Annotated in this window: 94 protein-coding genes, 2 tRNA genes, 1 rRNA gene, 4 pseudogenes and 1 other annotated feature (1 of these 102 running past the window's edge); of the genes and pseudogenes, 38 read left to right on the plus strand and 63 right to left on the minus strand. The window is 70.4% G+C overall.

Annotation, left to right across the window (positions count from 1 at the left end; genetic code table 11):
- Positions 1-804: a sequence feature (23S ribosomal RNA rRNA prediction is too short), on the minus strand.
- 304 nt (positions 805-1,108) lie between these two features.
- The 5 genes from KS03_RS01510 to KS03_RS01530 form a co-directional block, all read right to left on the minus strand.
- Positions 1,109-1,184: transfer RNA gene (locus KS03_RS01510), tRNA-Ala, on the minus strand.
- A 40-nt stretch (positions 1,185-1,224) separates the two neighbouring features.
- A tRNA-Ile gene (locus tag KS03_RS01515) sits at positions 1,225-1,301 on the minus strand.
- A gap of 64 nt (positions 1,302-1,365) precedes the next feature.
- Positions 1,366-2,898 (minus strand): 16S ribosomal RNA (locus tag KS03_RS01520).
- A 676-nt stretch (positions 2,899-3,574) separates the two neighbouring features.
- Positions 3,575-5,293, minus strand: coding sequence for a S10 family peptidase (locus KS03_RS01525; RefSeq protein ID WP_012733175.1), 1,719 nt, complete (start codon positions 5,291-5,293; stop codon positions 3,575-3,577).
- Positions 5,294-5,528: 235 nt separating this feature from the next.
- Entirely contained in the window at positions 5,529-6,815 is a 1,287-nt protein-coding gene (locus KS03_RS01530; protein ID WP_012733174.1) for an MFS transporter, read from the minus strand.
- Positions 6,816-6,917: 102 nt separating this feature from the next.
- Here KS03_RS01530 and KS03_RS01535 point away from each other — a divergent pair, with 102 nt between their 5' ends.
- The gene (locus KS03_RS01535) at positions 6,918-7,910 is read left to right on the plus strand and encodes a LysR family transcriptional regulator (protein WP_012733173.1); all 993 of its coding nucleotides are present in this window, start codon (positions 6,918-6,920) and stop codon (positions 7,908-7,910) included.
- A gap of 121 nt (positions 7,911-8,031) precedes the next feature.
- Here the strand turns inward: KS03_RS01535 and KS03_RS01540 are convergent, their stop codons facing one another.
- The gene (locus KS03_RS01540; protein WP_035978144.1) at positions 8,032-8,706 is read right to left on the minus strand and encodes an alpha/beta hydrolase; all 675 of its coding nucleotides are present in this window, start codon (positions 8,704-8,706) and stop codon (positions 8,032-8,034) included.
- Between the two features lie 227 nt (positions 8,707-8,933).
- Here KS03_RS01540 and KS03_RS01545 point away from each other — a divergent pair, with 227 nt between their 5' ends.
- The 3 genes from KS03_RS01545 (at position 8,934) to KS03_RS01555 (ending at position 12,547) form a co-directional block, all read left to right on the plus strand.
- The gene (locus KS03_RS01545) at positions 8,934-10,103 is read left to right on the plus strand and encodes an AAA family ATPase (protein WP_012733171.1); all 1,170 of its coding nucleotides are present in this window, start codon (positions 8,934-8,936) and stop codon (positions 10,101-10,103) included.
- The gene (locus KS03_RS01550; RefSeq protein WP_230674420.1) at positions 10,100-11,956 is read left to right on the plus strand and encodes a cobaltochelatase CobT-related protein; all 1,857 of its coding nucleotides are present in this window, start codon (positions 10,100-10,102) and stop codon (positions 11,954-11,956) included. Before KS03_RS01545 ends, KS03_RS01550 begins: the two co-directional genes overlap by 4 nt.
- A gap of 267 nt (positions 11,957-12,223) precedes the next feature.
- Complete coding sequence (locus tag KS03_RS01555; protein ID WP_012733169.1) at positions 12,224-12,547, plus strand: hypothetical protein; 324 nt, start codon at positions 12,224-12,226, stop codon at positions 12,545-12,547.
- A 133-nt stretch (positions 12,548-12,680) separates the two neighbouring features.
- Here KS03_RS01555 and KS03_RS01560 read toward each other — a convergent pair whose 3' ends face one another.
- The 3 genes and pseudogenes from KS03_RS01560 to KS03_RS32400 all read right to left on the minus strand — a co-directional run bounded on the left by KS03_RS01560 (position 12,681) and on the right by KS03_RS32400 (position 14,661).
- Positions 12,681-13,550 carry an alpha/beta fold hydrolase gene (locus KS03_RS01560; protein ID WP_012733168.1) on the minus strand — a complete coding sequence of 290 codons (870 nt, stop codon included), beginning with the start codon at positions 13,548-13,550 and terminating at the stop codon, positions 12,681-12,683.
- A 501-nt stretch (positions 13,551-14,051) separates the two neighbouring features.
- A pseudogene (locus tag KS03_RS29330) lies at positions 14,052-14,506 on the minus strand (cbb3-type cytochrome c oxidase subunit I); the annotation flags it as partial.
- Positions 14,507-14,520: 14 nt separating this feature from the next.
- Complete coding sequence (locus KS03_RS32400) at positions 14,521-14,661, minus strand: hypothetical protein (protein WP_173941266.1); 141 nt, start codon at positions 14,659-14,661, stop codon at positions 14,521-14,523.
- Positions 14,662-14,745: 84 nt separating this feature from the next.
- Between KS03_RS32400 and KS03_RS32405 the strand changes: the two genes are divergently transcribed.
- Complete coding sequence (locus KS03_RS32405) at positions 14,746-14,895, plus strand: hypothetical protein (RefSeq protein ID WP_017433172.1); 150 nt, start codon at positions 14,746-14,748, stop codon at positions 14,893-14,895.
- Positions 14,896-15,094: 199 nt separating this feature from the next.
- Here the strand turns inward: KS03_RS32405 and KS03_RS01565 are convergent, their stop codons facing one another.
- Positions 15,095-15,658: a hypothetical protein gene (locus KS03_RS01565; protein ID WP_012733167.1), complete on the minus strand. Its 564-nt coding sequence runs from the start codon at positions 15,656-15,658 to the stop codon at positions 15,095-15,097.
- Between the two features lie 398 nt (positions 15,659-16,056).
- On the opposite strand from KS03_RS01565, the gene KS03_RS01570 reads away from it, so the two are divergent.
- Entirely contained in the window at positions 16,057-17,181 is a 1,125-nt protein-coding gene (locus KS03_RS01570; RefSeq protein WP_012733166.1) for an aromatic ring-hydroxylating oxygenase subunit alpha, read from the plus strand.
- 87 nt (positions 17,182-17,268) lie between these two features.
- Here KS03_RS01570 and KS03_RS01575 read toward each other — a convergent pair whose 3' ends face one another.
- From KS03_RS01575 to KS03_RS01590, 4 genes are all read right to left on the minus strand, one after another.
- Positions 17,269-18,333, minus strand: a complete 1,065-nt coding sequence (locus KS03_RS01575; protein WP_230674419.1) for a homoserine dehydrogenase — start codon at positions 18,331-18,333, stop codon at positions 17,269-17,271.
- Entirely contained in the window at positions 18,330-18,764 is a 435-nt protein-coding gene (locus KS03_RS01580; RefSeq protein ID WP_012733164.1) for a VOC family protein, read from the minus strand. Before KS03_RS01580 ends, KS03_RS01575 begins: the two co-directional genes overlap by 4 nt.
- A 135-nt stretch (positions 18,765-18,899) precedes the next feature.
- Positions 18,900-20,432, minus strand: a complete 1,533-nt coding sequence (gene cuyB / locus KS03_RS01585) for a cysteate racemase (RefSeq protein ID WP_035980479.1) — start codon at positions 20,430-20,432, stop codon at positions 18,900-18,902.
- Positions 20,429-21,715: a dicarboxylate/amino acid:cation symporter gene (locus tag KS03_RS01590; protein ID WP_012733162.1), complete on the minus strand. Its 1,287-nt coding sequence runs from the start codon at positions 21,713-21,715 to the stop codon at positions 20,429-20,431. Before KS03_RS01590 ends, cuyB begins: the two co-directional genes overlap by 4 nt.
- 54 nt (positions 21,716-21,769) lie before the next feature.
- Between KS03_RS01590 and KS03_RS31945 the strand changes: the two genes are divergently transcribed.
- Positions 21,770-21,937 (plus strand): hypothetical protein, encoded by a 168-nt coding sequence (locus KS03_RS31945; protein ID WP_153478498.1) that lies wholly within the window; start codon positions 21,770-21,772, stop codon positions 21,935-21,937.
- A 202-nt stretch (positions 21,938-22,139) separates the two neighbouring features.
- Here the strand turns inward: KS03_RS31945 and KS03_RS01595 are convergent, their stop codons facing one another.
- From KS03_RS01595 to KS03_RS01600, 3 genes are all read right to left on the minus strand, one after another.
- Entirely contained in the window at positions 22,140-23,906 is a 1,767-nt protein-coding gene (locus tag KS03_RS01595; protein ID WP_012733161.1) for an SWIM zinc finger family protein, read from the minus strand.
- A gap of 620 nt (positions 23,907-24,526) precedes the next feature.
- Positions 24,527-24,658, minus strand: a complete 132-nt coding sequence (locus KS03_RS33035) for a hypothetical protein (protein WP_254985917.1) — start codon at positions 24,656-24,658, stop codon at positions 24,527-24,529.
- 283 nt (positions 24,659-24,941) lie between these two features.
- On the minus strand, positions 24,942-25,886 hold the full coding sequence (locus KS03_RS01600; RefSeq protein ID WP_012733160.1) for a dTDP-4-dehydrorhamnose reductase family protein: 945 nt from the start codon (positions 25,884-25,886) through the stop codon (positions 24,942-24,944).
- Positions 25,887-26,156: 270 nt separating this feature from the next.
- On the opposite strand from KS03_RS01600, the gene KS03_RS01605 reads away from it, so the two are divergent.
- The 8 genes from KS03_RS01605 to KS03_RS01640 all read left to right on the plus strand — a co-directional run bounded on the left by KS03_RS01605 (position 26,157) and on the right by KS03_RS01640 (position 36,054).
- Positions 26,157-26,735 carry a DUF2760 domain-containing protein gene (locus KS03_RS01605; RefSeq protein WP_012733159.1) on the plus strand — a complete coding sequence of 193 codons (579 nt, stop codon included), beginning with the start codon at positions 26,157-26,159 and terminating at the stop codon, positions 26,733-26,735.
- Entirely contained in the window at positions 26,732-28,579 is a 1,848-nt protein-coding gene (locus tag KS03_RS01610) for an Hsp70 family protein (RefSeq protein WP_012733158.1), read from the plus strand. Before KS03_RS01605 ends, KS03_RS01610 begins: the two co-directional genes overlap by 4 nt.
- Complete coding sequence (locus tag KS03_RS01615; protein WP_045678718.1) at positions 28,579-31,503, plus strand: Hsp70 family protein; 2,925 nt, start codon at positions 28,579-28,581, stop codon at positions 31,501-31,503. Before KS03_RS01610 ends, KS03_RS01615 begins: the two co-directional genes overlap by 1 nt.
- Before the next feature lie 215 nt (positions 31,504-31,718).
- Positions 31,719-32,447 (plus strand): glutathione S-transferase, encoded by a 729-nt coding sequence (locus tag KS03_RS01620; RefSeq protein ID WP_012733156.1) that lies wholly within the window; start codon positions 31,719-31,721, stop codon positions 32,445-32,447.
- A gap of 118 nt (positions 32,448-32,565) precedes the next feature.
- Complete coding sequence (locus tag KS03_RS01625; RefSeq protein WP_012733155.1) at positions 32,566-33,009, plus strand: MarR family winged helix-turn-helix transcriptional regulator; 444 nt, start codon at positions 32,566-32,568, stop codon at positions 33,007-33,009.
- Positions 33,010-33,146: 137 nt separating this feature from the next.
- Positions 33,147-33,710: an isochorismatase family protein gene (locus KS03_RS01630; protein WP_012733154.1), complete on the plus strand. Its 564-nt coding sequence runs from the start codon at positions 33,147-33,149 to the stop codon at positions 33,708-33,710.
- Between the two features lie 227 nt (positions 33,711-33,937).
- Positions 33,938-34,630 (plus strand): alpha/beta fold hydrolase, encoded by a 693-nt coding sequence (locus KS03_RS01635; RefSeq protein WP_012733153.1) that lies wholly within the window; start codon positions 33,938-33,940, stop codon positions 34,628-34,630.
- A 239-nt stretch (positions 34,631-34,869) separates the two neighbouring features.
- Positions 34,870-36,054, plus strand: coding sequence for a hypothetical protein (locus tag KS03_RS01640; RefSeq protein ID WP_217908391.1), 1,185 nt, complete (start codon positions 34,870-34,872; stop codon positions 36,052-36,054).
- A 55-nt stretch (positions 36,055-36,109) separates the two neighbouring features.
- Here KS03_RS01640 and KS03_RS01645 read toward each other — a convergent pair whose 3' ends face one another.
- The 3 genes from KS03_RS01645 to shc all read right to left on the minus strand — a co-directional run bounded on the left by KS03_RS01645 (position 36,110) and on the right by shc (position 40,149).
- Positions 36,110-36,589, minus strand: coding sequence for an ASCH domain-containing protein (locus tag KS03_RS01645; protein ID WP_012733151.1), 480 nt, complete (start codon positions 36,587-36,589; stop codon positions 36,110-36,112).
- Positions 36,590-36,616: 27 nt separating this feature from the next.
- Positions 36,617-37,810 carry a GGDEF domain-containing protein gene (locus KS03_RS01650; protein WP_012733150.1) on the minus strand — a complete coding sequence of 398 codons (1,194 nt, stop codon included), beginning with the start codon at positions 37,808-37,810 and terminating at the stop codon, positions 36,617-36,619.
- A gap of 308 nt (positions 37,811-38,118) precedes the next feature.
- Complete coding sequence (shc, locus tag KS03_RS01655) at positions 38,119-40,149, minus strand: squalene--hopene cyclase (protein WP_012733149.1); 2,031 nt, start codon at positions 40,147-40,149, stop codon at positions 38,119-38,121.
- Between the two features lie 53 nt (positions 40,150-40,202).
- On the opposite strand from shc, the gene KS03_RS01660 reads away from it, so the two are divergent.
- Both KS03_RS01660 and KS03_RS01665 read left to right on the plus strand, forming a co-directional pair.
- Positions 40,203-40,910 carry a TetR/AcrR family transcriptional regulator gene (locus tag KS03_RS01660; RefSeq protein ID WP_012733148.1) on the plus strand — a complete coding sequence of 236 codons (708 nt, stop codon included), beginning with the start codon at positions 40,203-40,205 and terminating at the stop codon, positions 40,908-40,910.
- A gap of 111 nt (positions 40,911-41,021) precedes the next feature.
- Complete coding sequence (locus KS03_RS01665) at positions 41,022-41,699, plus strand: GntR family transcriptional regulator (RefSeq protein WP_012733147.1); 678 nt, start codon at positions 41,022-41,024, stop codon at positions 41,697-41,699.
- 139 nt (positions 41,700-41,838) lie between these two features.
- Here KS03_RS01665 and KS03_RS01670 read toward each other — a convergent pair whose 3' ends face one another.
- Positions 41,839-42,786, minus strand: coding sequence for a dihydrodipicolinate synthase family protein (locus tag KS03_RS01670; protein WP_012733146.1), 948 nt, complete (start codon positions 42,784-42,786; stop codon positions 41,839-41,841).
- Positions 42,787-43,057: 271 nt separating this feature from the next.
- On the opposite strand from KS03_RS01670, the gene KS03_RS01675 reads away from it, so the two are divergent.
- Entirely contained in the window at positions 43,058-43,750 is a 693-nt protein-coding gene (locus KS03_RS01675) for an HAD family hydrolase (RefSeq protein ID WP_012733145.1), read from the plus strand.
- Positions 43,751-43,848: 98 nt separating this feature from the next.
- On the opposite strand, the gene KS03_RS01680 is transcribed toward KS03_RS01675, so the two are convergent.
- The 19 genes from KS03_RS01680 to KS03_RS01770 form a co-directional block, all read right to left on the minus strand.
- Complete coding sequence (locus KS03_RS01680) at positions 43,849-44,781, minus strand: NAD(P)-dependent oxidoreductase (protein WP_254984735.1); 933 nt, start codon at positions 44,779-44,781, stop codon at positions 43,849-43,851.
- Positions 44,782-44,936: 155 nt separating this feature from the next.
- Positions 44,937-46,286, minus strand: coding sequence for an LLM class flavin-dependent oxidoreductase (locus tag KS03_RS01685; RefSeq protein ID WP_012733143.1), 1,350 nt, complete (start codon positions 46,284-46,286; stop codon positions 44,937-44,939).
- A 181-nt stretch (positions 46,287-46,467) separates the two neighbouring features.
- A complete protein-coding gene (locus KS03_RS01690) occupies positions 46,468-47,100 on the minus strand; it encodes a flavin reductase family protein (RefSeq protein WP_012733142.1) in 633 nt (210 codons plus the stop codon).
- 46 nt (positions 47,101-47,146) lie between these two features.
- Positions 47,147-47,725, minus strand: a complete 579-nt coding sequence (locus tag KS03_RS01695) for a LysE family translocator (protein WP_217908390.1) — start codon at positions 47,723-47,725, stop codon at positions 47,147-47,149.
- A 90-nt stretch (positions 47,726-47,815) separates the two neighbouring features.
- Positions 47,816-48,208, minus strand: coding sequence for a cupin domain-containing protein (locus tag KS03_RS01700; RefSeq protein WP_012733140.1), 393 nt, complete (start codon positions 48,206-48,208; stop codon positions 47,816-47,818).
- A gap of 55 nt (positions 48,209-48,263) precedes the next feature.
- Positions 48,264-49,310: a 4-hydroxy-2-oxovalerate aldolase gene (gene dmpG / locus KS03_RS01705; RefSeq protein ID WP_012733139.1), complete on the minus strand. Its 1,047-nt coding sequence runs from the start codon at positions 49,308-49,310 to the stop codon at positions 48,264-48,266.
- A complete protein-coding gene (locus KS03_RS01710; RefSeq protein ID WP_012733138.1) occupies positions 49,307-50,236 on the minus strand; it encodes an acetaldehyde dehydrogenase (acetylating) in 930 nt (309 codons plus the stop codon). The genes dmpG and KS03_RS01710 overlap by 4 nt, the downstream gene beginning before the upstream one ends.
- Positions 50,233-51,060, minus strand: a complete 828-nt coding sequence (locus KS03_RS01715) for a thioesterase II family protein (protein ID WP_012733137.1) — start codon at positions 51,058-51,060, stop codon at positions 50,233-50,235. The genes KS03_RS01710 and KS03_RS01715 overlap by 4 nt, the downstream gene beginning before the upstream one ends.
- Positions 51,057-52,007 carry a branched-chain amino acid transaminase gene (locus KS03_RS01720; protein WP_012733136.1) on the minus strand — a complete coding sequence of 317 codons (951 nt, stop codon included), beginning with the start codon at positions 52,005-52,007 and terminating at the stop codon, positions 51,057-51,059. Before KS03_RS01720 ends, KS03_RS01715 begins: the two co-directional genes overlap by 4 nt.
- Positions 52,008-52,021: 14 nt before the next feature.
- Positions 52,022-52,705 (minus strand): RraA family protein, encoded by a 684-nt coding sequence (locus KS03_RS01725; protein WP_012733135.1) that lies wholly within the window; start codon positions 52,703-52,705, stop codon positions 52,022-52,024.
- 15 nt (positions 52,706-52,720) lie between these two features.
- The gene (locus tag KS03_RS01730; protein WP_012733134.1) at positions 52,721-53,509 is read right to left on the minus strand and encodes a thioesterase II family protein; all 789 of its coding nucleotides are present in this window, start codon (positions 53,507-53,509) and stop codon (positions 52,721-52,723) included.
- Between the two features lie 3 nt (positions 53,510-53,512).
- Positions 53,513-54,421, minus strand: a complete 909-nt coding sequence (locus KS03_RS01735; RefSeq protein WP_012733133.1) for a chlorinating enzyme — start codon at positions 54,419-54,421, stop codon at positions 53,513-53,515.
- A 134-nt stretch (positions 54,422-54,555) separates the two neighbouring features.
- Positions 54,556-54,816 carry an acyl carrier protein gene (locus KS03_RS01740; RefSeq protein WP_012733132.1) on the minus strand — a complete coding sequence of 87 codons (261 nt, stop codon included), beginning with the start codon at positions 54,814-54,816 and terminating at the stop codon, positions 54,556-54,558.
- Positions 54,813-56,402 carry an amino acid adenylation domain-containing protein gene (locus KS03_RS01745; protein ID WP_012733131.1) on the minus strand — a complete coding sequence of 530 codons (1,590 nt, stop codon included), beginning with the start codon at positions 56,400-56,402 and terminating at the stop codon, positions 54,813-54,815. Before KS03_RS01745 ends, KS03_RS01740 begins: the two co-directional genes overlap by 4 nt.
- Positions 56,403-56,704: 302 nt before the next feature.
- On the minus strand, positions 56,705-57,772 hold the full coding sequence (locus tag KS03_RS01750; protein ID WP_012733130.1) for a helix-turn-helix transcriptional regulator: 1,068 nt from the start codon (positions 57,770-57,772) through the stop codon (positions 56,705-56,707).
- 789 nt (positions 57,773-58,561) lie between these two features.
- A complete protein-coding gene (gene lpdA / locus KS03_RS01755) occupies positions 58,562-59,959 on the minus strand; it encodes a dihydrolipoyl dehydrogenase (RefSeq protein WP_012733129.1) in 1,398 nt (465 codons plus the stop codon).
- Between the two features lie 4 nt (positions 59,960-59,963).
- A complete protein-coding gene (locus tag KS03_RS01760; protein WP_012733128.1) occupies positions 59,964-61,328 on the minus strand; it encodes a dihydrolipoamide acetyltransferase family protein in 1,365 nt (454 codons plus the stop codon).
- A gap of 1 nt (position 61,329) precedes the next feature.
- Positions 61,330-62,373 carry an alpha-ketoacid dehydrogenase subunit beta gene (locus KS03_RS01765; RefSeq protein WP_039204206.1) on the minus strand — a complete coding sequence of 348 codons (1,044 nt, stop codon included), beginning with the start codon at positions 62,371-62,373 and terminating at the stop codon, positions 61,330-61,332.
- A 3-nt stretch (positions 62,374-62,376) separates the two neighbouring features.
- Complete coding sequence (locus KS03_RS01770) at positions 62,377-63,609, minus strand: 3-methyl-2-oxobutanoate dehydrogenase (2-methylpropanoyl-transferring) subunit alpha (protein WP_012733126.1); 1,233 nt, start codon at positions 63,607-63,609, stop codon at positions 62,377-62,379.
- Here KS03_RS01770 and KS03_RS32150 point away from each other — a divergent pair.
- Complete coding sequence (locus tag KS03_RS32150) at positions 63,580-63,993, plus strand: hypothetical protein (protein WP_162486895.1); 414 nt, start codon at positions 63,580-63,582, stop codon at positions 63,991-63,993. The genes KS03_RS01770 and KS03_RS32150 overlap by 30 nt on opposite strands.
- Before the next feature lie 201 nt (positions 63,994-64,194).
- Here KS03_RS32150 and KS03_RS30810 read toward each other — a convergent pair.
- A pseudogene (locus KS03_RS30810) lies at positions 64,195-64,305 on the minus strand (IS5/IS1182 family transposase); the annotation flags it as partial.
- A gap of 2 nt (positions 64,306-64,307) precedes the next feature.
- Here KS03_RS30810 and KS03_RS30815 point away from each other — a divergent pair.
- Positions 64,308-64,428: pseudogene (locus KS03_RS30815) on the plus strand (DDE-type integrase/transposase/recombinase); the annotation flags it as partial.
- Between the two features lie 528 nt (positions 64,429-64,956).
- Here KS03_RS30815 and dddI read toward each other — a convergent pair.
- Genes dddI through KS03_RS01810 form a run of 6 tightly spaced genes read right to left on the minus strand, consistent with a single transcriptional unit; the run spans position 64,957 to position 74,445 of the window.
- Positions 64,957-65,328, minus strand: a complete 372-nt coding sequence (dddI, locus tag KS03_RS01785) for a CDI system double-stranded DNA deaminase immunity protein DddI (RefSeq protein ID WP_035979791.1) — start codon at positions 65,326-65,328, stop codon at positions 64,957-64,959.
- Position 65,329: 1 nt separating this feature from the next.
- A complete protein-coding gene (locus tag KS03_RS01790; RefSeq protein ID WP_012733125.1) occupies positions 65,330-69,607 on the minus strand; it encodes an RHS repeat-associated core domain-containing protein in 4,278 nt (1,425 codons plus the stop codon).
- A 21-nt stretch (positions 69,608-69,628) separates the two neighbouring features.
- Positions 69,629-70,099: a DUF1795 domain-containing protein gene (locus tag KS03_RS01795; protein ID WP_012733124.1), complete on the minus strand. Its 471-nt coding sequence runs from the start codon at positions 70,097-70,099 to the stop codon at positions 69,629-69,631.
- A 52-nt stretch (positions 70,100-70,151) separates the two neighbouring features.
- The gene (locus tag KS03_RS01800) at positions 70,152-70,586 is read right to left on the minus strand and encodes a hypothetical protein (RefSeq protein WP_012733123.1); all 435 of its coding nucleotides are present in this window, start codon (positions 70,584-70,586) and stop codon (positions 70,152-70,154) included.
- Positions 70,586-71,455 (minus strand): ankyrin repeat domain-containing protein, encoded by an 870-nt coding sequence (locus KS03_RS01805; RefSeq protein WP_012733122.1) that lies wholly within the window; start codon positions 71,453-71,455, stop codon positions 70,586-70,588. The genes KS03_RS01800 and KS03_RS01805 overlap by 1 nt, the downstream gene beginning before the upstream one ends.
- Positions 71,455-74,445 carry a type VI secretion system tip protein TssI/VgrG gene (locus KS03_RS01810; protein ID WP_012733121.1) on the minus strand — a complete coding sequence of 997 codons (2,991 nt, stop codon included), beginning with the start codon at positions 74,443-74,445 and terminating at the stop codon, positions 71,455-71,457. Before KS03_RS01810 ends, KS03_RS01805 begins: the two co-directional genes overlap by 1 nt.
- Before the next feature lie 262 nt (positions 74,446-74,707).
- On the opposite strand from KS03_RS01810, the gene KS03_RS33275 reads away from it, so the two are divergent.
- Entirely contained in the window at positions 74,708-75,388 is a 681-nt protein-coding gene (locus tag KS03_RS33275) for a DDE-type integrase/transposase/recombinase (RefSeq protein ID WP_373419926.1), read from the plus strand.
- On the opposite strand, the gene KS03_RS01815 is transcribed toward KS03_RS33275, so the two are convergent.
- From KS03_RS01815 to KS03_RS01825, 3 genes are all read right to left on the minus strand, one after another.
- A complete protein-coding gene (locus tag KS03_RS01815) occupies positions 75,307-75,804 on the minus strand; it encodes a GNAT family N-acetyltransferase (RefSeq protein WP_012733120.1) in 498 nt (165 codons plus the stop codon). The genes KS03_RS33275 and KS03_RS01815 overlap by 82 nt on opposite strands.
- 14 nt (positions 75,805-75,818) lie before the next feature.
- Positions 75,819-77,621: a type III effector HrpK domain-containing protein gene (locus KS03_RS01820; protein ID WP_232252195.1), complete on the minus strand. Its 1,803-nt coding sequence runs from the start codon at positions 77,619-77,621 to the stop codon at positions 75,819-75,821.
- A 157-nt stretch (positions 77,622-77,778) separates the two neighbouring features.
- Positions 77,779-78,864, minus strand: a complete 1,086-nt coding sequence (locus tag KS03_RS01825) for a hypothetical protein (RefSeq protein ID WP_012733118.1) — start codon at positions 78,862-78,864, stop codon at positions 77,779-77,781.
- 37 nt (positions 78,865-78,901) lie between these two features.
- On the opposite strand from KS03_RS01825, the gene KS03_RS01830 reads away from it, so the two are divergent.
- The gene (locus KS03_RS01830; protein ID WP_232252197.1) at positions 78,902-79,861 is read left to right on the plus strand and encodes a DUF3455 domain-containing protein; all 960 of its coding nucleotides are present in this window, start codon (positions 78,902-78,904) and stop codon (positions 79,859-79,861) included.
- Positions 79,862-80,334: 473 nt separating this feature from the next.
- The gene (locus tag KS03_RS01835) at positions 80,335-81,339 is read left to right on the plus strand and encodes a winged helix-turn-helix transcriptional regulator (protein WP_230674395.1); all 1,005 of its coding nucleotides are present in this window, start codon (positions 80,335-80,337) and stop codon (positions 81,337-81,339) included.
- A 128-nt stretch (positions 81,340-81,467) separates the two neighbouring features.
- Here KS03_RS01835 and KS03_RS01840 read toward each other — a convergent pair whose 3' ends face one another.
- The 11 genes from KS03_RS01840 to KS03_RS01890 form a co-directional block, all read right to left on the minus strand.
- Positions 81,468-82,307, minus strand: coding sequence for a phage tail tip lysozyme (locus KS03_RS01840; RefSeq protein ID WP_051415295.1), 840 nt, complete (start codon positions 82,305-82,307; stop codon positions 81,468-81,470).
- Positions 82,308-82,490: 183 nt separating this feature from the next.
- Positions 82,491-84,308: a type III secretion system outer membrane ring subunit SctC gene (gene sctC, locus KS03_RS01845; protein ID WP_012733114.1), complete on the minus strand. Its 1,818-nt coding sequence runs from the start codon at positions 84,306-84,308 to the stop codon at positions 82,491-82,493.
- A gap of 37 nt (positions 84,309-84,345) precedes the next feature.
- Positions 84,346-85,788 (minus strand): helix-turn-helix transcriptional regulator, encoded by a 1,443-nt coding sequence (locus KS03_RS01850; protein ID WP_017433146.1) that lies wholly within the window; start codon positions 85,786-85,788, stop codon positions 84,346-84,348.
- 227 nt (positions 85,789-86,015) lie between these two features.
- Positions 86,016-86,849, minus strand: a complete 834-nt coding sequence (gene sctT, locus KS03_RS01855) for a type III secretion system export apparatus subunit SctT (protein ID WP_012733112.1) — start codon at positions 86,847-86,849, stop codon at positions 86,016-86,018.
- A complete protein-coding gene (locus tag KS03_RS01860; RefSeq protein ID WP_017433147.1) occupies positions 86,846-87,370 on the minus strand; it encodes a type III secretion protein in 525 nt (174 codons plus the stop codon). Before KS03_RS01860 ends, sctT begins: the two co-directional genes overlap by 4 nt.
- Positions 87,367-88,719, minus strand: a complete 1,353-nt coding sequence (sctN, locus tag KS03_RS01865; protein WP_012733110.1) for a type III secretion system ATPase SctN — start codon at positions 88,717-88,719, stop codon at positions 87,367-87,369. Before sctN ends, KS03_RS01860 begins: the two co-directional genes overlap by 4 nt.
- On the minus strand, positions 88,716-89,705 hold the full coding sequence (gene sctL, locus KS03_RS01870; RefSeq protein WP_230674396.1) for a type III secretion system stator protein SctL: 990 nt from the start codon (positions 89,703-89,705) through the stop codon (positions 88,716-88,718). Before sctL ends, sctN begins: the two co-directional genes overlap by 4 nt.
- 41 nt (positions 89,706-89,746) lie before the next feature.
- Positions 89,747-90,487, minus strand: coding sequence for a type III secretion protein HrpB4 (locus KS03_RS01875; RefSeq protein ID WP_012733108.1), 741 nt, complete (start codon positions 90,485-90,487; stop codon positions 89,747-89,749).
- Positions 90,488-90,506: 19 nt separating this feature from the next.
- Complete coding sequence (gene sctJ / locus KS03_RS01880) at positions 90,507-91,349, minus strand: type III secretion system inner membrane ring lipoprotein SctJ (protein WP_012733107.1); 843 nt, start codon at positions 91,347-91,349, stop codon at positions 90,507-90,509.
- Positions 91,350-91,397: 48 nt separating this feature from the next.
- Positions 91,398-91,784 (minus strand): type III secretion protein HrpB2, encoded by a 387-nt coding sequence (locus tag KS03_RS01885; protein ID WP_012733106.1) that lies wholly within the window; start codon positions 91,782-91,784, stop codon positions 91,398-91,400.
- A 31-nt stretch (positions 91,785-91,815) separates the two neighbouring features.
- Complete coding sequence (locus KS03_RS01890; RefSeq protein ID WP_012733105.1) at positions 91,816-92,400, minus strand: HrpB1 family type III secretion system apparatus protein; 585 nt, start codon at positions 92,398-92,400, stop codon at positions 91,816-91,818.
- A gap of 450 nt (positions 92,401-92,850) precedes the next feature.
- Here KS03_RS01890 and sctU point away from each other — a divergent pair, with 450 nt between their 5' ends.
- The 15 genes from sctU (at position 92,851) to KS03_RS01965 (ending at position 112,565) form a co-directional block, all read left to right on the plus strand.
- A complete protein-coding gene (gene sctU / locus KS03_RS01895; protein ID WP_012733104.1) occupies positions 92,851-93,909 on the plus strand; it encodes a type III secretion system export apparatus subunit SctU in 1,059 nt (352 codons plus the stop codon).
- A 21-nt stretch (positions 93,910-93,930) separates the two neighbouring features.
- Positions 93,931-96,036: a type III secretion system export apparatus subunit SctV gene (sctV, locus tag KS03_RS01900; RefSeq protein WP_012733103.1), complete on the plus strand. Its 2,106-nt coding sequence runs from the start codon at positions 93,931-93,933 to the stop codon at positions 96,034-96,036.
- Positions 96,033-96,698, plus strand: coding sequence for a type III secretion system protein SctP (sctP, locus tag KS03_RS01905; RefSeq protein WP_012733102.1), 666 nt, complete (start codon positions 96,033-96,035; stop codon positions 96,696-96,698). Before sctV ends, sctP begins: the two co-directional genes overlap by 4 nt.
- Positions 96,699-96,709: 11 nt before the next feature.
- Entirely contained in the window at positions 96,710-98,029 is a 1,320-nt protein-coding gene (gene sctQ, locus KS03_RS01910; RefSeq protein WP_052690852.1) for a type III secretion system cytoplasmic ring protein SctQ, read from the plus strand.
- A complete protein-coding gene (sctR, locus tag KS03_RS01915) occupies positions 98,013-98,663 on the plus strand; it encodes a type III secretion system export apparatus subunit SctR (protein ID WP_012733100.1) in 651 nt (216 codons plus the stop codon). Before sctQ ends, sctR begins: the two co-directional genes overlap by 17 nt.
- Positions 98,664-98,678: 15 nt before the next feature.
- Positions 98,679-98,942 carry a type III secretion system export apparatus subunit SctS gene (gene sctS, locus KS03_RS01920; RefSeq protein ID WP_012733099.1) on the plus strand — a complete coding sequence of 88 codons (264 nt, stop codon included), beginning with the start codon at positions 98,679-98,681 and terminating at the stop codon, positions 98,940-98,942.
- Between the two features lie 16 nt (positions 98,943-98,958).
- The gene (locus tag KS03_RS01925; protein ID WP_039204540.1) at positions 98,959-99,858 is read left to right on the plus strand and encodes a hypothetical protein; all 900 of its coding nucleotides are present in this window, start codon (positions 98,959-98,961) and stop codon (positions 99,856-99,858) included.
- A gap of 729 nt (positions 99,859-100,587) precedes the next feature.
- The gene (locus KS03_RS01930; RefSeq protein ID WP_012733098.1) at positions 100,588-101,958 is read left to right on the plus strand and encodes a type III secretion protein; all 1,371 of its coding nucleotides are present in this window, start codon (positions 100,588-100,590) and stop codon (positions 101,956-101,958) included.
- 29 nt (positions 101,959-101,987) lie between these two features.
- Positions 101,988-102,233, plus strand: coding sequence for a hypothetical protein (locus KS03_RS01935; RefSeq protein ID WP_012733097.1), 246 nt, complete (start codon positions 101,988-101,990; stop codon positions 102,231-102,233).
- A 195-nt stretch (positions 102,234-102,428) separates the two neighbouring features.
- A complete protein-coding gene (locus KS03_RS01940) occupies positions 102,429-102,653 on the plus strand; it encodes a hypothetical protein (protein WP_169511087.1) in 225 nt (74 codons plus the stop codon).
- A 110-nt stretch (positions 102,654-102,763) separates the two neighbouring features.
- The gene (locus KS03_RS01945) at positions 102,764-103,219 is read left to right on the plus strand and encodes a CesT family type III secretion system chaperone (RefSeq protein ID WP_012733095.1); all 456 of its coding nucleotides are present in this window, start codon (positions 102,764-102,766) and stop codon (positions 103,217-103,219) included.
- Positions 103,220-103,275: 56 nt separating this feature from the next.
- Positions 103,276-106,194, plus strand: coding sequence for an ATP-binding protein (locus KS03_RS01950; protein WP_012733094.1), 2,919 nt, complete (start codon positions 103,276-103,278; stop codon positions 106,192-106,194).
- Positions 106,195-106,357: 163 nt separating this feature from the next.
- Positions 106,358-110,035: a hypothetical protein gene (locus tag KS03_RS31950; protein WP_012733093.1), complete on the plus strand. Its 3,678-nt coding sequence runs from the start codon at positions 106,358-106,360 to the stop codon at positions 110,033-110,035.
- 116 nt (positions 110,036-110,151) lie between these two features.
- The gene (locus KS03_RS01960) at positions 110,152-110,727 is read left to right on the plus strand and encodes a pyridoxamine 5'-phosphate oxidase family protein (protein WP_012733092.1); all 576 of its coding nucleotides are present in this window, start codon (positions 110,152-110,154) and stop codon (positions 110,725-110,727) included.
- A gap of 692 nt (positions 110,728-111,419) precedes the next feature.
- Entirely contained in the window at positions 111,420-112,565 is a 1,146-nt protein-coding gene (locus KS03_RS01965) for a GGDEF domain-containing protein (protein ID WP_012733091.1), read from the plus strand.
- Here the strand turns inward: KS03_RS01965 and KS03_RS33280 are convergent.
- Both KS03_RS33280 and KS03_RS01970 read right to left on the minus strand, forming a co-directional pair.
- Positions 112,561-112,728, minus strand: a pseudogene (locus KS03_RS33280) (type VI secretion system protein TssA); the annotation flags it as partial. The gene KS03_RS01965 and the pseudogene KS03_RS33280 overlap by 5 nt on opposite strands.
- A 55-nt stretch (positions 112,729-112,783) precedes the next feature.
- Positions 112,784-115,343, minus strand: partial view of an ImcF-related family protein gene (locus KS03_RS01970; protein WP_088499491.1) — the 3' portion only. It continues 962 nt past the right edge of the window; 2,560 of the gene's 3,522 nt are visible here — the last part of the coding sequence; the start codon falls outside the window, past its right edge — the gene reads right to left on this strand; it ends in the stop codon at positions 112,784-112,786.

Raw genomic sequence — 115,343 nt, forward strand, 5'->3', positions numbered from 1 at the left:
CAGCTATTTCCAAGTTTGTTTAGCCTTTCACCCCTATCCACAGCTCATCCCCTAACTTTTCAACGTTAGTGGGTTCGGACCTCCAGTACGTGTTACCGCACCTTCATCCTGGCCATGGATAGATCACTTGGTTTCGGGTCTACGCCCAGCAACTGAACGCCCTATTCGGACTCGCTTTCGCTACGCCTGCCCTATTCGGTTAAGCTTGCTACTGAACGTAAGTCGCTGACCCATTATACAAAAGGTACGCCGTCACCCCTTACGAGGCTCCGACTGTTTGTATGCATGCGGTTTCAGGATCTATTTCACTCCCCTCCCGGGGTTCTTTTCACCTTTCCCTCACGGTACTGGTTCACTATCGGTCGATCACGAGTATTTAGCCTTGGAGGATGGTCCCCCCATCTTCAGACAGGATTTCACGTGTCCCGCCCTACTTGTCGTACACCTAGTTCTTTCATACTGTTTTCGCCTACAGGGCTATCACCTGCTATGGCCGCACTTTCCAGAGCGTTCGGCTAACAATACAAATAAAGAGTACAGGCTCTTCCCATTTCGCTCGCCACTACTTTGGGAATCTCGGTTGATTTCTTTTCCTGCGGTTACTTAGATGTTTCAGTTCACCGCGTTCGCTTCACATGACCTATGTATTCAGTCATGGATACTCCAAAAGGAGTGGGTTTCCCCATTCGGACATCTACGGATCAAAGCTCGTTTGCCAGCTCCCCGTAGCTTTTCGCAGGCTACCGCGTCCTTCATCGCCTGTGATCGCCAAGGCATCCACCACATGCACTTGTTCGCTTGACCCTATAACGAGTCTGTCTCGCTCTCCCGAAGGAGATGACAGCCGCTACAGGTTGAGTTCTCGCATTTGTGCCGTATTCCAATTGAGCCGAACTTGCGTTCGAATCATCTTGAGATACATCGATACAATCACAACCCGGATAACTTCCACGCCCATCTCAAATAAGCGCTTCCGCTATCCACTTTACTACTTCTTCCAGATTGTTAAAGAACGACAGCCGATAAGCGCTACTTCTCGCTCATCCTCTGACTGGCTCAATCGCCAATGACAACTGCTCAGCATCCCTGAACGTTTGTCATTGAAGATTGGTGGAGGCAGACGGGATCGAACCGACGACCCCCTGCTTGCAAAGCAGGTGCTCTCCCAGCTGAGCTATGCCCCCTTCCCTACAGAGACTACCCAGGTGTTCCGTGTCAGACAATTGGTGGGTCTGGTTGGATTCGAACCAACGACCCCCGCCTTATCAAGACGGTGCTCTAACCGACTGAGCTACAGACCCCTGAGTCTGTCTTGATCAACAGCCGATAAGCGTGAACGCTCAATGTATGCGGAATAAGCTCGAGAAAGGAGGTGATCCAGCCGCACCTTCCGATACGGCTACCTTGTTACGACTTCACCCCAGTCATGAATCCTACCGTGGTGACCGTCCTCCTTGCGGTTAGACTAGCCACTTCTGGTAAAACCCACTCCCATGGTGTGACGGGCGGTGTGTACAAGACCCGGGAACGTATTCACCGCGGCATGCTGATCCGCGATTACTAGCGATTCCAGCTTCATGCACTCGAGTTGCAGAGTGCAATCCGGACTACGATCGGTTTTCTGGGATTAGCTCCCCCTCGCGGGTTGGCAACCCTCTGTTCCGACCATTGTATGACGTGTGAAGCCCTACCCATAAGGGCCATGAGGACTTGACGTCATCCCCACCTTCCTCCGGTTTGTCACCGGCAGTCTCCTTAGAGTGCTCTTGCGTAGCAACTAAGGACAAGGGTTGCGCTCGTTGCGGGACTTAACCCAACATCTCACGACACGAGCTGACGACAGCCATGCAGCACCTGTGTATCGGTTCTCTTTCGAGCACTCCCGAGTCTCCTCAGGATTCCGACCATGTCAAGGGTAGGTAAGGTTTTTCGCGTTGCATCGAATTAATCCACATCATCCACCGCTTGTGCGGGTCCCCGTCAATTCCTTTGAGTTTTAATCTTGCGACCGTACTCCCCAGGCGGTCAACTTCACGCGTTAGCTACGTTACTAAGGAAATGAATCCCCAACAACTAGTTGACATCGTTTAGGGCGTGGACTACCAGGGTATCTAATCCTGTTTGCTCCCCACGCTTTCGTGCATGAGCGTCAGTATTGGCCCAGGGGGCTGCCTTCGCCATCGGTATTCCTCCACATCTCTACGCATTTCACTGCTACACGTGGAATTCTACCCCCCTCTGCCATACTCTAGCCTGCCAGTCACCAATGCAGTTCCCAGGTTGAGCCCGGGGATTTCACATCGGTCTTAGCAAACCGCCTGCGCACGCTTTACGCCCAGTAATTCCGATTAACGCTCGCACCCTACGTATTACCGCGGCTGCTGGCACGTAGTTAGCCGGTGCTTATTCTTCCGGTACCGTCATCCCCGAAGGATATTAGCCCTCAGGATTTCTTTCCGGACAAAAGTGCTTTACAACCCGAAGGCCTTCTTCACACACGCGGCATTGCTGGATCAGGCTTTCGCCCATTGTCCAAAATTCCCCACTGCTGCCTCCCGTAGGAGTCTGGGCCGTGTCTCAGTCCCAGTGTGGCTGGTCGTCCTCTCAGACCAGCTACTGATCGTCGCCTTGGTAGGCCTTTACCCCACCAACTAGCTAATCAGCCATCGGCCAACCCTATAGCGCGAGGCCCGAAGGTCCCCCGCTTTCTTCCGTAGATCGTATGCGGTATTAATCCGGCTTTCGCCGGGCTATCCCCCACTACAGGACATGTTCCGATGTATTACTCACCCGTTCGCCACTCGCCACCAGGTGCAAGCACCCGTGCTGCCGTTCGACTTGCATGTGTAAGGCATGCCGCCAGCGTTCAATCTGAGCCAGGATCAAACTCTTCAGTTCAATACCTGTTACTGTTTTCGGTTCCGTTAAGAACCGGTCGCTCACTCAAAGCTGACAGGTTATGAATTGCTTCATCAACCTGACTTACTTTTGTGTGAGACTCTTGATACTTTTGCTTCCCGATCCGAAGATCAGGTCCGCGTCGATCAAGCGCCCACACTTATCGGCTGTTAATTTTTAAAGAGCATTTCCACCGATCCGACCGAACTGTTCGGCCTTCCCGGCAGCGCTGCGTTGTCAGCAGCAGAGAAGTGAGATTATGATCAACATCTCGCAGCGCGTCAACTACTTTTTTGCTCGCCGCGATCCACTTCTTCGCTGATCACTTCCCTCCGATCGGTTCCACTGGCTGCCCAACCTCGGCGCCTTGCTTCTCCCACCTTGCTTCCCTTTCCGCGCCGCGTTTCCGGCAGCGCGAAAGAGGCGTGATTCTAAGCACGCCCCACGCTTCCTGCAAGCGCTTTCGTGAAGAAAAACCCCAAAGAACGGCACCAAGGGCGCCGCTCGCGCGGCGCCCTTGGTCGTAAGCCCTTGATCGGAAACGGGGAGGCGCGCAATCAGGTTGCGGACGCAACCACCATGGCAGCCACGCGAGGCTTGCTTACGTTTCTTGAATGATCGAATTCGCCGTCAACCTTCATGCAAGACCGTGAGCCCGCCGCCCTCATCGGCACATTCAGTCGGCACGCGGCGCTGCCTGATAGAAACGCGCGAGATCGACCTTCATCGCATGCAGCGCCGCGTCGTCCAGATAGATCATGTGGCCGGCCGGATAGTGGCGGATCTCGACGTTGGCCTGCAGCGCACGCTCCACGCCGAGATGCGCGAGCGCGTATTCGGTCGCGTAGAACGGCGTCGCCAGATCGAAATAGCCGTTCAGCGACATCACACGCAGCCTCGGGTTCTGCCGCATCGCCTCGGCCAGATCCCCGGCTGCATAGGGCACGGCCAGCCGCTCGCCCCACCACTCGCGATGCTTCCAGTCCCACTGCATCAGCGCCGCGTCGTTGAACACGCGATAGCGGTCGGCCGGCCGGTAATCGAGATCGTTCGCGAGATGCTCATGCAGCGCCGCCTCGAACACGCTCGAAATGCTCGCCGCCGAGGCATCGAAATCGGGATGCTCGCCGGCGTCGTCGTAATCGATGCCCTCGACGCGCGCATCGTAGCGGCCGAGGCTGCGCGACTCGTCGCGCAGCAACTGCTTGCGAAAGCGCGACGGCCCGACCCGCAATCTCGCCGCCTTGACGTATTGCGCATCGATGCCCGTGTATTGCGCGATCCGCGCGGCGATCGCGTCGCGCTCGGCATCCGGCAATGCGTCGCCCTGCGCGAGCGCCTGCTCATACGGGCCGCGCGCGAAGGCCCGCACCTCGTCGAGAAAGTCGGGCAGGCTCGGCGGCTTCGGCCGCAGCCGGTCGTGATACCAGGCGATCGCCGCATAGGTCGGCAGGTAGCTCTCGCTCTCGAAATCGGAGCCGGGCGAGAACGCCGCCGAATCGAGCACGGACGACATCAGGATCACACCGTTCAGCGCGATATCGCTCTGGTTCAGGCGATAGGCGAGCATCGCGGCCCGCGCGGTGCCATATGACTCGCCGAGCAGATACTTCGGCGAATTCCAGCGCTGATTGACGGTCAGATAGCGCTCGATGAAATGATCGAACGCGTCGAGATCAGCGTCGACGCCCCAGAACGCCTTGCCCGTCGCATGGCCGACGACGCGCGAGAAGCCGGCGCCGACCGCATCGATGAACACCAGATCGGTCTGCCCGAGCAGGCTGTCGGGATTGTCGGCGAGCGTGTAGGGCGCCGGCGCGCTGATGGCCGGGCTTGCCGTGCGCGCCCGCTTCGGGCCGAACGAGCCCATCATCAGGAACACGCTGCCCGCACCCGGTCCACCGTTGAACAGGAACGTCACGGGGCGCTCGCCGGGCCGCCGGCCGTTGGCGGTATAGGCGACATAGAACACGCTGGCCGTGGCCTGCCCGGCGTCGTCGCGCAGCAGCAGGTTGCCGGCCGTCGCGGTGTAGTCGAGCGTGCGGCCGTCGAGGCGGATCGAATGGCGAGTGACCGACGCGGTCTCGGCCGGAACCGGCACGAAGGCGGCATCGTTTCGCACCGGATGCGCGTCGTCGGGCCGCTGCGCGTCCGGCGCGGCGGCGCGAGGCACGGCGTGAGCCTGCGAAGCCGGTGCGGTGGCGGCGCGGGCGGGCGGCGCCGTGCCGGCTGCCCGCCCGGGCTCGACCGCCGAGGCGGCGGCCGGCGCTGCCACGGCCGGCCCGGCCGGCTGCGCCGCGAACGCGCAGCCTGGCCCCGCCGTCGCCGCCACGATCGCGACCAGCCAGCCCAGACCACATGAGACGACAGACACGGCATTCAGACGGAGCGGCATGAGGATCTCGATCGGCGGATGGCCGGCGGAAGGTCTGCGAATTGTCGGCAGATCGCGCATGGGCGTCAACGCGGCCGACCCACTTCGCCGATTTCGCGCAACCGCGGCGTCGAACGCAGCACGCGCGGCGGCGCCCGCGCCTTCGCCCGACGCAAACGGGGGAGCTTCCCGGCCCGCCCGCATCATGGCCGCATCATGCCCGCATCATGCCCGCGTCGTGCAGGCGCCGCGGCGCTCACGCGCGCCGCCACCACCTCACCGCCAGGGCCACGAGCGAGGTCGCCACGGCCATCACGACCACCGCCGTCCAGCCCCACTGCGCGAACAGCAGCGTGCCGAGCGCCGCGCCGCCCGACATGCCGATGAACATGCCGACGAACAGCACGGCGTTGAGCCGGCTGCGCGAAGCCGGATCGATGCCGTAGACGATCGTCTGGTGCGCGATCAGCGTGGACTGGAAGCCGAGATCAAAGCCGACCGTGCACAAGGCGATCAGTGCCAGCTGAGCCGGCACCGGCATCAGCGGCGCAAGCCCCATCGCCGCGAACGACACGGTGGCCACGCCAATGCCGAGCCGTGTCACGGACTCCGCGCCGCGCCGGTCGGCCAGCCGGCCGGCAAGCGGCGCGGCCAGCGCGCCCGCCGCGCCGGCCAGACCGAACGCACCGGCCGCCGCGCTGCCGAGATGGAACGGCGCGCCATGCAGCATCACGGCGAGCGTGGTCCAGAACGCGCTGAAGCCGATCGCGAGAATCCCCTGCGCGAACGCGGCGCGGCGCAGCGCCGGGTGGCGGCGCCACAGATGGCCGAGCGAGACGATCAGCTCGCGATACGGCAGCTGCGTGGTGGGCCGGAAGCTCGGCAGCCCGCGCGCCGCGGCCACGCCGATCACCGCCACGCTGAGCGCCGCGAACACGAAGGTCGCACGCCAGCCGAGGCTGCCGGCCACCACGCCGGCCACCACGCGCGACAGCAGGATGCCGAGCAGCAGGCCGGTCATCACGGTGCCGACCACCCTGCCGCGGTGCGCGTCGGGCGCGAGCGCCGCGCCGGCCGGCACCACGTCCTGCGCGAGCGTCGCCGCGAGTCCGACCGCGAAGCTCGCAGCGAGCAGCAGGCCGATCGACGGCGCGAGCGCGGCGAGCAGCAGCGCGCCGACCAGCACGGCGGCCTTGATCAGGATCACGCGGCGCCGGTCGTAGCGGTCGCCCAGCGGCGCCAGCAGCAGGATGCCGAGCGCGTAGCCGAGCTGCGTGAGGGTCGGCACGAAACCGACGGCGCGCGCGGAGGCGCCGATGTCCGGCCCCAGCACGCCGAGCATCGGCTGACTGTAGTAGAGCGGCGCCACGCCGAGCCCGGCGGCCGCGGCCAGCAGCAGCACGAGGCGCGGCGTCAGCACGGACGGCTGGCCGTGCGCGGCGGGCTCGGCCGCGCGCGGCGCACGAGAGGCCGCCGCGGCCGGCGGCAGGGTGGCTTCGCAGCCGTTGCAGCCGGTGGAATCGAGGTCACGGGTCGAGGTCATGGGATGCGGTTCCGGGTCGTCTTGAATATGGAACGCGAGTGTGATTGGCAGGGCGCGCTCCCGGTAGTAGCACCGCCCGCACATTTGTTATACGCTCCGCGCATGAATGCCAAAACCCCTGTCACGCCGGCCCCGAGCGGCCGCAGCCGGGCGCCGGAAGCCTCGCCCGGCGATGCCGGCTATCGTTTCCAGCTGATGGAAACCTTCGTTCGTATAGTGGAATCGGGCAGCCTGTCCGCGGCGGCGGTACTGCTGCGGACCACCCAGCCCACCGTCAGCCGGCGCCTGCAGGCGCTCGAGCGCTCGCTCGGCGTGCGCCTGCTGCATCGTTCGACGCATACGATGCGGCTGACCGTCGACGGGGAGCGCGCCTTCAAGCGCGCAAAGGATCTGCTCGCGAGCTGGGCCTCGTTCGAGGCCGACCTGCGCGGCGCGCAGCAGGAGCCCGAAGGCCCGCTGCGGGTAACGGTGCCTCACGCGTTCGGCCAGGAGATCTTCGTCGAGCCGCTGCTGCGCTTCCTGCGCGAGCATCCGCGCGTGACCGTCGAATGGCTGCTGCAAGACGAGGTGCACGACTTCATCGGCAACGGCATCGACTGCGCGATCCAGATCGGCCGGCCGACCGATCCGGCGGTGGTCGCGATCAAGCTGGCCAGCGTCTCGCGAATCGTGGTGGCCGCGCCATCGCTGCTCGGGGGTGGCCCCCTGCCCGCCAGCCCCGAGGAACTCGCCACGCTCGCCTGGCTTTCGCTGCGCACCTATTACCGCAACGAGGTCGCGCTCACGCATCGCGGCACGGGCGAGACGCGGCGCTTCACGATCCAGCCGCGTATGAGCACCGACAATCTGTTCGCGATGCGCAGCGCGATGCTGCACGGGATGGGCGTCGGCATCAGCTCCGCCTGGCTGCTCGCCGACGATCTCGCGGCGGGCCGCCTCGTCCGCCTCGCGCCCGAATGGCAGGCCGCCCCGCTGCCGGCCTATCTGACCTACCCGCACGCTCGCTTCTATCCGTCGCGGCTGCTGCGCTTCGTGGCGACGATGCGCGAGGCGGTGCCCGCGCTCGTGGCCGACGACACGCAGGCGCGCGGCTGAGCAAGCGTCTGGAGCATCATGGAACAGGCGAGCCGGGATTCCGGTCGACGCCATGTCTGGCGAAGGCGCCGAGGATGGCCGGCAGCCTGCGCATGGCGGCCGCACCGCCGGCCCGCGCGGCTCAGTCGAGACCGGCGCAGCGCGCCGCCCATGCGGCGAAATCGCCGACGATCGCCTCGCTCAGCTGATGGCCGACCGGGTAGCGGCGCGTGTCGTGCGGCACGCCCAGCCGGGTCAGCCAGGCGTCGGCGCGCTCGGCCCACGATACCGGCAGCTTGTCGTCGTATTCGCCATGCGCGATGAAGGCATCGAGCGTCGCGAGCGCCTCGCGCGGCGCGAGATGCGCCTCGATCTCGGGCAGGATGCGGCCGCTCAGGATCGCGAAGCCCCGCACGTCGGCGGGCGAGCTCAGGCCCACGCTCGCGCTCATGATGCCGCCCTGGCTGAAGCCGCCGATCCACGTCGGCAGCGGCGCGGCGCCGTCGGCGGCGTGCAGCGCGCGGATCAGCCCGATCAGCGCGAGCCGGCTCGCATCGGCGCGCGCGGCGTCGATCGACGGGCCGTTCGGCCCGAACTGCACCGGAAACCATGCGTGTTGCCCGGGGCCGAGCGCGAGCGGGCCGCGCACGAAGACCAGCTCGATACGCGGGTCGAGCGCCGCGGCGGCCTTCAGCAGCTGGGTCTCGTTGCCGCCCACGCCGTGCAGCAGCAGCAGGCGCGAGCGCGGCGTGCCGTGTGCCGGGCGCAGCCGGTAGGCGAGCATCGAGCTCGGTTCCTGGATCAGGTCAGGGGTCATCGCGTATCGCTCCGCACGAAAATCGGTGAACGCCGACGCGGCAAGGCCGCCCGGCACCAGCTCGCCAGTTTGAAACAATCCCTTCACGCAATAAACCGACGCGAAGAAATGAATTAATTCTCATTGAGAATGAATTACGCGGCCCCGATTTTGCCGTGCCGGCCGGCCAGATAGCACAATGGCGGCTTCCCTTGCCGACCGGTGCCAAGCCGCCGCCCGAATCGCCGATGACCATCCAGCCCGCCCCGATCCCCGCCGACGCGTCGCCCGTCGGGGTATATACGCGCGCCGACGACGCCTGGCTCGTCAGCCACTCGGAACGCCCGCACCTGTTCCGCATCCAGCATCGCCGCGCGGACGGCGCGACCGACATCGATACCGTGGTCGATCTCGACAACCTCGACGCGAAACTGCGCAAGTGGCGGCGCGAAGGCTATACGCGCAGCGACGGGCCTGCCGCGGGCTCGCCGCCGCAGCGGGCCGGCTTCCTGCGCGAACTGCGCGCGGCGGCCGGCGCGCAGCCGGGCGCGACGCTCGCCGGCGTTGCGCTGCCGGCCGGTGCCGGCGGCCCGCTGGTGCCCGCGCGCGACCCCGCCTACCGGTTCGACGCGCGCGCCGCGAACGTGCTGCGCGACATCGTCGAGAACCGCCGCCTGCTGCTGATCGGCCACACGGGCAGCGGCAAGACCAGCCTGATCGAGCAGACCGCCGCGCACACCGGCCACGGCGTGCTGCGCGCGAACATGAACGGCCAGACCAGCGTGGGCGATTTCGTCGGCTTCTGGACCGTCAAGGGCGGCGCGACGATCTGGGTCGACGGCGTGCTGCCGAGCGCAATGCGCCAGGGGCTTTGGCTGATCGTCGACGAGGTCGATTTCGCCGAGCCGGCGATCCTGGCCGTGCTGACCGCCGTGCTCGAACCGGGCGGGCGGCTGCTGCTGAAGGAGAAGGGCGGCGAGATCGTCGCGCCGCATCCGTCGTTCCGCCTGTTCGCCACCGCCAACGCGGCCGGCGCGATGAGCCGCTTCCGCCATCTCTACCAGGGTGCCAACGTGATGAACGACGCGTTCCTCGATCGCTGGCGCGTCTATCAGATCGACTATCTGGCACCGGCCGACGAGGCCGCCGTGCTGCGCCGGACCTTCGGCGAGCGCGTCAGCCCGGCGATGGCCGACACGCTCGCCGCGATCGCGGCCGCCTGCCGGCGCGCGTTCGAGCGCGACGACCTGGCGAGCGCGTTCTCGACGCGGCGCCTGATCGACTGGACCGACCTGATGCTGCGCACCGGGGACCCGGAAGAAGCGGCCGGCCCGACGATCTACGCGAAGGTGAGCGCCGAGGACGCCGCGCTGATCCGCGACATCATCCGTCACCACATCGACCTCGACGCGGTATGACGGCCATGCGCGATCCCGCCGGCCCGAACCCGCGCGCGCCGGCCGGCGCCCGCCACGATCCGGGCGAACGGCTCGGCAGGCTCGCGCGCGTGCTGACGGGCGACGCCGCCGTGCAGGTGCGGATCTCGCGCGACGGCCCGGCGCTCGTGGCCGGCAGCGAACCCTCGGCATCCACGTTGCTGCTGGTGCCGGCCCGCGCCGGCGACACGCCGCTCACCGCCGACGAACTCGCGGGCTGGGTCGATCTGCTCGCCGCGCGGCTGCGCTTCGGCGAGCCGGCACGGCTCGCGCGCGTCGCCTCGAACGTGACGCGCGCGCTCGCGCAGACGATCGACGACCAGCGCGCGAGCCTCGCGCTGCTGGCCCGCTTCCCCGGCGCGGCGGCGCTGCTGGCGTGCCAGCGCGAGGCGGCCACGCGCGAGATGGCGCTGCGCTGGCCGAAGCTGGCCTGGCGCGAGCGCTTCGTCTGGCGCGTCTCGCGCGCGCTTCGCGGCGAACCGCCGCCGCAGACCGAACGCAGCGACTCGCTCGACGCCACGCTCGCCGCCGCCTCGGCGCTGATCGACGCGGCGCGCGCCGCCACTTCCACGGCCGCCAGCATCGACGCGGCGGCGGCCATCGTCGAGCGGGTCCAGGCACTCGCGCGCGGCGACGCGAACAACATGATGATCGGCCTCGACCACGAGACGACGCTCGACTCCCCCGCCAGCCCCGCCGAGGTCGCGGCCGAGCACGTGGACGAGCCCATGCCAGACGGCGCACACGGCGCGCTCGACCCACTCGATGCGCGCGCAACCAATCCGGCGCGGCCCGGCACCGCGATGCTCGCCGATGCCGCTGCGGCCGCCCCCGACACTGATCCCAGTGCCGCCGGCGACAGTGCGCCCGCGCCGCGCCCGGCCGGCAACGCCACCGCATCGGCGCTGTCGGTCCCGATCACCACCGCGTTCGATACCGTCACCGACCTGACGGGCAGCGGCGACGCCACCGCATGGCGCAGGCTGCGCGCGGCGGCACGCGCGCAGACCGCGCGCCTGAAGGACCAGCTCGAGCGCGCGCTGGAAGCCGACGAACAGCTGCACTGGCGTGGCGAGCAGGAGCGCGGCGAACTCGATCGCCGCGCGCTCGCGCGCCTGGCGACCTCGCCCGGCTACCGCACGCCGTTCCGCGTCCGGCGCGCGCGGGCCGGGCGCGACACGGCCGTCACACTGCTGATCGATCGCAGCGGCTCGATGGCGGGCCGCAAGATCGAACTCGCGCGCCTGTGCGCCGCCGCGCTCTGCGACGCGCTCACCCAGCTCGGTTTCGCCTGCGAGGCGCTCGGCTACAGTTCGAGCGAGGTGCCGGCGATGCGCGCCTGGCACCGGGCCTGGCTCGCCGCCGGCCACTCGCCGCGCGGCTACAACCGGTTCGTGGAGCGGCTCGACCTGGAGATCTACAAGCGCTTCGATTCGGACAATCCGAGCGGACTCGCGCGCATCGAATCCGGCCACGAGAACCCCGACGGCGAAGCGCTCGCCTGGGCCGCCGGGCGGCTGCTCGCGCACCGCGCGCGGCGGCGCATCCTGATGGTGCTGTCGGACGGCTATCCAGCCACCGGCGACGGCGATCCCGCCCGGCTGCGCGCCGACCTGCGCGCGCGCATCGCCGACATCGGCGCGCGCGGCGTCGAACTGATCGGCGTGGGCATCCTCGACGACGCCGTCGAGGCGTTCTATCCGACCCGCACCGTGGTCGAACGGCTGGGCGACCTGCCGGCCGCCGCCTTCGACACGCTCGCGCGCGCGCTGCTTCGCCAGCGCGCTCGCGCGGGCGGCCCGCCTGGCAGGGAATCAGGGCAGGGCTGCGCGTAGGGCGATTGGACGGCACGGCTCGCGATGCCGAAGTGCAGGAACCCAGCGGAATCGCGGCAGTCGCACGGCTTAGCGCCGGCGCATCGCAGACCGCCCAAAGTGGTGTCGGAAGCGTATCCAAGGCGACGCGCACCGCTGCGGGCGCATTGCCTCGCCGCCCGGCCATTGTTCACACGACGGCAACGTACTGTTCAATCCAGCGACGATGATCGGCGCAAAGAAATCGCCGATACTTCCGCCTATTCCAGTGCGACATTTTGTGTCGCCATGATTTCACTGCAGAAAAAATTTCCCATGTCTTCCAGAACACCGCTCATCGGCTTGATCGCGGCGGCCCTGACGCTCTGGCTCGGCGCCTGTTCGAGCGCATCCGACGTCAGCGCGACCGACAAGCCGCACGTCTATACCGTCAACACCACGGCCCGCAGCGCCGTGCTGTCGTGGGGCGCGGCCCACCGCAAGGCGATCGGCACCGCCGACGCCTACTGCGCGCAACAGGGCATGCGTGCCAGCCCGGCCGCCGAGCACGTCTCCGACAGCGAGGCCACGCTGACGTTCGAGTGCCATCCGACACTGGTGATGGCGCACTGAGGGTCGCGCGGCCAGCCGTGATATCCGCCGCGCCGGCCTCGCACCGGCAGCCGAGGCAGAGCCGGGCTGCATATGCGGTCGTGCGGCCCGTCACGCGCGAGCGCGGCCGGCTTCGAGCCGCCGCCCCGCCCGCCTAGCGATCGCCGAGAAAATGCTCGACCGCGAAGTTGAACGCCTCCGGATCCTGCAGCATCGCGAAATGGCTCGTGTCGGGCAGGATCTGCAAGCCGGCGCCGGGAATCGTCGCGGCGATGTATTCGGTGTGCTCGCGCCGGATCGCCTCGTCGTGATCGCCGTCCATCACGAGCACCGGCGTGGTGATCGCCTTCAGCTGCGCGTCGCTCCAGTTCGGCTGCGAGGCCCACATATGGCTGATCTGGCCGACGAACGCGTCGTACTGCTGCGGCGTCGGCGACAGGCGGCGATACTCGTCGCCGCCGCGCCGGATGAAGGCCGCGAAGGTCGGGTTCTTCTCGACCTCGGGTATCACGCCGTCGGTCTTCGTATTCGCGGCGAACGCCACCACCTTGCCGACGCGGTCCGGATGACGGATCGCCATGTCGATGCCGATGATCGCGCCGTCGCTCCAGCCGACGATGTCGGCCCGGCGCAGCTTCAGCACGTCCATCAGCGCGACCACGTCGTCGGTCATCAGGTCATAGCCGAACGGCTGCGCATCGCGCGAGCTGCGGCCGTGCCCGCGGCTGTCCACCACGATCACCTGATGGTGCTTCATCAGCGCCTTGACCTGATGGCCGAAGTAGTCGGAATTCGAGAGGCCGCCATGCAGCAGGATCACCGGCCGGCCATGGCCGATGGTGGCGTAGTAGAGATGGATGCCGTTCACCTCGGCGATGCCGTGCTGCTCGCCCGCCACCGGTGCGGGCGTGGGCGGCAGCGTCCGCCAGCGCGGTTCGGCCTGCGCGTGCAGCGCGAACGCGGCGCAGGCGCAGAGCAACAGGCGCCGCAGCCGCGGCCGGTTTGGGTTCGGATGGATGGGCATGGGAAGGACCGTGGGCGTTCGCATCGGGATGCGGCCATTATAGGAGCGCGGCGCGCGCCTTTGTCACGCCGTTTCGGCGGGCCGGCCATCGGCTCGGCGCCGCGCCACGTCTCGCGCGCGGCGGCCGGACAATGGCGCGTTTATCGCCAGAGGTGCGAGGCGTGCCGCGGACTTCGGCAGCGCGGCGGCCGGAACGCGGCCCGGCTCGCTGCCGCGCCGCGTGGTTGGCGCGCATGGGGGCTCCGGCACGCGAGTGCCGGAGCCGTTGCCTGCCGCGCCGCAGGCAGGCGGCCGCAGGCTCTGCGGGTTTAGGTGTGATGATCCGGGCACTCGCGCAGTAATCCCGGCTCGACACCGGACGAAGGGGCGCCACGGTGTCTCGCACTGGCCTCCATCATCGCGTGTCCCGCCGCGCCCGTACAACAGCCGCCGCAAGGAAAACGTGCACCGCAGATGGCGCCGCGCAAACCCTAGGCGCGCGGAGGCGGCGCCGGCCCGCGAGTTGTAGAGCGGCGCTGGCGACGGGGTGGACCATTCGAGGCTGCGGCCGTTCCACGGATCGCCGCTGGCGTCGCGCAGCGCGTCGCGGCGGCGCACGCTCACGTAGATCTGCACCGGCATGGCGAGAATCCCGAGGCCGACGAACACCGCGCCCACCAGCGCCACCACCAGCCATGGACGACGGCACCGAGTAGTGGTTCATGCGGCGCGTCATGCCCTCGAAGCCGAGGATGTAGAGCGGCGTGAACGCGAGCCACTAGCCCACCAGCCAGCACCAGAACGAGACCTTGCCCGCGGTAAATCGTGAACAGCCAGTTGAACAGTTTCACGCCGGTGGGAATCGAGATGATGGTGGTCATCATCTCGGAGAACGCGTCGAGGTTCGCACTCGAGCCCATCGTGCAGAAGTGGTGCAGCCGGACGCAGAACGACTGGATGCCGATCGACGAACTCGCGCAGCGCGTCGGCCTCAGCATGAACATCCCGCCGCCGGCAGGATCTGCCGAAGGGCGCGCTGCGGCATCGCCTGTGCATCGTCGAGGACGACCCGTACTGGCTGTTCGCGCCCGATGCGCCGCCGCTCGGCGCGGTCGCCGGCGAGGGCATTCATCTCTGGTGTCCGCTGCCGAGCTACCGGGCACCCGGCGAACTGGCGGCTGCAGCCGGCGGCGAGAGGCCGGCGGTGGCGCCGTCCATGGCGTTCCATCTCGGCGGGCGGGCCCCGGGCGCGATCCGCATCTCGCTAGGCGCGACGCCTGATCTTACGCAGTTGCACGCGGCGCTCAAGCGACTGTCGGTGCTGCTCGCGAGCGACGTGTCGAGCGGGCGCGGGATGATCGCCTGAGGGAGATGCGAAGGAAAAGCAACCGAAGGAAAAGAAAAGGCGGGAGCGCAGGACGGTGACGCGGCGATCAAACACGGAGGATGCGGCCGGGGCGGCCGGAATTCGGCATGCGATGCGACGGCCCGGCTTCGGGTCCCGCCGGCCGCGCCCGCCACTGCGAGGCCCGGCGCGACCGGCGAGACGCCAGGCCGGCGTTCGCTCAGACTTCCAAGCCGGGCTTGCGCGGGGCCGGCATGGCCGGCGCCGGCGGGCGGGCCGGCGCCACCGTGCCGACAGGCGGCGCGACCGGCACGAGGTACAGCACCGGGCGCGGCGCCTGCATCACCACCACCGGCGGGCCGACGAACATCGCGTCGAACGGGCCGCCGGCGAAGCCGGGCATACCGCCGAACGCGGCCTGCTGGAGCGCCTGCATCTGCATTTGCATGCGCGCCTGCAGCGTGGCCATCTCGGCCATCTGGGCGCGCATCTGGGACTGCATGCGGGCCTGCACCTGCCGCATCATGGCGGGGGACATCGACGACGCCGAGGGCCCGACGCCTTCGCTGGTGCTGGTCTGCATCACGAAGCTGGCGCCGCCGTCGGGGCTTTGCCAGCTCCAGGTCTTCACATGGGCCGGACCGGCGGCGGTCTGCACGATCCGGGACGTCTCGCGCGCGGCGACGGGCTTGCCGTCGATCTGCACGAATACCGGATCGGACGCCATCGCGAGGGCCGGCGCCAGCGCGAACGCGCCGGCGAGGATCGCTGCATGAAGTCGCATCGGTTGTTTCTCCTGTCGTTATCGCTCGTTGACACGGGCGGCGAGAATATCGCGCGCAAATATTCGGCGACGAGGCTTAAACGAAGCTTAAAAACGGGGCAGGCAGCAGGCCGCATCGGATACGCCAGCGGCGGCATTTTGAGAGCAGGCCGACAAACGCCTGGAGCGGGCACGGCCGCGCCTGCCGGCCTGCACACCTCGAGCGGCCGCGTCACCCGCGCGTGGTTCTTTCGATCGCGACCCTCATACCTGTGATCGTCCGTTGTCGTCTCGCGGTTTGTCATCAGCGTTTCACAAGGCTCGCCGCACGAAGGCGAGTTTCGCGTAAACTGCGCCAGATCCTCCCTTCGCGCTAGGCCGCGTAGGTCGAAGCACCGTATTGCCAGGAGATGCCCCGCATGCATGCAGTGCCCTTGTCGCAGCCCGACGATGTGATCGAACCGACCGCCACCGCGCCCGTGCGTGATCTGCGCCGCGTGCCCATCCACCCCGACTTCTGGTATCCGCTCGCCTGGTCGCGCGAACTGAAGCGCGGCAAGACGCTCGGCGTGCATTTCGCCGGCGATCCGATCGTGCTGTTTCGTGGCGACTCGGGCACGGTATTTGCGCTCGAGGACCGCTGCGCGCACCGCCAGGTGCCGCTGCATGCGGGCGTGGTGGACGGCGACGCGCTGCGCTGCGGCTACCACGGCTGGACCTACGACTGCAGCGGCAAGTGCGTGGACGTGCCCTACCTCGGCAAGGAGCGGCTGCCCAACGGCGTGCGCTCGTATCCGTGCCGCGAGGTGCAGGGCCTGATCTTCGTGTTCACCGGCGATTTGGCGCTGGCCGACGAGAAGCCGGTGCCGGCGCTTCCCACCGTGTCGGACCCGAAATACAAGACGCGCCGTTTCGGCCGCGAGGTGAAGTGTCATTACTCGTTCATGCACGAGAACCTGATGGACATGAACCACCAGTTCCTGCATCGCCGCGAGATGGGCCAGATGAAGGCGCGCTCGCTGGGCCGCCGGCGCGGCGAGGGCTGGGTGGAAGTGGACTACACCTTCTCGCGCGCCGAGGGCAAGCAGCCGATCGGCGAGGCGCTGGTGTTCGGCGCCAGCAAGAAGCCGCAGGATCAGAGCGACAAGAGCGTGATGACGATCCGCACCGAATACCCGTACCAGACGCTGAAGATCCTCTCCAGCGAAGGCACGCTGGTGATGGACCTGTGGATCGTCTACGTGCCGCTCGACAGGCAGCAGCGCACCAACCGCACGTTCGGCATGCTGTCGATCCGCAAGCCCTCGTTTCCGTTCGCGCTGGACCTGGCCTGGCCGCTGCTGGTGTGGTTTACCGAGCGGATCTTCAAGGAGGATCGCTGGATCGTCGAGCGCGAGCAGGAAGCGCACGACATGCAAGGCGAGGACTGGAACCACGAGGTGTTCCCCGTCATCAACGACCTGCGCGACGTGCTGCGCAACAACGGCGCGCGCACCGTGATCCCGATCCTCAACCTGGGCGCCGAACCGCGGCCCGCCGCCTGAAGCAGGCCCCCTGCCCTCTCCTGCGCTGATCGGCGGGCGCGACTTGGCCCGCGCCCGCGCCGTGTCCGCGCACCACGCACCGCGCCGTCAGGCGGCGAACGCGCCGCGCATCAGCAGATGCTCGAAGTCCTTGAGCGCGGCGGCCGCCGTCGCCTGCGGGCTGGTGCGGCCCAACGCGATCAGTTCGCCCATCGCATCGGTCTCGATCCGCACCGCCTTCATGCCGGCCCCCACCCGCGCGAACGGATGATCGGCCGCATAGGTACGCAGCCGCACCGCCGCGCCGACGCCGCCGTCGGCCTGCCGCTCGATGCGGCCGACCAGCTTCGGCACCCGGCCGGCCGCGCGCCAGCGCGCCAGATCCTCGCGGCTCACGCGCGCGATTCCCTCGCGCGCGACCGCGTCGAGCGCGAGCCGCGCGCCGAAACCGGCATTCGCGAGAATGCAGACCTTGCAGGCGGTGTCGGAACCGTCCACGTCGCAGCGCGGGTCGGGCTCGGCCATGCCGAGGCGCTGCGCATCGGCGAGCGCGGCGTCGAACGCGGCGCCGCCCATCATCCGATCGAGCACGTAGTTGCTGGTGGCCGTGAAAATGCCCTCCATCACGCGCACCTCGCAGCCGGCAGCGTTGTATTCGAGCAGGTCGATGGTGGGCAGCGCGGCAGCGGTCGCGCCGCTGATCTTCAGCATCACGCCGTTCGCGTCGGCCAGCGCGCGCAGCCCCGGATAATCGACCAGCAGCGCGCCCTTGGAGATCGCGATGCCGTGCGCGCCGGCGCCGAGCGCGGCGCGCAGGTAGCCCAGGCCCGCACCGCCCGTGCGGTAGTCGGTCGGCCCCGCCTCGATCAGCACGTGAGGGCGCGCGGCGGCCACCAACGCGGCGCCGCTCAGCGCCGGATCGAGCAGCGCGTCGGCCGCGAGCGCATCGGCGCCGGCCGGCAGCCCGTCCGGCGCGACGAGGCCGCCGCGCGAACGGCTGATGCCGGTCAAGCGCACGTCCACGCCGTAGCGCTCGCGGTAGCGCGGCCGGCGCGCCTCGAGCGCTTGCGCGACGCGGCGGCCGATCGCGCCGAACCCCGAGATGACCACGTCGCAGCGGCTCATGACGGCTTGCGACGGCACGCTGCGGCGCGAGGCGGGCGGCTCGCTCACTTCGCGAACAGCTTGCCGAGATCGGCGAACGCCTTGAATTCCAGCGCGTTGCCGGACGGATCGAGCAGGAACATCGTGGCCTGCTCGCCGGGCTCGCCCTTGAAGCGGATGTACGGCTCGATCACGAACTGCGTGCCGGCCGCGCGCAGCCTGTCGGCCAGCGCGTGCCACTGCTCGAGCGTCAGCAGCGCGCCGAAATGGCGGACCGGCACGCCATGGCCGTCCACGGCGTTGGTGCGCGCGGTGCCCGTCTCGTCGGGCGCGAGATGCGCGACGATCTGATGGCCGTACAGATTGAAATCGACCCACTCGGCCGAACTGCGCCCCTCGGGACAGCCGAGCAGGCCGCCATAGAAAGCCCGCGCCGCCTCGAGGCTGTGCACGGGAAACGCGATGTGGAACGGAAGCAGCGGGGCAGCGGATGCGCTCATGGGTCGACACTCTCGAGTTAGGGACCGATGCCCCGCCGCGCGGCGCTCGCACGGCAGGGCGACGAGCTTCATCTTACCGATGCGTTTTATTGATTAAAAACGATATTTTTCCGATCTGACGATCGATTTTTTTGATCAAACCCGCACTCCGGCGAGGCCCGCCGCCGGCCCCCCGCCGCCCCTGGCAAGCGCGATGCAGGCCTTCGCGAGCACCTCGGTCGGATCGACCAGCACCGCGTGCGCGCCATCCGGCGCGACGTAGTCGGCCATCGGCAGCAGCAGCGGCAGCTCCGTGCAGCCGAGCAGCACCACGGCGGCGCCGGCTGCGATCAGCGCGTCGAGCGCCGCGCCGATGTCCTCGCGGCAACGGCCTTCGGTAAAGCCGGCCTTCACGCCGAACTTGCCGTAGATCGCCGCCATCACCCGCGCCTGCAGCGCCGGCGGCGGCACCTGCTGCGCGAAGCCCTCGGCGGCCAAGGCGTCGCGGTAGACGCCGCTCGCGAGCGTGCCCGACGTGGCCAGCACGCCGACCTCGCGCAGCGCCGGGAAGCGCTCGCGCAGGCGGCGCGCCGTCACCGTCAGCATGTTGATGATCGGAATGCCCAGATGCGGCTGGATGCGCTCGACGAACGCGTGCGCGGTGTTGCACGGAATCGCCACCAGGTCCGCGCCGCCCTGCTCCAGGCGCTTGCAGGCGGCATAGAGCGAGACGGTGGGATCGGGGCCGTCGCCGATCAGGTGAGCGGTGCGATCGGGGATCTGGGGGTTCTGCTCGACCAGCACCTTCAAATGGTCCTGATCGCGCGCGGCCGGCGTGTGGTCCACCAGTTTGCGCAGGAAATCGACGGTCGCGGCCGGCCCCACGCCGCCCACCACGCCGATCCGCAGCGGCCCCGGTTCCGCGGCGGGGCCGCCGCCCGGCTCGCCCGTGCCGGCGGCCAGCACGTAGTGCGCGTAGACCGCGTTCGAATCGATCAACGGCACCGGCAGCGGACCGATCGCGTCGGCCGCGAGCGCGATCTCGGTCAAGCCCGGCACGATCAGGTCGGCGCCCTGCGCGACGAGCGACTCGCAGGCGCGCCGCAGCAGTTCGGCCGGGCGGCCGGCCGTGTAGCCGTCGCGAATCCCGTCGGCTCCGTAGACGGCCTCGGTCACCGCGTCACCGCCCGTCACGTGCTCGGCCGCGTCCCTGGCCGGATGGACGAGCACGAAGTCGGGCGCCGTGAAATACCGCTCGAACAGCCGGGCCTCGCGCGTCGCCGCCGAGGCCAGCACGCCGATACGCCGTGCCGCCGGATAGGCGCGACGCACGTGCTCGCGCACCGCCTCGACGATGTCGACGATCGCGAGCGGCGTGTTCGCGCGCAGTTCGTCGAGGAACGTATGGCTCAGGAAGCACGGCAGCACGACGATGGTCACGCCGCGCCGCTCGAACTCGCGAATCCGGTCGAACACGTAGAGCTTGCGTTCGCTGGTGGCCACGCGATCCGAGCCGGCGCCGCGCCACGGCCGCTGCTCCAGGATCGCGTCGAGCGGCTCGGCGCCGGACTGCGCGAGCGCGGCGCGCATCAGCTTGCCGAACACGTCGGCGCCCGCCAGCGGCCCAAGGCCGCCGACGATGCCGTAGCGCCGCCGCGCGCCGGCCGCGGGTGTCGGCGCGGCCATCATTGCGACTCGCCCGGCAGCCGCTCGCGTTCGAAATGCGCCGCATCGGCGGCCCCCGCCTCGCGCCGCCCCTCCCATTTCGCGATCACGGCCGTCGCCACGCTGTTGCCGATCACGTTCGTCATGGTGCGGCCCATGTCGAGGATCTGGTCGATCGCGAGCACCAGCGCGACGCCGGCCGCCGGCAGATGGAACATCGGCGCGACCGCCGCGACCACCACCACCGAGCCGCGCGGCACGCCCGCCATGCCCTTGCTGCTGAGCATCAGCACCAGCAGCATCGCGAACTGCTGCGTAAGCGGCATGTCGATGCCGAACGCCTGGGCGATGAAGATCGCCGCGAACGACTGGTACATCATCGAGCCGTCGAGGTTGAACGCATAGCCGAGCGGCAGCGTGAAGCCCACCACCTTCTGCGGGATGCCGAAGCGCTCCAGCTGCTCGATCAGGCGCGGATAGGCGGCCTCGCTGCTGGCCGTCGAGAACGCCAGCAGCGCCGGCTCGCGCACCGCCTTCAGCAGGCCGAGCACGCCGCGGCCGAGGAACAGGTAGCCGACGCCCGCCAGCAGCACCCACAGCAGCAGCAGCGCGGCATAGAACGCGCCGATCAGCTTGCCGTAGGTCAGGATCACGTCGAGCCCGCGCAGCGTGACGGCCGAGGCCACCGCGCCGAACACGCCGATCGGCGCGGCCAGCATCACATAGCCCGTCAGGCGCAGCATCACCGGCACCAGGCCGTCGACCGCCGTGACCAGCAGCGCGACGCGCGGATCGCGTTTCAGCGCGCCGAGCCCCAGCCCGAAGAACACCGAGAACACCAGGATCTGCAGGATGTCGTTGCGCGCCATCGCGTCGAGCAGGCTGGTCGGGAACGCATGGGTGAGCACGTCCCGCACGTTCAGCGCGGCCGTGTCGAGGCCGGCCACGATGTCGTCGGGACCGGCCGTCAGATGCAGGCCGGCGCCGGGCTGCAGCAGGTTCGCGAACACCAGCCCGATCAGCAGCGAGACGAACGACGCGCAGAAGAACCATGCCACCGTGCGCGCGCCGATGCGCCCGACGTCGCGGCCGCCCTCCATGCCGGCGAGACCCGAGACCAGCGTGGCGAACACCAGCGGTGCGATGATCATCTTGATCAGACGCAGGAAGATGTCGGTCAGGATGCCGAAATAGCCCGCGATCGATTTGGCCTGCGCGGCGTCGGCCGCGTTCGCATGGCACAGGTAGCCGGCGACGCCGCCGAGCACGATGCCCGCGGCGATCCAGAAGGTGAGGCGTGATTTCATGTCCGTCCCCGGTAGGGTGCCGGGCGGGCGCGAGGCGCCGCGCAGCGCGTTGTGATGGAAAAGGAAAAGCAGGACGGCGACGGATGCCAGATCGGCATCGGCACCGCCAAACCGTCAGCACGGATGATAGGAATGACCAACAAGACGGTGATGCGAGTGTGGCATGCAGGTGTGCGGAATCCGCATAGTGCAGGAAAACGCCGTGAAGGGAACCGGACCTGATGACGCAGCCGGCACGCCGCCTGCGCGTCGGCTCCGCGCCGGGATTGCCGAACGCCGGCGGCCCGGCCGGCGCCTCGCGATGGGCCGGCCCATCGTCGCGCTCGCCTCGAACGGGGGCACGCGCCCCTGTCCGGCAGCAGCGAGAAGTCGATCCCGGCATGGTCGAGGCCGAGGCGCGCGCCGGCGGCCTGGAGCGGGCGCGTCAAGCCAGAGAGTCGAGCAGCTTGATGAAATTACGCTTGGCGCGGTGAGTCGTGCGTATCGCATCGAGTTCGGCCGCGAATTCGGCCTGCTCGTCATGCCGGGACCGTAGTTCGGCGATCGCCTGCACCAGCTCGAAGGCATGCTCGTAACGCGCGCCATAGGTCCCGCGCTCGATCGCCGACGGCAGCAGACGGTGGTAGAGCGCGATCGCGTCGTGCGGATGCGATCGCGCGCGCGCCGCCGCCACCGCGGCCCAGATCCCGGCGCTCACCGCGCCTTCGTTGAACACCTGCCAGGCTGCGTCGGCATCGCCGGCGCTCAGCAATGCCTTGACGAGTTCGGTACGGCGCGCCTGTTGCTGAACCTGCCCGGCCGTCCCGGTCGCCGATGCGGCGCGGACGAGGCAATCGCGCAGATGGGCCAGCGCGCGCGTGCGCGTCGCGTCGACGCTGCCGGTCTGGGCCGCGACGCACATCAGCGCCTCGAACGCTTCGCCGGTGGGCAGGCTGAGGAAGCGTCGCCACGCCACCGCATCGGCGTTGGCGGCATCGCCGCGGCGCAAGTAGGCGTCGATGCAGAAGGCGTGCAGCCGCGTGTCCGGGTGCGCCCCGGCTTCAGCCATCCCGCGCAGCGCCCAGGCGATCGCCTCGTCGTCGCGTCCGTATTGCGCGCACGCCTCGGCGATCAGCAGGAACCGGTAGCCGCTGGACAGATCCTTCGCGAGGACCGCCACCAGTGCATCGACGTCGGCATCGAAGCGGGCCAGCGCCAGCTTGGCGGCTTCGAGCCGCAGCCGCGTGCCGTCATACGAGGCGCGACGGCCCGGACCCAGCGCCGGCAGCGCGTCCCACGCGGTGTCGACCAGTTCGCGATAGCGGCTCAGGCCGTCGACGCCGAGCGCCTGCGCATAATTGGGCAGCACGTCGTCGAAGATGCGCCAGTCGTCGATCAACTGAAGACGGTGCAGCCGCTGCGCGAGCGCGACGGGCTCGGGCCGCGTGCGCATGCAGGCGTCGAGATGCACGGCCGCGAGCTCGCGGACCGCGGGCAGCACCGCGCCGCCGGAATCGTCGATGCGTTCGAAGCTCTCAACCGCAAGCTCGATCGCCAGTTCGGCCAGCTCGGCCACCTGGCCGGCCAGCGTGCCATCGAGCCGTTCGCGCAGGCTGTCCGCCAGCGCCGCGAGGCCAGCCGCGTAGGCGCCGGCCTCGCGCCAGTCCAGATGCCGGCTTGCGCGGGCGATGCGGCGCACCGCTGCCTTCAGGCCGGCCTTGTCGCCGCTGCTGGCACGCGCGGCAAGCAGCAGTTTGTCGCGCAACCCGCGATCCTGCTGCGCCGCCTCGCGCAGCCAGCCGCGCAGCGCGTCGAGGTCGAGCGTGGCGAGAAAATCGTCGATCAGATCCGCCTGGGTCCGGCGCGGCTTGCGCGCGGTGCGGGCTTTCGCGGGCGTATCCGGGGGCGCAAATACCTCGGTCCCGGAATTCTCGAGCCATGAGAACGCGACGGCCACCGCATGCTTGCAAAACTGCGAGCGCGCGCCGACCGGGCAATCGCAGGCATGGGTCAGCCGCTTGCCGGGGCCCGCTCCCAGCTGGACCGAATAGAGCGAGCCGCCGCGCACCGTGGCATGCAGGCTGGCACCGTCGACCTGGAGGCGGGACACGGCGCCGTCATGGAAGCAGGCCAGGCCGCGCGCGACGGTCTTTTCGTCGGCGAGCGCAAGCACGGCGGCAAGCGTCAGGGTATCGGCGAGTGTCTGGGTCATCACCGCGGATGGAGCAAGAGAGGAGGATGCCCGATATCGTAACGAATCCTTTCGGCCGGCGGTGCGATCGCGCTACACGCGCGCTGGAAGTGCCGTGCGCAGCCTCGCACCGGCCCGCTCCTTCGCGCGGCGCCGGGGCTGGCTGCGAGCCGCGTTGGACGACCGCTGGACGACAAGGGGAAGGCAATGAGCGGCGCCGGGCGGCGCGCGCCGGATGGCCCCGGCGCCGTGCCATCCGGGCAAGCACGAGACGGGCGCCATCAAAAACCATCAAAGACAATACCGCCGCGTTCGATGCGGCGGTACGAAAGGAAAGACCGGCAGGCGTGAGCCGCGAATCAGGCATTCATCCGCCTGTCGCTGCCGTCGCGGCCGACCGTCGAGCGGTAGCCGGATCGCGGCGAATCCGGGTTCGGGACTCGCCCCCGGCGGGACGGTCGGCGGCGCCAACGCGCTCGCGCCACCGGCAAGTGCACGCCTGTTCCAGGCGCGCCGGAACCCAGCTCGGCAACTGCTGCCGGGTTCCCTACGCGGCATCGGCCGTGGGGAGCCGGATGCGCCGTCGCAGCATCAAGCTGCGCCGCTCCGCATCGCGGCACTGGCGGCCGGGCCGCCCGCCATTACATGCGGCGGTGCGCTTCGGCGATCAGTTCGCAGGTGCGGACGTGGATTTCCCACGCACGTGCCAGGCCGCTACGCAGTTGGGCAAACCATTGAATCACAACCGGAGTCGATGCAGTCGCAGCTTTCATGATGACCTCAGGGTTAGTGCCTAGGGGAAAACCCGTATTATACGGATCCATCGCTGCGGTGCAACAGGGATTGGGGTTTTCGCAACAGAAGCGGTGGCGACGGGCGACATCCGTGGTCGGCCCCGCGCCCCGTTGTTCTCCCCATTTTTACCCGACGGCACCCGCAGGCGCCGGCCGCTTAACAAGGGGGCGTGCGACGCGCCCAAACGGCGAGCGGACACTCCCATACGGCGCGCATCGCGCCGTATGGTTGCCCGGGATCCGCCGCGCACGCAGCCGGCCGTCAGATCGCAGGGCCGTCGCGCAATACTTCGCGAATCGCCGCGTCGAAGCGTGTGCGGCGGCCGATGCCGAGCGCTTCCAACCGCGTCGAATCGAGGTGGCAGTCGTAGGGCCGCGGCGTCGCATCGCGCGGCTCGGCAATCGCGTTCAGCCGCGGCCTCAGGCCGAGCGCGCGGCCGATCCGCGTGGCGATTTCGTGCTTGGTCATGGGCTCGTCGCCGGACCAATGGCAGCGGCCCGTCACGGCCTCGCCGGCCGCATGGCGCGCGACCAGTTGCGTGATCACGTATGCGACGTCGGGCGTCCAGGTCGGATAGCGGATCGCCCAGGCGTCCATGTCGGCGGCCGCGGCACCGGGCTGCGCCGACGCGACGACGGGCGGCACCAGGCTCGTGACGGCCGAGTCGCCCCAGCCGAACACCGGCCCGTACAGCAGCGGCAGGCGCAGCACGCAGGCGCGCGCGGAGGCGTCCAGCAGCGCCGCCTCGCCGTCGGCCTTGCTGCGGCCGTAAGCGTTCAGCGGTGCGGGCGGATCGGTTTCGCGGTAGGGCGCCGCGCGGCCGTCGAACACGTAGTCGGTGGACATCGCGAGCGTCCAGGCGCCGAGCGCATCGGCGCGTGCGGCCAGCGCGGCCAGCGCCTCGACGTTGATGGCGCGCGCGGCGGCCGGCTCGTGCTCGCAGACGTCGGGCCGGCGCTCGGCCGCGCAGACGATCACGGCGTCGGGGCGATGTTCGGCGAAGAAGCGGTCGAGCGCGCGCGCATCGAGCACGTCGAGCGGCGTCAGCGCGTCCGGGCCAAGGCCCGCGAGGCGCGCGGCCGCGCGGGCCGGCGCGCCGTGCGGATCGCGCACCGTCGCGACCAGCCGCCATTCGCGACGCGGCGCGAGCGCGGCGGCCACGGCGCGGCCGAGCAGGCCCGAGGCGCCGATCAGGGCGAGATTCATGCCGAGGGGTCTCCAGATACGCCCGGCAAGCGGGCAGGCCGCCATTGTGCCGCGTTCGCGGCGCCGCGACGCTGGCCTGCGGTGGCGGCCGCGACAGGGCGCGTGCCCGCATTTTTGAGCGGCACCGCACCACAACAAGGCAAAATACGGGTTTTTCCGAGCCCGTGCCGGGCTCGCCCCGCCTGCCCGCCTCGTGCGCCGCCAGCCGCGCGCCGCCGCGCCGGCAGGCCCGCTCGCGCCATGCCGCGAGCCCACCGGAGTCGCATGACCATGCCTGAATCGAATCTGTCGTTCGTTGGCCGCCTGTCGGTCGCCATCGGATCGTTCTTCGCCATCCTCGGCGACGGCAAGCTTGCCGCCGAAGTCCGTAGCCTGCGCAACGGCGCGCGCGCGCCCGCGGCCCCCGCCGCGCCGCCGCCGGCGCCAGCCCCCACCCCGGCGGCGGCGCCCGCGCCGGCCATCCAGGCCGCGAACCCCGAGGCCGCGCTGCAGCTGCTGGGGCTGCTGCAAAAGAACGCGCGCTTCATCGATTTCGTCGAGGAAGACATCGCGAGCTATGCCGACGCCGAAATCGGCGCGGCCGCGCGCCTCGTCCACGAAGGCTGCCGCGCGACGCTGCGCGAGCACTTCACGATCCGCCCGGTGCGCACCGAGCCCGAGGGCACGCGCGTGACGCTGGCCGCGGGCTTCGACGCGAGCGCGCACCGCGTGACCGGCAACGTGGTGGGCAGCGCGCCGTTTACCGGCACGCTGAGCCACCGCGGCTGGCGCGCCGCCGAGGTGAAGCTGCCGCAGCGGGTCGGCACCCACGACCCGAGCGTGATCGCGCCGGCGGAGGTGGAGCTGTGAGCGAGCCGCGTTTCTCGATCGGTATCGATCTCGGTACCACGCATTGCGCGCTGTCCTATATCGATCTCGCCGCAAGCGACGGCGACGCGCCGCAGCAGCAGGTGCTGCCGATCGCGCAATTGACCTCGCCCGGCGCGATCGGCGCGCCGAGCCTGCTGCCGTCGTTCCTCTACCTGCCCCATCCGGGCGAACTCACGCCGGGCGACCTGACGCTGCCGTGGACGGCGACGCGCGACTACGCGGTGGGCGAGATGGCGCGCAGCCGCGGCGCCGGCACGCCGATCCGGCTCGTGTCGAGCGCGAAGAGCTGGCTCTGCCATCCGGGCGTCGACCGCCGCGCGGCGATCCTGCCCAACGACGCGCCGCCCGAAGTCGAGCGCGTCTCGCCGCTCGAGGCATCGGTGCGCTATCTCGCGCATCTGCGCGAGGCCTGGGACCACGCGCACCCGGACGCGCCGTTCGCCGCGCAGGCGGTGACGGTCACGATCCCGGCCTCGTTCGATCCGGCCGCGCGCGAGCTGACCGCCGAGGCCGCGCAGGCCGCCGGCTACGCAAGCACCACGCTGCTGGAGGAGCCGCAGGCCGCGCTCTACAGCTGGATCCAGAAGAGCGGCGGCGGCTGGCGCAAGGACGTGAAGGTCGGTGACGTCATCCTGGTGGTGGACGTGGGCGGCGGCACCACCGACCTCTCGCTGATCGCCGTGGTCGAGCGCGACGGCAAGCTCGAGCTGCACCGCGTGGCGGTGGGCGAGCACATCCTGCTCGGCGGCGACAACATGGACCTCGCGCTCGCGCACGTGGTCGCGCGCAAGCTGGCCGCGCAGGGCACCCAGGCCGATCCGTGGCAGCTGCGCGCGCTGACCTACGCGTGCCGCGGCGCGAAGGAGGCGCTGCTCGGCGACCGCACGCTCGACGCCGTGCCGCTGGTGGTGCCGAGCCGCGGCTCGAAGCTGATCGGCGGCTCGATCCGCACCGAGCTCACGCGCGCCGAGCTCACGCAGATCCTGCTCGACGGCTTCTTCCCGCAGGTGGACGCCGCCGCGCGGCCGGCGGTGCGCACGCGCGCCGGCCTCACCCAGCTCGGTCTGCCCTATGCGCAGGACGCCGGCATCACGCGCCACCTCGCCGCCTTCCTCGGCAAGCAGGTGGGCGCGCTCGCCGAGCTCGGCGGGCAGCCGGCTGCACCGGCCGGCGGCGCGAGCTTCCTGCACCCCACCGCCGTGCTGTTCAACGGCGGCGTGTTCAAGTCCGACCTGCTGACCGAGCGCGTCCTCACGATCCTGAACGGCTGGCTGGCGGCCGACGGGGCCGCGCCCGCGCGCCTGCTCGGCGGCGCCGACCTCGACCTCGCGGTGGCGCGCGGCGCGGCCTACTACGGCTACGTCAAGCGCGGCCGCGGCGTGCGGATTCGCGGCGGCACGGCACGCGCCTACTACATCGCCATCGAATCGGCGATGCCGGCGATCCCCGGCATGGAGCCGCCCGTCTGCGCGCTCTGCGTGGCGCCGTTCGGCATGGAGGAAGGCTCGGACGCCGCGCTGCCCGAGCAGGAGTTCGGCCTGGTGGTGGGCGAACCGGTGACGTTCCGCTTCTTCGGCTCGTCGGTGCGGCGCCAGGATCAGGTCGGCACCCTGCTCGACTACTGGTCCGCCGACGAGCTGCAGGAACTCGAGGCGATCCAGGCCACGCTGCCCGCCGAGGGCCGCACGCCCGGCGAAGTGGTGGCCGTGCGGCTGCACGCACGCGTGACCGAAGCCGGCACCCTCGAACTCGAAGCGATGCCGCGTGGCAGCGGCGAGCGCTGGAAGGTCGAATTCGACGTGCGCGGCGGCGCGGACGCCTGATGGCGCGAGCGAAGGCACGCTACGTCGTCGGCATCGACCTCGGCACCAGCAACACCGTGGTCGCCTACGTCGAGGCGGGCGGCACCGCGATCCGCCTGTTCGAGATCGACCAGCTGGTGGGCCCCGGCGAAGTGGGCGCGGCATCGCTGCTGCCCTCGGCGCGCTACCACCCGGCCGCGGGCGAGCTGCCCGCCGGGGCGCTCGCGCTGCCGTGGCGGCAAGCCGAAGGCGAAGACGAAGACGAAGGAAACGGTACGGCGCCGCCCGCGATCGTCGGGCGGTTCGCGCGGCAACTCGGCGCGCAGGTGCCGGGCCGGCTCGTCAGCAGCGCCAAGAGCTGGCTGTCGAACGCCGCGGTCGACCGGCTCGCGCCGATCCTGCCATGGGGCGCGCCCGAGGATATCGGCAAGGTCTCGCCGGTGGCCGCCAGCGCCAGCTATCTCGCGCACGTGCGCGATGCCTGGAACCACCGCTTTCCCGACGCGCCGCTGGCGCGGCAGGACGTCGTTCTGACCGTGCCCGCGTCGTTCGACGACGGCGCGCGCGCGCTCACGCTGGAGGCCGCGCGCGCGGCCGGCCTGCCCGCGCTGCGGCTGCTGGAGGAACCGCAGGCGGCGTTCTACGACTGGCTCTACCAGCACCGCGAACGGCTGCGCGACGCGCTGGCCGGCACGCGGCTGGTGCTGGTCTGCGACGTCGGCGGCGGCACGACGGACCTCACGCTGATCCGCGTCGAACTCGACGCGCAGGGCGAGCCGGTCCTCACGCGGGTGGGCGTCGGCGATCATCTGATGCTCGGCGGCGACAACATGGATCTCGCGCTCGCGCATCTGGCCGAGCGCCGGCTCGCGGGCGACGGTGGCGAGCGGCTGTCGGCCGCGAGCCTCTCGCAGCTGGTGGAGCGCTGCCGCGTCGCGAAGGAGCAGCTGCTCGGCGACGACGCGCCCGAAGCGGTGCCCGTCACGCTGCTCGGCGCGGGCGCGAAGCTGATCGGCGGCGCGCGCAGCACGCGGCTCGAACGCGCCGAGGTCGAACGGATCGTGGTGGACGGCTTCTTCCCGGCCGGCGGCGCGGATGAGCTGCCGCGCCGCTCGCGCGCCGCGCTCGTGGAGTTCGGGCTGCCCTACGCGGCCGATCCGGCGATCACGCGGCACATCGCGGCGTTCCTCGCGCGCTTCGCGTCGCAATCGCGTCACGCGCTCGCCGACGGCGCCCAGGCGGCGGGCGGCAAATCCGTTGCGCCCGCATCCAATCCGGCGCACGCCGCGAGCGGCGGCGCGCCGCCCGCGTTCGCGCTGCCGGACACGCTGCTGCTCAACGGCGGCGTATTCCGTGGGCGCGCGCCGGCGGCGCGCCTCGCCGACACGCTCGGCGCCTGGCGCGGCGCGCCGCTCAAGGTGCTGAGCAATGCCCAGCCCGACCTCGCCGTGGCGCGCGGCGCGGTGGCCTACGGGCTCGCGCGCCACGGCCGCGCGCCGAAGATCGGCGGCGGCTCGCCGCGCAGCTATTTTCTGGTGCTCGACGGCGAGCGCGACGCACGGGCGGCGGACGGCGCCGCCGCTCCGGCGCCACGCGGCGTCTGCGTCCTGCCGCGCGGCACGCCCGAGGACGAGCCGGTGCGACTGGGCGATCGCACCTTCGCGCTGCGGCTCGGCCATCCCGTGCAGTTCCGCCTCGTCTCGACGGTGGCCGACACGCCGTGGCGCCCCGGCGAGATCGCCACGCTGGCCGGCGACGCTTTCGTCTGGCTGCCGCCGCTGGCCACCGTGGTGCGGCGGCGCGACGGCGGCCCCGGCAAGGCACGCGAGCGCGCGGTGCAGCTCACCGCGACGCTGACCGAGGTCGGCACGCTGGAGATGCACTGCGTGGCCACCGACGACGACGCGCAGCGCTGGCAGCTGGAATTCCGGCTGCGCGGCGCGGACGGGCCGGGTGCCGACGCGGCCGATGGCGGCGAACCCGCCGACGCCGCGCGCCATCCCGGATTCGACGCGGCGATCTCGCTGATCGAACGCGGCTTCGGCGCCCCGTCGGCACGCGTCGATCCGAAGGAGGTGAAGCGCCTGCGCGCCCAGCTCGAACAGCGGCTCGGCCCGCGCGCGGGCTGGGATCTCGCGCTGCTGCGCGAGCTGTTCGGCGCGCTGTGGGAGCGTGCCGCGCGACGCCGCCGCTCGGCCGACCACGAGCGGCTGTGGCTCAACCTCGCCGGCTGGTGCATCCGCCCCGGCTTCGGCCATGCGCTCGACGCGTGGCGCGTCGAGCAGCTCTGGACGCTGTTCGACGACGGCATCCAGCACGTTCACGACGCGCAGGTGTGGTCGGAATGGTGGACGCTCTGGCGCCGCGCGGCCGGCGGCCTGCCGGCCGAGGCGCAGCAGCAGGTCTGCGACGCGCTGGCCTGGCTCGACGAGGCAGCCGCGCAGAAGCACCACGGCTTGCCGTTCGACCCGTCGAAACTCGGCCAGGCCGACATGACGCGCCTTTACGCCTCGCTCGAACGGCTCCCCGCCGAGCGCAAGATCGCGATCGCCGAAGCGCTGCTCGAGCGGCTCGCGCGCGGCGCGGGCAACCGCCAGGACTGGTGGGCGATCGGCCGGATCGGCGCGCGGCTGCCGTTCTACGGCAGCGCGCACGAGGTGGTGCCGCCGGCGGTGGCCGCGCGCTGGCTCGACGCGATCCTCGCGCTCGACTGGAAGAAGATCGAGCCGGCCATGTTCGCGGCCGCGCAGATCGCGCGCATGACGGGCGACCGCTCGCGTGATCTGCCCGACCAGGTCCGCGACGCGGTGCTGCGCCGGCTGGCGGCCGCCCATGCGGCGCCGAGCTGGCTCGCGATGGTGCGCGAGGTCGTCACGCTCGACAGCGCGGATACCGGGCGCGTGTTCGGCGAGGCGCTGCCGGCAGGCCTGACGCTGATCCGGTGAAGCGCGGCGCACGGCCAGCACCGCACGAGACCGGCGCGCATCGGGCCGAGCAGCAGGCCGACAAGCCCGCGCGCTAGCGCGACGGCGGCCCCGCCGCCGGCCATTCCGGCTCGGGTCGCCCCGCCCCGCCGCCGGCCCGATCGCGCCCGGGCCGCGGCGGCGGGCACGCCACGCGCGCTCCATAATGACCGTTCGCATACGCAAAGGAGCACGGCATGCACTACGAACTCTATTACTGGCCCACCATCCAGGGTCGCGGCGAATACGTCCGGCTGGCGCTCGAGGCGGCCGGCGCCGACTACCTCGACGTGGCGCGCGAGCACGGCGGCAGGGGCCAGGGCATGGCGGCCATGATGGAGCTGCTCGACAGCCGGTCGCTCGCCGCCCCGCCGTTCGCGCCGCCGTTCCTGAAGGCAGGCGAGCAGATCATCGGCCAGACCCCGAACATCCTGCTGTTCCTCGGCGCGAGACATCAGCTCGCGCCGCAGGACGAAGCGGGCCGGCTCTGGGCACACCAATTGCAACTGACCGTGGCCGATTTCGTCACCGAGATCCACGATACGCACCACCCGATCGCATCGAGCCGCTATTACGAGGACCAGAAGGCGGAGGCGGCGCGGCGCGCCGAGGATTTCATCGCGCACCGGCTGCCCAAGTTCCTCGGCTATTTCGATCGCGTGCGGGAACAGAACCCGCACCCGGGCGGCTACATGGTGGGCAGCCAGCTCAGCTACGTGGACCTGTCGATCTTTCAGCTGATCGAGGGCCTGCGCTACGCGTTCCCGAAGGCCACCGCGCGCGTCGAGAAGCAGCACGCGGGCCTCACCGCGATCCGCGACCGCGTGGCCGAGCACCCGCCGATCGCGCGCTATCTGGCCTCGGCGCGCCGCATCGCGTTCAACCAGGAAGGGATCTTCCGGCACTACCCGGAGCTCGACCGCTGACCCTAAGGGCCGGCGCCCAGGCGCCGGCGCGGGCAGCCCCGTCTGTCCGGCCGCTTACCCACGCCGATCTCAGAAGTTTGTCTTGCAAGTTCAACTTCTCTTATCTACGATAGCACCCATGACGACCTCCACCGAATCCGATCGCGCGCTCGAAGCCGAGGTCGCGGACCTGACGCTCGCGATCGGCCAGCTCGTGCGCCGGGTTCGCGCCGAAGTCGATCCGGGCGACTACAACCTGTCCCAGCTGAGCGTGCTGGCGCGCCTCGAGCATCGCAGCCCGATGACGATCGCCGAGCTGGCACGCGCCGAATCGATGAAGCCGCAGTCGATGGGCACGCTCGTGCATAGCCTCGAACAGGCCGGCCTGGTGGAGCGCCAGCCGCACCCCACCGACGGCCGCCAGTGGCTGATCGCGCTGACCGAGGCCGGCGCGGCCGAGCGCCGGCAGCGCCGCAGCGCGAAGCGCGCGTGGCTGCTCGAGGCGATCCGCGAGCTCGGCGTGGAGGAGCGCCGCACGCTGAGCGCGGTCACGCCGCTGCTGCGCCGGCTCGCCGAGCGCTGAGCCGCGGCGCAGCCCGCATCGCTTCGCATCGATTCGCCGCGCGGCATCCCCTCTCGCGCGCCGCGGCTGCGCGCCCCATGCGGGCAGCGCGGCCCCGGCTCATTCCCGTCAACGGCCACCGGCCCAAGGAGCCTTTCATGACCGTCACCACCCTCGATCCGAACACCGCGCTGATCGTCATCGACCTGCAGAAGGGCATCGTCGCCTTGCCCGTCGCGCATCCGCCCGCCCCCATCGTCGAACGGTCCGTGCGGCTGCTCGATGCGTTCCGCGCACGCGGCCTGCCCGTGGTGCTCGTCAACGTCGCCGGCGTGGCGCCGGGCCGCAACGAGCAGCCGCGCCGTGGCGGCGAACTGCCGCCCGACTGGGCCGAGCTGCTGCCGGAACTGAAGCAGCAGCCGGGCGACCTGCTCGTCACCAAGCGCACCTGGTGCGGCTTCACCAACACCGATCTCGACGCGAGGCTGAAGGCGGCGGGCGTCACCCAGGTCGTGCTGTGCGGCATCGCCACCAGCATCGGCGTGGAATCGACCGCGCGCCTCGCCTACCAGCTCGGCTACCACGTCACGCTCGCCATCGACGCGATGACGGACCTGCACGCCGACGCGCACGCCAACAGCATCGCGCGGATCTTTCCGCGCCTCGGCGAGACCGGCACCACCGACGACATCATCGCGCTGCTCGAGCAGCGCGACGCCTGACCGGCCGCGCGGCAGCTGCCGGCGTGGTTCGTGCATCGCGCGGCGCCGCGCCGGAACCGCCCGGCGCGATCTCGCGCGCCGTTCATCAGGCCGGTGTTCGCGCCCGCCCCGGCCGGCCGCTGCGTCCGCAGCGGCGCGTCGTGCGTCGGCCGGATGCGGGCGCCGCCCCGGCCGCGCGATAATCGCGTCTGCCCTCGTCAGCCCCCTTTCGCTCCCGGAGTTCCCGCGTGACCCCGATCGTCCTGATCCCCGGCCTGCTCTGCACGGCCGAAGTCTTCGCCCCCCAGCTTCCCGTGCTCTGGCCGCACGGCCCGGTCACGATCGCCTCGACGCTCGGCGGCGACACCATCGGGGAGCTGGCCGCCGCGCTCCTCGCCGACGCGCCGCCGCGTTTCGCGCTCGCCGGCTACTCGATGGGCGGCTACATCGCGCAGGAGATCCTGCGCCAGGCGCCCGCGCGCGTGACGCGGCTCGCGCTGCTGAGCACCTCGGCCCGTGCGGACCTGCCGATCCAGATCGAGATGCGCCGCGCGCTAGTCGATGCGGCCTGCCACGGCGATTTCGACACCGTGCTCGCGAGCCTGTCGATGACCAACGCGCATCCGTCGCGCCGCCGCGACCCGGTGCTGGCCGCCACCAAGCGGCGCATGGCCGCCGCGATCGGCCGCGCCGGCCTGGCGCGCCAGAGCGAGGCCTTGATCAGCCGCGTCGATTCGCGCGCGGACCTCGCGGCGATCGCCGTTCCCACGCTCGTGCTGACGGGCGACAGCGATGCCATCGCGCCGCCCGCCCACGCGCGCGAGATGGCCGACGCGATTCCCGGCGCCAAGCTCGTGATCGTGCCCGAGTGCGGCCACAACGCGACGCTCGAATGCCCCGAGGCCGTCAATGCCGCGCTGCTTGCGTGGCTCACGGCCTGATCCGTCAGGCCGCGACATGTCCGGCGTCTTGCCCGCGGCGCGGCGCCGAGATCGCAGGGCGCGAGGCGCGGTGCCGGCGCATCACGGCCGCGCCGGCCCTGGCCGAACAAAAAGCCCGGCGCAGCGCGCTGCCCGCGCGATAACGTTATGAAACCCCGCGCCGCCGCGCGGTGCGCGCCCCACAACGGCGGCCGGGGCTCGTGTATCGTGAGGGCGTACCAGGCCATTCCGGAACATCGATGACCACGATCGATACAATATCGACGCCCCGCTCCAAGCTGTCCGCCGTCTCCCGCCGCCTCCCTCCGAACCCGACGTACCCGGTGCCGGCCGCCACGCGCCAGCCGCGCGGCGCGCGCGCGGCGCGGGCCGCCCAAGCCCTCGCCGCGGCACTCGCCAGCAGCGCGATACCGATGGCCTGCCGCGCCGAGAGCGACGGCTTCGGCGAACTCAACGGCCCCGGCCGGATCGCCATCTTCGCGCTCGCCGGCGGCTGGCTGCTGCTGACGCTGTTCCTGTTCACGATGCTGCGGCGGGTACGGCCGCACACGCGCTACGCCGCAAGCGGCCTGTTCCTGGCCGCGCCGTTCCTCTGGCTCGCCGTCACCTATAGCTGGTTCGCGATGACCGAGCCGCGCGAATTCACGCCGTCGGCCACCGCCACCGCGATGCATACCACCGACACGCCGGTGGAGCTGGGCGGCGCGACGTTCCCGGCCGGCAGCCGCGTCGCGATGCTCGCGCCCGACGAGCATGGCGACGCCCCGCAGCCGGCCGCCGTCGAGGCCGATCGCCCGGTCGCGCTCGGCGCGCTGTCGATCCGCGCGATTCATCGCGTGGCCGGCGGCGCCGACGACACCTATGGCGCGCTGCTCGCGTTCGACCAGACCATCGATGGCTGGCCCTGCGCGGCGATCTCCGACATGGACACGGTGCTGCGCGTGGTGGACCGCCGTGCACCGAAGCCACGCCTCGTCTCGTGCCAGCTCGCCAGGACGGTGACGATCGGCAGCGTCGCATGGCCGCCCGCCACCGTCGTGCGGCGCGGCAGGAAAGGCAGCTGGACGCTGTTCTGGCAGGCCAGCACGTTCTCGCAGGTCGAGCGCGCCAAGGCGTTCTCGTTCGACGTCGATTCGATGTCGGGCGACTACGGCGCGGCGCACCAGCTCCTGTCGTGGAGCGGCACGCTGCACGGTGACGGCGAAGTGAGCGTGGCCGACGTGAGGTTTGGCGGCGATCCCGCGCCGGCGCTCGCCTGGCAGAGCGACGGCGCGATCCGCGTGACGGGGCGCGGCGTGGACGCCAGCGGCGCGCCGGTGAATTGCGTGACGGTCAGGATGACGCGCACCGGGCCGGCGTACCGGCACTGCGCGGCGCCGGCGGCCGACCAGCCGGCATCGGCCGCGCAGGGGGCATCGCGCTGAGGCTCGACGATGTGCGGCGCGCGCGCGAGGCGCCGGCGCGCGCCGGCAGGCATGGTCAGGCGCTGCGCGGCGGGCGCCCGATGGCCTGGAGCAGCGTGAAGCTCTCGCAGACGAGCGGCATCGCCGGGTGCGCCACCCGGCCGATGCGGCGGCACTCCTCGGTGAAGAAACGCCAGTGCTCGGTCCGCCAGTGCGCGAGCGACCGATCTGCTTCGCCTTCGCTGGCCGCGAACGCCGCGTCGACGCGGTCGAACGGCACGATCCGCACCTCGCTGATGCGCAGCAGCGCCGCCGGCCGGCCATGCCAGTCGAGCACGATTTCGATGTCGCCGGCCTGCGGCGGCGGCTCGCCCTCGGCCTCCCACGACCAGGCCAGGCTGCAGGTGCCATGCTTTTCGCCCGTCAGCACGAGCGCGATCAGCGCTTCGGACAGCGCCTCCGAATCGCCGAAGCGGCCGATCCGCACGTGCCCTGCCGACACCGCCACGCCGCGCTGCGTGAGTTCGGCGACCAGCGCCTCGGGGGTTTGCTCCATACCTGGCCTCTCCTCGCGTCCGCGATTTCATCCGGCCCGCTGCCAGATCCGCGCGCCGCTCGGCTGGTCCTGCCAGACCGGCGGCGCCTCCGCCAGCATCACGCAATTGCGGCCGTTGGCCTTCGCCGCATAGAGCGCGCCATCGGCTCTCGCCATCGCCGAGGCCAGCGTATCGCCGGCCCCGATCTGCTCCACGCCGGCGCTGAACGTGCAGGCGAGGTTGCCGCCCGGCACGCTCGCCGCCGAGGCGGCGACGAGCGCACGCAAGCGGTTCGTCAGGCGCGCGGCTTCCTCCCTGCCGGTGCGCATCAGCAGCGCGAACTCCTCGCCGCCGATCCGGCCCAGCAGGTCGCCGTGCCGCGTCTCGCGCGCGATGGTCAGGGCCACGTGCGCCAGCGTCTGGTCGCCGGCCGCGTGCCCGTAGCAGTCGTTGATGCGCTTGAAGTCGTCGATGTCGAGAATCACGACGGACAGCTGCGATTGCGCGGCCCGCGCCGAATCGAGCAGCGCCTCGGCCCGCGCGATGAAGGCGCGCCGCCCCAGCAGGCCGGTCAGCTCGTCGATGGTGGCCAGCCGCTCCATGCGCGCCATCAGGCGGTCGTGGGCCAGCATCACCATGCCGACCGACAGGCACGGCAAGCTCAGCGTGGCCATGCCGAGAAACGCGATGTTCAGCGGCGTCGCCGCCAGGAACACCGTGTCATGCATGAAGCCGAAGCCATAGGCCGCGCAGCGGGCCGCATGGACCAGCGCCCCGAGCGCCGCGATTACCGACACGAAGTCGTAGACGTACCTGGGCCGGCCCGCCGGCCGGTGCCGCTGCGCCAGCCAGGCGATCGCGAAGCGCACGTAGGCGAGGCCGCCCGACACCAGCACGATGCGCGCGTCGAGGTCGGGCGAACGCCAGGTCCAATAGGCGAGCCCGGCTATCAGCAGACCGAACGCGGCCGATTCCCAGACCACCGGGGCACGCAGCAGGAAGAAACGCCGCAAGCCGTGCAGGGCGAGCACCGACGCCGTCACCAGCAGCATGCTCGCGCCGCCCGCCGCGCTGTCCGAGCGGCGCAGCAGCAACAGCACCGCGGCAGCGCCCAGCAGGCCCACTGCCATGCACCAGTGGCGCACGCCCGGGATTCCGGCCTGCAGCAGCGAGCCGAGGACGGCGGCGCTCATCAGGCAGAACAGGGCCGCTATGCCGATAAGCACGGTCGGGGTGGACATGGCAGCGTGACGGGAAAGTCCGATCGATGAAGGCATCGGGCGTGGCACGGAATCGTGCGCCTGCCGGTGCAGGCAAAGCGCATATCGTACCGGAAGATATTTCAATGCCGAGGTCGGCGGCGGGTAAATATTTCGACACCGTAGGCGTAATGTGAGGTGCGGTAAGCCGGGTGTCGGCAGACGCTTCGCCGGCATGCGGGGAGCCGGCCGGTTGCCGGCCGGATCGGCGGCCCGGGCGCGGCGCAGCGCGCGCCGTGGCGCCGTGGCACCGGATGCGCCGGATGCGCCAGCGCGGCGGCCGCGCCGCCTCAGCTCGCGGCCAGCGCCGCCCCGTCGGTGACGTCGCGCGCTGCGCCCGCCTGCGAGAGCCGCCGGTAGCGCGCCAGCGCCCACAGCGGGAAGTACGCCGTGTAGCCGTGATATTTCAGGTAGTAGATGCGCGGGAAGCCCGGCGCATTGTGCGAGCGATGCCACCAGAAGCCGTCGGCCTGCTGCACCGACAGCAGATAGCGGATGCCGCGCTGCACCGACTCCGACTGCCAGTCGCCGAACGCCATCTGCGCGAGCAGCGCCCAGGCCGTGACGTTCGATGCGCTCTCGCCGCCGTTGGTCCCGGCCAGCGCCGGATCGAGATAGCTGTCGTTGGTTTCGCCCCAGCCGCCGTCGGCGTTCTGGCAGGCGCGCAGCCAGGCGATCGCGCGCGCGATGTAGGGCTGCGAGGGGTTCTCGCCGGCCAGCGCAAGGCCGGCCAGCACGCTCCAGGTCCCGTAGATGTAGTTGGTGCCCCAGCGGCCCCACCAGCAGCCGTCGGCGCGCTGCATGCGCTTCACGTACTCGATCGCGCGCGCCAGCGCGGGCTTGTCCTCGTCGCGGCCGGTCACGCCCAAGCAGAGCAGCACGCGCCCCGACACGTCCTCGGTGGGCGGGTCGAGCAGCGCGCCGTGATCGGCGAACGGGATCAGGTTCAGGTAGAGCCGGTCGCAATCGGCGTCGAACGCGCCGAAGCCGCCGTTGCGCGATTGCAGCCCGCGCATCCAGTCGAGCCCGCGCGCGACCACCTGCGCATACGGATCGGTGCCGGTGCTGCGCGCGAGCAGGCGGCCGCGCCGGTGCAGCATCGCGGCCACCACGGCGCTGTCGTCGATGTCGGGGTAGTACGGGTTCTCGTACTGGAACGCCCAGCCGCCCGCCGGCGTCGCGGCCGGCGCGTTCTCGACCCAGTCGCCGCGCACCTGCGTGACCTGCTTGCCGGCGAGCCATTCGTAGGACGCCGCGATGCACCGCTGCAACTGCGCGTCGGACACCGGGGGAGCGTCGCGCGGGTCGGGCACCGCGCGCGCCTGCTCGAGCGCCATCGTGCTCCATGCGGTATCCCACACCGGCGACAGGCACGGCTGGCAATAGACGCTGCCGTCCGGCCGCTCGACCAGCAGCTTGTCGAGCGCGTTCTCGCAATCGCGCCGCAGCGGGTGATCCTCGGGATAGCCGAGCACGTCCATCATCTGGTAGCTGTAGACGATCGGCGGGAAGATCCCGCCCATGCCGTCCTCGCCGTTCATGCGCTCGGCGCACCACGCCTCGGCATGGCGGATCGCGCGGCGGCGCAGCGCCTTCGGGATCAGCGCATCGAGGGGCCGCAGCGCGCGGTCGATTCCCAGGAACAGGTTGCGCACGAAGCCGCCGCGCGCGAAGTAGTGGCGCTCCGCTTCGGGCGCGGTCACGAACAGCTCGCGAATCGACACGTTGCGCGGGTTCTTCGCGCGCGCCTTCAGCGAACAGAGCACCAGCAGCGGCACCATGGTGGTGCGCGCCCAGTACGCGACCTTGTACATCGAGATCGGCACCCACTTCGGGAACAGCACGAACTCGACCGGCATGAACGGCGTGGCGCGCCACGGCACCTGCCCGAACGTGGCAAGCAGGATGCGCGTGAACACGTTCGATTTCGCCGCGCCGCCGAGCTTGAGGATGGTTTCGCGCGCGCGCGCCATGTGCGGCGCGTCCTCGCTGTCGCCGGCCGCCTTCAGCGCGAAATAGGCCTTCACGCTGCACGACACGTCGGGCGCGCCGTCCACGTAGAGGTCCCACGCGCCGTGCGTGGCGAGCCGCTGAATGCCACGCAGGTAGCGCGCCATGCGCGCCTGCCGCGCTTCGTCGATCTTCCCCATGAAATGCATCATCAGGATGTATTCGGCGGTGATCGTGGCGTCGGATTCGAGTTCGAAGCACCAGCTGCCGTCGGCGCTCTGGCGCTGCGCGAGCGCATCGCGGCCGCGCAGGATCGCGGCGTCCAGCAGGGATGGAAGCGGAAGATCGGAATTTTTCATCGGCCGGATCATACCATCCGGCCGGATTGTTGGGCGTGCCGAAACCGCGATGGTAAGATGCGCGCATGAACGACACCCGGCCTCCCGCGCCCGGCACGCTGCCCGACCAGGCCGGTGCCGCGGCCGCCTCCCCGATGCCCGCGCCGGATCACGCCCGCGACGGCGGCCGCGCTGCCGCGGCGCCCGATGCCGGCGCCCCCGCCGACGAGACGCGCGGCAGCCGCCGCAAGAAGGCCCCGGCCCACGTGCGCTCGGCGTTGCTGCGGGCCGCCGCCGACATCGCCACCGAGCACGGCGTGCAGGCCGTCACGCTGGAGGCCGTGGCCGAGCGCGCCGGAGTCAGCAAGGGCGGCCTCCAATACCATTTCCGCAGCAAGCAGGCGCTGTTCGACGCGCTGTTCGCGCAGACCCTCGAACGCTTCGAGGCGCAGATGAAGGCCTCGATCGCCGCCGACCCGCATCCGGCCGGCGCGAACGCGCGCGCCTACCTGCACGCGGCGATGAACGAGGCCGCGCCGGCCGCGAGCACGAACCTGCTGCGCGTGCTGGTCGCCTCGATGATGACCGACCCCGACGCGCGCGAGCGCTGGGCCAAGCCCATGCGCGAGCTCTCGCGCCCCGATCCGCTGCCGCTCGAACAGGCGGCCAGGCTGATGATCTGCCGGCTCGCCGCCGACGGGATGTGGATTTCCGAGCTGCTCGGCTACCAGAGCCTCTCGCCGGCGCTGCGCGACGAAATCGTGCGGCAGCTCGAGGTGATGACCGCGAGGTGAGGCGCGCGGCGGATCGCGGCGGGGCCTGCGGCCGCCTGCGCTACCATCGTGGAAAATATGCGGGCCCCCACCCGGGCGCCCGTATCGTGACCGACCTTCGATGAATCGACAATGCAAAGCAAGCGGCCCGGACTGGGGCATATGACACGGGCGGAGGCGGCGGCTGAGGAACTGAGGCGCAGGATTCTCGCCGGAGAGATCGCCGAAGGCACGCCGCTCAAGCAGGACGCGCTCGCCGCCGAGTTCGGCATCAGCCGCATCCCGCTGCGCGAGGCGCTCGTCCAGCTCGAAAGCGAAGGCCTCGTCAGGATCCTGCCGCACAAGGGCGCGATCGTCGCGGAGTTCTCGATCGACGAGATCACCGAGCTGTTCGAGCTGCGCGCGCTGCTCGAACCCATGCTGCTGCGCAAGTCGGTGCCCCATCTGGACGCCGATGATTTCGCCGCGATCCAGCAGGTGCTCGATGCGTTCAGCGACGAGTTGCACGCCAACGCGCCGGCGCACTGGGGCGAGCTGAACACGCAGCTGCACCAGTTGCTGCTGGCGCGCGCGAACCAGCCCAGGACGGCCGGCATCGTTCATTCGCTGCTGCAGCAAACCGATCGCCACACGCGCGTGCAGCTGTCGCTGACCGCGCAAAGCGCGGACCGCGCCGAACGCGAGCATGCCGAGCTGGTCGAGCGATGCAGGCAGCGCGATGCGGAGGGCGCGGCGGCCTTGCTGAAGGCGCACATCGAGCATGTCGGCGACGAACTGAAGCGTTTCCTCGAAGCACGGCGCGGCGCCTGACCGGCGCAGGCCGGCGCGCGAGGCATGCCGCGCCTCGCCACCCGCGCGGCCTCACCTTCGGGCCGCGCCGCTCCGCCTCTCCCAGCTCACCTCCAGCGGCCGCCAGACGAGACGACGGCCACGCCGCGAAGCCCGCGCCTCAGGCGCGTTCGAGATCGGCCGACCACGAGCGATACCATTCGCGGAACTGCGCGTACTGCTGCGCGGCGTAGTTGCGCTGCGCGTCGCTGAGCACGTCGGATTCGTTGAAGTGCAGCGTGTATTCGGTGTCGCCGTTCAGCACCATCAGGTACTTGTAGTACAGCACCAGGTCGGCGCCCTCGTCGAACGACGACAGCACGTGCAGCGCCGCTTCCAGCTCCTTCGCCTGACGGCGCGCGTGCGCATCGCCGGCCGCGGCCCGCTGGCTGAGCGCCACCAGTTGCAGGACCTCGCGCGGCAGCGCGTTGCCGATGCCGGTGATCGCGCCCGTCGCACCGCAATTGACGAAGCCGTGGAACACCTGGGTATCGACGCCGGCCATCAGGATCACGTCGTCGTCCTGCGAGGTGATGTGCTCGGCCGCATAGCGCATGTCGGCCGCGCCGCCGAACTCCTTGAAGCCGACCAGATTCGGGAATTGCCGGCGCAGCGCGAAGAACAGGTCGGCGCGCGTGGCGAAGCCGTAGTACGGGCTGTTGTAGATCACCGCCGGCAGCGCGGGCGCGGCCGCGAGGATCGCCGAGAAATGGGCCTTCTGGGCCGCCGGCGAGGAGCCGCGCGACAGCACGCGCGGAATCACCATCAGGCCCTGCGCGCCGACCCGCGCGGCATGCGCGGCGTGCGACACGGCCTCCTTCGTGTTGACGGCCCCCGTGCCGACGATGGTCGGCACGCCGGCGGCCACCAGGCGCGCCACGCCTTCCTGGCGCTGGGCTTCGGTCAGCAGCGGCCAATCGCCCATCGAGCCGCAATACACCACGGCGCGCATGCCGAGCGCGACCAGCTCGCGCCCCTTCCTGACCAGGGCGTCGAAGTCGGGCGTGCGGTCCTGCTTGCAGGGGGTCATGAGGGCCGGAATGGTCCCTTCGAAAACGTTGGTGGTCATTAAACAGGTTCCTGAAAGTTCGGTCGGACGGGGTGAGCCTCACACGAAACCAGCCTTGGACGAGCCGCGCCGCGGTGACTGAATTCGATGTTTGTATATTGTATACAATGTCAAAAAAGCTGAGTAGCCCCTGGTCCGAATCAGCCGGGCGACGCGCGGGCGTGCCGTCCGGCGGGCGCCCGGCCCCGCCGCCGCACGACTTCCGGTAAAGTCTTCGCTTTGCGCGCGGGCCGCCGCCCGCGCACCGCCCCACCGCCTGCCGAGCCCCGCGATGCCACACCCGATCCCGTTCCCCACGATCCGCGCGATCGCCTTCGATTTCGACGGCGTGATTCTCGACTCGGCCCGGATGAAGGTGGATCTGTTCCTCGAGTGCTATGAGGACCATGGCCGGCCGCTCACGCCCGCGCAGCGCGCTGCGATGCTCGCCCACCTGACGCATCACGGCGGCGTCGGCCGCGTCGCCAAGTTCACCCATTACGAACGCGCGATCTTCGGCCGCGAGCCCGATCCCGAGACGGTGGCCGCGCTCGCGCGGCGCTACAGCGACCTGCTGATGGCGCGCATCGACGGCTGCCCCGAACTGCCCGGCGCGCGCGCGTTCCTCGAACGGATGCAGGGCCGGCTGTCGCTGCACCTGATCTCCGGCACCACCGACGACGATCTGCGCCACATCACGCAGCGGCGCGATTTCGCGCGCTACTTCCGCACCATCGTGGGCGCGCCGGTCACCAAGCCGGCCGCGTTCGCCGAGGTGCTGCGCCTGGGCGGCTGGCAGCCGGCCGAGGTGCTGGCGATCGGCGATTCGTGGACGGAATTCGATGCGGCGCGCGGACTGGGCATGCCGTTCGCGGGCATCGTGGCACCGGGCGAACCGAATCCGTTCCCGGCCCCGGTGCCGGTGTACGAGGACCTGGCGGCGCTCGACGCAGCCTGGGAAGATGGCGATGCGGCGGCGCGCTGAGGGCGGCCGGCCGGCCGCACCGGCTACGCCGACAGGGCCGTGCCGGCGCGGCACCGCGGCCCGCTGAAGAGCCGGCGCGATGCGCGCCGCTCCCGGCCTCAGGCGCGCCGGGCCGCCGTGCGCGCCTCGATCGCGCGCACCACGGCGGCCATGTCCTCGCCGCCGTGGCCGAGCTTCAGCGTCTCGGTGTAAAGCTCGAAGCAGGTGTCGAGCAGCGGCGAGGCGAGGTTGGCGTTGCGCGCGGCCTCGGCGGCGAGCCGGTTGTTCTTCAGCACGTCGGCAATCGATGCCTGCACCTCGAAATCCTCGCGCACCAGCTTGTCGATCTTCACGCGCGAGACGGCGCTCGCCATCGGCCCGGCGTCGAGCACGGTCTGGAACTGCTTCATGTCGAGCCCGTAGCAGCGCGCGAGGTGCGAGGCCTCGGCCACCGCGGTCACCATCGGGATCAGGAAGGTATTGACCGACAGCTTCATCAGCAGCCCGGTGGGCACCGGCCCGCAAACCACGGATTCATGACACATCGGCTTGAGCAGCGGGCGCACTGCCTCGATGTCGGCCGGCTCGCCGGCCAGCATCGCCACCAGCTGCCCGGCCTCGGCCGGCTTGCGGGAGCCCGACACGGGCGCCTCCACGTAACGGCCGCCGGCCGCGCGGATGTCGGCGTCGAGCCGGCGCGAATAGTCGGCCGACACGGTGCCCATGTGCACGATCAGGTGGCCGGCCACGCGCCGTGCGAAATCGGGCGTGCCGCGGCCGAGCACGGTATCGAGCGCCTCGTCGGTCGCCATCATCAGGATCACGGTGCGCGCCTCGCGATAGACCTCGTCGACCGATCCGGCGACTTGCGCGCCCGCCTCGGCGAGCGGCGCGCAGCGTTCCGGGGAGCGATTCCAGACGATCAGCGCGGTGCCCGCGCGCGCGAGATTGAGCGCCATGGGCTGCCCCATCACGCCGATGCCGATGAATCCGACTTTCATTGAGTGTCTCCGTATCTTCACCATCGCTCGTGGCGATGGCCAGGTGGGGATGGCTGCGGGTTCCGCTCACGGGACGACGGCCCACGGCAAACGGCGGGCGGCCGGGCGATGTGCCGGCTCCAAGCTCGGTGCCTGCGATCGCGCGGCCACCCGTGGCGGCACCGCTCCGGGCGGCGGCGATCGGCCGCGCGCGCCGCCCAGTGTATCTAAATCGCCGCCGCCTGTGCGGCCGCCGCGTAGCGGCTCTCGCGGTACGGCAGCCCGAGATGGTCGCGCAGCGTCGCGCCGCGCAGCACCGGGTCGAAGTAGCCGCGCGCGGCCAGCACCGGCAGCACGTGGCGGATCATGTCGTCGAGCCCGAAGCCCACCACCGGCAGCCCGAGCATGAAGCCGTCGGCCGCGCCGGCCTCGACCCAGCGGATCATCTCGTCGGCCACGCGCTCCGGCGTGCCGATGAAGGCCTCCGAGGTGCCGATGTTGGAGCGCCGCGTGGCCACCTCATAGGCCACCTCGCGCAGCGTCAGCCTGCGTTCGCGCGCGAGCCGCTTGATGTTGTCGGTGGTCGAGCGGAACCCGTCGTTGCCGAGTTCGCCGATCTCGGGGAACGGCCCGTCGAGCGGGTAGGCGCTGAAATCGTGCTGCTGGAAGAAGTGCCCGAGATAGGCGAGCGCCTCGTTCGGCGAAAGCAGGTCGCGTACCTGGCGATACTTGTCGTCGGCCTCGGCTTCGGTCGCGCCGACGATCGGCCCGATGCCGGGGAACACCTTCACGTGCTCCGGATCGCGCCCGGCCTGCGCGGCAGCCTGCTTGACGCGGCGATAGAACGTCAGCGCGTCGTCGAAGGTGCCGCCGTTCGAGAACACCGCGTCCGCGTAGCGGCCGGCGAACGCGATGCCGTCGCCCGACGAGCCGGCCTGGAAGATCACCGGCTGGCCCTGCGGCGAGCGGCGGATGTTGAGCGGGCCGTCCACCGAGTAGTAGCGGCCGCGATGATCGAGCCGGTGCAGTCCGGCCGGATCGAAGAAGCGGCCGGTGGCGCGGTCGCGCACCAGCGCGTCGTCGTCCCAGCTGTCCCACAGGCCCTGCACCACGTCGATGTGCTCGGCGGCGATCTCGTAGCGCGCCGCGTGGTCGGGATGCTCGCGTCCGTAGTTGCGCGCGGTGCCCTCGAGCGAGGACGTCACCACGTTCCAGCCCGCGCGGCCGCGGCTGATGAGATCGAGCGAGGCGAACTGGCGCGCCACGTTGAACGGCTCGGCGTAGGGCGACGACACCGTGCCGACCAGCCCGATCTTGGTGGTCAGCGCGGCGAGCGCGGACAGCAGGGATATCGGCTCGAAGCGGTTCAGGAAATGCGGCGCCGACTTCTCGGTGATGAACAGGCCGTCGGCGATGAACGCGAACGCGATGCCGGCCGCCTCGGCCGCGCGCGTGCGCTCGGCATAGAACTCGAAATTGACGCTCGCGTCGGGCGGCACGCTGGGGTGCTTCCAGGCGTTCATGTTCGCACCCGGCCCCTGGATCAGCACGCCGAGATGGATCCGTTTCTTTTGCATGACGAAGCTTCCTCGCAACATGGGAAAGATCCGCGCATGGCGGCCGACCGTGGGCCGGCGCGGCGCGGGAGAAGGTTCCGGCAGGCGGCCGTCTGGCGCCGCGCCCGGGCTGCCGGCCTGGCTGCGCGGGCCTGCGTGCGAAGGCCCGCCGTAGCACGGCCAGGCGAGCGGCGCGCCGTGCTCATGCGCCGAGCGCGCTCGCGGCGGCCGGCGCGCCGTTCTGCCACAACAGCGGCGTGACCGATTCGGCGGCCGTCACCGCCTCGACGCGCCCGATCACGAGATCGTGGCTGCCGTAGCCGTACATCGCGTCGACCCGGCACAGCAGCGTGGCCTGCGCGCCGCCCAGCACCGGCAGCCCGCGCGCCTCGCGCCAGGCGCCGAACGCGAAGCGCGCCGCGTGCTCGAGCTTGCCGCTGAACGGCGCGATCAGGTCGGCCTGGCGCGCCTGCAGCAGATTGACCGAGAAGCGCCGCGTGCGCGCGAGCGGCAGGTAGACGCTCGCGTTGCGATTGATGCAGACCACGATCGCGGGCGGCTCGGTGCAGAGCGTGCTGAGCGCGGTGGCCGCCATGCCGTAGCGCGCGCCGTGCTCGCGTGTCGCCACGATCGACACGGCGGCAGTGAGCCGGCGCATCGCGTGCCGGAACTGGCGCGCGAGTTCGGCGCCGCCGCGCCCGTCATGCGCCTCCGGCGCGGCGGCGGACGGTGCGCCCGGCGCGGCGGGCCGCGCCTGCCCCGGCGCCGGCGCGGCCGCCTCGAGTCCGGCGCCCGGCGCGCCGTCGATTGTTGCGTTGCTCCATGGGCTGGCCATCACGTCTCCTCGTCATGTCGGTTGGTTGGAAGCGGCGGCGCGCCGCTCAGCTCTTGAGCACCGAGTACATCAGCGTGCCGGAGAACATCAGCAGCAGCAGCGCGGCGCCGCGCAGCAGCGTCGAGGTGCGCTCGGCCCAGGCGCGCCGCGACGTGATCAGCCCGCCGAGGCACGACCAGCCGACGCCGATCGGCGCGAGCACGATCAGGAACAGCGTGAACGCGCTCAGGTACACGGGGATCGAGCGGAACGCCTCGACCGGGAACAGGGTGCTCGCGAACAGCAGCGCCTTCGGATTCATCAGCGTGGCGACGAACTGGTCGCGAAAGCCGATCGGCCTCACGTCGGCCTGCTCCGCCAGCACGCGGCTGTGGGTCCACATCTTCAGCGCGAGGTAGAAGATGTAGGCCGAGCTGGCGAGCTTGACGATGTCGTAGAGCCACGGCCGCGGCGCCGCGAAGGTGCCGAGGAACAGCCCCCACACCGACACCGCCACCAGATAGCCGAGCGCCTCGGCGATCACGAGCGGCCAGGTGCCGCGCAGCCCGACCTTCAAGCCCGACGACAGCAGCAGCGTATTGGTCGGGCCGGGCACGACGAGCACCAGCGAGACGTACGTCAGCATCCTCAACAAAGCATCCTGGAGCGGCACGATGCCTCCTCGATCGAATCAGGATCGGCAAACGGGGTTGAAGGGGGAGCCGGCCGCGCCGCGTCAGTCGCGCGCCGGCGCGGAGTCGAAGTAGCGGTTGCCGCCGGGTTCGAGCCAATCGGCCCGCGGCGGCGTGAAGATGTCGAGATCGACGGCATCCTCGAGGCACAGCGCGTTGTGCGGCAGGTTCGCGGGCAGATGCAGGATCCCGCCCGGGCCGACCTCGGCCTCGTATTCGAGCCGCTCGCCGTAGCGAAACAGCAGGCGGCCCGACAGGATCATCGTGAACTGCTCGTTCGGATGCGAATGGGTGGCGACGAACGCCCCCTTCTTCATGAACAGTTTCGCCATCGTCAGCGCGTCGCCGTGTACCACCTGCCGCGTGATGCGAGGCGTCAGCACCTCGCGCGCGATAGCGTCCCACGTGCCGTGGCCGTGTTCGTTGAGCCCTGCCATCTCGTCTGCCTCCTGGTTCGGATCGATCGATTGCCCAATGCCGGCGCCGCGCCGCTCAGGCGGACAGCTCGCGCGCGGTTTCCTGGCGCCGCCCGGCCTGCTGCGCGTCGCGCGCGCGCGCGAGCCGGCTCGCTTCCTCGGTGATGATGTCTTCCTGGCCGGCCACCAGCTTGCGCTCCGCGAGCCGCCGGTACAGCTCGAACTCGTTGACGCCGAACTCGAGCGCGGCCTTCTGGATGTGCGGCACGTAGCCGGAAAAGAGCCCGTACAGGCCACTGGCGATGTTCGCGGCCGGAATGTGCGGCGTCTTCGGACTCAGAAACGCTTCGGACTCGCGCGCCAGCAGCGTCACGCGCTCGAAGCTGGTGTTGGTCGCGTGCCCCTCGCGCTCCATCGCGGCCACCAGGGTTTCCAGCTGCGTATTGCCGGCGCCGGCGCCGAAGCCCTTCACGCAGGCGTCGACGACGGTGGCGCCCTCCTCCAGCGCGACCAGGCTGTTGGCCACGGCGAGGCCGAGGTTGTTGTGCGCATGGAAGCCCACCGCCACCTCCAGCTCGCCCACCAGGCGCCGCACCTTCTCGCGCACCAGCGACGGCGTGGAATAGCCGGCGCTGTCCATCAGGATCACCGCCTGCGCGCCGTAGCCCTGCATCAGCCGCGCCTGGGCGAGCAGCACCTCGGCCGGCGCCATGTGCGACATCATCAGGACGCCGAACGCGGTGCGGCCGGCCTGGCGCGTCTGGTCGATAAAGCGCCGCGCGACGTTGGCCTCGGTGCAGTGGGTGGCCACGCGCACCACGTCCACGCCCGTCTCGATCGCCAGCTCGATGTCGGCCGACTTGCCGAGGCCCGGGATGAAATGCACGCCGAGCCGGCTGGTGGTGAGCGCCGCGCGCGCGGTGTCGAGCATGGCGCGGTCGTCGATCGGGGTCTGGCCGAGCAGGCACGACGAGCCCCCCAGGCCATTGCCGTGGCCCACTTCCACGATGTCGATGCCGGCCGCGTTGGCCGCGCGCGCATAGTCGGCGATCTGCGCGCTCGTCAGCTGGTGGCGGATCGCATGATTGCCGTCCCGCAGCGTCGCATCACTGATGAGGTTCATTGCGTCACTCCTGAGCGAAGGGTTGCATGCCGGTGCGTGGCCACCGCGAGCGCCGCGCAGTTGATGATGTCGAGGTTGCCCGCGTACTCGGGCAGGTAGTCGCCGCGCCCGCGCACGGTCAGGCTCACGGTGATGCGCCCCTGGCTCTCCAGCGGCTCCACCACCAGCTGGTAGCCGGGCACGTACTCGCGCACCTGCTCGACCATCGCCTGGATGCGCGAGCGCACCCGGCCGAAGTCGCGGTAGCGCGCGTGCGCATACAGCGTGGTCTGCATCTGGATGCCGGGCTCGGCCGGATTGATGTTGAGGATCGCCTTGGCGCGCTTCGCGCCGCTGAACTTCGCCAGCGCGTACTCGGTGGTGGTCTGATACTCGTTGATGTTCTCGCGCGTGGCCATGCCGGCGCTGCGCGAGGCGATCGCCGAGACCACCTCCAGATAGTCGATCTCGTCGACGGCCTGGCGCAGCGCATAGGCGAGCGGCAGGCTGGCCTGGCCGCCGCAGGTGATCAGGTTCACGTTCTGCACCGCGTGCGTATCGGGCAGGTTGATGCAGGGCACGCAGAGCCGGCCGACCTTGGCCGGCGTCAGGTCGATCGCGAACTTGCCGGCCTCGGCGAAAAAGCGGTTGTGCTCGGTGTGCGCGGCCGCCGAGGTGGCGTCGAAGACGAGGTCGTAGGCACCGGCGTTGGCCCGGAGGAAGGCGAGCCCGTCGCTCGAGGTCTCCACCTGGCATTCGCGCGCGAGCCGCAGGCCGTCGCTGTCCGCGTTGCGTCCGACCACGCATGCGAGATCGAACTGCTCGCAGGCCTTCACCTTGAACATCAGGTCGATGCCGATGCTGCCCGAGCCGAGGATGGCGACGCGGGTGCGCGCGGTGCCGGCGGCGCGCGGCTGGCGCTCGGCACGGGTGGTTCGGTTCTTCATCTGCCGTTCTCCTCGATCGGTTGGCGGGCGGCCGCGCGGCCGCGATGCGCGGGCCGCTGCGCCGAGACCTGCGCCAGCGCGCGGCGCAGCTCGGCCAGCACGTGCGGCTCCTCGCTGTGCAGGAAGAAGTGGTTGCCGGCGAAGCGCACGTAACGGATCGGGCCGGTGGTCTCGGCGCGCCAGCCCGCCACGCCCTCGTCGCTGACGAGCCCGTCGTGCGTGCCGCGCAGCACCAGCAGCGGGCACCCGAGCGGCGCCGCCTCGGTATAGCGGTAGCGCGCCGAAATGGTCAGGTCCGCGCGCAGCCGTGGCATCCACAGCTCGCGCATCGACGGCTCGTTGATCAGCGCCTCGGGCGTGCCGTTGTAGTCGCGCACGGTGGCGAGGAACACCTCGTCGGGCAGCGTCTCGATGCCGGCGTCGCGCCAGCGGTGGCGCGGCGCGTTGCGCCCCGACGCGACGAACAGCGCCGGCTCGCCGTGGCCGCGCGCGCGCAGCAGGCGGGCCAGGTCGAAGGCGATCAGCGCGCCCATGCTGTGGCCGAAGAACACGAACGGCAGGTCGAGCCGATCGGGCACGCATTCGGCCAGCGCCTCGACAATCGGCGTCGCGCTCTCCAGCAGCGGCTCGCCGAGCCGGTATTCGCGCCCCGGCAGCTGCACGGCCACCAGCTCGACCCGGTCGGGCAGGCCGGCCCGCCAGGAGCGGAAGATCGAGGCCGTGGCACCGGCGTAATGGAAGCAGAACAGGCGCAGCCGCGCCGGCCGGCCGCTCGCCGCCGGATGCACGACCAGCCAGGGGGACTCGTCCAGCTGCGTGCTCATGCCCGCACCTCGTCGCTCGACGGCACCGCCACCGGCACCATGGTGAGCCAGTTCCACCGGTCGGCATGGGTGCCGTGGACGATGCCGAAGTAGCGGTCCTGAATCGCCTTGGTGACCGGCCCGCGCGCGCCGTTGCCCACCGGCATGCGGTCGATCGAGCGCACCGGGCAGATCTCCACGGCCGTGCCGGTGAAGAAGATCTCGTCGGCCAGGTACAGCATCTCGCGCGGCAGGCTGGCTTCGGTGACGGTATAGCCCAGGTCGCGCGCGATGCGCATCACGCACTGCCGCGTGATGCCGCTCAGGATGCTGCTGCCCACCGAGGGCGTGAAGATCTCGTTGCGATGCACGAGGAACACGTTCTCGCCGCTGCCCTCGCTGACGAAGCCGTGCGCGTCGAGCGCGATGCCCTCGCTCAGGCCGTTCTCGCGTGCCTCCATGGCGATCGCCTGGCCGTTGATGTACTGGCCGCCGATCTTGGCCAGCGTGCTGGCCGCGCCGGGGCCGTGGCGCCGCCAGCTGCTGACCTGCACGTCCACGCCGCCCGTCAGCGCGGCCTCGCCCAGGTAGGCGCCCCACCGGGTGGTGGCCAGCAGCGCCTCGGCGGGATGCGAGCGCGCATCAAGGCCGAGCGAATCGCCCGCGCCGCGGTAGACGAGCGGCCGGATATAGGCCGCGCGATGGCCGTTGGCGCGCAGCGTCTCGGCGCTCACCTCCATCCACTGCCCCACCGTGAGCGGCGACGGAATGCGCGCCACCTTGCAGCTGAACAGCAGCCGCTCGTAGTGCTCGCGGCCGCAGAGGATCGCCGCCTTGTCGCCGATCTCGTAGGCGCGGATACCCTCGAACACGCTGGTGCCGTAATGCAGCGCGTGGCTCATCACGTGGACCTGCGCGCGCTCCCACGGCAGCAGCTCGCCGTTCTTCCAGATGTATTTCGCGTTCATCGCCGCTGGTCTCCTCACATCACGCTGTATTCGTTGAAGGCATCCACCACGCTGCGCCCGGCCGCCACCGCCTCGCGCACCTTGCGTTCGAGCCGGTTCTTGGCGATCGCGCGCGTGATCACCTCGCGCTCCACCTCGCGCGGGATCACGCACACGCCGTCGTTGTCGCCGAACACGAGGTCGCCGGGGCGCACCCGCACCTCGCCGATGCGGATCGAGCAGCGGAAATCCACCACGTTGTGGCGCCCCTGCAGCCCGTAGGCATGGGTGCCGTGCGCGAACACCGGCAGAGCCAGCTCGGCGATCGCGTTGGCGTCGCGCACGTGGGCGTTGAGCACCACGCCGGCCGCGCCGATCTTCCTCACGCGGGCGGCCAGCAGGTCGCCCATGCGCGCGGCGCCCACCGGACCGCCGCTGGCGATGTACACCTCGCCCGGGCGCAGCGCCTCGATCGACTCGAACAGCAGGCCGAACGGCTTCGCGTCGTAGCGCCTGAGGCCGCCGTGCGGCACCGGCGGGTCGTCCTGCACCGGCATCGCGCGGCCGATCAGCACCATCTCGGCGTGCAGCGGCCGGATCGCGGGCGGCAGCATCGGCGTGGCGAAGCCGAGCTGCTCGAGCACGTCGCTGACGGGGCAGGTCGCCAGTTCCTCGCGCATCAGCGCGAACAGTTCCTCATCCGTATTCCATTGGGCCATCGTCTTGTCATCCAGTCAGGGAGAGTCCGGCTCGCCGAGCAGCGCGGCCAGCTCCCGGTTGATCTCGTCGAGCACCTCGGCCTCCTTCTCGTGAATGAAGAAGTGGCCGCCCTCGAAGCGGCGCAGCCGAAAGCCGCCGCGCGTATGGCGCGCCCAGCCCGCGGCCCCGGCATCGTCGACCATCGCGTCGGCGGTGCCCTGGAACACCACGATCGGGCAGTCGAGCGGCGGCTCGGCCTGGTAGCGGTAGGTCTCGAACACCTCGCCGTCGGCGCGGATCCTGGGCAGCAGCAGGTCGAGCAGCACCGGATCGTCGAGGATCGTGTCGGGCGTGCCCTCGCAGGCGCGCAATACCTCCACGAACTGCGCGTCGTCGAGCGCGTAGCGCATCACCGCGGGCCTCACGTCGGGGGCGTATTGCGCCGAGACGATCAGCGCGCGCGGCAGCGCCAGGCCGGCGCGGCGCAGCCGCCGCGCCACGTCGAACGCGATGCGCGCGCCGGTGCTGTGGCCGAACATCAGGTAGGGCCGGTCGAGCCAGGGCGCGAGCGCCTCGGCCACCGGCGAGCCGATCTCGTCCATGGCATGCAGCAGCGGCTCGTCCAGGCGGTTCTCGCGGCCCGGCAGCTGCACGGCGAGCAGCTCCACCGCGTCGGGCAGCGCCGCGGCCCAGGGCGCGAACATCGACGCGCCGCTGCCCGCGTAATGGAAGCAGACGAGCCGCACGCGCGCGTCCGACCTCGGACCGCCGGCGCCGAACAGCAGCCAGTCGGATGCGCGCGTCTGCAGGCCGGCGCCGGTCATCGCTCAGGCCGTCGCCGCGGCCTTGGCGGCCAGTGGCAGCGTGACGCGGTTGTGGCCGTAGCGATCCTCGCCGGACACCAGCACCGTCGAGTAGCGATCGAGCGGCAGCACCTCGCCGAAGTGATGGAACGATTCCTGGCCCGCGTACACCTTCACATGCGTGGGCACGTAGCGCGTGGCCCAGCCGAAGCGCACCGAATCCTTGGTCGTGTTCGGGTTGGAGCCGTGCATGCAGCGCGAGGTGAAGATGAAGAACTGGCCCGGCTTCACTTCCATGTGAACCGCGCGTTCCTCGTCGGGCTTCCACTTCGGATCGAGCTTGAGCTTCTCGTAGTCGTAGCCGTAGAAGCCGGACTTCTGGCCGTCGTCGAGCACGCGCTGGTTGAAGTTTTCCGGCTCGAACGGGATGTTGCGCTTCTCGTCGAAGTACCAGGTGCGATGGCTGCCGGGCATCAGCTTCAGGCAGCCGTTGGCCTTGGTCGCCTCGCTCATCGCGACCCAGGCCGTCAGCTCCCACGGGCGGCCTTCCTCGGCCGCGGTCGGTTCGAGCTTCTCGGTGCCCTCGAACTCGACGAAGCTCTCCGCCTGGTGCCAGTCGGTGCCTTCGTCGCCTGGGTACTTCGGGAACCACTCGGTACGCCAGCTCAGCACGTCCGGCCCGAGGATGCTGGAGATCCGGTCGACGATCGCCGGATGGCTGCTCATCCGGCTCAGGCTCACCATGTCGAGATGGCGGTCGTAGTTGAGCTTGCTGTTCGGGAACGGCGCGTGGGTGGTGTCGAGCAGATCCATGCGGATCTCCTCCCAGGCACGCGTCATCTCGTCCGGTTCGTACAGCGTGAACGGGCCGGCATAGCCGTTCTCGTAAAAGAACTTCTTCTCGTCCTCGGACAGGTGAAAACGCTTCTGCATCTCAGTTCTCCTAAGTTTGCATGGAAGACCATGCACGGGTGACGACGGGTACTGCATGGCGCCGCCGCTCGCGCGGCGCCGGATGCGGCCGATCCTCGGGATCGGCCGGGCAGCGGGCTCGCGCCCGCCGCCGGTCAGCTCGCCGCGTCGGCGGTGTTGCGACTCGCCTCGCGCAGTGCGTCGGTGGCCGCCGCCAGCTCGGCCACGCTCGAGCGCGTGCGGTCGAAGAACTGGCGCGGCGGCGGCGTGACGCCCACCTGCGCCTTCATCCGCTTCAGCACTTCGACGAGATTCAGCGAGTTGCCGCCGATATCCGGAAAGCGCGTGTCGGGCGTCACGTTCTTCACGCCGATCACGTCTTCCAGAACCTGTATCAAGATGGCTTCGGTTTTCATGAATTGACTTCCTCCTGGTGGCTTGTGTTGATGCGTTGCTGCAAAATCGACAGCAGCGCCTTGCGGTCCGTCTTCCCTGACGACAGCATCGGAAACTCGTCCAGCGCCGTCAGATAGCGCGGCACCATGTAGGCCGGTAGCTCGCCCGCGAGCCGCCGCCGGATCGCGGCGAGCCGCGGCTCGGTGTCGGCCGCGTGCGCCTGCTCGAACAGCACCGCGGCTGCGAGCACCGGCTCGCCGATGCGCGTGTCGAGCACCACGACCTCCGAGGCGTGAACCTGCGGCACGCTGTCGATCACGCGCCGCACCTCGTTCAGATGGATCCGGTAGCCGCCGAGCTTGACCTCGTTGTCGCGGCGGCCCATGTAGAACAGGCTGCCGTCGTCGAGCCAGCGGCACAGGTCGCCGGTGCGATAGAACGGCACGCCGCCCACCTGCGTGAGCCGCGCGGCCGTCTCCTCGGGCAGGTGCCAGTAGCCCTGCATCACCTGGGTGCCGCCCACCATCAGCTCGCCGGGCGTGTCGGGGGTGTCGATCGCACGGCCGTCGTCGCCCACCAGCAGCACCTTCACGTGCTCAAGCGGCACGCCGATCGGGTAGAGCGTGCGGCGCTCCGGCTCGATCTCGCGGATCACGTGCGCGGTGGCCGCGCAGGTCGCCTCGGTCGGCCCGTAGGCGTTGATCACCTGCACGCCGGGCGTCTTGCGCATCCAGCGCTGGACCGTCTTGATGTCGGGCACGTCGGTGCCGGTCAGGATCTGCTTCAGATGCGGCAGCGGCGCGCTGCCGAAGCGCTCGGCCTGCGCCAGCAGGCCCAGCATCATGCCCCACGCGGAAAAGTGCGTGACCTCGTGCGCGCAGAGCGCGTCGAGCATGATGTCGGGCACCACCACGTCGTCGTGGACGTACAGGTGCGCGCCCTGTGCGAGCGGAAACAGCATGTCCATCAGGAACACGTCGAAGTGCAGCGGCGAGAAGCTCGCGCAGCGCGACTGCGCCGTCACCTCGTAGACGCGGCGCGTGCCGTCGAAGAAGTCGATGATGGCGCGATGGGCGATCAGCACGCCCTTGGGCCGGCCGGTCGAGCCCGAGGTGTAGATGCAGTAGGCGGTGGCCGACGCATCCAGATCGGGCAGCGGCAGCGCGCGCACGCAGGCATCGCGCAGCGCCGAGTCGTCATCGTCGCGAAGCCGCTCGACGTCGCTCACGCGCAGCACCGGCGCCGCCTCGGGCAGCGCCTCGCGAACCCGTTCGGCTAGCTCGCCGTCGGCGATCACGAGCGCCGGCGCGATGTCGGCGAGGATGTAGCGCAGCCGCTCGGCCGGCATCTTCGGGTCGAGCGGCACGTGGATGCAGCCGGCCTTGAAGGTGCCGATCACGCATGCGAGCATCAGCGCCGAGCGGCTCGCCACCATCACCACGCGGTCGCCCGGCACGCAGCCATACGACTGCAGGCGCAGCGCGAAACGCGTGCTGAAGATGTCGAGGTCGGCATAGCTGAAATCGCCGCGTGAATCGGACAGCGCCGCGCGATACGGCGTGGCCTGCGCGTGTGTCTGGATGGCGTAAACGATGTGTCCGGACATCTCGGTGACCCTCCTGCAATGTGTCTCCAGGGGCACCTTCTGCAAGGCGGGCGGCATCGCGCACCGGTCCCGCGGGCACGTCGCGTCGTGCCTGCGGGCAGGCAAGCGCGATGCGCCCGGCCGGATCCGGCCCCTCGGTTCGGTCGGACGGCCCTTGGCGCGGCGCCGCATCGAATGCGGCGCGCCCGCGGGCGGCGTCCCTCTCTCTCGTGTTTGTTCTGCTCAATTCCTGAGAAGCACAGTAACGGCATCGCGAGGGGGAATGACTTAGATCGTTTCCGGCATGTCCAGGCCCGTTTCCATCATTCCTGGATATATCCGTCGCCAAGCAGCCCGAGCTGCCGCGCCTTGTTCGCGCTGACCTTGATGTGCTCGCTGTCGAGCTTGCGGTTGATCGCGGTGAACAGCTGGTAGACCGCGCGCTCGGTGACGCCCAGCTCCGCGGCGACGTGGCGGGCGCTGCCGCCGCGCGCCACCAGCCGCAGCGCGCGCAGCTCGCGCGCCTCCAGCGAGAGGGTGGCGGCCAACTCGCGACGGCGCCGCAACACCTGCCATTCGAGCAGTTCGTTGGCGAGGCCGCGCAGCGGCCGGCGGTGCGCCCACAGCGCTTCCTCACCGCCGGGCGGCTCGGCCGCCGTGCTCACGTGCAGCACCCCGACGGTGGCCACGTCCCGCCGGTGCGCGGGGTGGAACTGGTGGCTGCGCATGCCGTGCAGCGGGCCCTGCCGGTTCAGCCAGTGGCCGGGCGGCATCGCCAGCGACGAGCCGCGCAGCGGCCGCGTGTCGTCCTGCGCGTGCGCCACGGCGGGATCGTTCAGATACCAGTGACGATCCACGTACCGCTGCGCCCAGGCCGGATCGCCGCCGATCAGCAGCTGATGCGCGCTGACCTCGCCGCTGCGCTCGTCGTACATGAACCAGTGGTAGAAGCACTGCACGGCGCCGCAGGCGCCCGTGATGCGCCGCATCAGCGCGATCAGCTCGGCGTCGTTCTCGCATTCGGACGCGTAGGCCGGCAAGCGCTCCGGCGCGTGCGCGGCGGCCGGAGCCGCAACGCCGGAGCCCTCGGCCGGCTCGGCCGCGGCCAGCGCATCGAGCACCGCGCGGTATTCGTCGCCGAGCTGCGCCGCATAGGGGTCGTGCGCGACGAATGCGGCGAGCGCCGCGCGATCGCCCGCATCGATGCGCTGGATCGAGTGCGGCTCGCCGGGCGCGCGCCGGTGCCGCTCCAGCACGAAGCCGTGCCGCGGGCTGCCGCGCGCCACGAGCGCGATCTGCTTGCCGTCGGTCACGCCGTGGCGAACCTGCAGCAGGTCGTCGTAACCGAATTCGGGGATGGGACGGGAAGGGGAAACCGAGTGTCGAGCCATGTGCGCCGGACCACCTGTCGGATGAGTGGAGGCGATGGCGGTCCGCCCGGCCGCCGCGCTCGCCAATCGAACCGGCGCGACGACGGGAACGGATTGCGAACGGGACGTGAACGCAATGAACGACTGGGACGATCGACTGGATTGGCATGCCTCGCTCCGCGCCACGCGCACCGACGGCCATCGGTGGGATCGAACGCGCGGCGCGTGTGCCGCCGCGCGCGGGGGATCTCGAGCGACGAGGAGCCGGCCCGGGCCGGAGACGGCATGGCCGGGCGCGGCGCGCCGGCGAAGCGGGCACGCGCGGCCGGGGCGTGGAAGCCGGAGAGACGGACGGACGAACGTGCGCGGCCGGCAAGGGCGGCGGCACGTGACGACGCGGCCGCGCCGCGTCGATGGACGCGGCGCGGCCGCCGGATGTACGCGGAGCCGGGAGGCCCCGCACCGGGGTCGCGAACGCAGCGCGGCGGCGCAGCGTCGCGCGCAGCACGCAACGCTACGGCGGGCCTGGCCGCAGCGGACGGTGCCGGTTCGCTCGTGCGGCCCGAGGCCTCTGCCGGATTCGGGCCGGATTGCGGGGACGATGACGGCGGGTGCGTGACGGGCCGCACCCGCGCTTGCCCGCGCCGTGCGTCCGCCCGCCCCGCCATCCCTTTAGTTGAAGCTCAGACTTCGCACTCTCTCGTCGTCGAATGCCTGATGGCCGGGTCAGTCTGGCTTCCCGGCCTGGTGTGGTTGATCGTGTGCTGCGGGGATGCCGCGCATGCTCGCGCGCGGCATCGTCGCCGCCGCTCAGACATGCAGCGCGTGGCCGAGCGCGCGCAGCGCCGCTTCCTGCACCGCCTCGCCGAGCGTCGGATGGGCGTGGATGGTGCCGCCCACGTCCTCGAGCCGCGCGCCCATCTCGATCGATTGCGAGAACGCCGCCGCGAGTTCGGACACGCCGCGGCCCACCGCCTGCCAGCCGAGGATCAGATGATTGTCGCGACGCGCCACCACGCGCACGAAGCCGTCGGTGCCCTCGATCGTCATCGCGCGGCCGTTGGCCATCAGCGGAAAGCTGGCCACCAGCGCGTCGGCCGGCGCGGCCGCATCGTGCGGCGCGAGCCCCACCGACACCACCTCGGGATCGGTGAAGCAGATCGCCGGGATCGCCGCCGGCATGAAGCGCCGCCGCTTGCCCGAGACGATCTCGGCCACCATCTCGCCCTGTGCCATCGCGCGATGCGCGAGCATCGGCTCGCCCGCCAGATCGCCGATCGCCCAGACGTTGCGCATCGAGGTCCGGCACTGGTCGTCCACCTTCAGCGCGTGGCCGGCGCGATCGAGCTGCAGCGCCTCGAGCCCCCAGCCCTGGGTGCGCGGCCGGCGCCCCACCGCCACCAGCACGCGGTCGGCCGGCAGCGCCGTCTCGGCGCCGGCGGCATCCTGCACCCGCACCGCGTCGCCGGCCGGGTTCAGGCCCAGCACCTTGCGGCCGAGCTGCAGCGTGATGCCGAGCCGCGCGAGCGCGGCCGCCACCGGCTTGGTCAGCGCCGCGTCGTAGGCCGGCAGGATGCGCTCCTGGGCCTCGACCACGCTCACCTCGGCACCGAGCTTGCGGTAGGCGATCGCCAGCTCGAGCCCGATGTAGCCGGCGCCCACCACCACCAGCCGGCGCGGCAGCGTGGCGGGCGACAGCGCCTCGGTGGACGATTGCACGATGCCGCCGAACGGCATCGACGGCAGCGCGACGGGCTCGGAGCCGGCCGCGAGCAGCAGGTGCTCGCAGCGGATGCGCAGCGGGCGGGCGGCGTCGCGCACCACCTCCACGGTCTTGCCGTCGAGCACGCGCGCGTCGCCGCGCACCAGCTCGACGCCGTGGCGCGCGAGCAGCGCGGCCACGCCGCCCGTCAGCTTCGCGACGATGCCGTCCTTCCAGGCGACGGTGCGCGCGATGTCGATCTCGGGCGAGGCCACGCGGATGCCGAGCGGGGAAGCGCCGCTGTAGTGGCGCGCCTTGTCGAACTCGTCGGCCGCGTGGATCAGCGCCTTGGACGGGATGCAGCCGATGTTCAGGCAGGTGCCGCCCGGCTGCGCGCGCTCCACCACCACGGTGGGGACGCCCAGCTGGGCGGCGCGGATCGCGGCGACGTAGCCGCCCGGGCCGGCGCCGATGACGAGCAGCGTGGTTGTGATCGGTTCGTTCATCGGCTCAGTCCACGAAAAGCAGGGCCGGCTGCTCCAGCAGCGCGCGCACGGCCTGAATGAATTCGGCGGCATCCATGCCGTCCACCACGCGGTGATCGAACGACGAGGACAGGTTCATCAGCTTGCGCGCGACCACCAGCCCGTGGCGGATCATCGGCCGCTCGACGATGCGATTCACACCGACGATGCCCACCTCGGGGCGGTTGATCACCGGCGTGGAGACCACGCCGCCCAGCGCGCCCAGGCTCGACAGCGTGATGGTCGAGCCGCTCAGCTCGTCGCGCGCCGCGCGGCCGCCGCGCACCGCCTCGGCCAGCCGCGCGACCTCGGCCGCGAGCCCCCAGATGTCGCGCGCCTCCGCATGGCGCACCACCGGCACCATCAGCCCGGCCTTGCTCTGCGTGGCCACGCCCAGATGCACGGCGCCGTGGCGCGTGACCACGCCGGCCTCGTCGTCGTAGCGCGCGTTGATCTGCGGGAACTCGGCCAGGGCGATCACCATCGCGCGCGCGATGAACGGCAGCATCGTCAGCTTGCCGCGCTGCTCGCCGTGGCGGCGGTTCAGCTCGGCGCGCAGCGTGTCGAGCTCGGTCACGTCGATCTCCTCGACGTAGCTGAAGTGCGGGATGCGCCGCTTCGCCTCCTGCATCTTCTCGGCGATCCTGCGGCGCAGGCCGATCACCTGCACCGCCTCCTCGTCGTGGCGCTCGGCATAGCCGGCGCGCACGCCGCGGCCGACGGCCGCCGCGGCGCCACGGCCCTGCAGGTAGGCATCCAGATCCTCGTGCAGGATGCGCGCCGCCTCGCCCGTGCCGCGCACGTAGCGCAGCTCGATGCCGAGATCCCAGGCGCGCTTGCGCACCGCCGGCGAGGCGAGCGGCCGCTCGCCGGGCTCGCGCGCGACGGGCGGCGCGGCCGTGGCCGCGTGCTCGCCGCCCCTGGCCATCGGCATCGGCGCGGCCGGCGCCGGCGCGCACGCGGCGGCATGCGCGGGTTCACGCGCGGCTTCACGAGCAGGCTCGCGCTTCGGCTCGTGCGCCGGTTCGCGCACCGCTGCGCTCGCCGCCGGCGCGGCCGGCACCGCCTCGTTCGCGGCCCCCGCCGGCTCGCCGCGATGGTTGCCGCTGCCGTCCACCTCGATGCGGATCAGTTCCGCGCCCACCGCCATCATGTCGCCGGCGGCGCCGCCGAGCGCGGCGACCACCCCGGCCACCGGCGACGGGATCTCCACCGACGCCTTGTCGGTCATCACGTCGGCGAGCGCCTGGTCCTCCACGACGCGGTCGCCCACCTTCACGTGCCACAGCCCCAGCTCGACTTCCGCGATGCCTTCGCCGATGTCCGGCATCTTGATCACATGGATACCCATCTCAGCTCTCCATCACGCGTCGCATCGCCTCGCCCACGCGGCTCGGCCCCGGAAAGTACGCCCACTCCTGCGCATGCGGATAAGGCGTGTCCCAGCCGGTGACGCGCTCCACCGGCGCCTCGAGCCAGTGGAAGCAGTGCTCCTGGACGAGCGCGATCAACTCGGCGCCGAACCCGCAGGTGCGAGTGGCCTCGTGCACCACCACGCAGCGCCCGGTCTTGCGCACCGACTCGACGATCGCGTCGAGATCGAGCGGCCAGAGGCTGCGCAGATCGATCACCTCGGCGTCGATGCCGGTTTCCTGCGCGGCCGCGAGCGAGACGTGCACGGTGGTGCCGTAGGTCAGCACCGTCAGCGCCTCGCCGGGCCGCACCACGGCGGCGGTTTCGAGCGGCACGGTGTAGTAGCCCTCCGGCACGAGACTCGCCGGATGCTGGTTCCACGGCGTGACGGGGCGCTCGTGGTGGCCGTCGAACGGGCCGTTGTAGAGACGCTTCGGTTCGAGGAAGATCACCGGATCGTCGTTCTCGATCGCCGCGATCAAGAGGCCCTTGGCGTCGTAAGGGTTCGACGGCATCACCGTGCGCAGCCCGCAGACCTGCGTAAACATGGCCTCGGGGCTCTGGCTGTGCGTCTGGCCGCCGTAGATGCCGCCGCCGCACGGCATGCGGATGGTGAGCGGCGCGGTGAACTCGGCCGCCGAGCGGTAGCGCAGGCGCGCGGCCTCGGAGACGATCTGGTCGGAGGCCGGATAGAAGTAGTCGGCGAACTGGATCTCGCAGACGGGCCGCAGCCCGTAGGCGCCCATCCCCACCGCCACGCCGACGATGCCGCCCTCGGAGATCGGCGTGTCGAACACGCGCGAGTTGCCGAACTTCGCCTGCAGGCCCTCGGTGCAGCGGAACACGCCGCCGAAATAGCCGACGTCCTGGCCGAACACCACCACGTCGCTGCTGCGCTCGAGCATCACGTCCATCGCGGAGCGCAATGCCTGGATCATGGTCATGGTCGTGGCCGACTGACCCTTCGGTTGTGTTGTGGTCATCGGTCAGACTCCGAGTTGCTGGCGCTGGCGCCGCAGGTGTTCCGGCATGTCCTTGTAGACATCCTCGAAGAAGCTGGCCACGTCGGCGACGCGGTCGTCGCCGAGCGTGCCGAAGCGCTCCGCCTCCTTCTGCGCGGCGATCACCTCGGCCTCCAGCGCGCCCTTCAGGTCGGCGTGCTCCTGCTCGGACCAGATGCCCTCGCCGATCAGGTGGCGCTTGAAGCGTTCGATCGGATCGCCGAGCGGGAAATGGGTCCAGTCGTCGCCGGGGCGGTACTTCGACGGATCGTCCGAGGTCGAGTGCGGGCCGGCGCGATAGGTGACCCATTCGATCAGCGTCGGGCCGAGGTTGCGGCGCGCGCGTTCGGCGGCCCAGCGCGAGGCCGCGTAGACCGCCAGGAAGTCGTTGCCGTCCACCCGCAGCGAGGCGATCCCGCAGCCCACGCCGCGCCCGGCGAAGGTCGCGCCCTCGCCGCCCGCGATCGCCTGGAACGTGGAGATCGCCCACTGGTTGTTGACCACGTTGAGGATCACCGGCGCGCGGTAGACGTGGGCGAAGGTCAGCGCGGTGTGGAAGTCGGCCTCGGCGGTGGCGCCGTCGCCGATCCAGGCCGACGCGATGCGCGTGTCGCCCTTGATCGCCGAGGCCATCGCCCAGCCCACCGCCTGGATGAACTGGGTGGCGAGGTTGCCCGAGATCGTGAAGAAGCCGGCCGCGCGGTTCGAGTACATCACGGGCAGCTGGCGGCCCTTGAGCGGATCGCGGTCGTTCGACATCAGTTGGCACATCAGATCGACGAGCGGCACCTCGCGCGTGATCAGGATGCTTTGCTGGCGGTAGCTCGGAAAGCACATGTCGCCGTTGTCGAGCGCGAAGCTATGGGCGGTGCCGATCGCCTCCTCGCCGAGGCTTTGCATGTAGAACGAGATCTTGCGCTGGCGCTGCGCGATCAGCATTCGCGAATCGAACACGCGCGTCTTGAGCATCGCGTGCATGCCGGCGCGCAGCCGCTCGCGGCCGAGTTCGGGAGCCCAGGGGCCGACCGCGCGTCCATCGTCGTCGAGCACCCGCACCAGGCCGTAGGCCAGGTCGCTGGTATCCACCGGCGTGACGTCGATCGGCGGCCTGCGCACCTGGCCGGCCGGAGAAAGTTGCAGATAGGAAAAGTCGGTTTTGCAGCCCGGCCGCCCGGTCGGCTCCGGCACATGCAATTTCAATGGCCCGTATTGGCTCATTTAATCATCTCCACGTTTGATTTTGTCGCCCGCTTCGGCGGTGATCGTAACAATTCGCCGCACCGAGTGATAGAGCCTTTCGTCCCGGAGTCGCACCGATTTTCAAAATGCTTTTGCGATGTTATTGAAAACCCAAATAACGCGAAAAACTGGTATTTCCGATCACCGCCGGCGCGCGAAAAAGCGAGGCCCGGCGGGGCCGGAGCGCGCATCGGCCGGATTTTCGGCCCGTGCGCGCGGCGCGCCGCTTTCATTTTCCACGCAATCCTGCGGGCTTGCGCATTACGCGCGGGGCGCGCATGGCTTTTGAATTTCGCGGTGATATGGCGCGCCGCGCGCGGCTTTTACCGGGCCTTGCCGGAAATCCATGGCGCGCCGCGGTGAAAGATTGCGCGAGGCGCGAGGCGCGCGGCCGGGGGCGGGGGCGGCGTGGCAAAAAATACGGGACCGTTCGAAAGAAACTGGCGGAACGCCGACGAAGCCGGCGCGTGGGACCGGCCACTGTGATGGGAACGGTTCCCGGCTCCAGGCGTGGGGCGTCCCGGGACGGCAGGCTCGCGAACGGATTCGAGCCAGGCGGCCCGCTCAAGAAGGCGGTTCGATCCGCCTGACGACGCGCCAACAGACAAGCGAGCAAGCGCGCTTCAAGAATGCTTCGTGAATGTCGGCACGTCGCGCGACGCGAGTGCGTAGACGGGCGTGGCGAGCGCTGGCTGCTGTGGCGGGGGGTCGACGAACACCGTGCCGAACTGGATATCCTGCTCGAGAAGCCGCGCGACAAGACCGCAGCGAAGCGCTTTTTCCAGCGTGTGCTCAAAACCCAGCTTCCCGTCAAAGTCGACGAGGTAGCGATTCGAGGCAGGCCGAACCTTCGAATCAGGCACCTAGCGGAACACCAGGTAGACGATCAACCACCCGCAACGCTTGAGCAGGCGTTGCCGGCCCTCGTCCAACCCGGCCTGCTTGCCGAGCGCCGGGGTTTGCAGGAACGCGATGACGTTCAGTTGCCGTTCGCCCGAGCCGACGACTTGAGGCGCAATGGCAGCCTACCGGCTAGTGTCGTCAAAGCCGATGCTTGCGGCGGCATCGATCTCGATGCGGTGACGTCCGCCATGCGCTTCGTCGAACGCGTAATTTCCGATCCTGCTTTCCGCCGGCGATGGCACGCACTCCACCGTCAACACGGTGCGGTTTTCGTGGTGCATCCGTTTCGCGAAATCGAAGATCGGCAACGTTTTTTCCGCCGATTTTCAAGCCGATGTCGTACAACCTACGTGCCTTTGAAATACCTCAAAATCCTGCCACCTCATTTATGAAGAACAGGAGTGGAGATCGGGTTCGATTATTTCAAAGCTCATCCCACGACAATACGTCGGGTCGCTTCTTTGTGGAAAAGAACTGCTTTGCTGCTTCGATTGCTTCATCCTTGCCAACAACGCAGCTCTTTGCCAGCTTGACTTCGCCGCCGAGCTTGTTTTCATAGAATGTCTCGACTGCGTCTTCCTGGGATTTTCCTCGTGAGACAAAATTTTCGCCCGCATCCATGTAATACACGACGGCAATCTCGTTTTTCAAAAAAATATTAAGCTGAGGAAAACCATCTTCCTCGAACGTCAGCGTGAAGTTGTTGGCATTGAATGCTGGCCTTCTATCGAGGAACTCGATCAGCTCATCAAGATTTGCGACGTCATTTTCGCCATCGAAATCGTCTGCGTACATCTCAACATTCTCCTTTGACAGGGGACTTCGGAGACTTGCTGTTCCCCGTAAATGTTCTCGTTTCGCCCGTCGCGCCCCGCTTGACCGGGATCGCGCCCTCGGGCGGAACGACGGTAAGTTTGGAATTTTCAGGCAAAAGCGTTTCGGTCATATTAACGCAGAATCCGCAAGTGCCCTCAGGGTTGTTGTGGAAAACCAGTCCGTCTGAAATTCCGTTATCCCTCATGAACAGCGCGGACTGGCCCTCCACGTGCCCGGCATTGGCATAATTTGGATAAGGGGTCGGCCCTCCGGAAGAGAATGTCCTCGATTCGAGCCCGCCCGCGCCGTTCACGTAGTAGAAGGTCCCAACAGTCTGTCCATTGTAGGCCGGAAGTTGAGGCGCAGAAATTTGATAGGAACCGAGCGTATAGCTGCCGGCCAGCCCCCACCAGTCGGTCCATGCGATCGAGTTGGGTGCATATTGGTAAAGATTCAGCCCCCCCATCAACCCGATTGGATCCTGATTGATAAACCGGCCGACGTCCGGATCGTAGAAACGAAACGTGTTGTAGTGCAGCTCGGTACTGTCGTCGGCATATTGTCCGGCGTAGCGGAGCGGCTGATCGATCCGGGCGGGGGCATGCTGGTTCGGCGCCACCTTGCCCCAGGCTGAGTATTGGCCGGCCCAAACAATGTCGCCAGCCTCGTTCGTCGCTTCTTGCGGTGCGCCCGACACATCGGTATGAAAGTGATAGATCCGCGTCGCCTGTCTGGCCTGCTCGATGGCAGCGGCGGCCATGGCCTCGGCCAGCACGGCATCCACGCGCGCCGCGGGCGTATAGGGCGCGTCCGGGCTGTACACGTAGCTGCTCACGCCCGTGTCGCGCACCTCCTGCGCGAGCCGCAGCCCCTCCCACACGAACCGCTTCGTTTCCTCGCGCAGCGCTACGCCGCGCGCGTCGCGCACAATATCCGTCTTGGCGATGCGCCGCCCCAGCGGATCGTAGGCGAAACGCGTCTCCACCACGCCGCGCGCGTCCTGCGTGCGCACCGCCACGAGCCGATCCTGCCCGTCGTAAGTGAACTGCTGGCGCTGGTTCGCGCCGCGCAGCTTGGTCGCGAGATTGCCGAACGGGTCGTATTCGAAGCGCAGGTTCTGCCACATGCGCAGCCGGTTGCCCTCGACATAACCGCGGCTGCGGCGCTGCGCATCGTCGAGCAGGTTGCCGGCGGCATCCCAGGCGAACGATTCGAGCTGCCGGTCGGCGGTATTGACGCGCTGCGTCAGATAGCCGGCCGGATCGTAGCTGAACTGCGTGCTGCCGCGCAGGCTATCGTGGCTCTCGGCCAGTTCGCCGGCGGCGTCGTAGCCGTAGTTGCGCCACACCTGGCCCTGCCCGCGCGCAAGCGCGTCGGGCTGGAAGCCGGCCGATTGCCAGATCTTGCGGCCCAGCAGGTCGTAGGCGGTACGCTCGGTCAGGCGGCCCTGAGTGCGCGTCAGCTCGCGATGCAGGTCGTCGCGCTCGAAATCGCTGACCACCTGGTCGCCGCAGCGGATCTGATGCACGTGCCCCGAGCCGTAGCGCAGCATCTGCAGCGTCTGCTCGTGCGGCAGGGCGAGCTTCATCACGTTGTCGAGCGCGTCGAGCGTGTATCGGACGCTGCCGTTCGCGCCGTGTTCGGCACTCAGCCGCCCGGCCTTGTCGTATTCGAAGGTCAGCGTGTCGGGCGCGATGCCGAGCGCCAGCCCGGCCGCGGTCGGCACGCATGCGACTTCGAGCAGGCGGCCGCCGGTGTCGCGCGTGTAGCGCGTCACCTCGGTGGGCGTGTGCTGCGCGCACAGATTGCCCATGCGGTCGCGCTCGAAGCGGATGGTGCGAACCGGACGATCGTTCGCCGTGGCGTCGTCGGCCGCGCCGACGATGTCGAGCGCCGCCAGATCGCCGGCCTCGCCGTATTCGAAGCGGCGCCGCACGCCGTCGGGCCGGGTTTCGCTGGTGAGCCGCCCGCCCGCGCTGTAGGTGAACGCGTAACGCGCGTGCCCCTGTTGCAGCTCGCGCAGCCGCCCCTCGGCGTCGTAGCGGTAGCAGGTGCGCCGTCCGGCCGGATCGACCGCCTCCACGATCTGCCCACGCGCGTTGCGCAGCGCAATCTGCGTCCGGCCGCCCAGCCCGACGTGCCGGATCATCAGCCCGGCGGCGTCGTATTCGTAGCTTTCTGTACTGCCGTCGGGATAGGTGACGCGCCGCGCCTCGCCGGTCGGGCGCAGGTCGAACGTCACGCGGTGGCCGAGCGCGTTCTCGCGCGCGAGCGGCAGACCGAATGCGTCGTAAAAATTGCGTGTGGTCTTGCCCGAGCAATCGGTATAGGCCACCAGCTCGCCGAGCCGGTTCCACTCGAACGTCTTGCGCCCGCCCAGCGCATCGACGTGCGCGATCGGCAGCGCGCTGAGCGCCTTCGGGTATTCGTAGCGGTTTTCCCGGTCGAGCGGATCGCGGGTGGCGAGCAGCCGGCCTTGCCGGTCGTATTCGGCGTGCCAGGCGCTGCCGTCGGGCGCGATGATCTCGACGGGCCGCCTGCTGTTGCCGTCGTAGCGCGTTTTCGTGGTGCGGCCGAGTGGATCGGTTTCGGCGACGATGCGGCCGGCATCGTCGTACTCGAACGTCACGGTCCGTTCGCCGGGCAGCGTCAGCATCACGGGCATGCCGGCGTCGTTGTACTTGAGCCCGTAGCGCCGGCCGTCGAAATCGAGGTACTCGACGATCTGGAATTGCGCGTCGTAGCGCCATTGCGCGTGGCGGCCGTCGGCGTGACGCACGTGGGTGCGGCGTCCTTCAATGTCGTACTCGAAGGCCCAGGCCTCGCCCTCGCTGGTGTGGGTGGCAACCACCCGCGGCGCGCCGCCGACGGCTTGCCACGTATAGCCCGACGTGAAGCCGAGCGCGTTCGAATGGCTCGTCATGCGCCCGTCGGCATAGGTGAAGCGGCGCACCAGCGCGCCGTTCGCATCGGTCACGGACGCCATCTGGCCGTGCTCGTCATAGCCGTAAGCCACCACGAGGCGGCGCTGATCCCCGCTGACGAGCGACACCCCGGCGAGCCGCCCGTGTTCCGGCTCGTAATCGAGCACGGCCAGCAAGCCGCCGCAGGTCTGGATTTCGCGCACGCGGCCGCGGCTGTCGCGCTCGAACTGGCACCACTGGCCGGCCTGATCCTCGATGCGGCGCACCCAGCCGATGCGGCCCGAGCCCGGCTCGTAGTGGCCGAAGTCGTAATAGGTTTCGCCGAGGTCGTGCAGGATGTAGCGGCCATCCGGGGTGCAGGTCAGATAGCGCTGGTCGGCCTCGCTGAACGCGGCATGGCCCGGCTGGAGCATCGGGAAGCCGCTCTCGCGCCCCTGCGCGTCGGTGTACCAGAGCCGCCCGTCGCGCGCGTGCAGCCGCAGTTCCCACGGCAGCACCCAGCCGCGCCCGAGCGTGCCGACGTAGTCGAGGTCGCTCGAATAGAAGCGCCGGATCGCCACCGGCATCGGGCTGGGCACCACGTAATCGGTTTCCGATTCCGCCAGCAGGATCTTGCGCCCGGTGGTGACGTCCACCGGGTTGCCGAACATCCCGCCGATCGCGCTGTTGATGGCCGGGCCGACCACGTAGCGGCTCGCCGCCTCGCCGAGCACGTAGCCGCCGATGAACTTCGCCGCGCACGGCATCACCGCGCGCGACAGCCCGCCCGCTTCCTTGAGCAGGCCGCCGAGCCCGCCCACCAGCCCGGCCAGCGCGAACGCCCAGTCGGTGGCGGTGCGCAGCCACGGCGGCACTTCGTCGTCGATCGGCAGGCAGGTCTGGGTGCCGCCGTGGAAATAGGTGTCGTGCGAGCCGTCGGAGATGGTCGCGCCGCAGGTGATCTTGTCGTCCTTGCGGGCGGCCGGCTTGCCGTTGATGAAGATGTTGGTGGACCCCTGCGCGACGAGCGGCGTCGGGTTGTGCTTGCTGCACGTCACGCTGCTGAGCATGGCGTAGGCGGTCGGCTTGCCGTTCACATAGACGTTCGGCGAGCCGAGCGTGATCGCGCCGGATTGCGAACTGAACATCTTCCCGATCGATTCTCCTAACGACAACAGCACCTGCGCGCCGATGCCGGCGGCCATGCCGGCCAGCAGCGCCACGCCGAAGCCGCAGGTGAAGGTGGCGAACGCCACCGCGGCGATCAGGGCAATGCCGAGCACGGCGCCCACCAGAAAGCCGGTCAGCGCGCTGGTGTGTTCGATCGGGTCGGTGACGCGGGCCGCTTCGTACACGATACGTCTCCTTTGCGCGGGTCAGGCGCGGGCCGGCGCCGAGCCCGGCGCATCCGGCCGATAGCCGTCGAGCCAGTCGCGCCAGAGCGCGTCGTAGGTGGCGCCGAAGCTCTTCGCGCTCGACGCCGTGAAGATCAGTACGCGCCCCGGCGCGACGACGAACGCCGCCTGCCGCTGGAACACGGTCCGCGCGCCGTTGCGATAGGCGGTGTCGAGCCGTTCGCCGGCGATGCCGCCGTCTTCCACGCCGAGCCGCTCGGCCGCGCGCGCGATCAGGCGATAGCCCTGCAGCCGCGATTTGAGCAACGCGTTCTGGCGATCGACGTAGGCGTCGAGCGCTTCGCCGTCCTTCAGCCAGTCGCGCGCGACGCTGAGGTTCGGCTGCGCGGCCAGGTCGGCCGGCACGAAGAGATTGGTGGTCCGATCCTCGAAACCGGCCGGCAGCGCGATGCTGCCTTCGTGGATGCGGATACGGTTGTCGGAATCCGTCATGCAAACTGCCCGTGTCAGAAGAAATCGAATGAAGCGAAGGCCCGCGCGTCACTCAGTGCGTCGCGGCGGCGCTCCGGCGCAGGCGCAGGCTGCCCAGCAGCAAGGCCGCCAGCGCCAGCAGCCACACGTAAAAACCGATCCCGAGGCCGGCGATCGGCGTCGCACTGGCCTCGCTGAAATACCAGTGCTTCGTGAAGAACGAGCACAGCGCGCACGCCAGCGCGGCGCCGCCGAACGCCGCGGCCCGGCCGTCGCGGCGCCGCGCGAGCTGCACGGCCGCGAACAGGTAGAGCGGATTGGCCAGCCACGCCGGATTGAGCGTCAGCAGGCCCAACCAGCCCTGCCCGAGCAGCGCCAGGCCGCTCAGCGCCGGCTCCTTTTTGAAATACATCGCCGGCAGCAGCAGCGACAGCACATAGCCCGCCACGGACGCGCCGAGCACCGCGCGCCGCCCGACGGCCGGCAGCATCTCGATCGGATCGGCCATCAGTCGGCCTGGCCGGCCGGCGTCACGACCTTCTCGCCGCGCGCACGCATGGCCGCGCGCTGGGCTTGGGGATCGAGCGGCGGCCACGGCGCGCCGGCCGCGACGATCTTGCGGCGGATCTGCTCGATACGCGCGGCGGCCGGCGAATCGGGCGCGGCGTGATTTTTCAGTTCGTTCTGCAGCACCCAGCCGTAGGACACGCCCAGTTCGCTCGCCACCTTCGGATCGGCGCCGTGCGCGAGCAGGTAGTCGACGGTGTCCCATTGCTGGGTCATCGTCGCCTGGAACAGCGCCGTCTTGCCGAGCGAATCGCGCGCGTTGACATTGGCCTTGTGCTCGATCAGCAGCTTCAACTGCGGCAGCAGCCTGTTCTCGGCCACCTCGAACAGCATCGGCGTGTCGCCGTTGTAGAGCCAGTTCGGATCGAGGCCGCCGTTCAGCAGCACGCGCAGCAGGTTCGGCGTATCGGCGCGTAGCGAGAGCTCGGCGACCGAGCCGCCGTCCGGGCCGAGGCTGGCCTTCGGGTCGGCACCGTTCTTCAGCAGCACCGCGATGATCTGGTAGCGCGGGCTGGCCGCGTCGTTCTTGACCGGCACGATTTCCTGCACCGCATACGACAGCAGCGTGGTGTGCTTCGCGCCCGGCGTGTTCAGGTCCGTCTTCGGCGCGAGCTGCTGCACGCCGGCGAGGTTGCCGTCGTGAATGGCCTGGGCCAGCGTGAGCTGCTGCCCCGAGAAGAACGCTTCCGGTGCATAGCGTTTGAAGCCGGTCATGGTGATCCCTTGGGCTTGAGTGGGCCAGCCGAGCGGCAGCGCCGCGCCGATCAGCGTGGCGACGGTGCCGGCGGCAATTGCATTCCTGTATCGCATCAATTCGATGAATTCAGATGGGAGGCGAGATTCAGTTCGTCCCTGGAAACCTGCTCGCCCAGGCCGTTCGACACCTCGCCCATCAAATGGCGGCCGACGGTGGTCACGCTGGTGCCGTCGAGCGTCACCGGGGTGCCGGCCGCCTTGGGCATCAGCGCGGCCGTGCCGTCGCTGATCGGCCCGAGGCGGCCTTCCTGCATGCCCGTCAGGATATCGCCGTCGACGCGGTAGGCGATGATGTTGCTGGCCTGCGCGGTGCCGCCGTATTGCGCGACCGTGCCCGGATCGAGTCCCGCTGCGTTGAACGTGATGGCCGACGAGCCGCTGGCTTCCGAGGCGGCCGAGGCCAGCCCGCCGCCGAGCGAGTGCCCGGTGAGATCGACGCCCGACGCGGCGCCGGAGGTCTGGAGATCCTTGCCGATCGTGACGGCGTTGCGGTAATACGGCGAATCGTTGCCGAGGCCCTGCGCGAGGTTGTTGCTCATGTCCTCGCCGAACAATTGCTGCGTGCCCTTGAACGCGATGGTCGGCTTCATGGTGTCGCCGAACACGGCCGGATCGGGCACGTACATCTGCGCGCCGAAGTTGCTGCCGGGCTTATGCAGGTCGCTCGGCTTGAGTCCGTAGGCCTTCAGCGCCTCGGGATCGTTGCCGATCGCCTTCCAGCCGGTAGGCGGCGGATCGTTCGGGTGATAGACGTGATCGGCCAGCTTGGCGAGCTGCTGCGCCTTGAGCGACTGGGCCAGCTGCGAGGCCGCCGCGCGCGTGGCCGGGTCCGAGCTGGCGAGGCCCTGCGCGATCATGGCCTGCGCGGCGGCCCACTGCAGCGCCAGCGCCTGCTCGGGCGTCTGCACGCTGCCCTGGTTCAGGTGGATGACCGGGCCGTCGAGATAGATGCCGTTCGCGTTGATCAGGATCGTCGACGGGCCGTGGCTCAGCTTGATGCCGTCGGGCGTCATCGTCACGACGCTTTCGCCCACGCGGTGCTCGATGCCGTCGCTGGCCTGGTGGCTCTGCATGCCGGGGCCGGCCTTGCTGGCGATCGCCTTGGTATTGATGACGTTCGCCGAGGTGTCGCGGGTCAGCGCAATCGTCTCGGTCATGCCGCCTTCGAGGATCCGCTTGGATTCACTGCCCTTGAGCAGCGAGACGGTGCGCGAGCCGGCCTCGACGGTATGCGTCTCGGCGTCCTTGATGACCGTGTTCATGTCCTTCTGGGCGTGCAGGAATACTTCCTGGCTGCCGTTCACGTCGGAGAAGCGCAGTTCGTTCGAACCTTCGCCCTTGTGCGTCTGGCTCTTGATGCCCATCGTCTGGCCAGCCGCGCCGTGGTACGGGTTGCCCTGCTCGCCGTTGAACACGCGGCCGACGATCACCGGGTTGTCCGGGTCGCCCTGATTGAAGGCCACCAGCACTTCCTGGCCGATCCGCGGAATCGCGGCCGCCCCCCAGCCGGCGCCGGCCCACGGCTGCGACACCCGGATCCACATCGAATCGGAGCCATCGAGCTTGCCGCGCCGGTCCCACAGGAAATGCAGCTTCACGCAACTGCCGTTGGTATGGATCTGCTCGCCCTTCGGGCCGACCACGATGGCCGATTGCGTGCCCTGGATCAGCGGCTTGGGGGTGACGCGCCGCGCGCGGTAGGCAACCTTCCGCGGCAGCAGCACGAAGCTGTTGCGGTACGGCAGCTTGGCCGCGTGCGCGGTGTAGTCGTTGACCGCCTCGTGGCGCACCTGCAGGATCACGTAGGCCTGATTGTCGGCGGCCACCGGATGGCCCGTCACGCTGAGGCTGCCGGCGGTGGTCATGCGCCATGCGTAGCCCTGCCCCGTGTAGCGCTGCCCCTCCGCCTCCTCGGCCTCGATGGCCAGGCGCGCGTAGCGGTCTCCGTCGGCGGCGTGATCGTAGAGCGATTGATGTTCGAAGCGCTCGGTCGTGGCGAGCCGCGCGTATTTGAGCGTCGATTCGACTTCGACCATCATCAGCGGCGACGACGGCGTCTGATGGTTGAAGTCGCGATAGATGATCTTGCCGACGCCGAAATGGCCGCCCTGGTTGAGCTGGTCGATGCCATTGTGTTCGCTCGACGCGCTGTCGGCGTAGGGCACGCTGGCCAGCCCCTCGATCGGGCGGAACATGGCGTTGCTGTCGCCGATCACGAGGACGTGCTTGTCCTTCTCGTAGCGGTGCGTCCAGATCAGCCCTTCCTGCTCCATCAGCCGCGCGCAGAAGTTGTAATAGGACTCCTGGTACATCACCACGTATTCGAGCGGCTTTTGCTCGGACTGGATGTCGAACGCGAAATCGCTGAAGCCGTGATCGGCAAACACGGTCGACAGGATGTCCTGCGCCGTCTGCTCCTGAAAGATCCGGCAATCGGTCGAGCGCGTCAGGAACCAGAACCACGGCACCACCGACATGTGATACTGGGTCACTCTGCCCGGGTTGCCGACGCGGTCGAACGAGGCCACGAAGCCGTCGAAATACCGCGTCTCGTCGCCGCTCACGGCGGTGGCGGCGGCCAGCAGCGATTGCTTGGATTGCGGCTCGAACCTGAGCCGGACCTGCTGGCCGATCAGGTCGGCCGGCTTCAGATCGTTGCGGTGCGAGAGCAGATCGAGGTGCATCTCGGGCAAGCGGTTGACGTACTCGTCGACCACCGCCACGCTCACCAGCAGCACGTCCTCGCCGAGCAGGGTGTCGAGCCTGACGTAGCGGTTCATCTGCGTGAGCTTCGCGGTGCCGGCCACTGCCTGATTGATCGAATCGGCAATCGCGGCCGGCGGCCGCTGCAGCAGCGAGAAGCCTGTCTGCGCCAATTGCACCGCGCGCTGCACGGTATCGACGTGACCGGCAAGCGCGGCCACCGGGCCGGCCTGGCTAGCGATGTGGGGGGCAAGCGAACCCGCCAGCCCGCCGAGTCCCGCCGGTGCTCCCTGCGGGATCGCAAAGCTGGACAGGACGCCGCCTGACGACGCCGTACTCATGTCTTTCCTTCTTCTCAGGTTCCGCCCCGCAGGGCCTTCCGTCCGTGGCACCGCAACTTTAGGGGAAAAATGAAAAAAAAGTAAACTTTGAAATGGGGTTTCAATCAATTCGGCAATTTCGACTCGATGCCAATGGAAATTCGCATTGTCTCGGTACGATTTTCCGCAACGCAGCCGACGAAATCCCAATGAAATCAAAGAGATTGATTTCGAATCAGTCGATAATTTCCGCGGCCGTCGCGATATTGGCGGGTATGGTGGCGTGAGATGGGGCGATGAAATCAACAGCGCTTTACCGCGGCCACCAGATTATCTGGACGAGATATTCGTGAATCGGCATGGCGAGCGCCGGCTGCGGTGGCGGGGGTTGGAGGAACGCGGTGCCGCGCTCGCTATCCTGCTGCAGAAGCGGCGCGACAGGATCGCAGCGAAGCGCTTCTTCCAAGATGTGCTGCCCGCCTTTCCGGCACCGCGCAAGAGCGCCACCGGCCGGTTACGCAGCCACTGCGGCTGCCAAGGCTGGCACACTGGCGCTCGCCAACCTCAAGCCTGTATTCGTGACGGCCGCGGCCCGCGTGACGAGGCGCGTCGAGCGCCGCCTTCAGCCGCCCCGCGAACGCGAGCGATGCATGCAGGAGATGGGCGAGCCGAAGCGCGCCCCTCGGCGCGGCGTGCCTTGACCGAGTTCACCCGGAATCCGTCTGAAACAGGCAAGTGGCGCCCGTCACCGGAATCCGCCTCGCCGCACGGGCCTTCCCAAGGGTTCGCCGTGAGTGCGCGCGCCGCCGCTCGAGGCGGCACGTCGACAGCAAGTCGCGGCCCGGGGCGCGAACGGCGGCGGCAACACGGCGGCAAGCGCGGCTACGCGGCCTCGCGCTCGGTCCGCGCGGCGGGCGCCGCGTCCGGAAGCGCTTCGGTTTCCTTGAGAAATGCCTTCAGATAGCGCCCGCGAATATAGCGGCACTCGTCGCGCAGCATCCCGTACAGGATGAAGTCGGTGCCATCGCCGGCCGCGCCGCGCATCACCCCCTCGCGCACGAAGCCGAGATGCTCGTCGAGGCGCTGCGCGTCGAGGTTGTCCACGCGCACCAGCCCCGTCACGCGGCGGCAGCCGAGCATCGCGAACGGATAGAGGAACGCGGCGGCCACGAACGCCGCCGTGATCAGGTGGCGCGAGCCGTCGAGCGCGAAATGCATCAGCAGGTTCGGCCCGTTGTGCCCCTGGAACACCACGCCGGCCACCAGTTCGCCGTCCTTCGCGAGTCCGATCGCCTTGGCGTCGTCGTAGCGCTCCTCGCCGGTGCGCGCCGCGACGAAGCGCATGACGTCGTCGTGGCGGTCGAATACCAGATTGCGCATGGCGCCTCCGGGAATCAGGACGGCAGCGGAATACCGAACTGTTGCAGCGTCGGGTTCACGTTCGAGGCGAACTTCTTCTGGTCGTTGTGCTTCTTCACGGCCTCGACGATCGCGAACACGATGCCGGCCACGCCGACCACGGCCGCGCCCACCGCCATCACCGGCGCGGCCGCCGCGAGCGCGCCGCCGACCGCGCCGGCCACGCCCTCGGCCGCCGCCGCGCCGCCCTCGACGCCGGCCGCCGCGCCTTCGGCCGCCTCGGCACCCACCGCCGCGCCCTCGGCCGCGCCTTCCGCGCCGCCCGATGCCGCCGCCGCGCCGGCCGCCTCGGCCGCCGCGCTGTCGCCGCCCAGGCCCATGAAGCCGTCACCCTTGGCGAGGTCGCTCAGCGTATCGGTGACCGTCTTCGCGTCGCTGAGCCCGCGGTGCACGTCGTCGAGGGTCTGGCCGGCCGACTGGCCGCTGCCGCCCGCGGCCGTGGTGCCGCCCGTGCCGTCGGCGGCGCCGCTGCCGGCCGTGCCGACGCCGCCCGCCTGCTGGAATTCGCCCGACATCTGCTGCATCTCGGGCGGCACCGTCTGCTGCAGGTAGGCGGCCGTGTCCGGGTCGCTCGCGAGCTTCTGGATGTCCTGCTGGAGCGCGGCCACCGTCTTGTCGACGTTGCGCAGCTTGTCCGAGCCGCCGGCCTGCACGTCCACCAGGGTCTCCATCAGCTTCACCATCACCGCCGCCTTCTGCTGCGGCGTGTAGTTCTGCGGGTTCTGGATCACGTCGCCGTTGAGCTGGCTGATGTCGGTGTTGCCGGTGATGTTCTGCAGGCTGGCGTCCTGCAGGAACTGCTGCGAGCCGGCCTGGGTGGTCGGCGCGTCGTCGTGGAGGAAGTGGTCGAGGTTCTTGGTCGAGTAGACCTGGTCGCGCTTGCTGGTGGCCTTGTCGTCGCCGCTGCGATCCAGGTCGTCGAACCCGCCGTCGGAGCCGAACGCCTGCGCGGCCGCCTTCAGCGACGCGCTGAAGCCCGCGTCCTTCTGCAGATCCTCGATCTGCTTCTGGGTGGTCAGGCCGCCGCCGCTCTTGCCGCCGTGCGTGTAGTTGTGGCCGTTCTTGCCGTTCGACTTGTGGCCCTCGGACTCGCCCGCGATCGCGTTGTAGGCCTTGAGCAGCCCCGCCGAACGCTCGACGTTCACCGAATCGGCATCCGCGTCGGGATGCTTCTTCATGTAGTCCTTGATGTCCGAATCGGCCTGATCGAGATTGGTGCTGACCTGGCCCATGAACGCGTTCATCTTCTTCGTGTCGATGGTGCCGTCGGACTTCAGCGCGCCGGTGTTCTGCAGCGCCGTCTTCAGCGACGGGTTGTCGTTGACGAACTGCATCGCGGCGGCCTTCTGCGCGTCGCTGGGCGGCTGCCCGTCGGGACCGGCCTTGCCGCTCAGGATCTGCATCGCCGCGAGCGGACGCTCGAGCGAGGCGCCCTGGTCGGGCGGCGCGAGATCGGCCCACTTCGCGAGATCGGACTGGTCGTTGGCCTGGCTGTAGCTGTCGAGCGCCGCGTACTTGCCGTCGTCGGTCGCCGCGCCGCTCGCGGCCCCCGCGCCCGCGCCCGTCGCGCCCTCCTGCGGCAGCGTGGCGGCGGCGGTCTGCGGCATCGCCAGGCTGCTCGACGGCGTCGCGTCGCTGCTGCCCGAATTGCCGCCGGCCTCCTGTTGCTGCGCGGACGACATCAGGGCGCGCACCATCTGCTGCAGTTGCGAGTCGATCTGTTCGAGCTGCTGCATGCCGGCCTGCAGGCTGCTCGACGGATCTGCCACGCCCGTCATCGACGGGGCGGCGACGGGCGGAGAAAACGGGAGCGTTGAGAGCGAGGTCATGGGAACGGAAGAGAAGAATTCGAAAAAGGAAACCCGCAGCGGCGCCCGCCGCTGCGCGTGACAGCCGCTGCGAACGGCCCGCCGCCGCGGCGGCGGGCCGCCGGCGTCAGGCGACGTCGTCGTCCTGCGCCTTCGGCATCTGCGGGCCGCCCATGCCGAAGCCGCCCGTCGCGCCGAACGGGTTCATGGCCAGGCCCTGCATGCTCATCAGCATCTGCGGGTGGAAGCCCTCGAGCGCCGGCGACGCGGAGGCGGTGGCCGTCGAGGCCGGCATCTGCACTTCGCCCTGCGCGGCCTTGCTGAAGTTCGAGGTGGCCGACAGGCCGTCCGCGCCCGCCCTGTCGGCGGTCTCGATCGCCTTGTAGGCTTGCGGGCTGGCAAGCAGCGCCTTGGCGGCGTTCTGCACGTCCGGCGGGGTGCCGGCCGGCGGGTCCATCGCCAGCTGGTACATCGCGTTCGGGTCGACGCTCTTCGTGCCCTGCTGCTGGAAGTAGGCCGACAGCGCGCCGGCCGCCGACTGCATCGTCATCGGCGAGCCGTCCGACATGGCCGGTGCGGCCTGCGTGGACTGCGCGGACTGCGCGGACTGCAGATCGTCGAGCCCGCCCTGCGCGGCCCATTGCATGTCGCCGATGCCGGCCTTGCCATCGGTGGACGCCACGTCGTGCGTCTCGATCGCCTGGAACACGTCCGGGTTCTGCAGCATGAACGCCGCGGCCTTCGACACGTCCGGCGGCGTGCCGGCCGGCGGGTTCATCGCCAGTTGGTAGAGCTGGTTCGGCGTGATCGGATCGATGCCGTTCTGCTGCATGTATGCCGACAGCGCGCCCGCCGCCGACTGCGTGGTCATGCCCGAGGTATCGATCTGGCCGATGCCGCCCGCGCCGATCGCGCCGTTGCCGGCCACGCCCTCGCCGCTGCCGGCCGTGCTCGGCAGCCCCGCGCCGCCCGTCGGCGCGCCGGCGCCGCCGGCTTCGCCGCCCGCGTTCGGCAGTGCGTTCCGGGCCTGCTGCATCAGGCTCTGGATCTGCGACATGTACCCCTGCATCAACGCACCGAGCACCTGCTCCAACTGGCTCTGGACCTGCTGCAGCGACGACTCGATCTGCGATGCCATGCCCGACACGCCGCCAAGGCTGCCGAGCGACGGCTGGATCGGCTGGCTGACGCCAAGTCCGCTAGGGAGATTCATCTATGGCCTCCTATGATGTGTTCCGAGAAACGACGCCTTGTCCTACACGCCACACGCCGCCTGTCATAGGAGGCGCAATGCCGTCGCCAATACTAGACAACGGCCGCGCCTCGGCGCTTCGCCGATCCGAATCGCGTGCCGGAAATGCGAAGCGGGGGCCAACCGTGCGCCGCGCTCGCCGGCCACGCGCGGCGAGTCGTTGCGCCTCGCCGCGCAGCGCTTCGTATCGCCGCGCGCCGGCGCCATCGGGTTGCGCTCTGATAGCGGCTTACCGACTCTGCGTCTCGCGGCCATGCACGTGTTTCCGTTCGCCGACCGGCTTGCCTGCCGGCGCAAAGCCCCTCGCGCGCGCGCGCCCGAAGGCGTCACGACCACGCCACCCGGTGCCGCGCCCTCGGCCGGCGCGTCCTGCGGCACGCGTGCGCGCATGGCGCTCGGCGCCTGCGCATTGGCGCTGCTGGCCGGCTGCGCCACGGCGCCGCCCGGCCCGCCCGACGCGGCCGTGCCCGACGCGCTGCGCGGCGCGACGCCCGAGCAGTGGCAGGAAACGCTGCACGCCGGCGGCGACGAGGTCTACCGGTGCCGCAAGGTGGCGGCGCTCGACACCGACGCGCCGGGCCAGGCGGCCGGCCACGCGCTGCGCTGGCGCGCCTACGGCCCCGAGGCCACCCTGGTGGATGCGCGCGGCCACAACGTGGGCGCGATCGCGCCGGGCCGCTACTTCCTCGCCTACGACGGCAGCTTCGCCGTCGCCCGCACCGAAACCGCCGCCATCGTCGACGCGAGCGCGCTGCCGTGGGCGCGCTATCAGGTCCACGCGAGCACCAACGCGCGCGACGGCAGCGGCGGCCGCATGACCCATCTCAGCAGCGTGCTGCGCATCAACACGCGCGGCGGGCTGCCCGCCAGCGACCGCTGCGCGCTCGAGGGCGCCACGCTTTATGTGCCGTATTTCGCGACCTATTTGTTATACCGCCGCGCCACACCTGCCCAATAACGCACCTGTTGGGATCGAGGCGTAAATCGGCGCCATTCCGGATTCGAATTTCCGCGCGCCGGCAAGCGCTTATCACGGCCGCCGTTTCGGCACCCGCATTTCGTTACTCATCAAATATCAGCAAACATTACAAACTGAAAAGTTTCTGAATGATGCCGGTCTCTACCAGTTTCCAGGTATCTGACGGAATTCTTACAAACTTGTCTGAAGGAACGCCCGGCAAGCTTACATTTTCATATCAAGGCATGATGTTTAGATGAAAAACTAAACATTGCATTCCATGATTCGAAAAACATGCCTCAATGGCACCCCAATCGTGGCAATTTCTTCCCGGCGGTTAACAATAAGTTACACCCCTGGGTTTTCGATGCCTGTACTTTCGCTCCGTGCCAGTAGCCTGCCGATTCATTTCATGTCGGGACAAGTAGAGGAGGTTCAGGTTGAAGTTTGCCGTATTAACGCCCAACGTCAGCATGTTTGAACGACTGCGCCAGCATTTTCTCGATGCCTCCGTCGAATGCATCCAATTCGAGGACGACGTCGCATTGGCGCGCGGCCTTTACCGCGACGATTACCGGGTGATCCTGGTCGACGCTGCCACCGGCATTGACGGCACGCGCACCGTGTTCGCACGCCGCGCGTTCTATGGCGGCCGGCGGGCGCCGCTGCTGGTGGTCGGCACGTTCACCGATCGCGACAGCCTCGAGCGCGCCTTCGACACCGGCGCCGACGACGTGGTGCTGGCGCCCTTCGACCGCAACGAGCTGGCGGCCCGCGCCTTTCGCGCGATGCGCCGCGTGGAGGCGGAGCCCGCTCCGCGCGACGAGCAGCGCGTCACGCTCGGCGCCTATACGCTCGACCAGCAGGCCAGCACCGTGCAGATCGCGGGCCGCAACGTGCGCGTGACCACGCGCGAGTTCGCGATCGCCTGGCTGCTGTTCTCGCGCGCCGGCGAATACGTCACGCGCCGCCAGCTGGCGGGCGCGATCTGGGGCAGCACGGAGGATATCGTCGGCCGGCGGCTGGAACAGCACATCTACAAGCTGCGCCGCAAACTGGAACTGACGGGAGAATCGGGCGTCGCGCTGCGCACCATGTATGCGCACGGCTACCGGATCGAGCAGACCGACGGCGTGGCGATCGACGCCGACGCGGAGGCGGCCCGGCACGCGCTGGCCGAGGCCCAGCTCGACAGCCTGGGGGTGCGCACGCCCGCGGCGGGGGCCGCCTGCGCACCGCAGCCCTGCGGTGGGCTGCCGTTGCCAGCCGATCGCGCAAACGTTGTCACGCCAGGCGCGGTGGCCACGGTGCATGCGCGCCACAGCCTCACGGCCTCGCTCGCGCAGCCCTGGGCCTCGTATGCGAACCCGTGGCACATCGGCGCCACCATGATCGCGAAGGCCGTACACGACGACGGCGCCGCAGCCGGCCAGCCGCTGCGCGTGCCGACGCTGTCGGGCTCGTGCAGCGAAGGTTGAGCCTGCAACCACCGGGGCCGCCGGCCCCGCCGTCCCGCCATCCGCAACATCCCGCCGCCGGCGGGATGTTGTCGTTTACGCGGGCGCCGGCGGTGATGCCGGCGCCCGCGCGCCGGACCGGGTGAGACTCAGGCGCCCAGCTGCTGCGCGAACTGCGCGGCGTACTGGTTGCGGTTCTGCATTTGCGGATCGGTGGCGCCCTCGAACTGCCGGCACCAGAGCGCCGCGGCAGCCTGCGGGGAGCCCGCGTTGTTCATCGCGTCCTTCAGCCCCGGCATGTCGTTGGCCTCCTTGATCATGAACTGCACCTGCGTGCCGAGGTCGGTGACCGGCTTGCCCTGCTGCTGCGCGAACTGCTCGAGCGCCTCCTTGCGCGAGCCGCCCCACTGCGCGAGGCCGTAGCCGTGCGCGTTGTCGTCGGCGTTGTTCGACGACGGGCCGCCCGTCTGGCCGCCCTGGTTGATGTCGGGCTGCAGGCCGCTTTCCTGCTGCAGATTGCCGAGAATGCCGGCGATCGCGTTGTCGTTGTAGCCCGCGTCCTTCAGGGCGCTGGCGATCTGGTTCGCGTTGTCGCCGCCGAGGCTCGTGACGGGCGTGCCGCTGCCGGCGCCGGTGGTGCCAGGCGAGGCATCCACCGGCGCGCCGGCGCCCGGGCCGCCCGCTGCCGGCATACTGCCGCCACCGCCGCCGCCCGTCGGCGCGGCCGCCAGGTTCTGCGCCGGCGCGAAACCGCCTGCGCCTGCGGCACCGCCCCCGCCGGGCCCGGAGCCGGCGCCCTGCTGCGCGGCCTGCTTGAGCATCTGAATGATCTGGGACATCTGCGCGATGTCCTGGAGCAGTTGCGCGATGATCTGCGCGATCTGGTTCATCTGCGTGCTGCTGGCGCTGTTCGCGCCGCCCAGCGGATCGCTCGACGACAGCGCGTCGAGGCCCGAAGGCTGGCTGGGGCTGGAAATCATGAGCGACATGGGCGACTCCTGGTTGGAACGGCGGATCTGCCGACACATCGCACTATAAGGAGGCCCCCGCAAGCGGCCCGCGCGCGGCACGAAGCGCCCGCCTGCGATGCGAAACGAGCGCGGGGCCGGCCCGCGGCGCGCAGCGCCTCGCGGCCGGCCCCGTCCCGCGAGCCCGCGCCTGCACCGGCCCGCTCAGCTGCCCGCGTCGATGATGCGCGGCGTCAGCAGGAACACGGTTTCGTTGTGGTTGTGCTGGTCGCTGTTGTTGCGGAACAGCGCGCCGAGCAGCGGGATCTTCGAAAGGAACGGCACGCCCGTCACGCCGTTGGCGGTCTTGTCGGTGGTGAAGCCGGCGATCAGCAGGCTCTCGCCCTCGCCGACGAAGGCCTGCGTGTTGATCTGGCTGGTCGTGATCACCGGAATGTTGTCCACCTGCTGCTGGGTCAGCGAACCGTTCTCGATGTGGACGCTGAGCTTGATGCGCGTGCCGTCGCGGTCGTGCACGATGAGCGGCAGCACGCGCAGCGACACGCCGGTGGACACGCTGTAGAGGTCCGCCGAGGTGTAGCCCTGCACCCGCACGTAGAACTTGGTGGTGTTGTCCATGGTGGCCTCGACGTTGTCGAGCGTCGCGACCAGCGGGGTCGCGTCGATCTTCGCCTTCGAGTTGGACTGCAGCGCGTTCACGCTGGCCAGCAGGTAGCGCCCCGCGCCGCCCACCACCGCCGAGATCGCGGCGCCCGCGGGCGTGGCGTTGACGATGGTGCTGCCGGGGCCGGCCTGCTGCACGGAGCCGAAGGTCGGGTTCAGCTGGCCGGTGGAGAACGAGTTCTGCGCGGCCTGCCCGTTGCCGGTCTGGAAGTCGAGATGGCTGCCGTGCGCGCGCCAGTCCACGCCGATCTGCTGCAGCGTGTTGTCGTCGATCTCGATGATGTGCGCCTGGATCTCGACGATCTGCGGGCGCACGTCGAGCTGCCGGATCAGGTCCTCGTACTGGCCGACGCGGTCCGGCGTGTCGCGGATCAGCACCGAGTTGGTGATCGGGTCCGGCTGGATCACCGGCAGGCCGTCGCTGCCGTTGGTCACCGCCACGTCGTTGCCGTTCAGGTCGCCGAAGCCGCCGCCGCGCCGGCGCCGCGTGTAACCGCCGCCGCCACCGTTGTCGTAGACGCCGCCGAACGCCTGCCCCGCGGCGCCCACCGACTGCGAGCCCATCATCGAGGGCGGCAGCGGCGGCGGCTGCACGCCGCCGCCATTGCCGCCGCCGATCGAGCCGGTCGACGAGCCCGACACGTCGTTCATCGACTGCACGCGCTGCATGTTCGGCGCCGTGCTCGGCTGGCCGCCGCCCGACCCCGCTTTCACGCTGTACATGTTGCCGAGGATGGTGGCCACGCCCGGCACGGTCACGCTGTTGCCGTCCACCTGCACGGTGTGGTCGGTGGCCCAGGCGTTCTTGAGCTTGTAGATGCGGATCACCGAGCCCGAGCGATGGGCGGTGCTGGCATCGAGCCGGGAGGCCACGTCGGCCACCATCTGCACGTACTGCGCGGGGCCGCTCACCAGCACGGTGCCCGAGCTGGCGTCGTAGCTGAGCGGGAAGCGCGGATCGTCGAGACCGATCTGCCTGAGCGTCGAACGCAGCGCGCCGATCTCGCTGTGATCGAGCTGCAGCACCTGGCGCGTCACGTCGTTCGCGCTGCTGATCGACAGCACGTTGCCATCGTAGAACCAGATGAAGCCGAAGGTCGAGGCGAGCGTGTCGAGGAACCGCTGCGGCGACAGGTCGAAGCGGCCCGTCACGGTGCCCTGCACGTTCTGCGCGATCGAGGCCGCGATCCCCTGGCTGGCCGCGAAATCGCGCAGTACGTCCTTCAGATCCTTGCCGTCGAGCTGCACGTGGACGGTAGCGCTGCGCCAGCGCACGGGCGCCGCGTCGGCCGCGCCGGGCAGGCAGGCGAGGGTCGCCGCCGCGAGGCACGCGGCGGCAGCAAGCTGCTTCACTCTCATGGTGTCGAATCGGAAAGAAAGGTGGGAGAAGCGGGGTTCAGCGCTCGAGCGTCTCGGAGGGCGCTTCGCGGAATTGCTTGCGATAGCCCGTCACCAGCGTCGAGCGGCTTTGCACGCCCCAGCGGCGCGCGGTCTCGAGCACGCGCTGGTCACCCGCGTCGGCGTGGTCGATCAGCGCCTCGCGGATGCGCTCCATGCGGCGCGTGCGGATCAGCTCGCTCGGCGAGAGGCCCAGGCAGCTCTTGAACGCGCTTTGCAGCGCCCGCTCGGTCACGCCGATCTGGGTGGCGATCTCGCGCACCGACAGGTCGGCGCGATCGAGGTTGTCGAGCACGTAGCGATAGGCGCGCCGGTACTTCGCCGGCAGCCGCGCGCTGACGTCGTCGGGCGCGGCCTTCGGCTGGCGGTCGAGCGCCGGGGTGCGCACGTGCGAATCCTCGCGCAGGCACTGCATCGCCACCAGCGCGTAGCGGCTGTACCACTGCAGCGATTCCTGGGCGCGGCCCTGGGTCTCGCGCAGCTTGGCCGAGCAATAGAGATATTCGAGCTGGCGATGGCCGGTGTCGGAGCCGCGCACGCCCTGGTGCAGCGGCTCGACGATGCTCTGCGCGACATGCGGCGCGTCGCCGACGAAGGTGGCCAGCGCGATCTCCAGGCGCACCGCGCGCTGGTAGTCGGCGAAGCCCTGCTCGCGAATCCGTTCGAGATAGGCGCAGACCTTGGCGATCGCGTCGCGATCGCCGCCCGCCACGCTGCGCAGGGCGCGCAGGTAGGCCACGCGCGCGGCCAGCAGCGGCGCGCGCACGCCGGCAGCGGCGGCCTGCAGCGCCTCGGCGAAGCCGATGCGCGGCGCGGCCACGTAGGCGGCCGGACTCGCCAGCGCGGCCGAGCGCCAGTAGACGTGATCGTGCAGGGCATTGGCGCAGCGCAGCTCGTGCTGCGCGATCAGGTCGAAGCGCAGCGCCGTGACCAGCTCGCGCCAGCGCGTGCTGGTGGGCACCACTTCGGCGAGCGCGTCGAGCGCCTCACGCGTGCGGCCCAGCTCGTGCAGCGCGCAGGCGATGCCGATGCGTGCCTCGATGCGGCGCGCCGGGTGGGCCTCGGTCTCTTCGGCGGCGCGCGCGAAACAGGCCAGCGCGGTACCGATGCGATGGCGGAACAGCGCCTGCCACGCGGCGTTGCGGCAGGTGGCGACGCGAATCTCGGCCTTCGAGGCACGCATCCGGCGCTGCGCGCGGCGGTAGGCATCCTCGGCCTCGGCGTCGAAGCCGAGCACCAGTTGCAGATCGGCGTGCCACTGCAGATCCCGCGCGCTCACGCCCGCGGCCGACTCGTCCAGACGGCGGCCCGACTGCTGCACCGCGGCGGCGAATTCGCCGTCGAGGATCGAATCGACCGCGCGGGCCGCGACATCGGAGCCGGCATCCTCGTCGGACGCGGCCAGCGCGGACACCACCGGAAAATAGAGCATCGAAAACATGAGGCGACTCTCCTTGCTGTTGCCTGGGCACCGGATCGCGGCGCAGTTCGAGCAATGTAGTCGGGGCCTCGTTTTCGAACTCTCAGTTTGGCTGAGCAATCTTCAGCAATGATGCCGATTTGAGATTCGCGCACGGCGGGGCACGGCCTCGTGCGAGTCTCATGATTGCTCAGGCGAACTTCTTGCCGGCCTGCCTCGCGCGCGCGGCACTTTTGGCGCACGAAACCTCACTTTGTATGAGCGGCGCCGTCGCGCGCGGCATCGGCCCAGGCCTGGAATTGCGAGGTGAACGCGCTCAGCGTGAGCTGGTCGCGTACCTGATCGACGAACACGCCGACGAACAGCGCCAGCAGCAGCACCGCCACCGCGCCCTTCACGGGCTGGCTCAGGCCCATCAGTTCGAGCTTGCTGGCCGACTTCGCCGCGAACGCGAAGGCGAAGTCGATCAGCAGCAAAATCATCACGGCCGGAGCGGCGAGCTTGGCCACCTGCTGCATCAGCGTATCGGTCTGCTTCATCGCGAAGGCCTCGAGCACGTTCGACACGTCGATGGTCGGCGCGTTGAGCGGCCACCAGTGATATGACTGATAGAGCGTGCCGAGCAGGAAGGTCATGCCGCCGAGGCTCCAGAACGCCATCGTGGCCACCTGCTGCAGCAGCGTGGCGGTCGGCGTGGCCTGCTCGTTGCGCAGCGGGTTCTGCACCTGCGCATTGTTGTAGCCGGTCAGGTCGTCGATGTAGTAGCCGGCGCATTCGGCCACCCAGAATACCGACGAGGCCGCGAAGCCGAGCACCAGCCCGATCATCCCCTCGCGCAGGCCGATCTCGACGAGTGCCGCGCCATGCAGCCCGTCGGCAAACGCGAGCGGCTGGCCGTAGGCCACGAAGGTGCTGAACAGCAGCACGATGGCGTTGCGCACCGGGCCTTGCAGCACGCCGTCGGCCGACGGCGGGAAGATCGTCACGATCACGAACAGGCGCACCGAGCAGACGCCGATCAGCGTCAGATAACCCATCACGAGACGGGTCACGTCGGGCAGGACCTGCAGCGTCGGACTCACGCAGCCGCCCGGTCGCGCGCGCGGCGCGCCAGCACGCCATCCTCGGCCTCGTCGTCGGCCGCGTCGTCCTCGGCGCGCTGGTAGCCGCGCCGCATCGCCGCGATGCGCTGCTGGCAGGCATCCACGCTGCCGAGGTTGCGCGCGATCGTGCGGTTGGTCCCGGCGATCGCGGCGGCCGCGTCGTCCACCGCCTGGCGCGCCGCCTCCAGCTGCGCCTCGCTCGCGTGGAGCCGCTCGCTGGCGATGCCCAGCACGCTCCTGCAGGCACTGAAGTCGTCGAGCACGAACGGCGCCGCGCCGGTGGTCATCGCGTCGAGCTGGTCGTTGATCGACTGCACGGCCGCCAGATCGCGCTCCACCTGCTCGTGCGCGACCGCGAGGTCGGCCTCGCGCTGCGCGAGCGCGGCGCGCTGCGCGACGAGCTGCGCGCGCAGCGCGTCGTTCTGCTTGCGGCGGCGCTCGCTCGCGCGGTTCAGCGCGATCGCGCGGCGGTCGCGTGCCAGGCGTGCGTCGGCGCTCATGCGCTCACCCCGGACAGTTCGTGCAGATACGCGCCGGTTTCGTCGTAGGGCGCGTAGTCGCGGGTGCGCTGGCAGAGGAACGCGCGGATCGCGTCGGCCTTCTGGATCGCCTCGTCGGCGAGCGGGTTCTGGCCGGGCTGGTATTCGCCCACCTGCAGCAGCACCTCCACCTCGCGATGCTTGGCCATCAGCTCGCGAATCCGCGAGGCCGCGCGCGCGTGCGCATCGGGCACCACCAGCGACATCACGCGCGACAGGCTGCCGAGCACGTCGATCGCCGGATACTGGTTCTTCGCCGCGATCTCGCGCGACAGGATCATGTGGCCGTCCAGGATGCCTCGCACTTCCTCGGCCACCGGGTCGCCGCCCGTCTCGTCCTCGGCCAGCACCGTGTAGAGCGCCGTGATCGAGCCGGTCGCGCCCATGCCGGTGCGCTCCAGCAGGCGCGGCAGCTCGGCGAACACCGAGGGCGGGAAGCCGCGCCGCGCCGGCGGCTCGCCCGCGGCCAGGCCGATCTCGCGGCCGGCACGCGCGAAACGCGTCAGCGAATCCATCATCAGCAGCACGCGCAGGCCGCGGTCGCGGAAGTATTCGGCGATCGCGGTGGCCGTGTGCGCGGCCTTGGCGCGCTCCATCGACGAACGGTCCGAGGTCGCGCACACCACCACCGAACGCGCCATGCCCTCCGGGCCGAGGATCAGCTCGATGAATTCGCGCACTTCGCGGCCCCGTTCGCCGATCAGCGCGATCACGTTGATGTCGCAGGCCGCGCCGCGCGCGAACATGCCCATCAGCGTCGACTTGCCGACGCCGGCCGGCGCGAAGATGCCCATCCGCTGCCCTTCGCCGAGCGTCATCATGGCATCGACCACGCGCACGCCGGTGGGCATCGGCGTGTCCACCATGCGCCGCTTCATCGGGTCGGGCGGCTGCACGATCACCGGGCGCCAGTCGTCGGAGTCGAGCGGCGGGCCGCCGTCGATCGGCTCGCCGAGGCCGTCGAGCACGCGGCCGAGCAACTGGTCGCCGACCTGGATCGACAGCGGCCGGCCGAGGCCGATCACCTGGGTGGCGCGCGACACGTTCTCGAGCCGCGAGAACGGCGAGAGCAGCGCCACGTCGCGCGTGAAGCCCACCACCTCGGCGCGCTGCAGCAGCGTGCCGTCGGGCGCGCGCAGCTCGCAGAGTTCGCCGAGCGTGACGTCGAGGCCGGACACCTTGATCACCGTGCCGACCACTTCCATGACCTTGCCGGTGCGCGCCACGGCGGGCACGGCGAGGATCTCGCGCTCGATCGCGTCGGTCAGCCGCTCGAAATCGTCGGTGCGCGACAGCCAGGACAGGTTCATCGGCCGCCTCCGGCCTGGGCAGACGTGGCGCAGGGATCGCCCTGGGCCGGCTGCGGGTCGCGGTGGCGCTCGTCGGGCAGATAGCCCTGCGTGCTCGGCTGCGGAGCGCGGTGGCGTTCGTCGGGCAGATAGCCCTGCGCCGCATACGGATCGGCATCCGGGCTCGCATACGGATCCGCGTCGCCCCGGGCCGGGCCGTCCGCTGCCGCATAGGGATCGTCGCCGACGGCCGCAGGCGCGCCGCCCGCACCGCCCGCACCGCCCCGCGGATCGGCGCCGGGCGCGCCCTCGTCCGGCGCGGCCGACTCGATCTCGGCCAGCGTGCGCTTGAGCGCGCGCGACACCGCGCCGTGCATCGCGCGCAGCTGGGTGTCGAGGCTCGCGTCCACGGCGCCGAAATCGGATTCGCAGACGCAGCTGCCGGGCGCGAGCCGCTTGTCGCCCACCACCGACATCGGGATCGGCCGGCCCAGCTCGCGCCAGCGCGTGGCGAGCCGGTCGAAGGTGTCCTTGGCGCTGTCGAGATCGTCGGGATGCACGGCCACGCGCAGATAGGTCGCGCCGTCCACGATCCGCTCGACCGAGGCCAGCGCGCGCTCGAACAGCGCCGCGCGGTTCTCGGTGCGCACGATCTGCTCCACGGCCGAGGCGACGATGTCGGCGAGCCGCTCGCGCATGCGCACCTGCAGCTGGTTCTGCGCGTGCGCGACGTCGGCGAGCCGGTCCATCCAGTCGCCGAGCGCGCGGTCGTAGCCGTCGCGATAGCCGGCGCGCGCGGCGGCGTCGCGCTCGCGCTGGGCCGCGTCGAGGATCTCGCCGGCCTGCTCGCGGCCCGCGTCGACGATCCGCTCGGCCTCGTCGCGGGCGGCCTCGATCAGCGCGGCGCGATCGGCGGCGAGCGCCGCGTAGGCGTCCTCGAGCGACACCAGCGTGCCGAACGTCTCGCGCGGCAGCACGTCGGCGGCCGCGCCCAGGCGGGCCGGCATCACGCTCGGGTCGTGCGGGTGATGGGCGTCCCGCGGACGGCTCAACCAAATAGCCATGCCACCTCCGGCATCAGTTCGGGCATCCGCGCGAACAGCCGCACGGAACCGGCCGCATCCAGGCCGCTCGCGGCCGGCAGCGAGGCCGGCGGCGCCAGCGCGCGCGGCAGCGCGAGCCGCGTCAGCGACGGCGGACGCGAGTCGGCCGCGCCGCCCGCGTCACGCGCGAGCAGCAGCCAGCCCTCGGCGGCCATCGCGGTGGCGTCGAGCCGGGCGAGCGGCGGCAGGCCGGTCTTCATCGTCAGGTGGGCCACGTCGGGCGCGTCGGCCGCATGCGGGTCCTGCGCGATCGCGTCGGGGTGGACGCCGGTCCACTCCGCCAGCCGCGAGCGCGTCTGCCTGTCGATCAGCCGGCGCACCTCGGCGCGCCGGAACGACAGCGAACGCACGCGCAGCACGGCGAGTGCCTGCGCCGTCGGCAGCGCGTCGAGCAGCGCGAGATTGGGCTTCGGGCCGATGCCGGGCGCGCTGCCGGCCAGACCGAGCACGGCGGCCGTGGCGAACGCGCCGAACGGCGGCTCGCGCACGCCGGCCGCGCGCGCGAACGCGTGCGAGCAGGCGCGGCGCGCGGCGGCCGAGGCGCGGGCGAGCGCGTCGCGCCAGCCGCCGTCGGGCAGCGCGGACCACGACGCGTCGGCCCACAGGGCCGCGCTGTCGAGGTTGTCGCGATAGCCGTTCAGCGCGGCGGCCACGCGCTGCGGGGGATAGAAAGCAGCAGACGCCATGCGGTTCGCGGCGGGCCGCTCAGTTCGCGGGGCGCGGGCGCAGCCGCGCGGTCAGCGCGCCGAGCCTGCCGCGCAGGCCGGTGGCCGGCTCCTGGAGGTCCGCGCCCGCGGCGCCGCCGTCCTGGCCGTCGCCTTGCGGCAGCTGGCGGCGCAGCACCACCAGCAGCGCCGCCGCGACGATCAGGATCGCCCCGGCAGCGCCGCTCACGATCCACACCACCGGCAGGCCGCCGCGCGGCGGAAGCGGCTGGCGCGCCAGGTCGGACGGATCGGCCGCCACGGCCGTCACGCTGACCTGGTCGTAGGTGAGCCCCTCCACGCTGTGCATCACCAGCGTCTTGATCTGCGGCACCAGCGCGCCGACATCGGAATTGGGCCGGTACTTGATGAACACGGCCGCCGACGAGGGCTTGATGGTCTGCGCGAGCGGGTCGTTGTTCGGCAGCACGATCTGCACGCGCGCCACCAGCACGCCGTCGATCTTCGAGAGCGTCGACGACAGCTCCTGCGACATGCCATAGATGAAGCGCACGCGCTCCTCGGTCGGCGTCGAGACGAGGCCGTCCTTCTTGAACAGGTCGCCGAGATTGTCGAAGCGGCTCTTGGGCAGGCCGCGCGAGCGCAGCGCTTCCATCGCGCGCACCATCTGGTCGCCGTCGACCTCGAGCGTCCAGGTCTTGCCGGCGTCGGGCGTCTCCTTGGACGCGTCGACCCCGTTCTCGAGCAGCGCCACGACCATCTCGTTGACGTCCTGCTCGGACAGGTTTCCGTACAGCTCCTTCTTGCAGCCGGCGAGCAGCGCGCAGAGCGCGAACCCGCCCGCGACGGACGCGCGCCGCCATCCGGACCGTGACTGTGACATGGGGTAATTTCCGCGGCTGACCGCGCGACGCCCGCGGGCGCCGCGCGGTCACTGGTTTTTCATCAGCGTTTCGATCGACGACTTCGACGCGTTCACCACCCCCATCTTCGCTTCCATGTCGAGCTGCGTGCTGGCCAGTTCGTAGGTGAGGCGGATCGAGCCGGCGTTCATCTCGTTGAGGCTCATCTCGGGGGCGCGCTGCATGAATTCGGCCGCGTCGGTGACGCTGCGCTGCAGCTCCGCGTCCTGCGCGGCCACCAGCTTCGAGGCGACTTCCAGCGAATGGCTCTGCTCGGCATGCGGCGGCGCCATCGAGGGCTTTTCCATCAGCGCCTTGAACTTGTCGGCCGCGGCGGGCGAACCGCTCGCGGCTTCCGGCTTCGAGAGGGCCTCGAGCGACGCGCGCAGCGCCGCGGAATGGTCGATGGCGGTCATCGGCGTTCTCCGTGCGGGGAAGAAAGCTCGCTCAGGCGCGCAGCGCGACGCCGAACGGCAGCGATTCGATGCCGGCCGACGGCGGCTGGCCGACCGGCGCGACGTCGGGCTTGTCGCCGCGGGCGGCCAGCTCCTCGTTGAGCTCCTCAACCGAGGCGGGCGTGATGAAGGTGCTGCCGTTGCGGCTCGCCTGCACCGCGTTGACGAGCTCCTCGCGCGCATGCAGCGCCTTGACCAGCGAGACGGTGTCGCGCGTCGGGCTGCCCTCGAGCACCTCGTTGGCCACCATCTTCCAGTCCGAGTCACCCTTGGTGGACAGGCAGAACGCCAGCAGCGCCTTCGCGTAGGCGAAGCGCGGCGCGCTCTCGCTGACCTCGCGCAGCACCAGGATCGCATCGTCCCAGTGGTTGCGCACCATGTGCAGGATGCCGTCGAGCATCTGGATTTCCGGCACCTTCGGGCGCAGCACGCGCAGCGCGTCGAGCATCAGCTCGATGTCGTAGGGATCGACCGACACCTTCGGGAAGGTCTGCAACAGCGCATCGGAGGCCGTCTCGATCAGTCCTCCGACGATCTCCGGGCTGCAGTTCAGGTAATCGGGTGTGGCGTTGGTCATCGCGCATTCTCCTGGCGGTATTCTTCGCGCCGCGCTCGGGGTCGATCGGACGCACGACGGAACCTTAGCAACCGGCCGTGCCGCGCGCGGGGCGCGATGCGAAGCGGACGCGCCGAAAGCGAAGCCTGCCGAGAGCGGCCGCGGCGGCGGCGCGCGGGCCCCGCCGCCCGCCTCGCACGCGCCCCGCGCACAATGCCCAAAGCCGCGCCGGGCAACGGTTGCGCCGCGCCGCGGCGGCCCTGGGCGGGCCGCCGTCACGCAGGCAGTCGCCGCCCGCCGCGCGAGACTTCGCATGCGCAGCGCCCGATTCGCGTCGGCGGGCCTGCCGGCCGGCCCGCACGGCTATCTTCGTCCGACCGGCCCGCTCTGGCGCCGCGCCCCGCCGCGCGAGCGGCCCCCCGCCACCCAGTCCGCCTCCGGGCCGACGCGTCTGCGACGAAGCACCGAGCGATGAGCGACGAAAAAACCGAAGAGCCAACCGACAAGAAGCTGCGCGACGCCCGCAAGGACGGCCAGGCGTCGAAGAGCTCGGACCTGGCCGACGCGATCTCGATGACCGCCGCGATCGGCTTCGTGATCGCCGCGAGCGCCCACCTGCGCGATTCGATGCGTCAGCTGGTGGTCAGCGCGCTCGACTTCGTGAGCACCGACCACTCGCTGCCCGACATGTTCGACCGGCTCTACCGGTTCGGGGGCATCGCGCTTTTGGCGGTGGTGCCGCTCGCGCTGGCCGCGGCGCTCGCCGGCGTGATGGGCTCGGCGATGCAGGTCGGGCTGCAGATCGCGCTCAAGCCGGTGATGCCGAACCTGAACGCGCTGAACCCGGGCGAGGGGCTCAAGAAGATCTTCTCGATGAAGACGGTGATCGAGACGGTCAAGATGCTCGTCAAGGCCTCGCTGATCTTCGCCGTGATGTGGGTGGTGGTGCGCGGCCTGATCCCGCTGGTCTCGGGCGCGATCTACCAGCCGCTCGCCGAACTCTCGGCGATGTACTGGGGCATCCTGCTCAAGCTGATGATGATCGCCGCGGTGATCTTCGTGCTGGTGGGCGCGGCCGACGTCAAGCTGCAGAAGATGCTGTTCATGAAGCAGATGAAGATGTCGAAGGACGAGGTCAAGCGCGAGCACAAGAACGACGAGGGCGACCCGATGATCAAGGGCGAGCGCCGCCGCATCGCGCGCGAGATGGCCAACGCCCCGCCGCCGCGCATGGCGCGCGCCAACGTGGTGGTGGTCAACCCCACCCACTATGCGGTGGCGCTGCGCTACGCGCCCGACGAGCACCCGCTGCCGGTGGTGATCGCCAAGGGCATGGACGAGGCCGCCGCCGCGATTAGGCGCGCCGCCGCCGAGGCCGAGGTGCCGATCGTCGGCAACCCGCCGGTGGCGCGCGCGCTCTACAAGGTCGGGCTCGACGAGCCGATCCCCGACGCGCTGTTCGAGACCATCGCCGCGATCCTGCGCTGGGTCGACTCGATCGGCGCGGCCCGCCGCGACACGCAACACTGACCGCCGAGAGCCGGAGCCACGATGCTGAAGTCCCTGAAACTCCCCGCCGGCGGCGAAATCGGCATTGTCGCGCTGGTGGTGGCGATCATCTCGCTGATGATCCTGCCGCTGCCGCCGCTGCTGATCGACATGCTGCTCGGCCTGAACATCACCATCAGCGTGACGCTGCTGATGATCACCATGTACGTGCCCGACATCTCGGCGCTCTCGGCGTTCCCGTCGCTGCTGCTGTTCACCACGCTGTTCCGGCTCTCGCTGAACATCGCCTCCACCAAGTCGATCCTGCTGCACGCCGAGGCCGGCAACATCATCGAGAGCTTCGGCAAGCTGGTGGTGGGCGGCAACCTGGTGGTGGGCCTGGTGGTGTTCGCGATCATCACCACCGTGCAGTTCATCGTGATCGCCAAGGGTTCGGAGCGGGTGGCCGAGGTGGGCGCGCGCTTCACGCTCGACGCGCTGCCCGGCAAGCAGATGAGCATCGACGCGGACCTGCGCGCGAACCTGCTCACGCCGGAGGAGGCCAAGCGCAAGCGCGCCACGCTGGCGGTGGAAAGCCAGCTGCACGGCGGCATGGACGGGGCGATGAAGTTCGTGAAGGGCGACGCGATCGCGGGCCTCATCATCACGATGATCAACATCCTGGCGGGCATCGCGGTGGGCGTGGCCTACCACGGCATGTCGGCCGGCGACGCGGCGAACCGCTTCTCGGTGCTGTCGGTCGGTGACGCGATGGTCTCGCAGATCCCGTCGCTGCTGCTGTCGGTGGCCGCCGGCGTGATGATCACGCGGGTGGCCGACGAGCGCCAGGCCAAGCAGCGTTCGCTCGGCGACGAGATCGGCCACCAGCTCGGCTCGAGCAGCCGCGCGCTGTTCTTCGCCGCGGTGCTGCTGCTGGGCTTCGCGATCGTGCCGGGCTTCCCGTCGCTGCTGTTCGTGCTGCTGGCCGCGGCGCTGTCGTTCGCGGGCTACCGGCTGTCGGTCAGGAAGCCCTCGTCGCGCGACAGCGAGCATGGCGGCGCCGAGACGCTCGCCTCGATGCAGCGCGTGGGCGCCAAGACCGAGGTGCCGCCGATCCTGCCGCGCGCGCCGCAGTTCGCCTGCGCGGTGGGCGTGCGGATCTCGCCCGACCTGGCCGCGAAGCTGGCCATGCCCACCCTCGACGCCGCCTTCGAGGCCGAGCGCGCGGCGCTGCAGGAGGCGCTCGGGCTGCCGTTCCCCGGCATCACGATGTGGGTCCACGCGCCGCTGCCGGTCGCCACCTTCGAGATCCTGATCCACGACGTGCCGCATCTGATGGTGACGATGCCGCCCGGCAAGGCGATGCTGCCCGACCTGCGCCTGGTGCCGGCCGAGGTCGCGGCGGCCTCGGCCGAGAAGCTGCTGGCGCTGGCCGAGAAGGCCGAGGACGGCCCGCCGGTCGATTCGGCCGGCACGCCCACGCGCTGGATCGACGAGCGCGCGGTGCCGGCCAAGACGCCGGTGTGGCGCACCGAGCAGATCATCGCGCACGCCTGCGTGGCCGCCATGCGGCGCCACGCGACGCTGTTTCTCGGCATCCAGGAGGTGCAGTGGATTCTCGACCAGCTCAGCCATGACGCGCCGGGCCTGGTGGCCGAGGTGCAGAAGGTGCTGCCGCCGCAGCGGATCGCCGACGTGCTGCGCCGGCTGCTGGAGGAACAGGTGTCGATCCGCAACGTGCGCTCGATCATGGAGAGCCTGATCGCCTGGGGCGCCAAGGAAAAGGACATGCTGATGCTCACCGAGTACGTGCGCGGCGATCTCTCGCGCTTCCTCGCGCACCGCGCCGCCAAGGGCGAGCGGCAGCTCTCGGCGGTGCTGTTCGACATGCAGGCCGAGCAGCACATCCGCGCCGCGATCAAGCAGACGCCGACCGGCAACTTCCTCGCGCTGCCGCCCAACGACGCCGCGTTCCTGATCGACCGGATCCAGTCGTTCGTCGGCGCCGCGCCGCGCGAGGGCGTGGTGCTGGTCACCTCGATGGACATCCGCCGCTACGTGCGGCGCATGATCGAGTCGCGGCTCGGCTGGCTGTCGGTCTATTCGTACCAGGAACTGGGCGAGCACGTCGAGCTCAAGCCCGTCGGCCGCGTGACGCTGAGCGCATGACGGCCATCGATTCGCGCACCGCGCGCGTGATCCCCGGCACCGCCGCCGACGAGCCGGGCGGCGCGCGCGAGCGGCGCTTCGACTACGCGTCGCTGGCCGCGCGCCGCGCGCCGCACCGCCTGCCCGCGCGCGGCCAGCCGCAGCAGGATGGCCGCGAGGCGCCCGACGAGGAGGCCGGCCAGGCCGGGATCGCGCTCTACTTCGACCCGCGCACGGCGCCCGACGAAAGCGCCGCCGCGCCACCGGCGCCGCCCGCGGTGCCCATGCCGTCCGTGCCGCCCATGCCCGAGGACGCCCGGGACAGCCTCCGCTCGCGCGTGGAGCGCGCCGCCGTGCCGGTGGTGTCGGCCGTCTACATGCACCAGCAGCAGTATCTGAAGGTGCTCGGCGTGCTCACGCGCGAGATCGCCGCGTTCTGCGGCGACCCGGCCATCGCCGGTGCCGGCAACTGGGAGGCCCAGATGACGCTGGACCCGGCGCTGCTGCCGCATACGCGGCTCGCGCTGTCGCTTTCGCGTTTCAGTCTCCGACTTCGGTTCGACGCGCAGGACCCGGCCTCGCGCGACTTACTCTTGACCCACAGCACGATGCTCCAGCGCGAGCTGGCCGACACGCTGCGCGCGTGGGGCGAACTCCGCGACATCGAACTCACCGTCTGGTAACCGATTCCCGCATGGCCGACTTTCTCACCGCGACGACGAGCGACGGCGACGCGAGCGCAGTGCCTGCCCGCGCGCCCACGGCGCCGGCCGCCCCGGCGGCGCCCCCGGCCGTGGCGCCGCGCGCCGGCATCGCGCCCGATGCGCGCGCCGGCGGCGCGCCGATCGCGCGTGCCGTGCCGCGCCGGATCGACAGCGCCACCGCGCGCCTGACGCAGACGCTCCACGACACGCGCCTCGGCGCGGCGGTGCTGGCCGCCACCGGCGCCGCCGTGCTGCAGGCGGCGCCGCTCGCGGGCCGCGCCGGTGCGGCGCCGGCCGCGCGCGATCCGGCCGTGATCGAGCTGTCGCTCGCCGCGCCGGGCGCCGCGCCGCGGCCGGTGTTCGTCGAGCTCGACCTCGACGAACACCCGGCGCTCGCGATCGTCGCGTGGCCCGAGCGCGCCGGCGCGCCGGGCGGGCCGGTCATGCTGGCGCCGGGCGGCGCCGAGCTCGCGCTGCGCCAGACCGTGGCCGGCGTGCTGCTCGATCCGCTCGCCGCCGCGCTGGCACGGCTCGGCTTCGACGCGCCGCGCGTGGTCTCGGTCACGCGCCGCCCGCTCGCCGACTGCGTGGCCGATCTCGACCTCGACCTGCCGCCCGCGGCGCTGTCGGTCGGATTCGGCGAGACCCGCATCGATTGCACCGTGGCCCTCGGCAGCGCCACGCTCGCGACCCTGGACGCGCTGATCGCTCGCACCCCGAGCGACGCCTGGCGCACGGCGTTCCCCGCGCTGACCCTGCCCGGCAGCGCGATCGTCGGCACGCGCAGCTTCGCGGTCGACACGCTCGCCGCGCTCGAGCCCGGGGACGTGCTGCTGCGCTGTCTGTTTCCAACCTTCGACGCGGCCTCGCTGCAGGCCGGCGGCCGCGGCGAGCGCACCCAACCGCGCGTCGTCGCGACCTGGGGGGCGCGCGGCCACGCCCGCGTCCACGCGGCAGCCGTGCTCGACGGCCGGTCGCTCACCTTAGATCAGGAGTGGTACATGTCCGACGAACTCGATTCGACCCGCGCCGACCTCGGCCTCGCGACGGATCGCCCCGACGAGGCGATCACGGTCGGCAAGGTCGAGCTACCGGTACAGTTCGAGATCGACACGGTCGCGCTGCCGCTCGACCAGCTGTCCTCGCTCGGGCCGGGCTACGTGGTCGAGCTGCCGGTGCCGGCCGCCGACGCGCAGCTGCGGCTGGTGGTACACGGCCAGACGGTCGGTTTCGGTGAGCTCGTGACGGTCGGCGAGCATCTTGGCGTACGCATCATCAGGATGGCCCATCGGCATGGTTCAGTTCAGTGACATTACCGGGCTGCTGCTGGTCGTCATCGCGATCAGCCTGCTGCCCTTCGTGGCCATGGTGGTCACCTCCTACGCGAAGGTCGTGGTGGTGCTCGGCCTGCTGCGCAACGCGCTCGGCGTGCAGCAGGTGCCGCCCAACATGGTGCTCAACGGCATCGCGATCCTGGTCTCGCTGTACGTGATGGCGCCGATCGGCATGCAGGCATCGAAGTCGCTGGAAGGCCAGCAGCTCGCCTCGCAGCCGTCGCAGGCGCTGATCCAGGCGTTCGGCGCGGCCCGGGAGCCGTTCCGCGCGTTCCTCGAGAAGCACACGCAGGAGCGCGAGAAGCGCTTCTTCCTGCGCTCGGCCGCCGTGGTGTGGCCCAAGGAGCAGGCCCAGCAGCTCTCCGAGCATGACCTGATCGTGCTGGCGCCGTCGTTTACGCTTTCCGAGCTGACCGACGCGTTCAAGATCGGCTTCCTGCTCTACATCGCGTTCATCGTGGTCGATCTCATCATCGCCAACGTGCTGCTCGCGCTGGGCCTGAACCAGGTCACGCCGACCAACGTCGCGATCCCGTTCAAGCTGCTGCTGTTCGTGGTGATGGACGGCTGGTCGACGCTGATCCACGGCCTCGTGATGACCTACAAGTAACCAGGAGGCTCGACGATGGACGTCGATTCGCTGATCCGCTTCACCACCGAGGGCATGCTGCTGTGCCTGACCGTGTCGCTGCCGCCGGTGATCGTCGCCGCCGTGGTCGGCCTCGGCGTGTCGTTCGTGCAGGCCATCACGTCGCTGCAGGACCAGACGCTGCCCCAGGTGATCAAGCTGGTGGCCGTGACCATCACGATCGTGATCGCCGCGCCGGTGTGCTGCGCGGCCGTGCTGCACTTCGCGAATCAGTTGATGCGCACCGCGGTGCCGCTGTAACGGCAAGGAGGCTTCGATGGCAATCAATCGCGCCCCAGGCAGCAACGCGCAGGCCAACGCCACGAGTCAGGCGCGCCTGGCCGACGCGCAGCAGAACGCCGCCGGCAAGGAAGCCGCGCGCGCGGCGCAGCGCGCCACCAGCTACAACGGCACGCTGTTCACCAACACCAGCCAGGCCCAGAACGGCAACCCGGCCGCGCCGCGCAAGTTCGCGAATCTCATGCGCAACAGGAAGCGCGCGAACCTGGCGCGCGCCCGGCGCAATACCGTGAACGGCGCCGGGGACGACGAGGGCGCCGAGGTGCAGGTCAGGCAGGACGAGATGGACGCGCTCAACGGCGGCCGCGGCGGTGGCGGCGGGCGCCAGCAGGAGCAGCACGAGCAGGCCGAGATCGGCGCGGCGGGCGGCGACGCGGCGGCGCCGGGCACGCGGCCGGCCTCGGCGCAGGCCGCGCCGCCCAGCCGGCTCGACGCGGTCGCGGGCAGGTTCGGCCCCGGCGAGGAGGCGCAGCGCGCCGAGGCGGTGCGCAACGCGTGGCACGACTCGGTGCGCGAGCTGTTCCAGACCGCCGGCGACCGCGAGGCCGGGCCGTGGGCGATGCGCCTGAACGCGCTGACGGTGGCGCTGCAGCAGATCGAGATGAAGATCGGCCCGGTCGGCGCGGGTGGCGTGCAGGTGCTGCGCGAGATGCTGCAGCACGTGGGCCAGGGCGGCGGCGGTGAGTCGTTCCACCATATCCTGCCGCTCGCGATGCTGCGCGCCTCGTACCGGGCCGGCGGCCCGCCCGGCGAGGCGCCCGGCGCCGCGCCGCTGCGCGGCCGGGCGCGGCGCGGGCGCGGCGGCGCGCTTCAGCAGAGCGTGGGAGCGGGGCTGGCCGAGCGGGCGGCGAAGGCGGCGCAGGAGAACAAGGCTTGAGGGCTCGGGCGCAGGGCGTCCCGCTCGCGCCGCGTTTCATGGGCGCCAATCGCACCGGCCGCGCCGGCCTCATCCAAGCGCTGCCTCCGCTCGAGGCCATGGCGCCCATTCGCGCCAAGCGCGGGGGCCTCTGTCAAAGCCCGTCGTGGTGCAGCCGATCGCGGTGACGGCCATCACAAATCTCGTCAGCCCTTGCAGGCTGCCGGTATCGCCGCACTGCTCGCCCGCCGCGGTGCCCGCGCAGCAACCGCTCCGGCAAGGCCCGCTGGCTCGCCGAGCGCGGCTGCGCGCGGCTTCTCAACGTCAGGCGCGCGCGCATTCGCTTCGCGCGCCTGGTCTGCCGACACGGGGCGCTGATGACAATCGCCGCCTGGATCAGCGGCTGGCGACAGCCTCGACAATCATTCTGCCGGCGCCTCCCACCGCGCCGTCACGCCGAAGCCAGGCGCGTCGGCGGCCGGGCATCCGGCCATCGCACGCGAGCCTTCCCGCGGGAAGCCGCCCCGTCATGCCTTGAAACAGCGCTCGCCTCACGGATTTCGAGGCGCGCTCGCGGCGGCGATCCGTGGGCGCGGCCGATCCGGAGGCGTAGGAAAAATGCCCCGCCGGCCGCCCGCTTCTGCGTTCGCATAGCGCGTTCTCGCTTCGCATTCGTCGCCCGCCGCCGTGGGCCGACCGCCTACAGTAGCCGCAACGAAAGCTCGGGCGCTGACCCAATTCGACGGACCCATGAAACTGCTGCGGATTCTGACCGGCACCCACGCAGGCGCGCAATTGCAGCTCGCGCCCGGCGCGCACCGCATCGGCACGGACGACGCGGCCGACATTCGCCTGACCGACTGGCGCGGTGCGGATCTGTGGCTGACGGTGAGCGACGCGGGCGTGGTGTCGGCGCAGGCGGTCGCCTCGCCGACAGGCGCCGTCGATCCGGGCGCCGCCAGCGGCCCGCTCGAGCAGATCCTGCTGGTGGACTTCGTGCCGATGCAGTTCGAAGGCACGATCCTCTGCGTGGGCGACGAGCACGGCGTCTGGCCGTCCGACTACGAACTGCTCTCGACGCTGCTGGCCGCCAAGCCGGCCGCGAAGGCCTCGCCGCTGCGGCGCCGCTATCTCGGCATCGCGGCGGCCTGCTTCTGCGTGGGCGCGGTGATCGTCACGGTCTCGGTGCTGTCCACCGCGCAGATGAGCCGCGCGGCGCTGCCGCCGAACGCCGGCGATCACGCGCGCCGCGTCACCGAGGCGCTGGCCGCCGCCCACATCGACGGCCTGAACGCGCATGCGGTGGGCGACACGGTGGTGGTCACCGGCATGCTGGGCAGCTCGGCCGACGACACGGCGGTGCGCCAGCTGCTGAACCGCCTCGCGATCACGCAGGTCGCGCGCCAGTACGACGTGGCGCCCGAGGTGGCGCGCAGCATCGAGGATTCGCTCGGCGTGCCGGGTGCACGCGTGCAGTACGGCGGCGCGGGCCGCTTCGTGATCAAGGGCTCGGTGGGCAACAAGAACGCACTCGATGCGGCAATCGCGCGGATTCGCGCCGATCTCGATCCGAACGTGAAGGACGTCGTCGCTGACGTGTCGGAATCGTCGGGCGGCGCCACCGCCTCGGACGGCCTGGCCTACTCGGAAATGCTCTCGGCCGACGGCGTGCAGTACGCGCAGACGCCCGACGGCGTGAAGCACATCTACGCGTCGGACCTGCCCGAGGCCTCCGGCGCCGCGGCGGCGGGCACCGCGCAAGGCCCGCGTGCGGCGCACGGCAGCGGCGCGGACCACGGCGTCGGCGCACCGGCGAGCGTCGCCGCGAACGGCGCGCCCCACGGGGCCGATGCAGGCGACGGGGCCGGCGGCGACGGCGGCGCCGACCCGGCCGCGACAGCCGACGCCGGCCAGACCGCCGGCAGCGGCGACGGCGCGCATGCCGGCGCGAAGCGCGCGGCGCCGCAACCCAAGACCGCCGACGAATTCGTGCCGCTGCCGCACGCGTTCGCGGCGCCACCGAATCCGCCGGTGCTCGCATCGGCCAACGTTCCCGACGCGCCGCCGGCGCGTGGGGCCGAACCATCGTCCCGGCCGCCGGCTTCGCCGATCGCGAGCTGAGCCCGGCACGTCATTCACAGGGATAGGTCATGTACGAATTGCTCGAACCGTACGCCAAGGATTTCAACGACATCCGCGCGCTGCTGAATGCGCCGGACAGCCAGGCGCGCGTCAACGCGCTGCGCGCCGCGCTCGACGCCACCGCCGAGAGGATCGGCGCGACCCCGTCGAGCAACGAACTCGACCGCAGCAACCTGGCCAAGCTGTATCGCGGCTTCCTGGCCACCTCGCGCGCGCTCGCGAAGCTCCAGGAGCAGCGCGCGAGCGCGTCGTAATCGATTCGCTGGCGGCCCGCCGCCTTCGAAAGCCGCCGGCTCCGCGCCCCGGGCAACCCGCCCGGCAAGGAACGGCACCTATGCGCAGTTGCAGTATCCGTGACTATCGCAATCGACTCTTTTCACAACGCGAGGTAACACACTATGGCAAATCCCATCAATACCGCCAGCAGCGTCTTCGGCGGGGCCTCCAGCATGGCCAGCACGGCCGGCAACGCCATCGGCGGCGCGGCCGCAGCGGCTTCGGGCGGCGCGAGCGCCGCGTCGACGGAAGCGCAGATGCAAGGCATCAGCGACCAGATGAACCAGATGACGCTCGCATCGGCCCAGATGCAGCTGCAACAGAGCATGGCCGCGGCCCTGTCGAACGTCATGAAAAGCGGCGCGAGCAACGTCAAAAGCGCATCGCAAGGCGGCTGATGACGCCAGCCGGCGTCGCGTCACGCGACGCCATCGCGGCGGCCGCACCCATCCCCGGGCGGCCGCCCCTAGCGCTTTGCGTTTGACCTCGTCCCAGATCCGCACATCGCATGAGCTCCGACCGATATACCTGGCTGATCGAGGATCTGTGTGCCGTGATCGGCCTGCCCGACGTCCAGAACGTGCTGACCACGCGCGCGATCGAGGTCGAGGGCTTCGACGTCCGCCTCGATTATTTCGACAACGACATCGACGCGATGTATGCGAATTTCCATTACGGCGCCGTCACCGCCGGCCGGACACTGACGATCTTCCGGCTGATGCTGGAAGCGAACCTGCTGGTCTACGCACAAGATCAGGCGCAAATGGGGATCGACACAGATACCGGGAACGTGGTACTGATACTGCGCATTCCGTTCGACAGCGGCGTGGATGGCGCGGAACTGGCCGACCTGCTCGCGCATTACGCGGAACACGGCCGCTACTGGCGGCGCAACATCATGGAATCGAGCGACGAAATGTTCGACGGCATCGCCTCCGGAGAGTACATCTGGCTGCGCGCATGACCGCCTAGACGCCGCTCGGCCGATCAACCCGAGGCAGGCCTCCCGCGCAGTTCCCGATGTCGAAATCCGCTTCCCAGCGTGCGCCCACCCGGCGGCACGCCACGGCGCCGTCCGACACCCCGGGCGGCCGCACCATCGCCTTTTCCCGCTTCTGGCTGCTGCGCGACGCGGGCCTGCTGATCGCCGACGGCGAGATCGTCTCGCTCGGCGCGCGCCCCCTCGCGATCCTGATCCGGCTGATCGACGCGAACGGCCGCGCGGTGTCGGTGGCCGCCTTGCGCGAGGCGGTCTGGCCCGGGCTCGAGGTCGACGTCAACACCGTCCAGTCGCAAATCTCGGCACTGCGCCGCGCGCTCGGCGAGGATCGCGACCTGATCGAGACCGTGCCGGCCCGCGGCTACCGGTTCGCGGGCGACCTGCGCATCGTCGAGCCGCCCGACGGCGCCGAGCCCGCCGCCGACCCGGCCGCGCCCGCCGACCCGCTCCCGCCCGAACCCGCGCCGCCCGCCGCCGCGCCGCTCGCGCGCAACACGCTCGCAGCGGCCCAGCCGCACGACCCGGCCGCGTTCGTCGGCCGCCATGCCGAGCTGGCCGAACTGCTCGCGACGGTGCCCGGCGCCCGCATCCTCACGCTGACGGGCGCGGCCGGGATCGGCAAGACGCGGCTCGCGATCGAGGCCGCGCGCAGCCTGGCCCCGCAATTTCCCGACGGCGTGGCGTATGTGCCGCTCGCCACGCTGTCGGCGCCCGACCGGCTGGTCCACGCGATCGCCGACGCGCTCGAGGTCGACACGCGCGGCGGCGAGATCGATGCCGCGCAGCTCGCCGAGGCGCTCGGCGAACGGCGCCTGCTGATCGTGCTGGACCACGCGGCGCCGCTGCGCCACGCGGTGGCGCGCGCGGCCGAGCGGCTGGCCGCCGCCACGCCCGGCGTGCACCTGCTGATCACCAGCGACACCGCGCTCGCGATCGGCGGCGAGCGCGCGATGGCGGTGGCACCGCTGGGCGTATCGGCCGACGCGCACCAGCCCGACGACATCGGCAACAGCGACGCGCTCGCGCTGTTCTTCACCGCGTTCGAGCGCCGCCAGCGCCGCGACGGCACCACCGCGCCGGCCCGGCTGCCGGCCGATGCGCTGGCCGCGGCCGCCTCGATCTGCGCAAGCCTCGACGGCATGCCGCATCCGGTCGAGCTGCTGGCGGCCGATATCGCCGCCAGGCTGGCCTCGAACGGCGACGTGCGCGCGGCGTTCGTGGCCTGCGCGACCGAGCTCGACGGCTTCCTCGCCCAGCGCACCGGCTCGCGGCGCCGGCTGCTGCCGCACGCGGACCTGCAGCTGGCCTGCCTCGATTTCGTCTACGGCAGGCTCGACGCGGGCACCCGCACGGTGCTGCGCCGCCTCGGCCTGTTCCACGGCGCGTTCGAGGAAGGCGCGGCGGCCGAGCTGCTGGTGGCGTTCGATCGCGCGCTCGGCCTCGACGACACGCCCGCCGAGACCACCCGCCAGCGGCTGCGCCAACTGGTGGGCGCCGGCCTCGTCGAGGACGTCGAATGCGACGGCGAGATGCGGCTGCAACTGCCGCCCTCGGTGCGCCGCTTCGCGCTGACCACGCTCGCGCGCACGCCCGAGCGCGCCACGCCCGGCGCGCTGCACGCGGCACTGGTGGCGCGCATGGTGGCGCGCCGCTTCGGCGCGGGGCCGTTTCTCGCGCCGCCCACCGTGCGCCACGACCTGGCCGACCTGCGTGCCGCGCTCGAGTGGGCGATCGACGCCGGCAAGCCGGAGCTCGGCGCGGACCTGCTCGACCACTCCGCGCCGCTCTGGGTGCGGCTCTCGCTCGGCGACGAGTACGTGGGATGGGCGCGGCGGGTGGCCGTGTGCGGCAACGGCGGCGAGCTCCGGCGGATCCGCCCCGAGATGCGCGTGGCCGCCGCGCTCGCCAACGCGCTCACCTGCAAGCGCAACGCGGCCAGCGAAGCGGCGCTGCAATGGCAGCGCGCCTACGAGATCGCCAGCGCCTGCGCCGACAATTCCACGCGGCTGCGCGCGCTGCTGCACCTGTTCTTCCGCGCCCAGATCCGCGGCGAAACCGACCGCACCCGCGAACACGCCCGCAAGTACACCGAGATCGCCGATGCCGCGCGCTGGCCCGCCGCGCAGCACAACGCGCGGCTGATCGAGGGCATGCTGCGCGCCTATACCGGCGACCTGCACATGGCGATCCCGCTGCTGGCCGGCGCCAACGGCGCGCATCCCGACGTGATCCGCGAGGCGCGCGCGCTGGCCACGCGCCACGGCCTGTCGCTGCACCTGATCGCGAGCGCCGCGCTGTCCACCGTGCAGTGGCTGGTGGGCGGCAAGCCGCGCGACGGCGAAATTCCCGAGCTGGCCGCCCCCGACAACGAGCCGATGTCGTGCTGCGTCGCGCTGCGCCACGCCTGCGCGCTCGCCGTGGTCGAGGACGACGCGCCGCGCGCCGAGGCCTACGCGGCCGCGCTGGTCGAGCTGGCCAGTTCGTCCGCGCCGCGCCGCTGGCTGCGCACCGGCCTGGACGTGCAGCGCTGGCTGCTGGCCCGCCAGGGCGACCACGCCACCGGCCTGCAGCTGGTGGAGGAGATCGCCCAGCGCTTCGAGTCGCACCGCGTGCCGCCCGTCGATCTCGCGTTCGTGACCACGCTGATGCCGTCGATCGACTTCACGCGCCAGGGCGCGCTCGCGAACGCGCTCGCGCACGGCATCACGCAGGCCGTGCGGCGCGCCGATCGCACCGGCGAGCGCTGGACCAAGCCGTGGCTGCTGCATCTGCAGGGTGCGCTGTCGCGCGCGCGCGGCGAGCCGCGCGCCGTCACGCGGCGCAGCCTCACGCATGCGCTGCGCTGCGCGTCCGAACAGGGCGCCTATCGCATCGTCGAGCGGATTCGCGCCGATCTCGATGCGCTCGACGCAAGCATCGACGGCAATGACGGCGATTGAATCGAAATCCGCCCGATTGCTTCGGATCGCCCGACGCCGCTTCGCCCCGGAGCGCGGGTTTTACCCAATGGCTGTCACACACGTAAATTAACGTGGAGCTCCGTCCAGCCCACCGGGCCCATGCGCCGAAAACGCATGTCCCGCATGGAAATCCGGAGCTCAGATGTCGCTCAAGTCCGTCCTCGCCCGGCTCGGCGCAGCCGCCGCCGACCCGCGGCCGGCCGCCGATGCCCGGGGCATCCCCGGCGTCACGCACGCGCTGCCGACCCCGGCAACACCTCCCGCCGCGCCGCTGCCGCCCCGGCGCGACGCAACGCACGCGGACGCGCCCGCCACCCGCCACGCGCCGCCCCATCCGTCGCCGGCGCCCGGCCTGCCCGGCGCGGCCGCCGAGCAGGCACGGCGCCGGCAGGGCACGGACCGGCTGAGGGCCTTGTTCACGCGCGGCAGACCCGCTGCGCCCGGCGCCGCGCCGCAGCCGCCGAGCCAGTCGCCGGGGCTCGTGGCCAACGCCGTCGCGCACGTCAACGCGGCCGCCACCGATATCTCGACGCCGTTCTCGCAGCACTCGGACCGCCACCGCCCGCTTTCCGCGCAGCAGTACCGCACCGACGTCGCGCGCTACGCCGCCGATACCCGGGCCTCGCAGGCGGCCACGCTCGCGCGCAAGCAGCGCAAGCGCGTGGGCGACGCACTCGGCGCGGCGATGCCGGCGATCGCCGAGGACGGCCATGCCGACGCCGACCCGGCCGCGCTGCGGCTCGAATCGCTCGACACCCGCGCCGGCCTGAGCGTGCAGGTGCAGACCTGGTTCCCCGATCCCGCCGGCGCGCAGGCGAGCCGGCCGCTCGCCGAGCGGCTTGCCGGGCTCGGCGCGCCCGGGCGCGCGCCTGCGATGCTGCGCGGCGTGCTCAGCGCCAGTGCGCTGCGCGAGGCCGGCGTGAGCGACGCGGCACAGGCACACCAGGTGCTCGACGCGCTCGCTTCGCTCGACTTCTCGCGCATGGCCACGCAGACCAGCGCGCTGCCGGCCGGCGCCACGCGAGAGATCGACGCCACGCGCGCGCGCGCGTGGCTGGTGGCACGCGTGCTGTCGCGCACCGACGAAGGCTTCGACGCGCTAAGCGCGCTGCGCGGGCCAGGCCAGGCGCCGTCGCTCGCGCTGATGGCGCAGCGCGTCATGCTGCAGGCCGCCGACCATGCCGACCCCGGCCCGCACGACACGCTCACGGTCGCCACCGATCCGGCGCCGGGCGCGGTGCAGGCACGGCTGCTGGCAGGGCCGGACGCCGCCAGGCTGCCCGCGCGCGCCTTCGCGGCGGCCGCGATCGCGAACACCGGCGGCGCGACGCAGATGCGGCCCGATCAGAAGGGCGATTTTTTTGCGTGGCGCCAGCATTTCCGCGACGACGGCGCGGGCACGCCGCTGGCGATGACGCGCGAGCGTCTGCACCGCTTCACCGGCAAGACCCTCGAGCGCGCCGGCGAGAAACGCTGGAAGACCTTCGCCGCGCGCGCCATCGGCAAGCACCGCTCGCCGCTCGCCGCGGTGCGCAACGGCACGCAGGACGTCACGCGGCTGACCATCGCCAAGGAGCGCAAGGCGCTCGGCGAACTCGCCGAGCGGCGCGAGGCGCTGCTCGGCCTGCCGGCGATGCAGCCGGCCGCCACCCTCGCCCACGCGCAGCCCGCCCGCTCGCTCGTCGAGCTGGCCGCGCTGCACGTCTGGTTCGACAGCGGCGGCTTCAAGACCGGCAGGCCCGACGCCGCGCAGATGGAGGCCATCGTCGCGAAGGCCAGGCAGATGCGCGACCAGATCGCGAGACAGCCCGCCTCGCCCGCGCGCGACGCGTTCCTGCGCGACACCGAGGCCTGGGGCGGCAGGCACGCGCAGAGCCATGCTGCGTTCGCGGGCGTGGGCGACGTGCCCTTCGACCTCGACCGCCTGGCCGGCTGGGCGCAGCGCGCGCAGGTGGACGATCCGGCCTTCGTCGCCGAACTCGACGCGCAGATCGACGGCGAGCTGGCGGCGCTGAAGGCGAGCGCGAAGAACCTGCCGCGCTCGGTCGGCACGCCCGATCGCGAACACGTGGTGGACGCGCTCGGCGAGGTCGTCAAGCAGCTGCCGTCGGGCGCGCGGCTGCGCCTGCAGGACGGCAACCGCGCGGGCATCAGCACGCGCGGACTCTCGGCCAACTTCGGCAAGCTGCTCAACGCCACCGGCATCCCGCTCACCGCGCGCGTGGACGCACGCTACAACAAGAACCGCTGCGCGCTCGTCGAGTTCGCGCGCAGCAACTATGGCGCCGAGATCTTCGCGGGCACCGCCGACGGCAGCAGCTGGCAGGCCGGCGCCGGCATGCGGGTGGGCTACGACTTCGACGTCGGCCTGTCCTACGTGCGCGCCGGCGTGACCGTACAGGGCATGCTCTACCAGGCGGAGACCAACCGCCCGCGCGGCGTGTCGCTGCGCGTCACGCGCCGCGTCAAGGAAGACGGCAGCAACTTCGACGACAAGAGGCTCGAAACGAAATACGCCGGGCTCTTCAAGCATTTGGTCGACAGCTCCACCGAAGCGCCGGACCAAAGCGCCAGGGGCACCTGGAACCATCTCGCCGACCGCTACCTCGAGGACGAGGACGTCTCGGTGGGCTGGACCGACGGCACCGACAAGACCGCGCGCAGCGGCGCGACCTTCGACGTGGGCGTCTACGGCGGCATTCCGCACACGCCGCTGTCGGCCGGCATGGGCGTGGGCGTCGGCTATACGTCCACCCACCACCATGTTCGCGAACAGCGCGACCACGGCGGCTCGCTGCAGCTCGAACAGTACCGCTCGGGCGGCGGCTCGCAGTGGGTGGGCCGCCTCACCGCCGGCCTGAGCGGCTCGGTGCCGATCGGCACCAGGCCGCACACGGTCGGCCTCGGCACCACCTCGGTGGACACGCCCTCCGTCAACCTCGCGCTGCGCGACAGCGGCATCGAATCGCGCGTGCAGATCGCGCGCGACAACGGCGTGCTGATGCCGCGTTCGTGCATCGTCGATGTCGAATACCGCTCGCCGCGCCGGTTCACGCAGGCGATCGACGCACAGCGCGGCGCCTGGCTCGACCTCTACGCGCTCGACTCGCTGGCCAAGCAGGGCGTGACGATCGACACCGCCAGCGCCGGGCAATGGGCCACCGCGCACGCGCAGGCCGAGGCGAAGCTCGACAAGCTGCTCGGCGAGATACGCGGCAACGCGGCGCCGAATCAGACGTATTTCCACCGGTTCCGCCTGCGCAGCGACGCGGCAGCGCGCATCGACGCGCTCGCCGCCAGCGAAGCGGGCGGCCGGCCGAATCCGGCCGTGGCCCGCGAGATCAACCGGATCATGTCGGACCCGGCGTCGTGGATCGCGTCGGACCTGAAGGTCAAGGAAGTCAATTCGAGCGCCTCGCGCGCCGGCCTCAAAGCGGCACTGCACGTGAGCGCCGTCACGCAGGTGTCGGGCGAGCATGAGATCGTCTCGGAGACGGCCGACTTCGCGCAACTCGACGCGCTCGAGCGCTATCAGGCCGATCGCGCGGCGGCGCAAGCCGCGGCCGGCATCGAGGCCGCGGCGCAGCTGGAAGGCGAGGGCGAGGACGACGACGGCATCGCGCGCGGGGCCGGCGGGCCGTCGGGCGGGCCGGTGCCCGAGGGCGATGCTGCCGGCGGCGGCGGGCGCCGCCCGATGCCGCTACGCGCGCGGCACGCGCCCGGCACGGGCGATATCGACGATATCGTCGAAGCGGACGACGACGGGGACGTCTTCTACGACGCGCGGGAATCGTTCGACGACGCCCCGCCGAGTCCCTGACGGCGCGCCGCCGGGGCGCTCCAGCGCGGCGCGCCGGCTGGCGATTGACCGCCTCGGCGGCGCTCGCTATCGTGGTCGATCCCGCCGGACCCGGCGGAAACGACCACGCCCCCACCATGACCGATCTGTGCGACCGAATCTGGACCCTGCTCGAAGAAGGCGCCGGCGCCGGCCGCGAGCGCTCGCCGTTCACCATGCTGCAAGCGGCCACGCTCGGGCTCGACGGCGCACCGAAGGTGCGCACCGTGGTGCTGCGCGGCGCCGACCGCCAGGCGCGCACGCTGATGTTCCATACCGACGCGCGCGCCGCGAAGGTTGCCGAGCTGGCACGCGACGCGCGTATCGCGCTGGTCGGCTGCGATCTGGCCAACGGCCTGCAGATCCGTGTCGAAGGCACGGCGACCCGGCGCACCGATACCGCCGGGCGCCTCGCGATCTGGCGTGCCAGCCGCCCCCGCACGCTGGTTCTTTATCGCGCACCGCTGCCGCCGGGCACACCGGTTGCGACGCCGGCCGACGCGCAGCCGTGCGCCGCCGGCAACGACGCATCGCTCGACGGCTTCGAACATTTCGCCGTGTTCGACGTGCATGTCGCAGCGCTCGACTGGCTCGATCTATCCCGCGACGGCCACCAGCGCGCGCGGCTCGTGTTCGGCGCGAACGGCTGGCAGGCCGGCTGGATCGCGCCCTGATCGCGCCGACGGCGAAGACGCCGCGTTCGACGCGCGGCTCGCGCATCCGTGCGATACCCTGCCCGTCGGTCACCGCGTCGATCGCCGGCGACGGCGCGGTGCGGATGGTCAAGGCGGCGGACCGGCGGCTGGATGGACCGGTTGCGTCCGCAACGACCTGGACGGCGCACGGAACCGCCGGGAAGTCGGCGCGGCCGCCGAACGCGAGCGCGAGGCCGGGCGGCGGCCTCGAACGCATGCAAGCCGTGCAGGGCGCCGGGCGGCTCGTTCATCGAAGCGGGCATTCTCGCGCCGGGCCATGCCACGCAGGCGAAACACGAAGGCCGAAACGGCCACGCAATGGACATGATACCGACATGGGAATGACACGAAACGCGCCGACGCCGCGTGTGCTCCCCGGGCATCGGCACGCTTGCCCGCCCGATGGCCAGCATCGACGCCGTCGGGCTTTTTGGGGTGCCCGCAGGGCTGGTAAACTTGCACACAGGGCGCGATTCGCGCCACGCAGGCCAGGCGCGTCGCACCCGCGCGAACGTCGGAACCGTCCCGAGACGCAGGGACGGCAGGCCCTGACCGCAGGGCCGCGCAGCGCGCGTGTCACCCATGCCGTTGGCCGCATCATGCCTGCCCGTTTCCCATAGTGCCGCCGGCGTGCGAGGTGAGCCGGCCGCGACCCGACGAAGGTAGGCCAAGTGCAGAGCAGGACCGAAGTTTATTCGCTGCCTCGCGGCCGGCTGGCGAGATGGCTGACCGCGCCGGGCCAGGATACGCCGCACGAAATCCGTGTCGCGCTGGTCGGCACGTTGTTCGGTACGCTGCCGATCTTCTTCGGCGGTGTCTTCAACACGATCGCCGTGGCCTGGGTGATCGAGGCCCGCCATCCCACCGCCCTGTTCCGCTTCTGGCTGTGCGCCGAACTCCTCATCTGCGCCGTGCGCCTGGTCGTGCTGGTGATATCGCGCCGTCGCGCGCTGCAGCAGCGTCCCACGCCCACCGACCTCTACATCACGCTCGCGCCGCTATGGGGCGCGACGGTGGGCTATGGCGCGTTCGTCAGCGCAATCAGCGGCGACTGGGTGGCCGCCACGCTGTCGTTCCTGTCGGCCGCGGCCATGGTGGGTGGCATCTGCTTTCGCAACTTCGCGGCACCTCGCCTGGTGGCGGTGATGATCGTGCTTTCGCTGGGCCCCTGCGCAATCGGCGCGCTGCTGTCGGGCGAGCATGTGCTGCTGCTGACGCTGGTGCAGATCCCGTTCTACCTGTTCGCGATGAGCGCGGCCGCGCGCCGGCTCAACGCACTGCTGATCTCGACCATGAAGGCCGAGCGCGAGAATAGACACCACGCACGCCACGACATGCTCACCGGCCTGCTCAATCGCGCGGGCCTGTTCAACGCCGCCAACGGCGGCAAGCGCGCGCGCATCCGCGCGGGCATGACGCTCTTCTACCTCGATCTGGACGGCTTCAAGCCGATCAACGACGCCTACGGCCACGAGGCCGGCGACCGCCTGCTGGTGCAGGTAGCCGAGCGGCTGCTGAGGCTGGCCGGCAGCGACGCGCTGGTCGCGCGCATGGGCGGCGACGAGTTCGTGGTGGTTGGCGACTGCCGCGGCGAGGCAACGGCCCGCGAACTCGCCGGCGCAATCGCGCGCGAGATCGCGCGGCCGTTCGAACTCGCGCCCGGCATCCGCGTGCAGGTGGGCGCGAGTGTCGGCATCACGCCCGTGTCGGGCGAGGACACCGACATCGACGCACTGCTGCGCATCGCCGATGCGGCGATGTACGACGCCAAGCGCAACAAGAAGGGCGACCCGCCAACTACACACGCCGCGGCCTAGTTTCCAGCAGCTCGATCATGCGCGTGGTCGCCAGCATCTCGAGCACGCCCCTTTTTGCCTGGGCGCGGGCGGGCAACACGGTCTCGCGGTAGCGGCCGACGAGCGTCGCGGCCGGCTCGAGCCCGTCGGCCAAGCCGGAAGGTCCGTCCTGCCACGTCCGCGCGAGCCGCTCGGCGTCGTCGCGGGTCGGAAAGAGACGCTTGAACGTCCGCCCAGCATCACTCGACCTCCGGCAATGTGCCGTGTGGTAGCGGCATCGCGGCATGTTTGGCCGCCGCGATCGCGGCCGGCGGCAATGGTGGCGGCTGGAGTGGCAAATTCGTGGCCGAGAGCTTCGGCCCCGCCTTCGTCGCGCCCGTGACGAAGATCCGGGCGGGCAGCGTGTAGTGCCGCAGTTCCAGCACCTCCAGCGGCCCCGAGCCGACCTCGCTGCGCAGTTGCACGCGCAACGGCAGCCCGAGGCTCGTGTCCGGCGTCCAGCTCAGCAGATAGCGCGCGCTGTCCTGCTGCGAGACTTTCGCACGTTCCAGCAGCCGGATCAGGCCGAACCGGCCCTGCGAATCGAGCGCCGTGCGCAGCCCGCCCTGCTCGGTCTGCCATTCGATGTGCGACAGGTTCTCCAGCGACTGCCCGGGCCACTCGAACGGCGTCCATTCCTGCTTCTGGTTGAAGTAGCGCAGCTCGCGCCCGGACAGCACGAACTTCATGTCCGTGATGCCCGGCGTCGGCTCCGGCCGCAACTCGTATCGCAGGTGCGCGTCCCCGGACGGGAACAGCATGGTCGAGACACGGGTGAGCTGGTTCAGGCTGGCGAGGAAGCCGGGATCGATCGTCAGCGCACCGTGGTCGGCCCCCTGCACCGCCACCCATCGGTCACCCTGCCGCTCGACCACGCCGGCAAGCTGAGTGGTGACGAACTGCGCGATCACGCCGTTATCGGGCCGCATGAAGCGCGCCATTTCGGGCAGCGACGCGTCATTGTCGGAGTCGGCGAACGGATAGCGGCCGCCGAAGGTCCTGGTCCAGTCCGCCACGATTGCGGTGCGCCACATGTCGTTCAGGCTCGACGCCGCCGGCTGCACGACAACTTGCCAGGCCTGGTCGAACGGCGCGCGGAACAGCTCGCCAAACCCGGACCACTGCTCGCCCAGGCTCGCGGCGAGGCGGCTGGCGTAGTCGCGGCTCTCGGCGATGTCGGACGTCCTGCCTTGCAGGACCGCCTGCGCCGCCTGACGCGCCATCGCGTCCGGATCGGCACCGGAGACGATCTGCGAGGCCTTCAGGCGCATGGCGGTAACGCGCTCCAGGTATCGTGCGAGGCTCAAGTCGCCGGTCGCGGCAAGCGGTGCGGCGGCCTTGCCGCTCGCAGCTGCGCCTAGCACCAGATCGCTGCCGGTCAGGCGCAGGATCGGCCCGAACGCCTTGGCAAGCGGCGCGAGCGGCGGCTGGGTCTGCTTCGACGGATCCTTCTCGGCGCCGCCGACGAGCTGCTGCGCCTTGCTGATCAGATTGTCGGCGAGCGACTGCGCATTCGCGCCGGCACCCGCCTGGTAGACGATCGCGTTCATCAGCGCGACGAGCGGCGAGCGTTGCGGGTCGCCCAGCAGCGTGAGCTGGTCGGCCGTGGCGGACAGCGTCGGCGCCGCTTGCCAGCGCAGGCTGTTGAGGAACAGCGCCCAGGCCCGTCCATAATCGTCGAAGTAGCGCTGGCGCAGCTGGGCCTTCAGCCTTGACGGTGCGGACTGCGTCGCCTTGACGTCGGAGAGCACCCAGTCGCCCGCCACGTTTTGCTGCTCGCTCGCTTTGTCGATCGCTTTCGAAATCCGCTCGTCCCAGGCGGCGCGTGTGAACACACCCGGCACGGCCGCCGTCGTATCGAATAGGCCCCGGCTGGTCGTGTCGCCCAGCAGCGTCGCGAGCGAGACAGGCGGATACTTGGCCTTCGCGTCGTCGAGGATCTGCTGATAGACCGCATCGGTCGAGTTCTGGATGCCGCGCACGCCGATCACCGTCTGGCGCGTCGAGGCCACCAGCCCCAGATCCGGCGCCATCGCCTGCCACCTTCCGCGGCCCAGATGATTCGCCAGGAACGCGATCGTGTGCTGGCGCAGGTCTTCCCACGCCCCCGACGACAGCGGCGAGTTCGCGGGGCGCACGGGCGCGGCCGTCGCGACGAGTTGCGGAGTCAGGAATGCGGCGACCGCCCGTTCTGGCCTGGCGAGCATCAGGTAAGCCTTCAGCGTGTCGTAGACGGCCTGCACCTGCGCATTGCCGCCGCTGGCGATCTGGGCATCCGACAGGGAGGCAAGCTTGCGCAGGCGCGCCTCGAGCTTCTGGCGGATCGGCGCCACGAGGATGCGGCTCGCCGCATTGGCATAGCCCGGCCATAGCGCATCGAGCAGCGCGCCGTCGCGGTTCAGGCCGAAGCGCGTGCTCCACGGCGCGCCGTCGCGCTGATGGACTTCGAGCGTATCGATCTGCCGGTCGAGGCCGTTGAGCGCTTGCAAGGCCTGCGTGCGATCCTGAACGGTCGACAGCCGCGCAATGGTATCGGCCACGTTCCGGATCGTTGCACGGTTGACGAATCCCGACAGCATCGTGCCGGCGATCCAGCAGCCGACCAGGCCGGTCGTGATCCAGGCCGCTGTCGTCGACGGCGAGAAGCCGACGCGGCGGCCGTGGATTCTGCGGCTGTGTTCGGCGACGGTCTGCCAGATCGTGCGATGTCGAGGTTCACCCGCCGGCTCGTCGTCGTTTGCGTCGGTGGGCAACAACGGT

It is taken from the genome of Burkholderia glumae LMG 2196 = ATCC 33617 (genome assembly GCF_000960995.1).
GTDB classification, from domain to species: domain Bacteria; phylum Pseudomonadota; class Gammaproteobacteria; order Burkholderiales; family Burkholderiaceae; genus Burkholderia; species Burkholderia glumae.

Coding starts and splice junctions, on each gene's coding strand:
- KS03_RS01595 (WP_012733161.1), bottom strand. CDS start 23,906: ATGACCCAGACACTCGCCGATACCCTGACGCTTGCCGCCGTGCTTGCG.
- sctU (WP_012733104.1), top strand. CDS start 92,851: ATGAGCGACGAAAAAACCGAAGAGCCAACCGACAAGAAGCTGCGCGAC.
- sctJ (WP_012733107.1), bottom strand. CDS start 91,349: ATGTCACAGTCACGGTCCGGATGGCGGCGCGCGTCCGTCGCGGGCGGG.
- KS03_RS33035 (WP_254985917.1), bottom strand. CDS start 24,658: ATGAAAGCTGCGACTGCATCGACTCCGGTTGTGATTCAATGGTTTGCC.
- shc (WP_012733149.1), bottom strand. CDS start 40,149: ATGATCCGGCCGATGAAAAATTCCGATCTTCCGCTTCCATCCCTGCTG.
- KS03_RS01625 (WP_012733155.1), top strand. CDS start 32,566: ATGACGACCTCCACCGAATCCGATCGCGCGCTCGAAGCCGAGGTCGCG.
- KS03_RS01710 (WP_012733138.1), bottom strand. CDS start 50,236: ATGAAGAACCGAACCACCCGTGCCGAGCGCCAGCCGCGCGCCGCCGGC.
- KS03_RS01685 (WP_012733143.1), bottom strand. CDS start 46,286: ATGCAAAAGAAACGGATCCATCTCGGCGTGCTGATCCAGGGGCCGGGT.
- KS03_RS01600 (WP_012733160.1), bottom strand. CDS start 25,886: ATGAATCTCGCCCTGATCGGCGCCTCGGGCCTGCTCGGCCGCGCCGTG.
- KS03_RS01760 (WP_012733128.1), bottom strand. CDS start 61,328: ATGGGTATCCATGTGATCAAGATGCCGGACATCGGCGAAGGCATCGCG.
- KS03_RS01945 (WP_012733095.1), top strand. CDS start 102,764: ATGAGCTCCGACCGATATACCTGGCTGATCGAGGATCTGTGTGCCGTG.
- KS03_RS01715 (WP_012733137.1), bottom strand. CDS start 51,060: ATGAGCACGCAGCTGGACGAGTCCCCCTGGCTGGTCGTGCATCCGGCG.
- KS03_RS01700 (WP_012733140.1), bottom strand. CDS start 48,208: ATGGCAGGGCTCAACGAACACGGCCACGGCACGTGGGACGCTATCGCG.
- lpdA (WP_012733129.1), bottom strand. CDS start 59,959: ATGAACGAACCGATCACAACCACGCTGCTCGTCATCGGCGCCGGCCCG.
- sctN (WP_012733110.1), bottom strand. CDS start 88,719: ATGAACCTGTCCTGGCTGTCGCGCACCGACGATTTCGAGCGGCTGACC.
- sctL (WP_230674396.1), bottom strand. CDS start 89,705: ATGCCGGCCCGCCTGGGCGCGGCCGCCGACGTGCTGCCGCGCGAGACG.
- KS03_RS32405 (WP_017433172.1), top strand. CDS start 14,746: ATGGCGTTCCATCTCGGCGGGCGGGCCCCGGGCGCGATCCGCATCTCG.
- sctV (WP_012733103.1), top strand. CDS start 93,931: ATGCTGAAGTCCCTGAAACTCCCCGCCGGCGGCGAAATCGGCATTGTC.
- KS03_RS01525 (WP_012733175.1), bottom strand. CDS start 5,293: ATGCCGCTCCGTCTGAATGCCGTGTCTGTCGTCTCATGTGGTCTGGGC.
- KS03_RS01530 (WP_012733174.1), bottom strand. CDS start 6,815: ATGACCTCGACCCGTGACCTCGATTCCACCGGCTGCAACGGCTGCGAA.
- KS03_RS01580 (WP_012733164.1), bottom strand. CDS start 18,764: ATGAGCGCATCCGCTGCCCCGCTGCTTCCGTTCCACATCGCGTTTCCC.
- KS03_RS01605 (WP_012733159.1), top strand. CDS start 26,157: ATGCCTGAATCGAATCTGTCGTTCGTTGGCCGCCTGTCGGTCGCCATC.
- sctQ (WP_052690852.1), top strand. CDS start 96,710: ATGGCCGACTTTCTCACCGCGACGACGAGCGACGGCGACGCGAGCGCA.
- KS03_RS01740 (WP_012733132.1), bottom strand. CDS start 54,816: ATGAAAACCGAAGCCATCTTGATACAGGTTCTGGAAGACGTGATCGGC.
- cuyB (WP_035980479.1), bottom strand. CDS start 20,432: ATGATGGCCGCGCCGACACCCGCGGCCGGCGCGCGGCGGCGCTACGGC.
- KS03_RS01935 (WP_012733097.1), top strand. CDS start 101,988: ATGTACGAATTGCTCGAACCGTACGCCAAGGATTTCAACGACATCCGC.
- KS03_RS01570 (WP_012733166.1), top strand. CDS start 16,057: ATGCATGCAGTGCCCTTGTCGCAGCCCGACGATGTGATCGAACCGACC.
- KS03_RS31950 (WP_012733093.1), top strand. CDS start 106,358: ATGTCGCTCAAGTCCGTCCTCGCCCGGCTCGGCGCAGCCGCCGCCGAC.
- KS03_RS01745 (WP_012733131.1), bottom strand. CDS start 56,402: ATGTCCGGACACATCGTTTACGCCATCCAGACACACGCGCAGGCCACG.
- KS03_RS01645 (WP_012733151.1), bottom strand. CDS start 36,589: ATGGAGCAAACCCCCGAGGCGCTGGTCGCCGAACTCACGCAGCGCGGC.
- KS03_RS01640 (WP_217908391.1), top strand. CDS start 34,870: ATGACCACGATCGATACAATATCGACGCCCCGCTCCAAGCTGTCCGCC.
- KS03_RS01730 (WP_012733134.1), bottom strand. CDS start 53,509: ATGACCGGCGCCGGCCTGCAGACGCGCGCATCCGACTGGCTGCTGTTC.
- KS03_RS01750 (WP_012733130.1), bottom strand. CDS start 57,772: ATGGCTCGACACTCGGTTTCCCCTTCCCGTCCCATCCCCGAATTCGGT.
- KS03_RS01930 (WP_012733098.1), top strand. CDS start 100,588: ATGAAACTGCTGCGGATTCTGACCGGCACCCACGCAGGCGCGCAATTG.
- KS03_RS01565 (WP_012733167.1), bottom strand. CDS start 15,658: ATGCGACTTCATGCAGCGATCCTCGCCGGCGCGTTCGCGCTGGCGCCG.
- KS03_RS01875 (WP_012733108.1), bottom strand. CDS start 90,487: ATGGCGTCTGCTGCTTTCTATCCCCCGCAGCGCGTGGCCGCCGCGCTG.
- KS03_RS01835 (WP_230674395.1), top strand. CDS start 80,335: ATGTTTGAACGACTGCGCCAGCATTTTCTCGATGCCTCCGTCGAATGC.
- KS03_RS31945 (WP_153478498.1), top strand. CDS start 21,770: ATGGAAAAGGAAAAGCAGGACGGCGACGGATGCCAGATCGGCATCGGC.
- KS03_RS01815 (WP_012733120.1), bottom strand. CDS start 75,804: ATGCGCAATCTGGTATTCGACCGCCACGACGACGTCATGCGCTTCGTC.
- KS03_RS01620 (WP_012733156.1), top strand. CDS start 31,719: ATGCACTACGAACTCTATTACTGGCCCACCATCCAGGGTCGCGGCGAA.
- KS03_RS01590 (WP_012733162.1), bottom strand. CDS start 21,715: ATGAAATCACGCCTCACCTTCTGGATCGCCGCGGGCATCGTGCTCGGC.
- KS03_RS01820 (WP_232252195.1), bottom strand. CDS start 77,621: ATGACGGGCGTGGCAGATCCGTCGAGCAGCCTGCAGGCCGGCATGCAG.
- KS03_RS01940 (WP_169511087.1), top strand. CDS start 102,429: ATGGCCAGCACGGCCGGCAACGCCATCGGCGGCGCGGCCGCAGCGGCT.
- KS03_RS01960 (WP_012733092.1), top strand. CDS start 110,152: ATGACCGATCTGTGCGACCGAATCTGGACCCTGCTCGAAGAAGGCGCC.
- KS03_RS01800 (WP_012733123.1), bottom strand. CDS start 70,586: ATGGCCGATCCGATCGAGATGCTGCCGGCCGTCGGGCGGCGCGCGGTG.
- KS03_RS01850 (WP_017433146.1), bottom strand. CDS start 85,788: ATGTTTTCGATGCTCTATTTTCCGGTGGTGTCCGCGCTGGCCGCGTCC.
- KS03_RS01805 (WP_012733122.1), bottom strand. CDS start 71,455: ATGCGATACAGGAATGCAATTGCCGCCGGCACCGTCGCCACGCTGATC.
- KS03_RS01890 (WP_012733105.1), bottom strand. CDS start 92,400: ATGACCAACGCCACACCCGATTACCTGAACTGCAGCCCGGAGATCGTC.
- KS03_RS01950 (WP_012733094.1), top strand. CDS start 103,276: ATGTCGAAATCCGCTTCCCAGCGTGCGCCCACCCGGCGGCACGCCACG.
- sctC (WP_012733114.1), bottom strand. CDS start 84,308: ATGAGAGTGAAGCAGCTTGCTGCCGCCGCGTGCCTCGCGGCGGCGACC.
- KS03_RS01725 (WP_012733135.1), bottom strand. CDS start 52,705: ATGGCCCAATGGAATACGGATGAGGAACTGTTCGCGCTGATGCGCGAG.
- sctR (WP_012733100.1), top strand. CDS start 98,013: ATGGTTCAGTTCAGTGACATTACCGGGCTGCTGCTGGTCGTCATCGCG.
- KS03_RS01615 (WP_045678718.1), top strand. CDS start 28,579: ATGGCGCGAGCGAAGGCACGCTACGTCGTCGGCATCGACCTCGGCACC.
- KS03_RS01665 (WP_012733147.1), top strand. CDS start 41,022: ATGCAAAGCAAGCGGCCCGGACTGGGGCATATGACACGGGCGGAGGCG.
- KS03_RS01885 (WP_012733106.1), bottom strand. CDS start 91,784: ATGACCGCCATCGACCATTCCGCGGCGCTGCGCGCGTCGCTCGAGGCC.
- KS03_RS01795 (WP_012733124.1), bottom strand. CDS start 70,099: ATGACGGATTCCGACAACCGTATCCGCATCCACGAAGGCAGCATCGCG.
- dmpG (WP_012733139.1), bottom strand. CDS start 49,310: ATGAACCTCATCAGTGATGCGACGCTGCGGGACGGCAATCATGCGATC.
- KS03_RS01650 (WP_012733150.1), bottom strand. CDS start 37,810: ATGTCCACCCCGACCGTGCTTATCGGCATAGCGGCCCTGTTCTGCCTG.
- sctS (WP_012733099.1), top strand. CDS start 98,679: ATGGACGTCGATTCGCTGATCCGCTTCACCACCGAGGGCATGCTGCTG.
- KS03_RS01825 (WP_012733118.1), bottom strand. CDS start 78,864: ATGAATCTCCCTAGCGGACTTGGCGTCAGCCAGCCGATCCAGCCGTCG.
- KS03_RS01810 (WP_012733121.1), bottom strand. CDS start 74,445: ATGAGTACGGCGTCGTCAGGCGGCGTCCTGTCCAGCTTTGCGATCCCG.
- KS03_RS01555 (WP_012733169.1), top strand. CDS start 12,224: ATGATTTCACTGCAGAAAAAATTTCCCATGTCTTCCAGAACACCGCTC.
- KS03_RS01560 (WP_012733168.1), bottom strand. CDS start 13,550: ATGCCCATCCATCCGAACCCAAACCGGCCGCGGCTGCGGCGCCTGTTG.
- KS03_RS01675 (WP_012733145.1), top strand. CDS start 43,058: ATGCCACACCCGATCCCGTTCCCCACGATCCGCGCGATCGCCTTCGAT.
- KS03_RS01540 (WP_035978144.1), bottom strand. CDS start 8,706: ATGACCCCTGACCTGATCCAGGAACCGAGCTCGATGCTCGCCTACCGG.
- KS03_RS01690 (WP_012733142.1), bottom strand. CDS start 47,100: ATGGCCAGCCCATGGAGCAACGCAACAATCGACGGCGCGCCGGGCGCC.
- KS03_RS01925 (WP_039204540.1), top strand. CDS start 98,959: ATGGCAATCAATCGCGCCCCAGGCAGCAACGCGCAGGCCAACGCCACG.
- KS03_RS01535 (WP_012733173.1), top strand. CDS start 6,918: ATGAATGCCAAAACCCCTGTCACGCCGGCCCCGAGCGGCCGCAGCCGG.
- KS03_RS32150 (WP_162486895.1), top strand. CDS start 63,580: ATGCAATTTCAATGGCCCGTATTGGCTCATTTAATCATCTCCACGTTT.
- KS03_RS01840 (WP_051415295.1), bottom strand. CDS start 82,307: ATGTCGCTCATGATTTCCAGCCCCAGCCAGCCTTCGGGCCTCGACGCG.
- KS03_RS01550 (WP_230674420.1), top strand. CDS start 10,100: ATGACGGCCATGCGCGATCCCGCCGGCCCGAACCCGCGCGCGCCGGCC.
- KS03_RS01660 (WP_012733148.1), top strand. CDS start 40,203: ATGAACGACACCCGGCCTCCCGCGCCCGGCACGCTGCCCGACCAGGCC.
- KS03_RS01545 (WP_012733171.1), top strand. CDS start 8,934: ATGACCATCCAGCCCGCCCCGATCCCCGCCGACGCGTCGCCCGTCGGG.
- KS03_RS01860 (WP_017433147.1), bottom strand. CDS start 87,370: ATGAGCGCCGACGCACGCCTGGCACGCGACCGCCGCGCGATCGCGCTG.
- KS03_RS01765 (WP_039204206.1), bottom strand. CDS start 62,373: ATGACCACAACACAACCGAAGGGTCAGTCGGCCACGACCATGACCATG.
- KS03_RS01770 (WP_012733126.1), bottom strand. CDS start 63,609: ATGAGCCAATACGGGCCATTGAAATTGCATGTGCCGGAGCCGACCGGG.
- sctP (WP_012733102.1), top strand. CDS start 96,033: ATGACGGCCATCGATTCGCGCACCGCGCGCGTGATCCCCGGCACCGCC.
- KS03_RS01670 (WP_012733146.1), bottom strand. CDS start 42,786: ATGACCACCAACGTTTTCGAAGGGACCATTCCGGCCCTCATGACCCCC.
- KS03_RS01630 (WP_012733154.1), top strand. CDS start 33,147: ATGACCGTCACCACCCTCGATCCGAACACCGCGCTGATCGTCATCGAC.
- dddI (WP_035979791.1), bottom strand. CDS start 65,328: ATGTACGCAGACGATTTCGATGGCGAAAATGACGTCGCAAATCTTGAT.
- KS03_RS01720 (WP_012733136.1), bottom strand. CDS start 52,007: ATGAACGCGAAATACATCTGGAAGAACGGCGAGCTGCTGCCGTGGGAG.
- KS03_RS01735 (WP_012733133.1), bottom strand. CDS start 54,421: ATGCAGAAGCGTTTTCACCTGTCCGAGGACGAGAAGAAGTTCTTTTAC.
- KS03_RS01695 (WP_217908390.1), bottom strand. CDS start 47,725: ATGCTGACGTACGTCTCGCTGGTGCTCGTCGTGCCCGGCCCGACCAAT.
- KS03_RS32400 (WP_173941266.1), bottom strand. CDS start 14,661: ATGAATGCCCTCGCCGGCGACCGCGCCGAGCGGCGGCGCATCGGGCGC.